This is a genomic window from Stenotrophomonas sp. YJH_SMC_43 (assembly GCF_059372535.1).
Genome location: NZ_JCAFVQ010000001.1, coordinates 57385 through 169592 on the forward strand (window position 1 = coordinate 57385; position 112208 = coordinate 169592).

A 112208-nucleotide genomic window follows, 5' to 3' on the forward strand; every position below is an offset into this window, starting at 1 on the left:
TGCCGAGCGCATCGCGCTGGACCAGCTGCTGCCGGAGATCGTCGACGACCATCGCCATCTGTTGGGCGACAAGGACCTGAGCATCGGCATCCAGGCCGCGCCGGTGGACATCGTCGCGCCGCTGGCAGTGGTGCAGGCGGCGATCGGCAACCTGCTGCGCAACGCCATCGAGAACAGTGGCCGTGGCCACATCGAATTGCGGCTGAGTTCGTCGGCGGTGCTGACCCTGCAGGACCCCGGGCATGGCATGAGCCCGGAGGAGATCGCGGCCATCCACGCGCGGATGGCCCGTGGCGAGCGCGCCGATCGTGGCGGCGGCATCGGGCTGGATCTGATCGCGCGGCTCTGCGAGCACCTGGGCTGGACCCTGCAGCTGCAGCCCTGCGAGCCGCGTGGCACGCGTGTCACGCTCGATTTCAGTGCCTCGCGACCGGGCTGATCCGGCCGTCCTGGTAGATGCCAACCCTGGTTGGCATGCTGCCCGTCGACCAAGGTCGACGCCTACCCACGCAATGGCTGTCCGCGTCAACGCCCGTTCGGCCGCGCCACATGCTGGTCGATCAGGATCACGTTGCCGTCGGGATCGGCCAGCTGCAGGTAGCCGGTTCCCTGGCCATCGGGATCGGTGCGGACTGCCAGCGCGATGCCCCTGGCGTCCAGCTCCGCCTGCAGCTCGCGCACATCCTGGAAGTGGGTCAGTTCCTGCTTGTGCTGGTCCCAGCCGGGGTTGAAGGTCAGCAGGTTGCCCTCGAACATGCCCTGGAACAGGCCGATCACGGTGCCGTTGCTGCGCAGCACCAGCCAGTTCTGTGCTGGATCGCCGCCGGTGACCGAGAAGCCCAGGGCTTCGTAGAAGGCACGGGAGGCCGCGAGATCCTTCACCGAGAGACTGACCGAAAAGGCGCCAAGCTGCATGAGTGGGCTCCCTGAGGGGATGGAGGCGTGGTCGGCACTGCAGCATGACCCGGCGTGAAGACAATGTTAATCTCGACCTGCGCCGCTTTATGCGGCGCTTTTTTTTCTCCGCTCTTTCGATCGACAGAGGATCCCGTGCCGACCGAACCCGCTACTGCCCTGATCAGCAACGACATCGTTGGACTGGGCCTGATTGCCGCCACCCTGGCCCTGATCTTCTGGGCCGCCAGTGGTCCGACCCCGCTGCTGAAGAAGATCTTCGCCTGGGTGCCGGCACTGCTGCTGTGCTATTTCATCCCCGCCATCTACAACACCGCTGGTGTCATCGATGGCCACAACACCTCGCTGTACAACCCGGTCGCGCGTGACGTGCTGCTGCCGGCCGCGCTGGTCCTGCTGACCCTGTCGATCGACCTGAAGGGCGTCATCAAGCTCGGGCCGAAACTGCTGCTCGTGTTCTGCGCCGGTACCGCCGGCATCATGCTCGGCGCTATCGTCTCGTTCCAGCTGATGAAGCTGATCCATCCGGAGACCGTGGCCGGTGATACCTGGGCGGGCATGGCGGCGCTGGCCGGCAGCTGGATCGGTGGCGGCGCCAACATGGTCGCCATGCGCGAAGTGTTCGGCACCGATGCCACCACCTTCGGCCAGTTCGCCGTGGTCGACGTGGCCTGCGCCAGCCTGTGGATGGCGATCCTGCTGTTCCTGGCCAACCGCGCACAGCAGATCGACACCCGCAATGGTGCCGACACCCGCGCCATCGACGAGATGAAGGCGCGCATCAGTGCCTACGAGGCGCAGAACGCGCGCATTCCCAGCATGACCGACCTGATGGTGATCGTCGGCGTGGCCTTGGGCGGCGTCGGCCTGGCGCACGCGATCGCCGCGCCGCTGGCGGGCTGGTTCAAGGCCCATGTCAGCTGGGCCAGCCAGTTCAGCCTGGACAGCCAGTTCGTGTGGGTGATCCTGCTGTCCACCGCGATGGGCCTGGGCCTGAGTTTTACCCGCGCACGTCGGCTTGAAGCGGCCGGTGCATCGCGGCTGGGCACAGTGTTCCTGTACTTCCTGATCGCCTGCATCGGCATGCAGATGAACCTGCTGTCGCTGCTGGACCGGCCATGGCTGTTCCTGCTCGGTGCGATCTGGATGGCCACGCACGTGCTGGTGCTGTGGGTCGTGGCCAAGCTGCTGCGCGCGCCGCTGTTCTTCTTCGCCATTGGCTCGCAGGGCAACATCGGCGCTGCGGCCTCTGCGCCGGTGGTGGCAGCGGCGTTCCATCCGACGCTGGCCCCGGTGGGCGTGCTGTTGGGCACGGTGGGCTATGCCACTGGTACCGGCCTGGCGTATGTCACCGGCCTGATCCTGAAGTGGATGGCCACCGGCTGAGGAGGCCAGCCAGGCGGCGCCCGGCACCCGCGGTAGTGCCGGCCGCTGGTCGGCAACCTCAACATCAAAAGCCAGAGCGGCATTCCGTGTGATGACGGGGTGGGTCCGGTTGAGGGGGACGGCGTGAATACGTCCATGTAGCCTCGGTCGCGCCATCCATGGCGCTCACGCCCCCTCAACCGGACCCACCCGCCTTCGACAGGTTCACGCGGCTGTGGGTAACGGCGACTGCTGGTACGCGCGGCTTTTGGTAGGTGTCGACCTTGGTCGACACCATTTTTCTGTCAGATATCGATAAATAAAATGGGGTCAGATCCGTCTTCTTTCGGAAAACGGATCTGACCCCGCATGTGTCTCGCCGTCACCGGCAATCCGACACCGCCCCGCCAAGCAAACAGAAACCCAGAGCCGACGCTCCAGCAGTTGCAGTTGCAGTTGCAGTTGCAGTTGCAGTTTGTAGTTGCTCGGGCTTCTGCGGGCGCCGGGCTGCAAGCCCGGCACCCAACCCTCAACAGCAGCGGCCACCGTTGCGACCGCCGTAACGCGCTTCCTGGCGTTCGCGGAAGAACGTCTTGTAGTCCATCGGTTCCTGGTCCGGATGCTTTTCCAGCATGTGACGGACGTAGTTGTCGTAATCAGGAATGCCACAGCACAGCCGTGCGGTCTGCACCAGGCGCCGCCAGATGCGGCGGTGGGCCTGGTACTGGCCGGCGGGAACCAGTTGCGTGCTCATCACAGATCCACCATTTCATGCGGCTTCAGCGCCACGTACGGGGTCTCGCGGTCGCTGCGCTGCGGATTGCGGCGGGCCGCCAGGATGGTCTTGATCGAATACACCAGCACCGCGCCCACCACCAGCAGGAACAGCGCGGTCAGGCCGGTGTTGACGTAGGCGTTGACCACGATCTGCTTCATCTGCGCCACTGACTTGGCCGGTGCGGTGATGGTGTCGCTGGCGAGCGCGGCCTGGAACTTGTGTGCCTGTGCCAGGAAGCCCTGTGCCGGGTTGCTGTCGAAGATCTTGATGAAGCCGGCGTAGGTGGTGCAGATCAGCAGCCACACTGCCGGTACTGCGGTAACCCACGCATAGCGGTCACGCTTCATCTTGAACAGCACCACCGTGCCCAGCATCAGCGCGATACCGGCCAGCATCTGGTTGGAGATGCCGAACAGCGGCCACAGTGTCTGGATGCCACCGAACGGATCGACCACGCCGGTGTAGAGCAGGTAGCCCCACAGCGCCACGCAGCCTGCGGTACCGATGATGTTGGCGGTCCACGACTCGGTCTTCTTCAGGGCCGGCACGAAGTTGCCCAGCAGGTCCTGCAGCATGAAGCGTCCGGCGCGGGTACCGGCGTCCACCGCGGTCAGGATGAACAACGCCTCGAACAGGATCGCGAAGTGGTACCAGAACGCCATCATCGCGTCGCTGCCACTGGGAATTGCTTCGTGCAGGATCTGCGCGATGCCCACCGCCAGTGTCGGCGCACCACCGGCACGATGCAGGATGGTCGGTTCGCCGATCGCCGCCGCGGTCGCAGTCAGCTGTTCGGGCGTGATGGTGAAGCCCCAGGTGTTGGTGATGTAGTGCGCCGCCGAGGCCGCGTCTGCACCGATCACCGCGGCCGGGCTGTTCATCGCGAAGTAGATGCCCGGGTCGATGATCGATGCGGCCACCAGTGCCATCACCGCTACGAACGATTCCATCAGCATGCCGCCGTAGCCGATGTAGCGCATGTGCGCTTCATTGGCCAGCAGCTTCGGCGTGGTGCCCGAGGAAATCAGGGCATGGAAACCGGAGACCGCACCGCAGGCGATGGTGATGAACAGGAACGGGAACATGCCGCCCTTCCACACCGGGCCATCACCGCTGGCGGCGAACTGGGTCAGCGCCGGCATCTTCAGTTCCGGCATCACCACCAGGATGCCGATGGCCAGCGCGATGATGGTGCCGATCTTGAGGAAGGTCGACAGGTAATCACGCGGGGCCAGCAGCAGCCACACCGGCAGTACCGAGGCGACGAAGCCGTAACCGATCAGCATCCAGGTGATCTGGGTGCCGGTGAAGGTGAACGCCGGGCCCCAGACCGGATCGGCGGCGACCTTGCCGCCGTACCAGATCGCAGCCAGCAGCAGGATCAGGCCAACCACCGAGATCTCGCCGATCTTGCCGGGGCGGATGTAGCGCATGTACACGCCCATTAGGATCGCGATGGGCATCGTCGCGATCACCGTGAACATGCCCCACGGGCTTTCGGCCAGCGCCTTGACCACCACCATCGCCAGCACCGCCAGGATGATGATCATGATCAGGAACGCGCCGAACAGCGCGATGGTGCCGGGCACCTGGCCCATCTCTTCTCTTACCAGGTCGCCCAGCGAACGGCCGTTGCGGCGGCTGGACAGGAACAGGACCATGAAGTCCTGCACCGCACCGGCCAGCACCACGCCCACCACCAGCCACAACAGGCCGGGCAGGTAGCCCATCTGCGCGGCCAGTACCGGGCCGACCAGCGGGCCGGCACCGGCGATGGCGGCAAAGTGATGGCCGAACAGCACGTGCTTGTTGGTCGGCACGTAGTCCAGGCCATCGTTGTTGATCACCGCCGGGGTGGCCCGGGTCGGATCCAGCTGCATCACCTTGTTGGCGATGAACAGGCTGTAGAAGCGGTAGGCGACCAGGTACAGCGAAACCGCTGCCACCACGATCCACAGTGCGTTGATGTGTTCGCCGCGGCGCAGGGCTACGGTGCCCAGACAGAATGCGCCGAGCAGGGCGAGTACCGCCCAGCCCAGTTTGGAAAACCCTTTCATGAGGTGCTCTCTCCCGGAAAGACAGACAAAGAGTCCCGCGTGCCCTCGACAGGGTCAATTGGCACAGGACGAATCGGCGGTAGTACTTTGGTCGTACGTTTGTTGTGCTGACGTGCAGCGAACATCAGGGATGGAACAATCGGTTGCGGCGCCGTCCATTGGCGTGCGGCCGTGTGGCGTCCATCTTCAGTGGCATCCATCCAACAGGAGTCGCCATGAGCTTTCCCGAACCGGTCCGCGTGCTGCGGACCATCCGTGGCATGCCCACCTCCGACGGTGCCGGCGTGCGCCTGACCCGCGTCATCGGTGGCCCCACGCTGCCCGACCTGGATCCGTTCCTGCTGCTCGATGAGTTCGGTACCGATCGTGCCGAGGACTACATCGCCGGGTTTCCGGAGCATCCGCACCGCGGCTTCGAAACCGTCACCTACATGCTCGACGGGCGCATGCGGCATCGCGACAACCACGGCAACGAAGGCCTGCTGACCCCGGGCAGCGTGCAGTGGATGACCGCTGGCCGTGGCCTGGTGCATTCGGAGATGCCCGAGCAGGAGAGCGGGCAGATGCGCGGGTTCCAGCTGTGGGTGAACCTGCCGGCGAAGGAGAAGATGACGGATCCGAAGTACCAGGAATTCGCGCCCGAGCGCATTCCCGTGGTGCACCCGCAGCCGGGCGTGGACGTGAAGGTGATTGCCGGCAGCGTGGATGGCACGCAGGGCCCGATCGTGCAGCCAGCCACCGATCCGCTGTACCTGGACATCACGCTGGCCCCGGATCGCGCCTGGACCTATGCGTTGCCGGAAGGGCACAACGCCTTTGCATACGTGTTCGAAGGTGGCGTGACCGTGGGGGAGCAGGACGCCGCGCGTGGCGTGGCACGCCAGGAGCTGGCGGTGCTGGGCGGCGGTGAGCAGCTGCACCTTTCGGCCGGCAGCGAAGGCGCGCGGCTGATCCTGGTGGCCGGCCGTCCGCTGCGCGAACCGGTGATGCGCCACGGGCCGTTCGTGATGAACACACGGCAGGAACTGATGCAGGCCTTCGTCGATTTCCAGGAAGGCAAGTTCTGAGGGAGTGCCGGCCGCTGGTCGGCAACCTCTTCTGATCGGGAACGAAGCGTTTGCCGGCCAGCGGCCGGCACTACCGTCGGATCGGGTCGCATTGCGGGGATGCTGCCAGGCAGTCATCCCCGTCACCTTCAGCGCCCCGCGGCCACGGCCGACGGGGTCAGGCTCATGCCCTGCGCCAGCTGCTGCAGCGAGCCCAGTTCCTGGGCGCTGTCCGGATACAGCGAAATCTGCGCGTAACGCCCTTTGTCGAGCTTGACCACACTGATGCGGCGCTCGGCATAGCCGGGCGGCTGCTGGCCTCCCAGATCGGGCTGGTACCAGTACAGCGACTCACCGCCGAAGCTGCCCTTTTCCTGGCGCAGCGAGCGGTTCAATGGAAGGTTGGGATCGCGCGCACTGAGCATCAGGCTCAGTACCTCGCGGCCGTCCCCGGTGCTGGCGCGGCAGACCAGGAAATCGGCCTGTGCCTGCTGTTGCCACTGCAGGCCACTGCTGGCCGGCAATGAAGGACATTCGGTGGGAGCCTGCGCAGCGGCCTGGGCCGCAGCGAACAGCAGGCTCGACAACACTACAGGCGCGAACTTCATGCATCCCCCAAGGTGGTGTGTCGTTGGCTCCGCCGGATGGACCGGCAGCCTTGGCATCCCATCCCCGGATGCCACCCCGGCCGGCATGTGCACGGACGGTCAACTCAACCTTAACGGAACGTGAGCAATCGCACAAATTGCGGTTACAAGCGTAACCATTGCGGCCGTAGGTCGGCCGCAATGGTTCGCAGGCCTCAGCGGTCGTTGCCGATCCACTTGTAAATGATGCCGCCGATCGCGCCGCCCAGCAGCGGAGCGACCCAGAACAGCCACAACTGGCTGACCGCGCCGCTGCCGGCGAAGAAGGCCACCGCCGTGGAGCGGGCTGGGTTCACCGAGGTGTTGGTGACCGGGATGCTGATCAGGTGGATCAGGGTCAGCGACAGGCCGATCGCCAGCGGCGCGAAGCCGGCAGGCGCCTTGCCATGGGTGGCGCCCATGATCACGATCAGGAACACCGCCGTCAGTACCACCTCGCACAGGAAGGCGGCCGCAACGCTGTAGCCGCCGGGCGACAGCGCGCCATAGCCGTTGCTGGCGAACGCACCGGCCTGGCTGCCATCAATGGCGAAGCCACTGGCGCCGGAGGCGATCTGCAGCAGGATGAAGCCGGCCAGCAGGCCGCCGGCGACCTGGGCGATGATGTACGGCACCAGGTCCTTGGTCGGGAAGCGGCCGCCAGCCCACAGCCCGACGCTGACTGCCGGGTTGAAGTGCGCGCCGGAGATGTGGCCGAACGCATAGGCGCCGGTCACCACGGTCAGGCCGAAGGCGAGCGCCACGCCGAGGAAACCGATACCCAGCGGATTGCCGTCACCACCGAACTTGGCGGCCAGCACCGCGCTGCCACAGCCACCCAGAACCAGCCAGAACGTGCCGAGGAACTCGGCGGACAAGCGTTTACCCATGCTCATGTGTTGCACTCCTTTGACGGTTGAAAGTGTGATTTATGTCACATTTCAGTGATCAGCGGGTGACTGTAGTGTCAACGCCGGGTGCAGGGATACACCTTCGGATGTGTGCAACACGCGATGTTCAGTACTGCGGCAGCGGGATGAACTCCTTGTCGTCGCCCGGGATGGTGCCGAAGCGACCGGCCTCCCAGTCGTGCTTGGCCTGCTCGATGCGCTCCTTCGAGCTGGACACGAAGTTCCACCACAGGTGACGCGGGCCATCCAGCGGCTCGCCACCGAACAGCATCGCCTTCACCGGCGTCTTCGCGCGCAGGCGACCTATCGCACCGGCTTCGGGGATCACCAGGTGCTGGGCGGGGATGTCCACGCCGTCCAATTGCGCGTCGCCTTCGAGGATGTACAACGCGCGCTCGCGGTGGCCATTGTCGATATCGATCTCCGCATCCGGGTCGAGGTCGATCGCTACGTTGAGGGTGTCGGCGAACACCTTCACCGGCGATTCCTCGCCATAGGCGCGCCCGGCGATCACCCGCAGCCAGGCACCATTGCGGCGCTGCTCGGGGAGGGTGGCCGCGGCATGGTGGTAGAAGGCCGGTTCGATTTCCTCATGCGACTTCGGCAACGCCACCCAGGTCTGCATGCCGTGGATCGGGTTGTCATGGTCGCGGTCCGGTTGCGGCGTGCGCTCGGAATGGGCGATGCCGCGACCGGCGGTCATCCAGTTGACGTCACCGGGACGGATCACCTGGTCCGACCCCAGCGTGTCGCGGTGGCCGATCGCGCCCGACCACAGGTAGGTCACGGTGGCCAGGCCGATATGTGGATGCGGGCGCACGTCGATGGCGGTGCCGGGGTGCATGAGTGCCGGGCCCATCTGGTCGACGAACACGAACGAGCCGATGCTGCGCGCCTGCAGGGTGGGGACGGCGCGACGGACTTCGAGGCCGCCGATGTCGTGCACGCGCGGGGCGATGATGGTGGTCATGCGGGCGTTCTCGCTGGCAGGGATCAGGTGGTCAGCATCGCATGCAGCTGTGACGGGCACATGCCCCGTATGGGTAACAGGTTGTTCCAGCCAACGGCGCAGCCCCTCGTGGCTGTGGGGTTGGTCGCTGAAGGCAGAAGCAAAAGCAGAAGCCGCGCTTGGCCGGGCGGGTGGGTGGCGCAGGGGACGCTGCAAGTACGTCCATGTAAGCTCGATCGCCGCATCCATGCGGCTCACGCCCCTGCGCCACCCACCCGCCCGGCCTCTGACAGTTTCCGTGTGCGTCCAGCCACGGAGAAGAAAAAAGAAAATCAAAGTCAGAATCAAACGCCGGTCGCTTCGCTCCTGGTGTCGACCAAGGTCGACACCCACCAGTTCGTAATGATCCGTGCCGACCAACGTCGACATCTACCAGCCATCGCAGTTCACCCACCGTCACCGGGAAACTGTCAGGGGTGGGGCGGTGTCGGGTTGCGGGGTGTCCGCGGCATGGATGCCGCGGCCAAGCCCCCAAGGACGGGTTTACGGCGTCCCCGCAACCCGACACCGCCCCGCCCAACAAACAGAAAAGCCAGAGCCGCTTTGGCTCTGGCTCTGGCTTTTGCTTCGGCGGTTGCCTCTGCGGGTGCCGGGCCGCAGGCCCGGCCGATAAACTCAAACCACTGGTTCGCGCAGGGCGGGGTTGTCCCAGCCGGGGCGCGGGGCGAAACGGTCGCCGTGGCGCTGCTGCAGCGCCTTCAACCGCTCGACGATCGCATCGGCTCCCACTGCGCGGATGTGCTGGATCGGACCGCCGCGGAACGGGGCGAAACCGGTACCGAAGATCACGCCCGCATCCAGCAGGTCCGCATCGGCCACCACGCCCTCGTGCAGGCACGCCACGGCCTCGTTCAACAGCGGCAGGATCAGGCGGTCCTCCAGATCGGCCGGGGCCTGGTAATCGCTGGCCACGTCCGGCTTCTTCGGCTTGCCGTTTTCCCAGGTGTAGATGCCCTGGCCGTCCTTCTTGCCACGCTTGTCCGGTTCCACCGTCTGCAGTGCGGCCGGAATCTGCAGGCCCAGGAACGGCGCCAGTTCGCGGCCGACGCCTGCGGCCACGTCCAGGCCCACGGTGTCGATCAGTTCGATCGGGCCCATCGGCATGCCGAATTTCACTGCGGCCTTGTCGATCACCGGGCCCGGAATGCCCTCGGCATACGCGGTGGCGGCTTCCAGCATGTACGGGAACAGCACGCGGTTGACCAGGAAGCCCGGGCTGCCGGCCACCGGCACGGGGAATTTGCCCAGCGCCTTGCAGAACGCGGCCAGGCGGCGCTCGGTCTCCGGCGCCATGCCGTCGTGATGGATGATCTCCACCAGCGGCATCTGCGCCACCGGGTTGAAGTAGTGCAGGCCGGCGAACTGTGCCGGGCGCTGGATGTGGTCGCGCAGTTCCACCAGCGGAATCGACGAGGTGTTGGTGGTCAGCAGCGCGTCCAGCTTCATCTTCGGTTCGAGCGTCTGGTACAGCGCACGCTTGGCTTCCGGGTTCTCGATGATCGCTTCGATCACCAGGTCGGCCTCGGCCACGCCGTTGCCTTCCAGATCGGCACGCAGGCGCGCGGCCACCGCCGGGCGCTTGCTCTCGTCGCGCACCTTCTTGGCGAACAGAGCCTGCGCCCGTTCCATGGCCGGGTCGATGAAGCGCTGCTCGCGGTCCTGCAGCGTCACCTCGAAGCCCTTGTAGGCGGCCCACGCGGCGATATCGCCGCCCATCACGCCGGCGCCGACCACGTGCACGTGGCGGATGCCGGAGTCACCGCCGCCCAGGCCCTTCAGGCGCTCGGTCAGGAAGAAGATGCGGATCAGGTTGCGCGCGGTCGGCGTGCTGGCCAGCTTCACCACGGCGCGGCGTTCGGCATCCAGGCGCGCCTGGATCGGCTTGCCGCCGCTGCGCTGCCAGGTGCTGATCAGCGCGTAGGGCGCCGGGTACTGGTCCTTCTTGGCTTTGCGTGCGACCTGCTTGACCATCTGCGGTGCCAGCAAAGTGCGTGCCAGCCAGGTGTTGGTGGCCCAGGCCGTCGCGCGCTGCTTGAACGGGCGGGTGGTGCCGGACAGCGCCAGCGCCACGGCGGTGTCGAGCACCACCGCCGGCGCCACCACCTTGTCGACCAGGCCGATGCCACGCGCGGCCGAGGCCGACAAGGTGCGGCCGGTCAGCATCATGTCCATCGCTGCCGGCGCACCGACCAGCTGCGGCAGGCGCGCGCTGCCGCCCCAGCCGGGGAAGATGCCCAGCTGGGTTTCCGGCAGGCCGATGCGCGTGCTGCTGTCATTGGAGGCCACGCGGTAGCGGCAGGCCAGTGCCAGTTCGGTGCCGCCGCCCAGGCAGTGGCCGTGGATGGCCGCCACGGTCGGGCAGGGCAGCTCGGCCAGCTTCTGGTAAGTGGCCTGGCCGCGGCGGATGGCGTCGTTGACGGTGCCGCGGCGGTCGAACTCCTGGAACTCCTTCAGGTCCGCACCGGCAATGAAGCCGGCCTTCTTCAGCGACTGGATCACCACGCCCTTGGGCGGGTCCAGTGCAATGCGCTCGAGCAGGTCGCCCAGTTCCAGCAGCACGTCCTGCGACATGGCGTTGACGCTGCTGTCCTGACGATCCAGGGAGAGAACCACCACGCCGTCGTCGCGGATCTCGGGGTGCCAGTGGCTGAAGCGGAGACCATCGAAGCCTGAGAGCATGGACGTTCCATCCGGTTGTGTATGGAGAAGCGGCTATGATCCAGAGGTTGTTTCCCCCGCGTCAAATCCCAATAGCAGGGGAGTGGCGACCCCGGATCCATGGCCGTGGACCGGAACGCTAACGGAACGGTGGTTAAAAGCTGGTGCGGCGCCAGGTGATCGGCGACTGAACTTTTCCCGGGATTGGCAGTCTCATTGCCCGACGTCGGTTGGGCTGACAGGAGTGCGGCCCCTCATGGCCGATGTTGATACACCTCAGGAGCTGGATCTGGAACTGGTCCGGCGCGTGCAGCACGGCGAGAGCGCCGCGTTTGATGTCCTGGTGCGCAAGTACCAGCATCGCGTGGTGGCCCTTGTCGGTCGCTACATCGCCGACTGGAGCGAATGTCAGGACGTCGCCCAGGACACTTTCATCCGTGCCTACCGCGCGATCGGAAGTTTCCGTGGCGATGCCCAGTTCTCAACCTGGTTGCATCGAATCGCCGTGAATACCGCCAAAAACTACCTGGCTTCACACAATCGCCGACCGCCGACCGATGACATCGACATCGGGGATGCCGAACAGTTCGACAGCGGGACGCGCCTGCGCGACACCGACACGCCCGAACGCGAGTTGATGCGCCAGGAACTGGAACAGACGGTAATGAAGGCCGTCAACGCGCTGCCGGAAGAGCTCCGGTTGGCGATCACCTTGCGCGAGGTGGAAGGCCTGAGTTACGAGGATATCGCGCAGAAAATGGGGTGCCCGATCGGCACCGTGCGCTCACGGATCTTCCGGGCGCGCGAGGCGATCGACACCGAACTCCGGCCGCTGTTGGACATCGGCAGCGCCACCCGTGAGAAGAGCCGCGTATGACCAGTAATCCGTTCAACGAATCGCAGAACCACCAATCGCCCGCCGGGCAGCGCCTGGACCAGCGCCATCGGGAACAGCTGTCGGCCCTGGTCGATGGCGAGCTGGGCGCCGATGAAGCGCGCTTCCTGCTGCGCCGGATGGAGCACGACCCCGAGCTGGCCGGCTGCCAGGAACGCTGGCAGCTGCTGGGCGACGTGATGCGCGGACAGGCGTCGGCGCTGGCGCCGGCCGGCTTCAGCGCTGCCGTGGCCGCCGCCATCGCCGCCGAACCGGCGCCGCAGGCCGAGCCGCGTCGTCAGGTACGCCGCAGTGGTTGGCGGGCCTGGGGCGGTGGCGCCGCACTGGCCGCATCGGTGGCGGCGGTGGCCCTGTTCATGGGCGGTGAGAAGCTGAAGGAGGCCACCCCGGGCGAGCCGTTGGCACCGCAGGTGATCGCCAGCCAGGCCGAACTCGCGCCGGCACCGACGACGCCGGCTCCGGTGACCGAAGCCTCGGTGGATAACGCCGCAATGGCCGTGGCCGGTGTACCGGCAGTGGCCATGGCGGCAGCCAGCCGGCGCCAGGACACCCGTCGCGCCAGCGCTACCCGCAGCCAGCAGGCCGCGCGTGCCGCCCAGCGTGAGGACATGCCGCAACGCGCTGTGGCCGCCGCACAGGCGCCGTTGACCCCGACCGTGCCGGCCAATGCCAGCCGCAACATGCCGTTCGGTGAGGTCGGTGGCCTGCAGGCGCGACCGTGGCCGCGCTCCAGCCTGGCGCCCGCTGCCGGCGGCGCGCTCAATGCGAGCTTCCCGGCCCATGCCGGGGGCGCGGCGTTCTACCCGTTCGAGCCGCGCCTGCAGGACGACCTGCCGGTGCCGCCGCGCCCGCGCGACTGAGCCGGGCGCTTTCATGCCCCGCCGTCGGCGGGGCCCGTATTCCTCTTTCCATCCGATCCGGAGGTTGCCGTCCGATGACTCCCCGACTCCGCACGCAGGCCATGGGCCTGCTGGCCCTGACCCTGCCGTTGATGGCCTGCGCGCAGGCCCCGGCTCCGGCCGCCCAGACCCAGGCCGCGCCGGCCGCCGCGCCGCGGGCGCCGGCCCAGCCGCTGGTCACGGGCCTGCCTGACTTCACCAATCTGGTCGAACAGGTCGGGCCTGGCGTGGTCAACGTCGACACCACCATCGTCCGCAACAACCGCCAGGCCTCACGGGGCCCGATGGGCGGCGGCGATGACATGCCGGAGTTCTTCCGCCGCTTCTTCGGCCCGGATTTCCCGATGCCGGGGCAGGGCCCGGGCGGCCCGGACGGTGGCCCGAGCATCAAGGGCCGCGGCATGGGCTCGGGCTTCATCATCTCGCCCGATGGTTATGTACTGACCAACTACCACGTGGTGGCCGATGCCAGCGAGGTGAAGGTCAAGCTGGGTGACCGCCGTGAGTTCACCGCGAAAGTGGTGGGCAGCGACCAGCAGTACGATGTCGCACTGCTGAAGATCGACGGCAAGAACCTGCCGACCGTGCGCGTTGGCGACTCCAACTCCCTCAAGCCGGGTCAGTGGGTGGTCGCGATCGGCTCGCCGTTCGGCCTCGATCACTCGGTCACTGCTGGCGTGGTCAGCGCCCTCGGCCGCAGCACCGGCGGTCCGGACCAGCGTTACGTGCCCTTCATCCAGACCGACGTGGCGATCAACCAGGGCAACTCCGGTGGCCCGCTGCTGAACACCCGTGGCGAAGTGGTCGGCATCAATTCGCAGATATTCTCCGCGTCGGGCGGCTACATGGGCATCAGCTTCGCGATCCCGATCGACCTGGCGATGAGTGCGGTCGAGCAGATCAAGAAGACCGGCAAGGTCACCCGCGGCCAGCTCGGCGCGGTGGTGCAGGAAATCGACGGGCTGAAGGCGCAGGCGATGGGCCTGCCGGACAGCCGCGGCGCCCTGGTCAACCAGATCGTGCCGGATTCGGCTGCAGCCCGGGCCGGGGTGAAGATCGGCGATGTGATCCGCTCGGTGAACGGCGCGCCGGTCAACAGCTGGTCCGACCTGCCGCCGCTGATCGGCGCGATGGCACCGGGCAGCCGGGTCACCCTGGGCGTGATCCGAGATGGCAAGCCGCGTGACCTCAGCGCCACCCTGACCGCCCTGACCGAAGACGGGCAGGCCAGTTCGCGTGGCCCGGCCACCGGCGACAGCGATGCGGCGCCGCAGGCCGGCGCCAATGCCCTGCTGGGGCTGGACGTCAGTGACCTGACCGCGCCGCAGCGCAAGCAGCTGGGCCTGGAATCGGGCGAAGGCGTGCGCATCACCGGGGTCAAGGGCCAGGGCGCGCGTGATGCGGGCCTGTCTCCGGGCATGGTGATCCTGCAGGTGGCCAGCACCCAGGTCGGCAGCGTGGACGCGCTGAACCGCGCGCTGTCCAGCTACAAGAAGGGCGACGTGGTGATGCTGCTGGTACGCACCGGCAGCGGCAACAGCGCGTTCGTAGCGGTCAAGGCCGGCCAGTAAGGCCTGCCGGGGCCGCTTCGGCGGCCCTTGCTTCTCCTCCGAAGCCCCGCCCCGGCGGGGCTTCGGCCGTTCCGGACCCGGTCCGATGAGGCCGTTTTCGCGGGCGGGCGCCGGGCATGCGATAATCGACCGTTACCCTGACGACGCCGCGCGCCGCCGCCACCTATGTCTTCTGATTCGATGCGGAACATCCGCAACTTCTCCATCATCGCCCATGTCGACCACGGCAAGTCCACGCTGGCCGACCGCATCATCCAGCTCTGTGGTGGCCTGCAGGCCCGCGAGATGGAAGCGCAGGTGCTCGACTCCAACCCGATCGAGCGCGAGCGTGGCATCACGATCAAGGCGCAGTCGGTGTCGCTGCCGTACCTGGCCAAGGACGGGCAGACCTACCATCTGAACTTCATCGACACCCCCGGCCACGTCGACTTCTCCTATGAAGTCAGCCGCTCGCTGGCCGCCTGCGAAGGCGCGCTGCTGGTGGTCGATGCGGCCCAGGGCGTGGAAGCGCAGTCGGTGGCCAACTGCTACACCGCCGTGGAGCAGGGCCTGGAAGTGGTGCCGGTGATCAACAAGATCGACCTGCCCACCGCCGACATCGAGCGCGCCAAGGCCGAGATCGAGGCCGTGATCGGCATTGACGCCTCCGACGCCGTGCCGGTCAGTGCCAAGACCGGCCTGAACGTGCAGGACGTGCTGGAAGCGATCGTGCACCGCATTCCGCCGCCGAAGCCGCGCGACACCGAGAAGCTGCAGGCGCTGATCATCGACTCCTGGTTCGACAACTACCTGGGCGTGGTCTCGCTTGTGCGCGTGATGCAGGGCGAGATCAAGGCCGGTGACAAGCTGCAGGTGATGTCCACCGGCCGCAACCACCAGGTCGACAACGTCGGCGTGTTCACCCCGAAGCGCAAGGTGCTGCCGGCGCTGCGTGCAGGTGAAGTGGGCTGGGTCACCGCCAGCATCAAGGACGTGCACGGTGCGCCGGTCGGCGACACCCTGACCCTGGCCGGCGACCCGGCACCGAAGCCGCTGCCGGGCTTCCAGGAAATGCAGCCGCGCGTGTTCGCCGGCCTGTTCCCGGTCGATGCCGAGGACTATCCGGACCTGCGCGAAGCGCTGGACAAGCTGCGCCTGAACGATGCCGCGCTGCGCTTCGAGCCGGAAAGCTCCGAGGCGATGGGCTTCGGCTTCCGCTGCGGTTTCCTCGGCATGCTGCACATGGAAATCGTGCAGGAGCGCCTGGAGCGCGAATACAACCTGGACCTGATCAGCACCGCGCCGACGGTGGTGTATGAAGTCCTGAAGACCGATGGCTCGATCATCAACATGGATAACCCGGCCAAGCTGCCGCCGGTGAACCAGGTCGAGGAGATCCGCGAGCCGATCATCCGTGCCAACGTGCTCACCCCCGAGGAGTACATCGGCAACATCATCAAGCTGTGCGAAGAAAAGCGCGGCAGCCAGATCGGCATCAACTACCTGGGCAGCCAGGTGCAGATCAGCTACGAGCTGCCGATGGCCGAAGTGGTGCTGGACTTCTTCGACAAGCTGAAGTCGGTCAGCCGTGGCTATGCCTCGCTGGACTACCACTTCGTGCGCTTCGACGCCGGCCCGTTCGTGCGCGTGGATGTGCTGATCAACGGTGACAAGGTCGATGCGCTGTCGCTGATCGTGCACCGCAGCCATGCCGACCGCCGCGGCCGCGAGCTGTGCGAGAAGATGAAGGACCTGATCCCGCGCCAGATGTTCGACGTGGCCATCCAGGCCGCCGTCGGCTCGCAGATCATCGCCCGTACCACGGTCAAGGCCATGCGCAAGAACGTGCTGGCCAAGTGCTATGGTGGCGACGTTTCGCGCAAGAAGAAGCTTCTGGAAAAGCAGAAGGAAGGCAAGAAGCGCATGAAGCAGGTCGGCCGCGTGGAGATCCCGCAGGAAGCGTTCCTGGCCGTGCTGCAGATGGACAACAAGTAAGCCCGCACCGGCCCTGCGGGGCCGGTCGTCCGGTGACGTTGCAAAGGACCCTGAATGAAACTGTTTGAGATCCTCCTGGTCGTGCTGACCCTGGCCTCGGGCCTGATCCTGCTCGCGGACAAGCTGTACCTTGCCAAGCGGCGTGCCCAGCGCGCCGGCCTGCTCGATTCCGAGCCGGTGCTGGTGGACTACTCGCGTGCGTTCTTCCCGGTGCTGGCGATCGTGCTGATCGTGCGCAGTTTCATCGCCGAGCCGTACAAGATCCCGTCCAGCTCGATGATGCCGAACCTGTTGATCGGTGATTTCATCCTGGTCAACAAGTTCTCGTACGGCCTGCGCCTGCCGATCAGCAACACCAAGATCGTGCCATTTGGCGAGCCGTCGCGTGGCGATGTGGTGGTGTTCCACTTCCCCGGCCACAGCGACAACGACCCGGCAAAGGGCGAGAACTTCATCAAGCGCGTGATCGGCGTGCCGGGTGACACCGTGGTCTTCGAAGGCGACGGCATGATCCTCAATGGCGAACCGCTGAAGTACGACAACAAGGGCATCTACGCCGGCCACAAGGGTCAGGGCGAGGGCGCCAACCTGCTGGTCGAGCACCTGCCGGGCCGCACCCACACGGTGCTGGAGACCGACTACCCGCGTGGCCAGGGCCAGTGGACCGTGCCGGCCGGCAAGTACCTGGTGATGGGCGACAACCGTGACAACAGTGACGATGGCCGTTTCTGGGGCCTGCTGCCGGAAGAGAACCTGCGCGGCAAGGCCTTCCTGATCTGGCTGAACTGCCAGGGCTGGTTCTGCAAGGATGGTTTCGAGCCGTCGCGGATCGGCTCGAGCATCAACTGACCGGGCATCAACCGGGTATTTTCACATCCAACGCGTATCTGGGGAGAACGCAATGAAGACGATGAACACGCAGCGTGGCATGACCCTGACCTCGTTCCTGACGGTCCTGATCGTGGTTGGCTTCTTCCTCTACATCGGCATGAAGCTGTTCCCGATGTACCAGGAGTACTACGCGGTGCGCTCGGCGATGAAAAGCCTGGCCAACGAGCCGGGCGTGGGCAGCATGGAGCCGGCGCGCATCCAGGACCTGTTCTTCAAGCGCCTGTACATCAACTACTCGGACAATGTGAAGCCGGCCAACGTGAAGTTCGACCGTCGCGACAATGGCTGGACCCTCAAGGTCAACTACGAAGTGCGCCGTCAGCTGATCGGCAACCTCGATGTGGTTGGTAAATTCGATTCTTCCCAGGACCTGACACGAAGCGGTGCCCAGTAAATTCATCCAACGTGGCGACCTGATTGGTCATGCCTTCAGCGACCCGGCCCTGCTCAAGCAGGCGCTGACGCATCGCAGTGCCGGTGCGCCGCACAACGAGCGCCTGGAGTTCCTCGGCGACAGCATCGTCAACATGATGGCGGCCGAGGCGTTGTACCGACGTTGGCCCAAGGCTGACGAAGGGGCGATGACCCGTGCCCGTGCCGAGCTGGTGCGTGAAGGCGCGCTGGCGGTGATCGGGCGCACCCTGGAACTGGGCGAGCGGCTGACCCTGGGCCCGGGCGAAATGAAGTCCGGCGGTCATCGCCGCGACTCGATCCTGGCCGATGCGGTGGAAGCCGTGGTGGCTGCGATCTACCTGGATGCCGGCTTCGAGGCCTGCCGGGCGGTGGTACTGCCCTGGTTCAGTGCTTCGATCGAGGCACTGCCGGCCTCCGGCCGGCCCGAGAAGGACCCCAAGACCCGCCTGCAGGAATGGCTGCAGGCCCGACAGAAGGCGTTGCCGCAGTATGAACTGGTGTCAGAATCCGGTGACGACCACGCCAAGCACTTCCGGGTACGCTGCAACGTAGCCGACCCGGCCGCCAGCATCGAGGGCGAAGGCGCCTCGCGGCGGCTTGCCGAACAACAGGCGGCTGCAGCCGTCCTAGAACAACTGGATTCCAAGTGAGCGAACAAACTACCCATCATTGCGGCAGCGTGGCCGTCATCGGCCGCCCGAACGTGGGCAAATCGACCCTGACCAATGCCCTGGTCGGCGCCAAGGTCAGCATCGTTTCCAACCGCCCGCAGACCACGCGCCATCGCCTGCTGGGCATCGCCACCTATCCGGAAGGCCAGTTGGTGCTGGTCGACACCCCCGGCCTGCACAAGGTGCAGAAGCGGGCGATGAACCGGGTGATGAACCGTGCCGCGCGCGGCTCGCTGGAAGGCGTCGATGCCGGCCTGCTGGTGATCGAAGCCGGTCGCTGGGACGAAGAAGACAGCCTGGCCTTCAATGTTCTGCGCGACGCCGGTATCCCGGTGGTGCTGGTGGTCAACAAGATCGACCGTCTGAAGGACAAGGGCGCGCTGCTGCCGTTCCTGCAGGAAGTCACGGCCGGCCGCGATTTCTCGTCCGTGCACCCGATCTCGGCGCAGAAGCGCAACGGCCTGGAAGCACTGGTACGCGACGTACTGGCGCTGTTGCCGGAAGCGCCGCCAATGTTCGGCGAAGACGAGATCACCGACCGCAGCCAGCGTTTCCTGGCCGGCGAGCTGGTGCGTGAGCAGCTGATGCGCCAGCTCGGCGAGGAACTGCCGTACGCGACCACCGTGGAAATCGAGCGCTTCACTGAAGATGGCAACCTGCTGCGCATTGGTGCGGTGATCTGGGTCGAGCGCGAGGGCCAGAAGGCGATCGTGATCGGCAAGGGCGGCACCCGGCTGAAGGAGATTGGTGCCAAGTCCCGCCTGCAGATGGAGCGTCTGTTCGGGGCCAAGGTGTTCCTGGAGACCTGGGTGCGCGTGCGTGAAGGCTGGTCCGACGACGAGGCCGCACTGAAGGCCTTCGGTTACGAGTAAGCCGTTGCGGTCGCTTCGATGATGATCGAGGACGACACTGGCTTCGTGCTGCACGCACGGGCCTACCGCGAGACCAGTCTGCTGGTCGAAGTGTTGAGTGCGCAGCATGGCCGGATCGGCCTGCTCGCGCGTGGCGTATCCACCGCCAAGGGACAGGTGCTGCGCGCTGCTCTGCAGCCGCTGCAGTGGATCCGCTTCAGTGCCCAGCAGCGGGGCGAACTGGCCCAGCTGCGGGGTGCCGAGGCGCTGGATGCCGCGCCACGCCTGGTCGGCCAGGCGATGCTGGCCGGCTTCTACCTGAGTGAACTGACCCTGCGCCTGGCCCCGCGCCAGGACCCGCTGCCTGAGTTGTACCTGGCCTACGGCGAGGCACGTGCGCGGCTGGCCGTGGGCGCCGGCCTGGCCTGGACCCTGCGTCGCTTCGAACGCGAGCTGCTGTCCGCGCTGGGCCTGGGTTTCGATTTGGACAGCGCGAGCGACGGCCAGCCGATCGACCCGGCGGCACGTTACGAACTGGACCCGCAGGAAGGCGCGCAGCGCCTGCTGAGCGAGCGCGGTGGGGAACGCCGGGCGGCGGCCACTGGCTCGGCGCTGCTGGCGCTGGCGGCGGACGAAGAGCCCGATGCCACCGACCTGGCCAGCCTGCGCCTGCCGATGCGGCGGGTGCTGGCCCATCACCTGGGCGCCCGCGGCCTGAAGTCCTGGGAAATGCTCGAGCAGCTCGCACCCCGCAGGTAGGGGGTGTTCGGCAGGGCTTGCAGCCCTGCACCTGCCGAATCAACGGCAACGGCAACGTCAAAAGCAAAAGCTGGTTATCCGTGGGTAGGCGCGGTGGGTCCGGTTGCGGGAGACGCCGTAAACCCGTCCTTGGGGGCTTGGCCGCGGCATCCATGCCGCGGACACTCCCTCAACCGGACCCACCCCGCCTTCGACAGATTCTTGCGAGCTGTTGGACATGCCGACGGGGTCAGATCCGTTTTCCGAAGGAAAACGGATCTGACCCCAGTTTGAATTTCGATATCTGACAGAGATTCATCCACGCATGGCGTGGATCTACTGGCCACCGGTCAACTGTCGAAGGCGGGGCACTGTGGGTTTGCGGGGTGTGAGCGCCATGGATGGCGCGACCAAGGCTACATGGACGTACTTGCGCCGTCCCCGCATACCCACAGTGCCCCGCCATTCCACGGGATGCCCGCTGTTGCCGTTGCTTCGGCTGTTGCTCTGGCTTGAAGCAGGTGCAGGGCTGCAAGCCCTGCCGAACACCCTCAATGCAGCAGGGCCGCCACCGCCGCGCGGAACCCGTCCTGGGCCTGCCCGGACTCCGGCGCATGATGCAGCTGCCGCACCGCGCGTCCCAGCCGTGCCGCCCCGACAAAACCACAACTGGCCTGCAACCGGTGCAGCTGGCTGCGCAGCTGGCGCTCGTCGTGCTGGTCCACGGCCTGCTCGACCGCGTCGCGTACCCCCGGCAACTCGGCCAGGAACAGCTCGCGCAGGGCGATCAGGTGGTTGCGCTGGCCATTGAGCGCGGCCAGTGCCGCGGTCTCGTCCCAGTCCTGCACCTGCAGCTCGACCGCTGCCGGGGCCGGGGCAACGAAGATCCCCGCTGGGCTGTTCACCAGCGCGCGGCGCACGGCTTTCAGCAACTGGTCGCGGCCCAGCGGCTTGACCAGCGTGTCGCTGAAGCCAGCTTCACGCAGGCGGGCATGGATGGAGGTGTCGCCATCGGCGGTATGCGCCAACGCGGGGGTATCGGGGTGTGAACGGCGCAGTTCGCGCAGCAGCTGCGCGCCGTTGCCGTCCGGCAGGTTGACGTCGATCAGCCACAGGTCATGCGCGCCGGGTTCGGCGCTCGCCAGCGCACTGGCCAGTGAATCTGCGGTGTCCACGTCCGCCGGTAACGTTTCCAACGCCGCCTTGAAAAAACCGCGGCTGATGATGTCGTCCTCGACAAGCAGGAAGCGGGGCCGGCTGGCCCGCGGGGTCATCTGCATCAGGGCTGCCTCCATGTCAGCTGTTGCAATCATCAAGCACGGCGGCGGCGGGCGCAAGCGGGTCCGGGCCCTGCCGGTCAGGATCTGCGACAATACGCCCCCATTTTTGCCCGCAGCCTGTTGCCACGTGGCCCGATCCCGCTCCCGCATCGACCGTACCCCGTTCCAGACCGAGATCCTCGACCTCAGCCATGATGGTCGCGGCGTCGCCCGCCGTGAGGGTGAGGGCGGCAAGGTCACCTTCGTCAGCGGCGCACTGCCGGGTGAGGTGGTCATGGCCGAACAGACCGCCCGCAGCCGCCATTTCGACGAAGCGCGCACGGTGGAAGTGCTGAAGGCCTCGCCGCAGCGCGTCACCCCGAAGTGCCCGCACTTCGGCACCTGTGCCGGCTGCGTGCTGCAGCACCTGGACGAAGACCAGCAGATCGTGGCCAAGCAGCGCGTGCTGATGGACAACCTGGAGCGCATCGGCCACGTGAAGCCGGGAACCGTGCTGGCGCCGCTGGTCGGCGAGAGCTGGGGCTACCGGCGCAAGGGCCGCTTCTCGGTGCGCCGGGTCGAGAAGAAGGACAAGACCCTGGTCGGCTTCCGTGAACAGGACCCGCGTTTCGTCGCCGACCTCAGCCAGTGCCTGACCGTGATCCCGGAAATCGGCACCAAGGTCGAGGCGCTGTCCACTTTCATCGAATCGCTCGACGGCAAGCGCGATATTCCGCAGATCGAGTTCATCGCCGGTGACCAGGCCGTGGTCCTGACCGTGCGCCACCTGCAGCCGCTCAGCGATGCCGATCGTGCGGCCTGGGCCGCCTTCGGCCAGCAGCATGGCTTCGTGATCTACCTGCAGTCCGGCGGCGTGGACACCGTGCAGCCGCTGGACGGGCAGGGCGTGCCGCTGTCGTTCCGGCTGGCGCCGTGGGACGTGGAACTGGCGTTCCGCCCGCTGGACTTCATCCAGGTCAACGCCAAGCTGAACGAGAAGATGATCGCCCACGCCCTGGACCTGCTGGAGCCGGGTGAGGACGAGCGCGTGCTGGACCTGTTCTGCGGCCTGGGCAATTTCACCCTGCCGCTGGCGCGCCGCGTGCGCGAAGTGGTCGGCGTGGAAGGCGATGCCGGCCTGGTCGCGCGTGCCCGTGAGAACGCCGAGCGCAATGGCCTGGCCAACGCCCAGTTCTTCAGCGCCGACCTGACCCAGGACCAGCGCAGCACGCCGTGGATGCGCCAGGGCTTCGACAAGCTGCTGCTGGACCCGCCGCGCTCGGGCGCGATCGAAGTGCTGCAGCAGCTGCCGCTGAAGCAGTTCAAGCGCATCGTCTACGTCAGCTGCCACCCGGGCTCGCTGGCCCGCGATGCCGGCTATCTGGTCAACGAACAGGGCTTCACCCTGGTCAGCGCCGGTGCCATGGACATGTTCCCGCACACCGCACACGTGGAAAGCATCGCGGTGTTCGAGAAGCGCTGATCTGTCATGCCCATCGCGCATAATGGTGCGATGGGCATCGAAATCGAACGCAAATTCCTCGTCAGCAGCGATGGCTGGCGCGCCGCCGCGCACCGGGTGATCCCGATGGCGCAGGGCTACATCAACGACATGGGGGCGCTTGACCGCGGCACCCAGAACGCCTCGGTGCGGGTGCGCATCGAAGGCGACCACGCCGCGTTGAACCTGAAGTCGCGCACCATCGGCCATACCCGCCAGGAGTTCGATTACCCGATCCCGGTGGACGATGCACGCGCACTGCTGGCGCTTTGCGTAGGTGGCCTGATCGACAAGCGCCGTCATCTGGTCGAGCACGCCGGCCTGACCTGGGAGGTGGACGAGTTCCTCGGCGACAACGCCGGCCTGGTGGTGGCCGAGGTCGAGCTGGACAGCGCCGACCAGGCGATCGACCTGCCGGATTGGGTGGGTGCCGAAGTCACCGACGATGCGCGCTACTACAACGTCGCGCTGGCCAGTCACCCCTATTCACAGTGGTGAACCCCAGAAAGGGAACGGAGGGGATTAAGTCATCTTTACCCCACCTGTGCGGGAACCGACTTAGTCCCCTCCGTCCCCTTTTAACGAGGGAGGCGGGCCCCATGTCGTGGGGATGAGAATCGATATCTACTCCGACGTGGTCTGCCCCTGGTGCTGGATCGGCAAGCATCGTTTCCAGCAGGGCGTGCAGTTGCTGGGCGCGAACGCGCCTGAACTCGATATCCACTGGCAGCCGTTCCAGCTGGATCCGGATGCGGACGCCACCCCGGTGCCGCTGCGCGAGGCCTACGTGCGCAAGTTCGGGGGCGTCGAGCGTACCGAGCAGATCCTCGGCCAGACCCAGACCACCGCGCGTGCCGAGGGCCTGCCGATGGACTTCAGCCAGGGCCAGGTGCGGGTGACCACGCTGCCGGCGCACCGGGTGCTGTGGCTGGCCGGCGAGCACGGCGTGCAGGATGCGGTCGGCGAGGCTCTGTTCCGCGCCCACTTCGAGCATGGCCAGAACCTGGCCGACCCCTCGGTGCTGATCAAGGCCGGCGTGGCGGGCGGCCTCGACGCCGGCGAAATCGCGCAGATGCTGGCCTCCGACCGCGGCCTGGCCGAGGTCGACGCCAAGCTGGCGCAGGCCCACGCATTGGGCGTTTCTTCGGTGCCGACCTTCGTCATCGATGGGAAGTGGGCCATTTCCGGGGCACAGCCGCCGGAGGCCTTCGCCAACGCCCTGCGCCAGATCGCGGCCGAACAGGGCGCTCCGGCAGCGTCGGCTGACGGCGACGAGGCCTGCGGCCCGGACGGCTGCAAGGTCTGACCTGCCCCCCAAAAGGGGACGGAGGGGATCAAGAGGTATCCAGCCCACCTGGGTCGATTGCGCCTTGATCCCCTCCGTCCCCTTTTTCTGACCACTGCGCCTGTCGGCCGGTTCTGCGACAATGCGGCACTGCGCCATGCGGGCGCGCGTTGTGGAGATCGACCATGCTGCTGATCGGCGTTGCCGGTACCGAACTGACCGCCCAGGAACGTGACTGGCTGCAGCACGATGCCGTGGCCGGGGTGGTGCTGTTCAAGCGCAACTTCGCCTCGCGCCAGCAGGTGACCGATCTGAGTGCGGCCATCCGCGCCGCCGCCCCGCGCCCGCAGCTGATCTGCGTGGACCAGGAAGGCGGCCGCGTGCAGCGTTTCCGCGAGGGTTACAGCGATCTGCCGCCACTGCAGGACATTGGTGCGCTGTATGCCACCGACCCGCAGCAGGCCTTGGCATTGGCCGAACGGCACGCCTGGCTGATGGCCAGCGAGGTGCGGGCCAGCGGTGTGGACCTGAGCTTCGCGCCGGTGGTCGACCTTGGCCGTGGCAACCGTGCCATCGGCAACCGCGCCTTCAGTGAAGACCCGCAGGTGGTGGCCGCGTTCACCGCCGCCTACGTGCGCGGCATGCATTCGGTCGGCATGGCCGCCACGCTCAAGCATTTCCCCGGCCACGGTACCGTGCTGGAAGACACCCACGTGGATACCGCGATCGACCCGCGCGCGCTGGACGCGCTGCGCGCGCAGGACCTGGTGCCATTCCAGGCCGGCATCGCCGCCGGTGCCGACGCGGTGATGATGGCGCACGTGATCTACCCGCAGATTGCGCCTGAACCGGCCGGCTACTCGCCGCGCTGGATCCAGGACATCCTGCGCGGCGAGCTCGGCTTCCGCGGCGTGGTGTTCTCCGATGACATCGGCATGGCCGCCTCGCACAGCGCCGGTGGTGTGCCCGCGCGCGTGCACGCGCATCTGGATGCCGGCTGCGACGTGGTGCTGGTCTGCCACCCGGAACTGGTCGATGAAGCCCTGCACGCGGTGCAGGGACGCTCCCTCAATACTGCTGCGCTGCTGGGCCTGATCGGCCGTGGCGCGCTTGGCTGGGATGGCCTGCTGGCCGATGCCCGCCATGGCGACACCCAATCCCGTCTGCTTGAAACCCTTGGAAGAACCGTCTGATGCCCAACCTCACCATTTCCCAGGCCCTGGCCCAGGCTGACCTGCTGGTCGACCGCCCCACCATCGACAAGGCCATCGCTGGTATCGCCGACGCCATCGCGCGCGATTACAAGGGCGAGGTGCCGCTGTTCCTGTCCATCATGCACGGTGCGCTGCCGTTCGCCGGCCAACTGGCGCTGGAACTGGGCGCGCGCGGCCAGGACGTGCAGTTCGATTACCTGCACGCTACCCGTTACCGCGGTGAAACCACCGGCGGCGACCTGGTCTGGAAGCACAAGCCGGCCACTTCACTGTTCGGCCGCCGCGTGCTGCTGGTCGACGACATCCTGGACGAGGGCTACACCCTGCAGGGCGTGCGCACCTGGTGCCTGGAACAGGGCGCGACCGACGTGCGCATCGCCGCGATGACGGTGAAGAAGCACGACCGCGCGCTGCCGGACGTGACCGCCGACTACGCCGGCATCGAACTGCCGGACCGCTACGTGTTCGGCTTCGGCATGGACGTCAATGAAACCCTGCGCTGCGTGCCGGCCATCTACGCGATGAAGGAATAACGGCGCAGCCGCCCGCGGCGCGTCTTCTTCTGCCGCCGGCATCCTCGGGTGCCGGCGTTCGTCTTTTCATGGAGTGCTTCGAATGCAACAGATCGCCCTGGCCGTGATCGGCGGTACCGGTGTCTACAATCTGGCCAAGCTTGACGATGTGCAGACCCACGAGGTCGACACCCGCTTCGGCCGCCCGTCGGGCCCGGTGCGCGTCGGTACGCTGCTCGGCCATCGCGTGGCGTTCCTGGCGCGGCATGGCGAAGGCCATTCGCTGCCGCCGCACAAGATCAACTACCGCGCCAACCTGGCCGCGCTGCAGCAACTGGGCGCGCAGCGCGTGCTGGCGTTGAACACGGTGGGGGGCATCACCGAACACTTTGGTCCGCGCGTGCTGGCCTGCCCGGACCAGATCATCGACTACACCTGGGGCCGCATCAGCACGATCTGTGAAGAAGAAGGCACCGACGTGGTCCACGTCGATTTCGGCCACCCGTACACGCCGATGCTGCGCAGCAAGATCCTGGCCGCGGCCAAAGTGACCGGTGTCACGGTCCATGACGGTGGTTGCTACGGCGCAACGCAGGGCCCGCGCCTGGAAACCATCGCTGAAATCGCCCGTATGCGCCGCGACGGCTGCGACCTGGTGGGCATGACCGGCATGCCGGAAGCCGCGCTGGCACGCGAGCTGGGGCTGGATTACGCCTGCCTGGCGATCATCGCAAACTGGGCTGCCGGGTGTGGTGATGGCGAGGAGATTACGATGGCCGAAGTGCTGGCCAACGTGCAGGCGGCCGGCAACGGACTTCCGGAACTGGTGGGCGAATTGGCACGGGGGTGATTGTCTTCCCCGAGCAAGCTTTGCATACTCAGCTTGTGCGCGGGTTCAGCGTACACCACCCATTCATTGCATAAGGTCTCGCATCACCATGCCGAACGGTACCGTCAAGTGGTTCAACGACGCCAAGGGATTTGGCTTCATCTCGCCGGAGGATGGCAGCGCCGACGTGTTCGCGCACTTCTCCGCCATCAACTCCAAGGGCTTCCGCAGCCTGCAGGAAGGCCAGCGTGTCACCTATGACGTGACCCAGGGCCCGAAGGGTGCCCAGGCTTCGAACATCACGCCGGCCGAGTGATCCACTCGACAGTGCGTTGAAAACCCCGCTCCGGCGGGGTTTTTTTTTGCGCGGCATGCCTGCGGCCCGTTCGCGATCCACCCACCTCGGGCACAATGCGCCCATGAAGGAACGACTGCGCATCGCCGTGATCGGCTACGGCACCGCTGGACAGGCAGTGTCCATCCTGCTCACCCGTGACGGCCACGAGGTGGAGATCTTCGAACGCGTGCCCACGCCGGGACCGGTTGGCGCCGGCTTCCTGCTGCAGCCCAGCGGCCTGCAGGTACTGTGGCAGATGGGCCTGCTTGATTCCGTGCGCGCACATGCCGCGCCGGTGCACCGCCTGTATGGCGACACGCCGTGCGAGCGCGCGGTGATGGACATGCGTTACGACGGACTGGATGCGCGCCTGCACGGCCTGGGCATGCAGCGCGGGGCCTTGTTCTCGCTGCTGGATGAAGCGCGCGCGGGTGCAGGCCAGTTGCATGCGGGCGTCAGCATCGCGGCGGTGGATGCCGAGCAGGGCCGCCTGCGCGACAGCGACGGTCGCATGCACGGTCCGTTCGATCTGGTGGTGGCCGCCGATGGCGCCGCCTCGACGCTGCGCGGCACGATCGCCGGCGGTGCCGGGCTGGACCGCGTGTATCCGTGGGGGGCGCTGTGGTGCCTGCTGCCGGCCGAAGACTGGCCGCACGTGCGGGAGCTGCGCCAGCGCTACGTGGCCGCGCGCAAGATGATCGGGCTGCTGCCGGTCGGTACGCGCCCCGGTGATGACACGCCGCGCCTGAGCTTCTTCTGGAGCCTGCCACGCGCCGACTTCGAGCGCTGGCAGGCCGACGGCATGGCCCCCTGGCTGGATGAACTGCATGCACTGTGGCCGCAGGCCAGTGCGCGCTTCGCCCATCTGCGCGATGCCGGCCAGATGGCGCGCGCGGTCTACCGTGATGCGGTGATGACGCGCTGGCACCAGGGCCGCATGGTGCTGGCCGGTGATGCCGCGCACGCGATGAGCCCGCAGCTGGGGCAGGGGGTGAACATGGCGCTGCTCGATGCGTTGGCATTGCGCGATGCCGTTCGCACGCATGGCGGTGGTGCCGAAGCGTTGCAGGCGTACCAGGCGCAACGCAGGGCGCACGTTGCGGTGTACCAGCGCTGGAGTCGTTGGCTGACGCCGCTGTTCCAGTCCGACCGCGACGCCTGGGCCAAGGCGCGTGATGTGCTGCTGGGCCCGATGGGTCGCCTGCCCGGTGGCCGTGGCCACATGCTGCGCGTGCTCAGTGGCACCCAGCACGGCTGGTTCGGTGCGCTCGCACTGGATCGGGCTTTCGTCGACGCATTGGCCACCGCAGCGGAGACACCTCGCATCAACGCGATCACGGCCAATGCGTGAAGCGCGTCGTCACGTGAATTAACGGTTGCCTCACCGCGGATATGCGAGAAGTAGGTTGCACGCGATTGCGCGTCGCCCGTTTTCCTTTCCGTGATCAACATCGCGCGTGGCCCGGGGCGGCGCTGCCGTTGCGGCCTGTTGCGGCCCGGACGTGCCGCCTGTTGTTGAAGAGGAGGACGCCATGTTGTTCGCGGTCGAGGAGCTGGAATCGGAAATCTGCAAGCTGCGCGGATTGCTGCAGATGCTGCACGAGGACCAGCCCGACGTACTGGAGGACGTGTTCGAGTTCCATGTCGGCAGCCTGATCAGTCATGCATCAGCGGAGCACCACGCACGCATCCGCACCTGCGCGCAGGAGATGCTGGCGGCGATCCAGGCGTTGCCGCGACGACGTGAAGATGACACGCCTGATTTCCGGTTGATGCCGCAGCTGGGCATTCGTCCGGCCTGATTCAAGCTTCCGGCAGTTCCACCAGGCCGCCCTGCACGCAGACGATCATCTGCTCGCCAGGGACGGGGGCAGGGACGATTCCGGCGGTAAACGCGGAGAAGGCGGGCAGGATTGTCGTCCGGTCGCGCAGCCAGAACGCGGCGAAGCGCCGCCGCAGGGGCGGCAAGGCAACCTGCGGATGCAGATGCCCGGCGATCACATGCAGCTCTGCATCGGGCATCGGCTCATGCCGAAGCAGGAACGGCCCCAGCCGTACTTCATCGTGGATCTGGACCTGCAACTGCGCATGCGGCAGCTGGCGGTCGTGATTGCCGCGCAGAACATGCACGTCCAGTGCGGCATTGCGTTCACGCCATCCCAGCCATTGCTGGTACCAGGCAGCGCGATGCGCCGGCCCATGCAGGATGTCGCCCAGGATCCACAGCTCGCGGCAGGCATGCCTGTCCAGCAGCCCCTGCAGGCGTTGCAGGTCTTCGCCGGTGCCGCCGCTGGGCAACGCGATGCCGGCACGACGGAATACATCGGCTTTGCCCAGGTGCAGGTCGGCGATCAGCAGCGCCTGCCGCGCAGGCCAGTACAGTGCACGCGCGCCAAGCATAATCAGCGATTCGCCGGCGCGCAGCAGCGGCAGTTCATCGGCCATGGCGGCGCTCCAGCTGCTGGGCCGCGCGTTGCACACGGGTGCGCCAGTCTTCGTTGCTGAACTGCCCGCGCAGGCGTTCGGCCCACAGTGGAAAGCCCAGCGGTGTGAGTGATGCCGGGTGCTGCACCGAGAAGACCTGCATGCCGATCCTTGCCAGTACCTGCTGCAGCCCTGGGAGGTCCAGGCTGTCGTGCAGCACTTCGCGTTCGGCCAATGCCAACAGCAGGTGGCCGGGGTCATGCTCGCGCAGTACGTCGTAGAGCAGGCCCGCCGAGGCCTGCAGCTGGCGCAGCGACCGCGGCATGCCGCCGGGCAGGCTGGGCACCAGCAGGCCGGCTACGCGTGCGATGCCACGGAACTGGCGCCGCGCCAGCTCGCCCAGGTTCACCGCCGCGCGCAGATCGTCCAGCAGCTGATCGGGGGTGAACAATGCGCGCCATTGCGCCGCATCCAGATCGATCGCCTGCGCCGGTGCCAGCACCAGGCCATGATCGTTCACCGCATAGCCGATGCTGTTGCGCTGCCAGCGGGTACAGCGCAGTGCCAGCAGGGCGGCCAGCGCCTCGTGCACGTGGCGGCCGGCAAAGGGGTAGACGAACAGGAACTGGCCTTCGCGGCGCCGCACCTCTTCCACCAGCAGATGTTCCGGGCCGGGAAGCGCCGACAACTGCTGCTGCAGTGCCAGCAACGGTGACAACCAGCGTGATTCGGCACTGTCGTCGGCGCCGGACAGTACCCACTCCAGCTCACGGCCGAGCGGCATCGACAGCGGCAACTGGCCTCCCTGCCAGCGTGGCACCACACCACCACCGCGCCCTCGTGCCAGCCGCACGAAGGCGGTCATGTCGCGCAGCTGCACCAGTTCCAGCAGGCGCCCGGCGAACTGGAAGCGATCACCACGGCGCAGGCGGCTGGCGAACTGTTCCTCCACGGCGCCCAGGCCACCCCCACGCAGGAACTGCACGCGCACGCTGCCATCGCTGCTGATGGTGCCGATCGACAGCCGATGGCGCAGTGCCTGGCGGCGATCGTGCATGCGGTAGCAGCCGTCGTCATCGCGCACGACCTTGTGGAAATCAGGGTACTGGGCCAGCGCCTGGCCGCCCTGCACGATGAAGGTCAGTACCGCCTGCCATTGGCCGTCGCCGAGCGATGCGAAGGCGTGGGTGCGCCGCACCTGCGCCAGTAGCGCATCGCTGTCGAAGCCACCGGCCAGCGCGCGGCTGACCGCATGCTGGGCCAGCACATCCAGCGACAGCGTCGGCGGCCTGCGTGCTTCGACCACGCCGGCGGCCAATGCACGGCGCACGGCGGCGTACTCGGCCAGTTCCAGCGCATGACTGGGCACGCACAGGATGGAGCCGCTGGCGCCCGGGCGGTGGCGCGCACGTCCGGCGCGTTGGCGCAGGCGGGCCACACCCTTCGGGCTGCCCAGCTGCAATACCTGCTCAACCTCGGGGAAGTCCACGCCGAGGTCGAGGCTGGAGGTGGCCACCACGCAGCGCAGCACGCCCGCGCGCAGGCCATCCTCCACCTGCTGGCGCAGCGCCGGATCCAGTGAGCCGTGGTGCAGCGCAAGCGTGCCCTGGTCTTCGGGCCAGACTGCGGCCAGCGCCTGATGCCATAGTTCCGCCTGCGCACGCGTATTGGTGAACAGCAGGCTGCTGCGTGCCTGCATCAACGCGTCCAGCACGCGCGGCAGTTGCGCCAGGCCAAGATGCCCGGCCCAGGGGAAACGTTCGCCGGGGTCGGGCAGCAGGCTGCGCACGCCGACTGCGCGCGGGCGCACGCCCTGCACGATGGGCGCGTCGGGCTGCCCGGGCAGCAGCACGTCGCGTGCTTCATCAAGATTGCCCAGCGTGGCCGAGAGCCCCCACAGCTGCAACGCGGGGGCGATGTCGCGCAGCAGCGCCAGGTTCAGTTGCAGCAGCACTCCCCGCTTGTTGCCCAGCAGTTCATGCCACTCGTCCACCACCACGCAGCGCAGCTGGCGCATGCGTGCCACGGTATCGGGATAGCTCAGCAGCAGCGCCAGCGATTCGGGCGTGGTCACCAGCACGTCGATGCGGCCTTCGCGGGCCTGGCGCCGCTCGCGGTTGCTGGCGTCACCGCTGCGCAGGCCGACACGCCATCCCAGTCCCAGGCCGTCGACGACGGCCTGAAGGGCGCGGGCGGTATCACTGGCCAACGCGCGCAAAGGCGTCACCCACAGCACCTGCAGTGGGCGCACCGCGCTGGCCCTGCGGGGCGGTGGCGGTGGATCGATCAGCGCCTGCAGCAACGGCCCACCGAACATCGCCAGCGTCTTGCCGCTGCCCGTGGGCGTATGCAGCAACCCGGATTCGCCGGCCAGGTAGTGGCGCCACATTGCGCGCTGGAATGGCAGTGAGCGCCAGCCGCGTGCCGCGAACCAGTCTTCCAGCCTGCGCAGCGCCTGGCTGCGGTTCATCGCGCCAGCGCCTGCAGCGTAGCCAGCTGATCGGCCTCGCTGGCAGGCTTGTCGTGGCGCCAGCGCAGGATGCGCGGAAAGCGCACGGCGATACCGGATTTGTGCCGGCTGCTGCGGTTGACCGCTTCGAAACCCAGTTCGAACACCTGTTCGGCGCGCACGCTGCGCACTGGACCGAAGCGCTCGCGGGTGTTGGCGCGGATCCAGCGGTCGAGCGCGAGGATCTCCTTGTCGTCCAGGCCCGAATACGCCTTGGCCACCGGCACCAGCGTGTCTCCGTCCCAGACGCCGAAGGTGTAGTCGGTGTACAGCGTGCTGCGCCGCCCATGGCCGGCCTGGGCGTACAGCAGCACCGCGTCGATCGTGAGTGGATCGACCTTCCATTTCCACCAGTCGCCGCGTCGTCGCCCGGTCTGGTAGGGCGAGACACGCCGTTTCAGCATCAGACCTTCCACGCCGCGTTCGCGTGCCACGTCGCGCATCGCTGCTGCCCGTTGCCAATCGTCGGCGTCAACGTCGGGCGACAGCTGGATCCGCACATCGTCCAGCGCACCGATGACCTCAGTGAGCCGCGTACGCCGTTCCTGCAACGGCAGCTCACGCAGGTCCGCGCCATCGACTTCCAGCAGGTCATAGGCGAGCACGCGCACCGGCGTGTTGCGCAGGGTGGCCGCACCGGGTTTGCGGCGCTGGATGCGGGTCTGCAGCGCGGTGAAGGCACGCGGCAGGTTGGCGTTTTCGTCCCAGGCCAGCAGCTCGCCGTCCAGTACGCAGCCATCGGGAAGCGCCATCGCCGCCTGCTCGATTTCGGGGAAGCGGCCATCCAGCCGCTCTTCGCCACGCGACCACAATGCGACCTCGCCACGCCGGCGAAGCAGCTGCAGGCGAATGCCATCCCATTTCCATTCCAGCAGCCAGTCATCGATCGGGCCGAGCCGTTCGGCAGGTTCACCTTCCAGTGGCGATGCGAGGAAGAACGGGTAGGGCTGCTGACGGTCCAGCGGAAGCTCATCCGGCGACAGCAGCTGAGCCAGCAGCCCGGGCGAGGGCACCCACTCGCCAAGCATGCGCTGGGCGATGCGTGCGATGTCCAGGCCGGACCATTCGGCCAGCGCCTGCTGTACCAGCCGCTGCGAAACACCTACGCGCAGGGCACCGGTCAGCAGCTTGTTGAACACCAGGCGTTCGCTGCTGCACAGCTGCTGCCAGCCTGCGACGACCGCCGCACGGCGCACTGCTTCGGCTTGATTGGCCACCGCCAGCAGATGTTGTTCGATCCATTCGGCCAAGGGGCGGTCGACAGCTGGCCGGGATGGATCATCCAGCAGCAGGGTCAGCGTTTCGGCCAGGTCCCCCACCTGCGCATAGCTGTCCTCCACCAGCCAGGGCGGCAGGCCCGATTCCTCGCTCACCCACGCGCGCAGTTCGCTGCTGGCGGCGATCTTCCGGCGTGCGCCGCCCACCTTGCCGCCGCTGAGCAGGTACAGCGCCCATGCCGCGTCATGCGCACGCGCCTGGCGGAAGTAGTCGACCAGCGCCGCACGCTTGTCCAGCGTGGCGGTGCTGCGATCCAGGCGCTGGTAGAGCGCAGCGAATGCCTTCATTCTTCGCTCCCGAAATCGGTACGGAAGGCTTCGGCAGCCACGCCGCGCTCGCGCAGGAACGGAATCAACGCATCGGTATTGCCATGGGTGGCGATCACCCGCTGGGCGCCCGTCTGTTCGATGGTCTGCAGCAGTGCTGGCCAGTCGGCGTGATCGGAAATGACAAAACCGCGATCGACATTGCGACGCCGCCGATTGCCGCGCAGCTGCATCCAGCCGGATGCGAAGCCCAGCTGGTGGCGGCCGAAGCGACGCATCCAGGGCGTGCCCGCAGCTGACGGCGGCGCGAGGATCAGCTGGCCGGCGGCATCCGGCTGACGGCCCTGTTCGGCCATGGTGAGCGTCTCCAGCATCGGTACGCCGGCCTGCCGGTAGACCGCCACACCATTGGCGATGGCGCCATGCAGCCAGGCCGGGCGATCGTCCAGTGGCCGCAGTTCGGCCAGCACCCGTTGCGCCTTGCCCAAGGCATAGCACAGCAGGATCGCCGCTTCGCCACGTTGTTCGCATTCGCGGCGCCACGCCACGATTTCCGCCGCCACCGCCGGCGTGTCCGGCCAGCGGTAGATGGGCAGGGCGAACGTGGCTTCGGTGATGAAGGTATCGCAGGGCACCACTTCGAACGGCGCGCAGGTCGGGTCGGGCTGGCGCTTGTAGTCGCCCGAGGCCACCCAGACCTGCCGACCGTCGTCGATGCGTACCTGCGAAGAGCCGAGGACATGGCCGGCAGGGTGCAGCGATACCTGCACCTTCCCCAGGCGGAACGGCACGCCCTCGACGTGCGCCTGCACCGGCACGTCACCCAGGCGCCAGCGCAGGATCGGCAGGCTGCCTTCGCTGCAGTGGTACTCGCCCATGCCCGGACGGGCATGGTCGCCGTGGCCATGGGTGATGACCGCGCGCGCTACCGGTCGCCACGGGTCGATATGAAAATCGCCGGCGGCGCAGTACAGCCCCTCCGGGCGCAGCACCACCAGATCGTCGTTGCCTGCCATGCGGTCACTGTGGCCTGCGTCTCGTGCAGAGGGTGAGAACCGGCCTGAACACGGGCTTGGCAGGCGATGCGGCACAATCGGGCCGCAGACCTCTTGCCGCCAGGATGGACCGGATGAGTGGACCCAGCTTCAGCAGCAACGCGCCGTATGAAACCCATGTGGTGCTGAACCAGCCGCCGCCGTTCGCAGGGCGACAGTTGTGGACCGACGACGTGGCGCTGATGGAAGCCGTGCAGCGCGAAGGCGCCGCCAGCTTCGCGCCGCGGCTGGGTGTCTATGGTGCACTTGCCGGTGATGAACTGTACCGGCTCGGCTTCGATGCCAACCGTGATCGTCCGCGGCTACGCACGCATGATGCACAGGGCCATCGCATCGACACGGTGGAGTTCCATCCGGCCTATCACCGGTTGATGGACGCGGCCAAATCGCACGGCGTCGCAGGATTGTCCTGGCATGAGCCGCAGCCTGGCGCACACGTGGCACGTGCGGTGTTGAGCTACCTGCATCACCAGGCCGAGGCGGGCACCAGCTGCCCGTTGACCATGACCCATGCGGCGGTGGCGGTGCTGCATTCGCAGCCGCATCTGGCCGAGTGGGCGCGCAAGGCCGCTGCACCGGTCTATGACCCGCGCGACGTGCCGGTGGCGGACAAGGCCGGCATCACCCTGGGCATGGGCATGACCGAGAAGCAGGGCGGCTCGGATGTCCGTGCCAACAGCACGCGCGCCGAACCGATCGATGGCGAGCGTTATCGCCTGGTCGGCCACAAGTGGTTCTTTTCCGCGCCGATGTGCGATGGCTTCCTGGTGCTGGCGCAGGCGCCGGGAGGACTGACCTGCCTGCTGATGCCGCGCCGGCTGGCCGATGGTGACCGCAATGCGTTCCGGTTGATGCGGCTGAAGGACAAGCTTGGCGACTGGGCCAACGCCTCCAGCGAGGTCGAGTTCTGCGGCGCACAGGCATGGCGCGTGGGCGAAGAGGGGCGCGGCGTGGCCACCATCATCGGCATGGTGATGATGACCCGCCTGGACTGCATGCTGGGTGCGGCGGCAGAGATGCGCATGGCGCTGGCGCAGGCGCTGCACCACGCACGCCATCGACGCACCTTCGGCAAGCTGCTGGTCGAGCACCCGTTGATGACCAACGTGCTGGCTGATCTGGCGCTGGAGTCGGAAGCGGCCACGGTGTTGGCGATGCGCATCGCACGCGCGGTGGATCGTGCCGGTGTGGATGCCAATGAAGCGGCGATGGCGCGGTTGGGGACGGCACTGGGCAAGTACTGGCTGTGCAAGCGCGCACCGGCTTTCGTCAATGAGGCGCAGGAATGCCTGGGCGGTGCCGGCTACGTAGAGGAGTCGATGCTGCCGCGCCTGTACCGGCAGGCACCGTTGAATTCGATCTGGGAGGGCAGCGGCAACATCCAGTGCCTGGATGTGCTGCGCGCGCTGGCGCGTGAGCCGGAGGCGATGGCGGCGTTGCGCGGTGAGCTGGCGTCGGTGGCTGATCGTGATGCGCGCTATGCAGCGGCATTGCAGCGTTGGGCAGCGGCGCCGCCACCGGAGGAAGCGCAGGCGCGGCTGTTCTGCGAGCGTACCGCGCTGCTGCTGCAGGCGGCGCTGCTGCTGCGTGCGCGCAGTCCGATGGCGGAGGCGTTCGTGCGCAGCCGGCTGGAAGGGGAGCATGGGCTGGCGTTTGGGACGCTGCCGACGGGGCTGGAGCTGACGGCGATGCTGGCGCGCGCGCTGCCGTAGGGAATGGCCAACGGCGGTGCCCCTCGTGGTGGGCGCTGATACTGATGGATGGGCCGCGCGGGTAGGTCGCGCAGGGGGCGCCGTGAATACGTCCTTGTAGGCTCGGGCGCGCCATCCATGGCGCTTACGCCCCTGCGCAACCTACCCGCGCGGCCTTGGACGGTTTCCGTGCGGTCCACCACGGAATCAACAGAAAGAGCGGAGAGCGAAAAGCAGAAAAGCCGCGGCAGTGCCGCGGCTTTTCCTGTAGCGCCGAGCCGATACTCGGCTGCCGATACACCTCAGTGCTTGGCTTCTTCCTTGGCGGCGTTGGCCTTGGCGTCATTGGCGACATCACGTGCCTTGTCGGCAACCTTCTGCGCGGCGTTGGCGGTCGCGTCGCTGGCGTGTGCGGCGGCGTCGGTTGCGGCGTCCTTGGCCTTGTCGGCAGCGTTCGCGGTGGCGTCTGCAGCCTTGTCCAGCGCCTGCTGGGTATCGGCGGCGGCCTGCTCGGACGCGGCAGCGGTCTTGTCGGCGGCTTCGCGGGTGGCGGCAGCAGCCTTGTCGACGGCGTCGCGGGCGGCAGCGCCTGCGCTGTCGGCCGCCTGCTGTGCGTCCTGCTTGGCCTGTTCGACTTCCGGGCCCTTGCAGGCGGCCAGGGCCAGCAGCAGGGAGGCGGCCAGCAGGGTGGTAGTGATCGGACGAATCTTCATGGCGGTCTCCGGTACTGCAATGGATGGGGACGCCAGCCTATTCATGCCGTTGTGAAGACGGGGTCGCGATGCAGCGGCTCAGTCGCGCGCATTTCGACAAAAGAAAAAGCCGCTGGCGAACCAGCGGCTTTTCCAGAACAGCGTGAAGAAAGAAGTTATTACTTCTTGGCTTCTTCAGCAGCGTCCTTGGCCTTCTCAGCGGTGCCTTCAGCAGCCTTGGCAGCGTCAGCAGCGGCGCCGGCAGCGGCGTCGGTGGCAGCAGCGCCAGCCTGGGCAGCAGCGTCAACCGAAGCGTCAGCAGCGGTGGCGGCGGTGTCAGCGGCCTGCTGGGCAGCGTCGGCGGTCTGGGCGCCAGCAGCGGCGGCCTGGTCGGCAGCAGCCTGGGCTTCGGTGGCGGCTTCGTTGGCCGAAGCAGCGGCGTCCTGGGCAGCTTCCTGCTTCGAGCAGGCGGCCAGGGCCAGAGCCAGGGACATCGCGACCAGCAGCTTGTTGATGCTCATTGTGTGAATCCTCGTCGTTAGAATTAGGCAACGCGCATGCTGCGCGCCGACAACATGATGACAAGCCAAGATTGGGTGTCAAGCGATCCCGCATTCATTTTTGCGAAATCATCGTTAAATCCATTTAAATCAATTCGATGGCGATAGCCGTTGCTTCGCCACCGCCGATGCACAGGGTGGCAATGCCGCGCTTGCCACCGTGCGTGCGCAGGGCGTTGACCAAGGTCACCACCAGGCGTGCACCGGAGGCGCCGATCGGATGGCCCAGTGCGCAGGCACCGCCATTCACGTTGAGCTTGTCATGCGGGATGCCCAGTTCGCGCATCGGCGCCATCGCCACCACGGCAAAGGCTTCGTTGATTTCAAACAGATCGACCTGGTCCAGCGACCAGCCGGTCTTGTCCAGCAGCTTGTGCAGCGCGCCGATCGGGGCGGTGGTGAACCACTCCGGTTCCTGCGAGTGGGTGGCGTGGCCGACGATGCGGGCCAGCGGGGTGATGCCACGTGCGGCTGCGTCTTCCTCGGTCAGCAGGACCACAGCGGCGGCGCCGTCGGAGATGCTGGAGGAACTGGCGGCGGTGACGCTGCCGTCCTTCTTGAAGGCCGGACGCAGGGTCGGGATCTTGGCGATGTCCGAGCGGCCGGGCTGCTCGTCGGTGGTGACCTCGACCTCGCCCTTGCGGGTGGCGACCTTCACCGCGACGATTTCATCGGCGAACGCACCGTTGGCCTGGGCCGCCTGCGCGCGCTTGACCGATTCGATGGCGTAGGCGTCCTGCTCTTCGCGGCTGAACTGGTACTTGTCCACGGCGCATTCGGCGAATTCACCCATCGCCTTGCCGTCGTATGCGTTGACCAGGCCATCGTGGGCCATGTGATCGACCGCCTGGAAGTTGCCGAAGCGGTTGCCGGTGCGCGAGTTGGGCAGCATGTGCGGCGCGTTGGACATCGACTCCATGCCGCCGGCGACCACGATGCTGGCCGAACCGGCCTTGATCAGGTCATGGCCGAGCATGATGGTCTTCATGCCCGAGCCGCAGACCTTGTTCAGCGTGGTGGCACCGGTTGACAGCGGGATGCCGGCAGCGATCGCCGCCTGGCGGGCCGGCGCCTGGCCCAGATTGGCCGGCAGCACGCAGCCCATGAGGACTTCGGAAACGTCGCTGGCCGGGATGCCCGACTGTTCCAGGGCGGCGGCGATGGCGGCCGCGCCAAGGGTCGGGGTCGGCACGCCGTTGAACTGGCCGAGGAAGGAGCCGATGGCGGTGCGCTTGGCGGCGGCGATGACGATGTTGGACATGGCAATCTCGTTGATGCGTAAGCAATGTTCGGAAAGGAGACCGTGGGCCGTTGGAAGCGCCCCGGTTTCCCGGCAGACTGCGTGGGGGTCGGCCCAAGTATAGAGGGTCGGGGAGGGCCGCCGTTGGACGGCGCCGCATGCCTGCCGGCACAAGGGCGGGCCAACGTTCATGGGAAGGAATCGATGAAACGCACGACGACGGTGAGATCTGCCCTGGCAACCGCGCTGGCACTGGCGCTGACGGCCTGTGGTGGAGGTGGCGGGGGCGGCAACGTGCGCATCGATACACCGCCACCACCGCCGCCACCGACTACCCCGCCACCGACTACCCCGCCACCGACGACGCCGCCTCCGGTCAAGCCACAGGAGCCGGCTTTCGACGCGCATCTGTCAGTCACCAATGCGCGCGCCGCACAAGCTGCCGGCCTGACCGGTCAGAACGTGCGCATCGGCATCGTCGATTCCGGCGTGCAGCGCAATGCGGTGGCATTGAATGGCCGGGTGCTGGCCAACCTCAACTACATCGATCCGGCCAGAAACAATCTGGGTGTCGATGATGTGGTCGGCCACGGCACCGCCGTGGCCAGCCTCGCCGCCGGCGCGGCAACAGGCTCCTGGCCGGGCGGCATCGCGCCAAAGGCGCAGATCGTGTCGGCACGGATCATTGCCGACAAACCGCCGACCGACGACGGCAGCGGACGCGGCAATGCATTCAGCGGACCGCTGGGTGTGGCCCAGGTCCACCAGGACCTGATCAGCTACAACGTGAAGGTGATGAACAACTCGTGGGGCGGCCTGTACTGGACCGACCTGCCGACCACCGCGCAGGTGGCCGCCGAATATCGTCCCTTCGTGATCAACCACGGCGGGCTGGTGGTGTTTGCCGCGGGCAATGATGGCCGCAGCGAACCGAGCAGCCTGGCCGCGCTGCCCAGCCAGCAGGGCGTGGCCGGCACGCTGCCGGCCGCCGATCTGGAGCGCGGCTGGCTGGTGGCCACCGCCGTGGATCCGTATGCGCCCGGTACGCTGGCCAGCTATGCCAATGCCTGTGGCCAGGCAGCCCGCTACTGCCTTGCGGCGCCAGGCAGCGCGGTCTATCCCGATGCCAATGGTGGCAGCTACTACTGGAACTACGGCACGTCATTTGCGGCGCCCTTGATTTCCGGCGCGGCGGCGCTGGTCTGGGAGCGCTTCCCGTACTTCAGCAACGATCTGGTGCGGCAGACCCTGCTGGGCACCGCCAAGGACATCGGCGCGCCGGGCGTGGATCCGGTGTTCGGCTACGGCCTGCTCGACATCGGTCGTGCGATCAACGGTCCGGGCCGTTTCGACTGGGGGGATGTGGTCGCCAACGTGGATCTTGCTTCGACCGGCTCGGCGTGGCGCAACGATATCGTCGGCAGCGGCGGCCTGGTCAAGCAGGGCGGGGGCACCCTGGTGCTGGCCGGCAACAACAGTTACACCGGCGCCACCCGCATCGAACGCGGCATCCTGTCGCTGCAGAACGGTGGTGTGGTCCGTTCCAATGTGACCATTCTCGGCCAGTCCGATCCGGATTCGACCGGCCTGCAGTTCAATGGCGGCACGCCCCGCGTGATCGGCAATGTGGTCAACGGCAGCAGCGTGTTCCTCACCACCGGCAACACCACCGGCACGATCGAGGGCAACTACACCCAGCAGGCCGGTGCACAGCTGATGATCGCACTGGGCGCCAATGCGCTGCAGGTCACCGGCAATGCCGCGATCGACGGTGGCGTGCGCGTGCATGGCTTCGTTTCCGGCTACGTGCCACAGAACGGCAGCCGGCAGGACCTGATCCACGCGGCAGGCGGACTCAGTGGCACCTTCAGTACGCCGGCTACCTCCAGTGGCCTGCAGGGGCTGTCGTTGCTGCAGAGCAGTTACGGCTACGACAGCAACAACGCCTGGTTGAACCTGACCCAGGTCAGCGTCACCGCAGCGGCCAGCGGCTTGGGGGCGTCCGCCCAGGCGGCAGCACAGCGCCTGGAAGGTGCATTCGCAGCACTCGACAAAAACGCAGGGCTGCAGGGATCGGCCTTTGGTGCAGCGGCCGGCGCCCTGCAGTGGACCGGCGGTGGCCCGCAGGGCCTGGCCGCCAGCCTGCAGAGCCTGTCCGGTCAAGCGCACGCCCGTGCCGAAGCGGCGACCTTCGACAGCATCGACATGTCGCGGCGTGCGATCGCCGAGCGCTTCGATCGTGTACAGGCCGCACCGCGCCTGCGCGGGAGCTGGCAGAGCGCGCTGGGTGAGGCGGGGCAGGGCAGCTTCGCCGGCAACGCCGCCGACAGCCGGGGCTGGATGGCCGGCCAGGATCTGCCACTGGGCAGTAACGGCCTGATGGGCGTGGCGTTTGGCGAGACCCGAAGTAATGGTGGCAGCAGTTTCGGCGGCGATCGTGGGCGTGATCGCCAGGCGCAGGCGCAGCTGTACGCGGGCTGGAATCTGGGGCGTGGCTACGCGCTGGCCCAGGTCGGCAGCGGCCAGTTCACCCGCGCGCTGGATCGTCAGCTGCTGCTCGGTGCGGGCGCCTATGGTGTCTCTGCGCGGTATGGCGGCCGTTTCAGCAGTGCCAGCGTGGAGGGCGGGTACCGGCTGGGGCGTGCAGGCGCATCGTTGACGCCCTACGTCGGCGCCAGCACCACGCGCGTGGATACCGACGCCTTCAATGAGCTCGGCGGCTTCGGTTTCGGCCTGCGGGGCGATGCCAATCGCGTGCAGCGCAGCCAGATGCTGGCCGGTATCCGCGGCGAGCGTGGCTGGGGGCGTTGGACGCTGCGTGGGCATGCCGAATGGCAGCAACGGATTGATGGCGCGGATGCGGACTGGCAGGCCAGTTTCGTCGGCGTCGATGCCTGGGCACCGCTGGCGGGCTGGAACGCGCCGCGCGGCAGTGCGCTGATCGGCGTGGCGCTGGAATCGTGGTGGGGCCGCAATGGCCGCCTGAGCCTGGGCTTCGACCAGCGCGTCGGTGGCGAAGGTGCGCGGCAGGCAGCCTTGCGCTACAGCACCGGCTTCTGAAGGACAGGTCGCGCCGGGTCATGCCCGGCGCGACGTCGGCTGGCTCAGCCGCCGCGCAGGTTGCCCAGGCGCGGGGTGCTGCGGCCCAGCGGCATCTTCAGCTTGCCGATCGACAGGATGCGGCTCTCGGCGATGCGGTCGGCGGCACGCTGCGGCGCGATGTTCTCGCGCTGCGACAGTTCGAAGATGCGGGTGAGGTTGTGGTAGATGCTGCGGATCAGGCGCATCGCGCGTTCGCGGTTGTAACCGTCGATCTCCAGCGACACGTTCATCACGCCGCCGGCATTGACCGCATAGTCCGGTGCATACAGGATGCCGCGCGCATGCAGCTCGTCGCCGATCTCCAGGCTCGACAGTTGGTTGTTGGCGGTGCCGCAGATGATCTTCGCCTTGATCCGCGGCAGGGTGTCGGCGTTGATCGCGCCTTCCAGCGCGCACGGTGCGAACACGTCGGCGTTCACTTCATGGATCTCATCCGGCTTGACTGCTTCGGCACCGAAATCGCTGACCGCGCGATCAACCAGCGCGCTGTCCAGGTCGGTGACGTAGAGCTTGGCGCCGCGGTCGCGCAGCAGCTTCACCAGTTCCATGCCGATGTGGCCCAGGCCCTGCACAGCGATGCTGGTCTTGCCCACTTCCTCATGGCCGAACTTGAAGCGCATCGACGCCATCAGTGCCTGCAGCGCACCGTAGGCGGTGAACGGAGCGGGATCGCCGGAGCCACCATGGACCTGGTGCACGCCGGTCACGAACTGGCTTTCCAGGTAGATGTTCTCCATGTCGTTGACGTCGGTGCCGACGTCCTCGGCAGTGATGTAGCGCCCGCCCAGGGAATCGACATAACGGCCGAAGGCACGGAACAGCACCTCGGTCTTGTCCACTTTGGGGTCGCCGATGATCACCGCCTTGCCGCCACCTACGTTGAGGCCGGCCAGTGCATTCTTGTAGGTCATCGTCCGGCTCAGCCGTAGCGCATCGGCCAGCGCCTCGTCGGTGCTGGCGTAGGGGCGCATGCGCACGCCGCCCAAGGCCGGGCCGAGGGTGGTGTTGTGGATGGCGATGATCGCCTTCAGGCCGGCGTCGTGGTTGTGGCAGAACACCACCTGTTCGTGGCCGGTGGTGGCGAGGGTTTCGAATAGCATGGCGTCTCCGATGGCGCGATCAGCGGCGAACTGCAGCGAACGGCCAGTGAACGGTAGGGTCCCAAAACAAAAAAAGCGACGTCGTCGGTGCAGGGGGACGGGTCGCGCGGCGCCATTCTAGTCCATTCCCCCGGCCGGTGCCGTCGACATCGGCGGCCTTCCGGTTAAAGAAGATGAAAGTGCGGCCGATGCTGCGACGACGGCGGGTGGCCGGATTCGCGTGAAGAGGCAGGGCGGTCAGTGACGGCAAGGGCACCACAACGACAGGGCGGGCGGCGATGACGCCGGCCTGGTGGCGATCGCTGCGCGGCTGGCTGGCGCGCTCGACCGGGGCCGCGCCGTCCCGGTTGGCGGCGGTGTCGCGACAGGCGGTGGCGGCGGCTGCGGCCAGCCTGCAGGGTGAGGCGCTGCCTTCGGCCGAGATCGCTGCACATCTGCAGCGCGGCCTGCATGCGCTGGCCCTGTACCCGCGCCTGGCCGGTGAATCCACGCCGGTGCAGGCCGCGGGACTGGGCGAGGCGGTGGCGCGCGCGCTGCAGGACCGGGACTGGGCGGCCCGTCAGTTGCCGCGCCGCCCGCAGCTGCTGCCGCAGCTGATCCAGACGGTCAACGACGATGCGGCATCGGCGCGGGTGATGGCGGCGATCATCGGCCAGGACCCGGTGCTGACCGGCAACCTGCTGCGCATCGCCAACAGCCCGGCCTACAAGGTGCACGAGCGCCCAGTGGAAAGCCTGCAGCGGGCGGTGACACTGGTCGGAACCGAAGGCGTGCGACAGATCATCAGCGCGGTGCTGGTACAGCCGGTGATGCAGGTGCAGTGCGAGGTGTTTCCGCAGTTCAGCACGATCATCTGGGAGCACGCGCTGCTGGCTTCGCGCGCAGCCGCTGACCACGCGCGCACGGTCACCTTCGGCGATGCCTTCGCCGCCCAGTGGCTGGGCCTGGTACAGGGGCTGGGGGCCGCACTGGTGATGCGCCAGCTGCTGCAGGAAGCGCAGGCACGCGATGAGACGGTGGAGCCGGCGCTGGCGCTGCAGCTGCTCCAGCAGTGGTCGCTGCCGTTGGCGCAACGCGTGGCTGCGGCCTGGGAGCTGCCCGAGCCGGTGCACCAGGCACTGGCGCCCGAGGCGGATGGCCCGCTGGCTGACAGCCTGCGCCTGGCCAGTGCGGCCGCAGCGGCCAGCCTGCTGTGCCGGCATGGACATGCCAGCCAGAGCCGCATGCTGGCCCTGCTCGAACAGTTGCCTTCGGCGCCGCCGCATGCCCTGCGCTGGATCTGGCGGCGCCTGCACGGGCGCAGCGTGGAAACACGCGATGACGCTGGACAGGAAGAGGCGGGTCCGGCGCCCTGAGCGTTACAGCTGCGATTCCACCGGCAGCCAGCTGATCACCCGCGACAACCAGCGCTTGCGCGCCGTTGCCCCTGGCTCGGCCTCCACCCAGTGTGGTGGTGGTTCACGCTCCAGCCAGCGCAACCGGTGACGGTCGTCCAGCGCCAGCCACCAGCTGTGCCTGGGATCGGCCAGGCGCAGGTACTCGTCCCGCAGCTGTGCGCCCAGTACCGGATCGTCGAACAGCACGCCCATTTCAGTGTTCAGATAGGCCGAGCGCGGGTCGAGGTTGAACGAACCGACGAAACCGCGGCGGTCGTCGACCAGGAACGCCTTGGTATGCAGGCTCGCGCCGCTGCTGCCGAACACGCCGGCATCGCTGGACTGCCCCTGCGCTTTCAGTTCGTACACGTGGACGCCAGCTTCGAGCAATGGCACGCGGTAGCCCATGTAGCCACCGTGCACGGCGGCAACGTCATTGGCGGCCAGTGAGTTGGTGACCACACCGACCTGCACGCCCCGCCCGGCCATGGCCGAAAAGCCATCCAGGCCTTCGTTGCCGGGTACGAAGTAGGGCGAGATCAACAGGACCTTGTGCCGGGCGGCCTGCAGCTCACTGATCAGGGTCGACACCAGCCAGGCAGCGCGATCGTCCTTGCGGTGCTTCATCGGCGGGTCCGACACGATGCGCACTGCACCGCTCCAATGTAGTGGTTCAGGGCTTGGGCGCTGCCGTTTGCGCGATTCGGCCACGCGCGCAAGGTAGGGCCGGGCCACGTCGCGCTGCGCTTCGTGATCCGATTCGCGGACCAGCAGGCGTAGCTGTGCATCGGTATGGAAGGCAAGCGCCGATACCGGTATGGCCGCTTCACTGTTCCAGTAGTCGTCGAAGATGCGGTTGGCCTGCTCCACGGCGGGGCCGGTAACCAGCAGATCCAGGTCCTGGAAATTCACATCGGTGCGTGCGCTGAAGTACTCCTCGCCGATGTTGCGGCCACCGACGATCGCGACTCGGCCGTCGGCAATCCAACTCTTGTTGTGCATGCGGTGGTTCACGCTGAAAGCGCGCTGCACCAGTTCCAGCGTGCGCGCGATGCCGCTGCGGTTTCGGAACGGGTTGTAGAGGCGGATTTCAATGTTCGGGTGCCGGTCCAGCGCCATCATCAGCGCGTCCTTGTCCTGGGCGTTCATGTCGTCAAGCAGGATGCGCACGCGCACACCGCGCTCGGCGGCGTCGTACAGCGCCTTGGCCATCAGGTGGCCGATCAGGTCGTCGTGCCAGATGTAGTACTGCAGGTCCAGGCTGCGGCCCGCGTGCGTGGTGATCATCGCGCGTGCGGCGAAGGCATCCATGCCATCACTGAGGAACGCCACGCCGGACTGTCCGGGGTGTGCGTCCTGCAGCGGCACGATTTCCTGGTCGATGCGGGTCTGCGCCGGCTGCAGTGGCAGCACATGCGAGGGTGCGCCCTGCGCCCGTGGCGTGAGATGGTCGGCCAGCAGCAGCCCGGACAGGACCAGCAGCAACAGCGCGGCGAGGATGATTGCAGCGACGCGCAGCAGGCGTCGCCACAGGGGCTTGGGCAGGCTCATGCGCCGATGGTAGATCCACGCCACGCGTGGATCAAAGGCAGACGGTGCATCGCAGAAGATCCACGCCATGCGTGGATGACAGGGACTTCCCTGTCAGAACCGCTCGTCGCTGCCCAGGTAACGCCACTGCCCCGCAGGCAGCGGTCCCAGTGCCACGCGGCCAATACGCAGTCGACGCACGGCCGTCACCTGCAGGCCGGCCGCGGTGACCGCCACGCGCAGGCCCTTGGCCGTCAGGCCCTTGCCCGCGAAGCGCAGGCGCTGCTCGCTCTGCCAGCTGACCTTGGCGCCGCCCGATTCGTGCTGCAGCCGCGCCATCAGCCACGGGCCGCGCTCGGGCCCGCCTTCGGCCACTTCAATCAGGTATTCCTGTTCGGTGCGGCCCAGATTGCGCTGCAGATGGGCCAGCGTGGCCGGATCCTGGCTGACCACCACCAGGCCGCTGTCGCTGGCCGGAAGCGAGGCGGCCAGCTGCAGTCCGTGGAAGTGGCGCTGCAGCGGACGGATGTCGCTGGCGTCGAGTTCGCTGCGGCTGTCACTGCTGACCAGCGCGCACAGGGTTTCGGCGGCAACGCCAGCCGGTTTGTGCAGCAGCATGCTGACCCGCTCGGCCTTTTCATCGCTGGCCTGCTCGGCCACGACGATCACCGCGCTGTCATCGACCGGACGCTGTGGCTGTTCCACCACGTCGCCGTTGACCGTGACCCAGCCGCCTTCGATGTAGCGTCGCGCCTCGCCGCGTGGGATGCCGAGCAGAGCGGACAGGCGTTTGTCGAGACGGATCGGTTCCATGGCGGAAAGGTCAGGCAGGGGGCGCGCAGTGTAGCTGCTGCGGCCGGTCAGCGCTGGCCGCGGTTGGCCAGCTCGGTCAGGTACAGGCGGGTATCGAACTCCAGCTGCAGGTAATCCGGCTCCATGTGCTGGCACAGCTGGTAGAAGGCCTTGTTGTGGTCGGCTTCCCTCAGGTGGGCCAGCTCATGCACCACGATCATGCGCAGGAACGCGGCCGGTGCCTGGCGGAACACGGTGGCGATGCGGATCTCACGGCTGGCCTTGAGGCGGCCGCCATGCACGCGGGAGATGGCGGTATGGGTGCCCAGCGCGTGCTTGATCACTTCCAGCGTGTTGTCGTAGCAGACCTTGTTGAGCGGCACCGACTTGCGCAGGTAGCGGTCCTTCAGGTCCTGGGTGTAGTCGTACAGCTGGCGGTCGCTGCGCACTTCGTGCGGGTCGGGGTAGCGCTGCTGCAGCCAGGGGCCGAGTTTGCCCTGTGCCAGCAGGTCGCTGACCTGGGCGACCAGGGGTTCGGGATAGCCGGTGAGGTACTTCAGGACTGCCATGCAGGGGCGGCGGGGCGTCGGTAGAATGGAGCATCCAAGATTACACGCGGTACGCATCGACCATGGCAAAGCCCAACGCGCTGCAGGAACAATTGCTCAAGGCCGGCCTGGCCAAGAAGTCGCAGGCCAGCGCCGCCGCGAGCGCGCAGGCCAAGGCCCGGCAGGGCAAGGCCGAATCGACCTCGGCCGACGTCCAGCGCGAGGCTGAACGGGCCCGCGCCGAGAAGGTCGAGCGCGACCGCGCACTGGCCGCCGAGCGCAATGCCCAGGCCCGTCAGGCTGAACAGAAGGCGCAGGCGAAGCAGATCATCACGGCCCATGCCGTGCCCCACAAGGGCGACGACGAGTACCGCTTCAGCGATGGCGCGGCGATCCGCACTCTGCTGATCGACCCCAAGCTGCGCAAGGCGCTGTCGGTCGGCGTGCTGGTCATTGTCGCCAATGGCGAGGGCTACGCCCTGCTGCCACGTGCTGCTGCCGAGAAGGTGCGTGAGCGCGCCCCGGAGGCGATCATTGTCGACCATGGCCAGCCGGGCTCGACCGCCGAGATCTCCACCGGCAACGCCGAGGACGACGCCTACTACGCGCAGTTCCAGGTGCCGGACGACCTGGTCTGGTAAACAAGAAGGGGACGGAGGGAATTAAGTCGCAATCGGCTTGATCGAACCCATCCGCGCTCTGTTCGTCTTCCTGAAGAGCAGCCGAGCGTGGCTCGGCTCTACATTAAGGCGTGCCTTTTTGCCGGGGTGTATCGTCCCCATATCAGGCGACACACCTGTGGAGGATGGCCATGGCTACCGGTTGGGCGGGAGACGGCGCGGTCCAGGACCAGATCGACGCCACCGTCGACGATGCGATCGCCCGCGCGCGGCGCCAGCTGCGCGAGGGCCCGGGTCTGGAGCACTGTGAGGAATGCGACGCGCCGATCCCGTTGGCGCGGCGCCAGGCCGTGCCCGGTGTCCGGCTGTGCGTGGCGTGCCAGCAGGCGCGTGACGACGAAGAACAGGCGCATGCCGGCTACAACCGGCGTGGCAGCAAGGACAGCCAGTTGAGGTAAAGGTTGTTCGGCAGGGCTGCGCCCTGCACCCGCCGAAGCCTTCAAGCCAAGGCAGCAGCAACAGCAAAAGCTGGCATTCCGTGGGGTGGCGGGGCGGTGTCGGAGTGCGGGGACGCCGCAAGTACGTCCTTGTAGGCTTGGCAGCCGCATCCATGCGGCTGACACCCCGCACTCCGACACCGCCCCACCTCCGACAGATTTCCGCGATCGGGTACATCCCGCCGTGCGTGGATAAATTTCCATCGAAATCGAAAATTTCGATATCGGAATGATTTGAGCCGAGCATGGCTCGGCTCTACAGAAGAACGGACAGCTCGCGGAAATCTGTCGAAGGCGGGGTGGGTCCGGTTGAGGGGGCGTGAGCCGCATGGATGCGGCGACCGAGCTTACATGGACGTACTTGCAGCGTCCCCCTCAACCGGACCCACCCCGCCATCCCACGGATAGCATGCTTTTGCCGTTGCCGTTGCTCCGAGCAGGTGCAGGGCGCAGCCCTGCCGAAAACCCCACCCTCAGCCGTCGCCCTGGATGCCACCGGGGGCCTGTGCCGGGTCGCGCCAGCGGCGGACCGTGCGCTGGAAGAACAGGTTGTTCGGCAGCTGCAGCACCGTGCCTTCGTGGCCGTCGCCGGTCTCCTGCAGCGTGGTGTAGATCAGGTTCACGTCGATCACCCGGCCCTTCAGGCCCGGCTTCTCGCCGTTCTCCAGCACCTCGATGTAGTCGTGCAGGCGGAACGGGCGGGTGGTGAAGATCAACAGCGTGCAGAAGATGTTGGACAGCACGCTCCACGCCGCGAAGAAGGCCACCGCGCCCACGGCGGCGAAGCCGGTAAACGCGGTCCACAGCACCGACGGCTTCGCGCCGAGCAGGCTGAGGATGTAAAGCAGGGCACTGAAATAGACCACGAAACTGGTGATCCGGCGTGCACCCATCACCATTTCGGGCGGCAGCGTGTAGTGCTCGGCGAAGCGGCGGATCAGGCGACGGGCGAGCACGCGCAGGAGCCACGCAACCAGCAGCACCAGTACGATCTGCACGGCGACGCCGGCGTAGTTCAGCCACGGGTGGGTCCAGGCGGGCAGGTGATCCTTCAGCGACAACATCATGGGGCGACTACGGAGGGGGAAACGGCCCCCGATGTTACCCGGCGCGTGCGGGGGATTCGACCGCCGGGGTCCAGGCCAGGCACACCAGCTCCTGGCGGTGCTGCTGCAGGCAGGCGCGGCCGTTGTCGGGGCGCAGCTGCAGTGACAGGCCCAGCGCCTGCAGCAGGACGCAGGTGGTGATCACCAACAGGGCGGCGCAGGATGGGCTGGACATGGCAGGACTCCTGGACGGCAATTTTGCGAAGGACCTTCCATGGATGCAGCAGCCATCAAAAAGGTTGCATGGCATTGATCGTGGATGAGCTCTAAACCTTTTTCCGGGTTGCCGCATCCAAGCGATATGCTCGACACCACCATGCCCGCGCTGCCTGCCGCCAACGACGCCGTCGACGAACCCGCCCTGGTGCGGGCGGCCGCCGCCGGCGACACCGCGGCCTATGAACTGCTGTATCGGCGCCACGCGCCCCGGGTATTCGCTGTGCTGTGGCGGCTGTGTGGCGGCCAGCAGGCACGCGCCGAGGACGCGCTGCAGGAAGCGTTCCTGCAGGCATGGAAGGCGCTGCCGGGCTTCCGTTTCGAGAGCAGCCTGTCGACCTGGCTGCACCGGCTGGGCGTCAACGCCGCGCTGATGGAACTGCGCGGGCGTGCTGCCGGGCAGGACCATGACAGCCTCGACGAAGTGGACGGAGGGTTGCAGGAACTGGCGGTACACGACCGCTGTGCCGGCACCGAACGCGACCTCGAACGGGCGCTGTCGACACTGCCGCCACGGGCACGTGCGGTACTGGTACTGCACGACATCGAAGGCTGGAAACACCAGGAAATCGCCGAACAGCTGCAGATGGCCGTCGGCAGTTCCAAGGCACATTTGCATCGTGCGCGCGGCCTGTTGCGCGCACGGCTGGGAGACATGACATGAATACACACGACCACGATTCCGACCACGATCTACTGGCACGGCTGCGCGCGCTGCCAGGCGAGCGCGACGTACCCACCGATGGCTGGGCACGCCTTTCGGCCCAGCTGCCGCCGCGTGAGGCGCAGGCGGCGCCTGCGCCGGGCGACAACGTGGTGGTCCTGCCGAACCGTTCGCGTCGGCGTTGGTGGTTGCCGGTGGGTGCGGTGTTGGCGGCCAGCCTGGCGGTCTACGCCGTGGCGCCGTGGCGCCATGCGCAGCCAGAGGTGCCGGTACCTTCAGCACTGCAGCTGCAGGCGGCGGCGATGACCGAGCAGTACCAGCAGGCCGTTGCTTCGCTGCCCGATGGACGGGCGCCGGAATGGCAGCCGGCCCTGCACGAACTGGATGAAAGCGCGGCGCAGATCCGTGCCGCCCTGGCGCAGGACCCGCGTGCGCCGCACCTGCTTGGCCAGCTCAAGCGCACCTATGCGCTGCGGCTGGAACTGACCCGGCAGGCGGCCTATGCCGCCGAGTCCGGCTTGACGACCTGAGGAGACCCCCATGACCCGAACCCTGATTTCCTGCTGTGTCGCGCTGCTGCTGGCCCCTGCCGTAGCACTGGCCGACACCCGCATCGACGAGCGCCACACCCTGGCCGCGGGCGGTCGCATCGAGCTGAGCAACGTGGCCGGCAAGGTGACCGTGCGCGGCTGGGACCGCAATGACGTGCAGCTCACCGGCACGCTCAGCGACGGCCTGCAGTTGCGCCAGGAGAAAAGCGCCAACCGGGTGCGCTGGGAGATCGAATATCCGCGCCGCAGCAACAATGGTGGCGCGACGCTGGTGCTGAACGTGCCGCGCTCGGTGGAGCTGCTGCTGAGCACGGTCAGCGCCAGCCAGGACATCAGTGGCATCGATGTGCGACGGCTGCAGGCCGACACGGTCAGCGGCAGCCTGAGCGCAGCTGGCCGCAGTGGCGACAGCAAGCTCAACACGGTCAGTGGCAGCGTCAGTGCACGCCTGCAGACGCCGAAGCTGGACGTGAATACGGTCAGTGGCCGGATCGAGGCCGGCGGCGGGGTATCCGGTGATATCGGTGCGCAGACGGTGTCCGGCCGGGTCGAGGTGGACGCCGGGCGCGTGCAGCGGCTGGCGGTGGAGACCGTCTCGGGCAGCATCGATCTGGCAGCAGCCGGATTGGCACCCGGTGGCCGCATCAATGTCGAATCGGTCAGTGCCTCGGTCACGCTGAGCCTGCCGCGCACGGTGTCGGCACAGCTGTCGGTGAACAGCTTCAGCGGGTCGATCAACAGCGATGCCGGGCAGGTGGAGCGGCCGCGCTATGGGCCGGGCAGCCACCTCGATACGCGGCTGGGCGGCGGCGACGGTGACATCCGCATCCAGTCGCATTCGGGCAGTGTGCGGGTACGCCTTGACCGCTGAGCGCGATCCGGCAGGCCGCGGCGGCAGCGCCGCCGCGGTCAGTGTTGGGTCAGCTGGCCTTCTTCAGTGCCCAGGTGGTGCCGAGGACTTCGATCTTGCCACCGGCCTTGCGGAACGCTGCCAGGTCCGAAGCGATCGAATCGCTGCTGACCACGGTGCTGGCGGCCGCGCCCTTGCGTTCGCTGCGGATGCTGTTGCTGGCCTTCGCGGGGGTCTTTGCCTTGCGGGGCATGGTTGCTCCTGTCAGGTGGAAGGGGAGGAAAGCGCCCAGGCGTCGGCCTGGCGCAGGTAGTCCTGCCGCTCGCGGCGGCAGTCATCGCCGCCCATCGAAAACTGGCGGCAGATCGCCGGGCGCTGCGAATAGATCGTGCAGCGCAGGTGATAGGGATCGATCGCCGCGCACCAGCCTTCCTCGTTGCGCGCCATCACGGCACGGCCGTGGGTGTCGCGTGACAGGAACTGGCCAGGCACGTGGTCGCCGGGCTGCAGCAGCACGGGCAGCCGGCAACAGACCGCGTCACAACGGCGGCAGTCGATGGGTGCAGGTGCTGCGTCAGGTTGTAAGGCCACAGGGGCCTGGCGGGTGCCCAAAGCGGGTCTCGATGGCGGCTCAGGTGCTGCGCGGACCATGAACGAGCCAGGAAGGCATGGCCGCTAGGCCCGCAGGGCGGGCCAGGCTGCACCGTGGACACACACCGGCGTGGCCGGTGGAAGGTGCAGCGGAGTTCTAGCCGACCAAGAGTAACTTAGACCGCGTAACGTTTTGTTAATCCTGGCTGGCTGCCGCCAAGGCCAGGCCCTGGACCACGCCCAGCGAGGGCTCGCCGTGGACCATGCGGGCGCCCGGGAAGGCCTCGGCCACGGCCTGGCGCAGGTAACCGGCGCGGGACATGCCGCCGGTGAGGAACACCGCATCCGGGTCGCCCCCGATGTCGCTGCGGACCTGGGCCAGCAGTTCCCGGATCTGCTCCAGGTAGCCATGGGCGGCGGCGGCCAGGCCATCGGCGCTGCTGTCGGCATGCAGGTCGCGGGCAATGTAGTCCAGCGTGCTGCGGTGCTCGCTGGCGGCACTGAGGGCGATCTTGGCGCGTTCGACGTCGCGGTACAGCCGCGCGGTGTTGCCGGTGTCCTGCAGCGCCTGCAGGCGGTCGCCCCAGGGCGCGTCGACATGGTCGTACTTGTGCAGGCGGAAGTCGCGCTGGCGGGTCATGTCCTGCACGGTGGCCGCTTCCACGTAGTGGTGGGCCGGCACGCGGGTGATGCCGCGGCCGAACAGCGGCATGTAGCTGGACAGGCTCAGCGCCAGGTCGATGTCGGTACCGCCGCGGGCGATACCCCAGGCGCGGTGGATGCGCGGGGCGTCGTCGCCGCCGACTTCGGCATGGGCGATGTCGGTGGTGCCGCCGCCGATATCGACGATCACCGCCTGGTGCCGCTCGCGGCTTTCGGCGTGGTAATGCATGGCCGCCGCGGCCGGTTCCTCGAGGAAATCGATCTGGTCGAAGCCGGCCTGGGTGGCGGCCTCGCGCAGGATGTCCAGCGCCTGGTCGTTGCCGGCCGCACCGATCGAACTGCGGAACTGCACCGGACGGCCAAGCAGGGCCGAGCGCAACGGTTGGCCGAGCTGGGCGCTGGCGGTCAGGCGGATGTGTTCGAGAATGTGCGCGGCGATACCGGTGATGGTCTGCTTCGCACGCGGGTGCAGGTTGTAGCCCAGCATCGACTTCGGGCTCTGCACCAGGTTGCCTTCGTGTTCCTCGAAATAGGCTTCCAGCGCGTCATCGCCGTAGACCGCGTTCTGCAGCAGGTCGCTGGCGCTGCGTTCCTTGCCGGCGCGGGCTTCCATCCATTCCCGGCGCAGCGCGCGCAGGGCTTCGCGGCGCAGTGCCTGTGGCGTGCGTTCCTGGCCGGCGGCACGGGCTGCGCGCGCGGCGCTGTCGATCATCTGCTGCAGCTGGTGTTCCTGGCCGTCATCGAGCTGGAAGTCGTCCGGATCGGGCACCACGCCGGGGAAATACACGCTGGTGCGGAACTGCTCGGCATCGCCGAAGCGGATCGGCAGCAGTTTTCCCTCATGCACGATGGCGGCGGCGGAGTTGCTGGTACCGAAGTCGATGCCGAGGCGCATGGGGAGTTCCGGGGGCGATCAGGGGCCGCGCACTCTGCTGCAGTTCGCCGCCGACTGCAAGTTCCAGCGGGCGTGCTGTTCTGGTCCGGGTCCAGTGGGCAGCCCGGAGCCCGCCCGGAAAAGGGCCGGGGAAGCCGGCCGGTTACAATGGCGGCTGTTGATTCACTTTGAGGTATTTGCTGATGTCTTCTGCCCCCGCCTGCCCGCAGTGCACCCTGGAAAACACCTACGCCGATGGTGCGCTGTGGATCTGCGCCGACTGCGGTTTCGAATGGACCGCCGAGGAAAGCGCCGGTTCCACCCTGGTCGTGCGTGACAGCAACGGCAATACCCTGCAGGCCGGCGACACCGTCACCGTGATCAAGGACCTGAAGGTGAAGGGGTCTTCGATCCCGCTCAAGCAGGGCACCGTGATCCGCAACATCCGCTTGGTCGAGGATGATGCCGAGCACATCGAAGGCAACTCGGACAAGATCAAGGGCCTGGTCCTGAAGACCTGCTTCCTCAAGAAGGCCTGATCACCTTCAGCGCCTGGCCTGCTGCTGCGCGCGCCAGCGGGCCAGGCTGTCCAGCTTGGCCTGGTAGCGCGCCTGCTCCGGCGCGCCCCCCAGTTCCTGTGCACGCAGCAGTTCGCGATCGGCGCGCTTGAGCTGGCCAGCCAGGAAATAGACCCGCGCCAGCCCGAAGTGGAACTGATGCGCGGTGTCATACAGGCGCACGGCCTGCCGGTAATAGCGGATCGCCTGGTCCAGCTGGCCGGCCCGTTCGGCCTTGGCGCCGAACATGTACTGCGCGAACGGGTCTTCGCGCTGCACCGATTTCAACCGGCGCTCAAGTGACTGCGCCTGCGCGGTCAAGCCCAGGCTGCGGAACAGCGCGGAGGCATTGGTCAGTGCGGCATCCTGGCGGCCGTCCAGCTGCAGCGACCGGTCCAGCGCCTGCCGCGCCGCCTCGTTGTTGCCTTCGCGGTGGTCGAGCACGCCGAGGTTGTTCCACACCGGAGCGAATCCGCTGTCCTGAGCCAGGGACGCGTCGAAGAATGCACGGGCGCCGCCGAAGTCACCGTCGGCGAGGCGCTCCGCACCCCGGTTGTTGTAGAAATGCGCCAATGCCCGCGCACGGCTGACGGGAACCGGCCCGCGGCGGTCATAGAGCACATTGCGATCCAGGTCGACGGTACCGAAGCGGCCGCCGACATCGACGCCGGCGTTGACGTGACCAACGCTGTAGACCACGCCCGCGTCCTGGTCCTGGTACCAGGACACCACCTGCCCCACTTCCTGCACGCGGGCCTGGATGCCCGCCTCCCGCGCAAGCGTCACGAACAGCAGGGTGAAGGCCAGGCAGTTGGCGCGGCGGTGCTGCCAGATATCGCTGACGGTGTAGGTCGCATTGGCGTCGTACTGCAGGTCCAGCCCGTGCTGGTCGAAGATCATCTCCACGAGCGCCTGCAGGCGCTGGTCGCGGGAGTAGCTGCGCTGGATCACCTGCTTCTGGAGCATCGCACGCAGGTCCGCGGGAATGGCGAACACTTCTTCCGGGGTCGGCACGCGTGCGGCCGACACGGTGATGGTCGGGGTCGTCACCACATCGGCGGGCGGTGCCTGGCCTGCGCCGAAGGCAGGAGCACAGAAGGCCAGCAGCGAAAGGGTGAGGCAATGGGCGGCAGAACGGTACATGACGGTTCCCGGCAGCGGCGGGCGCTCCCGCCTGTGGCGAGTGTATTCCCATGGATGTCCAGCTGCAGCGACCGTTGGTCGGCGCCGCGTTCATCCACAACCGATGTGGACCAGCGCGCGACAAAGCTGTGGACAACTGGCTCCGGGCCTCGCCTGGCAAGCGTTGTGAGTGCGTGGTGAAAAAACCGCCAGCTTGCCCGGCGCCGGCACAGGCGGGATGATCCGGGCATGGACTTCTCACCGCTGACGCTTGCCCCGGCGCAGTGGCAGGCGCTGCAGGACAGCTATGCCACGCCGCCACGCGCCTACCACCACTTCGGCCATGTGCGCGCGGTGCTGCAGCACTGCCAGGAGGTGGCCGACGGCCCCGGCTGGAAGCAGCCGGCCGAGATCTATCTGGCCGTGCTCTATCACGACGCGATCTACCAGGCGGGGCGCAAGGACAACGAGGCGCGTTCGGCGCAGCTGGCCCTGCAGGCGATCGCACAGGCGCCGGAGCTTGCCGGTGTCGACGCTGCTCGCGTGGAGCAGTTGATCCTGCTGACCGCCCGCCATGGCGCGCTGGGTCCGGAGGATGTGGATGCCGAGGCGGCGCTGTTCCTGGACTGCGACATGGCGATCCTGGCTGCACCGGAGCCGGTGTTCGCCGCCTATGACCGTGGCGTGGCCGAAGAATACAAGGGCGTGGTGCCCGGCTTCCTGTACCGTGCCGGCCGCCGCCGATTCCTGCAGGGCCTGCTGCGCGCACCGCGGATTTTCCTCAGTGAGTTCTTCCATCAGCGCCTGGACGCGGCCGCGCGTGACAACCTGCGTCGCCAACTGGGTGGTTGAGCTGGCCCGTTACACTGGTGGCCTGTTTCCAATGATTGTTGTTTCCGACCGTGTCCGTTCCTGATCCCGATCCCCGCCCGCTGCCACCAGAAGAGCCTGGTCCCAACGAGTGCTGCGGCAGTGGCTGCCCGCTGTGCGTGCTGGACCTGTATTCCGATGAGCTGCAGCGCTACCGCAAGGCACTGGCCGAGTGGAAGGCGCGGCATCCCGAGGCCGCACCATGAGCCGTGCGCGCCCGGCGGCGGCGCTGGCACTGGTGGCGCTGCTGCTGTTCGTGGCCACCGCGCTGTGGACCCAGGTCGCGCGCAGTGATCTGGACTGGGTGCGGGCGACCTTGAGCCTGTACCTGCACGGGCCGTGGGGGCTTGCATTGCGTGCTGCCTACTGCCTGCTGGCGCTGGCCATTGCCGCACTTGGCATTGCGCTGTATCGCGGCAGCATCGGCCCGCGGCGCAGTGCGGCCGCCCCCTTGCTGTTCACGGTTTCCGCGCTGGGCCTGGCGACGGTGGCGATCGGCGACAGCTGGCTGCCTGAAGCGACGCCGCTGCTGGCACCGTTCATCCATGGACTGGCAGCCAACACGGCGTTCCTGTGTGCCAGCGTCGGCATGCTGCTGCAGGCCTGGTACCTGCGCCGCGAACCGGGTTGGCAGTCCGCCGCGGGCCTGCTCTGGGGCTGGGCATGGCTGGCCTTCGTGCTGCTGTGGCTGCATGTGCTGTGGCGTGGTGGACCACCGCGTGGGCTGGGACAGAAAGTGGTGATCGCGGTGATCGTTGGCTGGCTGCTGTATCTGGCGATGGCCCTGTACCGTCGCAGCCGCCAGGCCCCGGCCCACTGAATCCCCAACGGCCTGCGCCGGTACGTGCCGTGCACGCGCCGGCGGCGTATCGTGTGCGCATTCCATCGGGGATGCGATATGAAGCGTGCAGGGCTGGGCAGGGCAATGGGTGTGGTACTGGCGCTGGCCGCGCTGCCGGCGACGGCGGCAGTGACCCCGCAGCAGTTCAGCCATGGGCGGTTCGAGCAGATTCCGGTGCACATGCCGGCCGGCACGCCGCAACGGGTGGTGATCTGGTTCCATGAACCCACGGCTGGCGGTGACACCAGCCGCCTGCCGATCGAGGCCCTGCGTGCCGATGGCGCGCTGGTCGCGGCAGTGGACATTGCGCACCTGCGCGGTGTGCTCAAGCGCGAGGGGGACCCGACCTGTTCGTTCGGTTCCGGTGACGTCGAGAATTTCTCACGCTGGTTGCAGGCCTCGCTGCATCTGCCCGGCTACCACCTGCCGCTGGTCGGCGGTGATGGCGAAGGTGCCGAGATGGCCTATTCGCTCGCGGCGCAGGCCGATACCCAGGTGTTCGCCGGTGTACTCACCACCGGCTTCTGCCCGGACCACAACCACCAGCGCATGGTCTGCGGCGATGGTGTGAAGCACAACAGGCTGCAGCCGGCCGAACTGAATTTTCCGTGGTTGAGCGCGGCAGGTGATCACGGCTGCAAGGTGGGCCAGGCCAACCAGTTCGTGCAGCAGGTCGCCATGGCGCGCGAGTTCAAGCGTACTGCGCGCGGTGATGCGTCACCGGGCCTGGTGGCTGCGGCACGGGTGATCGGCGCGCAGGCCGGCGTCAGCCTGGCACCCCCGCCTGCTGCACTGAAGGGCCTGCCGGTGGTGGAAATGCCGGCGACCGGCAACGGCGATACGCTGGCGGTGTTCGTCTCCGGCGACGGTGGCTGGGCTGGCCTGGACAAGAACGTGGCGTCGTCACTCAACGAGCATGGCGTGGCGGTAGTCGGCATCGATTCGCTGCGCTACTTCTGGAGCGAGCGCACACCGAAGGGCTTTGCGGGCGACCTGCAGAAGATCATCGACCACTACCGCCAGCAGTGGCACCGAGACAAGGTGATGCTGATTGGTTTCTCGCAGGGCGCCGACGTGCTGCCGGCCACGATCAACCAGCTCGACGCCGGTACCCGCGAGGCGCTGGAGCGCATCGTGCTGCTGTCGGTGGGCAGGAAGGCCGACTTCGAATTCCATGTCAGCAACTGGCTGGGCGGTGGCGGCGACGGCCTGCCGATCGCGCCGGAAGTGGCCAGGCTGCCGGCGGAGAAAACGCTGTGCGTGTACGGCGACAAGGATGAGGACGCACTGTGCCCGGACCTGCCGGCCAATGATGGCGTGAGAAAGGTGAAGCTGCCGGGCGATCACCATTTCGGGGGTGACTACGATCGCCTGGCTGAAGTGATCCTCAAGGGCGGCATGTAAACCGGAGCGCGTGCGAACCAACGGTTCGCACCCACCAGAACGAGCCAGGTAGCGTCGAGCCATGCCCGACGCATCGCGGCTTCAATTCCGCCGCGGATCCAGCGAGATCAGGCGCGTGGCATCCAGCAGCGCGGCCGGCAGATGCATGCCGCCGGGCGCCGCGAGATAGCGTGGCCGCCACTGCGGATCGAACTTCGACTTGAAGCGGCGCAGGCCACTGAAGCCATAGAAGCGTTCGCCATGCCGCGCCAGCAGGCCGGCCAGGCGGTTCCAGCGACCGGCCAGTCGATGCTGGGCCAGACCGGACAACGGCGCCATGCCCAGCGAGAAACGCGCATAACCCTGCGCGCGGCCCCACAGGAACAGTTCGATGAAGAGGAAGTCCATCGTGCCCTTCGGTGCTTCGTTGACGTGGCGCATCAGGTCGACCGACAGCTCGGCGCCGGCCGGTGCCTGCCACAGGTTGGCGAACGCCACGATCTGGCCTTCGGCCTCGACCAGCGCTACCGGGAAGCGCACCAGGTAATCGGGGTCGTAGCTGCCCAGCGAGAAGCCCTTCTCATCGCCGGCCTTGTCTTCCAGCCATGCATTGGAAATTGCGTGCAGGCGCGGCAGCAGGCTGGGAATTTCCTCCACCGGTGCCACGCGGAAGGACAGGCCGCTGCGCCTGCCCCGGTTCCAGGCCTGGCGCAGATCAGCGCGTTCGCGACCTTCCAGCCCGAAATCATGCAGCGGCACCATCGCTTCCTCGCCCAGCTTGACCAGGCCCAGGCCCAGGTCGAGGTAGGTCTGCCAGTAGGTCTCGCCGACCTGGTAGAACACCGGGCGCAGGCCCAGCCGGTCGGCCTCCTCGCGGAAGCGCCAGATCAGCGCGCGCGCCACGTCAGGCGGGCCGACCGGGTCGCCCATCGCGATCAGCGAACCGCCGTAGCGCTGCATCATCACGAAGCCCTGTTTCGCATCATCGCGCAGCACCGCCTTGTCGGCGGTCAGTACCAGGCAGGCCTGGGTATCGGTGGCGCCGGCCAATACCGGCGCCAGTGATTGCAGCGTGGCTTCGTCGGCGGCCGGCAGCGGGCTGCGGGTGCTGTGTAGCAGCCGCGCCAGGCCGAATATCACCAGCGCGATGGCTACCACCAGCAATGCACGCAGCGCGCGCGGTGCGTTGCCCGACACCGCGAACTGCCACCACAGCTCGTTCTGGTACTCGACATGGCTGTAGGTGAAGAACAGCAGCCAGGTGACCGCGACCAGCACCAGGCCGAGATTGCGCAGCCACGGCCACGACCAGGCTTCGTCCAGCAGCGCGCCCTGGCGGTAGAACTCGCGGCGTGCAGCCCACAAGGCCATCGCCACCAGCACCGCCGAGACGGCGATCAACAGTTGCCCGCCGCGCAGCCACAGCGGCAACGGGGTGATCACGCACACGGCCATCGCCAGCATCCACGCGGCGTGGCTGCGCCGGGCCAGGCCCTGGCCGATCAGCAGCAGGGCGACGCCGCTGAGGCTGCCGATCAGGTGCGAGGTTTCCAGGATCGGCAGCGAGGCGTTCACCAGGTGACGGCGTGGCGTCGGCAGCGTGCCGTCGATGACCAGCGCGGCGCCGATGCTGAACACCGCCAGTGCGATGATCTGCGGTAGCCATGGGCGCAGCGCGTTCCAGCCAGCACGGGTTGCCCCGGCGCTGGCCTGCAGCGGCTGACGCAGGGCGGGCGCAATGGCAAGCAGGGTGGCCAGCACCAGCGGCAGCACGTAGTAGGTGACGCGGTAGATCAGCGCTGCCGCCAGCACCGCTGCCGGTGCCACCTGCGGCAACAGCTTCAGCAGGCTCCACTCGAACACACCCAGGCCTGCGGGCACGGTGGAGACCAGGCCGGCCAGCACTGCCACCAGGTAGAGGCCGACGAAGCCCGGCAGGCCGGTTGGCGTGGAGTCCGGCAGCAGCACGTAGAACGCGGCACTGGCCAGCACCAGCTCGATGACGCTGAGTACGGTGACACCGATCATGGTGCGGCGATCGGGCAGCCACAAGGCGTGACCGAGCACACTGAACTGCCGTCCGTCGCGGCCGACCAGCAGCACGGTGCCGAGATAGGCGAGCAGGGCAACGATGCCGACGATGCGCACGGCATCGGGATTCAATGGCAATGCCAACGCTGCCGCGGCGGGTTCCATGCACAGGGCCACGCTGATCAACAGCCATGCACCGAATACGAAACCGAGCGTGCTCATCAGCACCACCTGGCCGATCTGCGCCAGGTCCAGGCCGGCGCTGCGGTAGCCGCGCAGGCGCACCGCGCCACCGGTCAACGCGGCAAAGCCCACGGTCTGGCCCAGCGTGTGCGCAAGGAACGCGGTGATGCCGACGCGCGCCGGGTGCACGCGGATGCCGCTGCGACGCAGGCCGATGGCATCGAAGCCGATCAGGCAGGCGTAACTGGCCAGGCCGAGTACCACGGTGAGCGCGATCTGCGTGCCGCTGAGCTGCCGGAACGCCTGGCGGATCGCACGATAGCCGTGCTCGTCGAACTCATTGGCCAGGCCGTGCAGGGCCAGGGCGAGGATCAGCAGCGGGATGACGATGGTGGCAACCCGCTTCCAGGTTGGCGTGGAAGGGGCAGTGGTGGAATCGACGGGGGCGGTCATCGGCGCAAGGGTGCGGCAGGAGGGGCGAGGGCGGTGTCAACGCGGGCGTGGCGCATCGTGCGCCTGTCATCGTCATTTGACCAGTGGGACCGTCGGAGCCCGGTAGTGACTGTCGCGGAGGGTACCCGTGCACCCACCGTCGACCGGTTTGGAGGACAATGCAGGCCTGATCAACCGCAGGAGCCACGCTCATGATGGAGCGTTACGACGTCGGACCGCGCATGTCCGAAATGACCGTATACAACAAGGTCGCCTACCTCTCCGGCCAGATTCCGGAAGACACCAGCCAGGACATCACCGGCCAGACCCGGCAGGTGCTGGCGGAGATCGACAAGCTGCTGGCGCTGGTCGCCAGTGACCGCCAGCACGTGCTGCGCGCCGAAGTGTTCCTGGCCGACATGGCCGACTTCGACGGCATGAACAAGGCGTGGGACGAGTGGGTGGTTGAAGGCGCGACCCCGGCACGTGCCACGGTCGAGGCCAAGCTGGCCCACGCTGACTGGAAGGTCGAGATCGTGGTGACGGCGGCAGTACCGTAACGATTGAATGGGGTCAGATCCTTTTCGCTCAGGAAAGCGGATCTGACCCCGTTACAGCGGCACCAGCTCGATGCAGTCCACCGGGCATGGCGGGATGCACAGCTCGCAGCCGGTGCACAGATCGGCGATTACCGTGTGCATGTACTTGGCGCCGCCGACGATGGCGTCCACCGGGCAGGCCTGGATGCACTTGGTGCAGCCGATGCAGTCGGCTTCCACGATCAGCGCCACCTGCGGCGCCTTGTGCTCGCCGCGCGATCGATCGAAGGGAATGGCAGGTACTCCGAGCACCTGCGCCAGTGCGCGCGCACCGGTATCTCCGCCCGGCGGGCAGCGGTCCACGCCTGCCTCGCCGCGAGCCATCGCCTGCGCATACGGGCGGCAACCGTCGTAGCCGCATTGCCCGCATTGGGTCTGCGGCAGCAGGCGGTCGAGGCGTTCGGTCAGGGGCGGGATCAGGCTCATGCGTGGCGAAGGCTGCGCGTTGGGGTCATTTCAGGGGTTTGCCACGGAACCAGCGCTCGTGGGCCAGAGCTAGCATCGGCTTGTCTTCGGAACTGTCCCCGTAGGCATGGATGCGCACGTAGCGCGACAGGTCGAACTGGCGACGGATGTGCTCAACCTTGCGCGGGCCGCAGTCGCCACCGGCATAACGGCCTGTGAGGCGGCCGTCCTGGCTCTCCAGCCGGTTGCAGATCAACTGCAGGCCCAGCTGTTCGCACCATGGCCGCAGGTACAGGTCCAGCGAGCCGGACACGATCACCACGGTGTGCTGCTGTTCCTTGTGCCAGCGGATCTGCTCCAGCATTTCCGGGCGCACCACGTCGGGCAGGAACTCACGCGAGAAGCCGGCCGCCAGCGTGGCGATGTCATCGCTGTGGCGGTCGCTGAAGGTCAAACGGGTGACGCGCGCGCGGATGCGCTCGGCCGAGATCAGTTTCAGCTTGTACGCGGCCAGCCATGGACCAATCTTCCACCACGCCTGTGCCAGCTGTTCGGCGGTGGCCACGCGGCGCAGGAAACGGCCGTAGGTATCGCAGGTGGTCACGGTGTGGTCGAAGTCGAACAGCGCCAGTTCCATTCCGTTGCCTCCCATCGCGTTGCCTCCGGTGGCCGGTGCTGCCGGCGGGCGCGGCGGTGGCCGCGCCCGCTGCAGGCATCAGCGCACCGGCATGCCCGGCTGCGCGCCGCTGTCGGCGTCCAGCAGCGCCAGCGCGCCACCGTCGAAACCGGCCGACAGGATCATGCCTTCGCTCAGGCCGAAGCGCATCTTGCGCGGGGCCAGGTTGGCGATGAACACCACGTTGCGGCCCACCAGCTGCTCCGGCTCGCCGTAGCTGCCACGAATGCCGGAGAAGATCTGGCGCTTGCCCAGTTCACCTGCGTCCAGTTCGAAGCGCAGCAGCTTGTCCGAGCCTTCCACGAACTCGCACACCAGCACCTTGCCGATGCGCAGGTCGAGCTTGGCGAAATCGTCGATGCCGATGTAGGCCGGAGCATCGGCGCTCTTTGCTTCGTCCTTGGCCGGGGCGGCCGGCTTGACCGCTTCGGTCCTGGCGGCGGGGGCGGCGGCAGCGGCCGGCTGCAGGGTGTCCTTGGAGGCGTCGATCATGGCGTCAATCTTCTTCGGGTCGATACGGGTGAACAGCGGGGTGTAGTCGGCGATGCGGTGATCCAGCAGCGGCTGCGCCAGCTCGGTCCAGTCGTTCACCGGCGCGGCCAGGAAGGCCTCGGCCTGCGCGGCGGTGGCCGGCAGCACCGGCTTCAGTGCGGTGACGAGCACGCGGAACAGGTTCAGGCCTTGGCTGCACACGGCCTGCAGCTGCGTGTCGGCGCCTTCCTGCTTGGCGATGACCCATGGCTTGACGTCATCGATGTAGCGGTTGGCTTCGTCGGCCAGGGCCATGGTCAGGCGGATCGCCGCAGCCGGGTCGTTGCGCTCGTAGGCTTCACGGATCGGTGCCAGGCCGTCGACGAAGCGCTGGTACTGCGCGGCATCAGGCAGCTGCGCGGCCAGCTGGCCGTCGAAGCGCTTGCTGATGAAGCCGGCGCAGCGGCTGGCCAGGTTGACGAACTTGCCGACCAGGTCGGCGTTGACGCGGGCGATGAAGTCACCCAGGTTCAGGTCGAGATCGTCGACGCCACCGCTGGACTTGGCGGCGTAGTAGTAGCGCAGTGCCTCCGGTTCCAGGCCCGCGTCGAGGAAGGTACGGGCCATCACGAAGGTGCCGCGCGACTTGCTCATCTTGGCGCCGTCCACGGTCAGGTAGCCGTTCACGTGCAGGCGGGTCGGCGCACGATGGCCGGTGCCATGCAGCACGGCCGGCCAGAACAGGCCGTGGAAATTGACGATGTCCTTGCCGATGAAATGGTGCAGCTCGGTGGCGGTGCCGGCGCGCAGGTGCGCGTCGAAGTCCTCGCCGATCCTGCCGCACAGGGTCTGGAAGCTGGACAGGTAGCCGATCGGCGCGTCCAGCCAGACGTAGAAGTACTTGCCCGGCTGGCCGGGAATCTGGAATCCGAAATACGGTGCATCGCGCGAGATGTCCCACGCGCGCAGGCCACCTTCGGCATTGAGCCACTCACCGAGCTTGGCCTTCACCCCCGGCAGGGCGACGTCGCCGGCCAGCCATTCGCGCAGGAACGCATCGAAGTGGCCCACCTCGAAGAAGAAGTGTTCCGAATCGCGCATTTCCGGCGTGGCACCGGAGATGACCGAACGCGGCTCCTTCAGGTCGGTCGGCGCATAGGTGGCGCCGCACACTTCGCAGTTGTCGCCGTACTGGTCGGGGCTGCCGCAGTTCGGGCAGATGCCCTTGACGTAGCGATCGGGCAGGAACATGCCCTTGGCCGGGTCGTAGAACTGCGCCACCGAACGGCGGCTGATGTGGCCGGCTGCCTCCAGCTTCAGGTAGAACTGCTCGGTCAGCGCCTTGTTGGTCGCCGAGTTGGTGGAGTCGTAGTGGTCGAAGGCGACGCCGAAGGCGGCGAAGTCACGTTCGTGACTGGCCTGGATGTTGGCAATGAAGGTTTCCGGGGTGACCCCGGCCTTTTCCGCGGCCAGCATGATCGGCGTGCCGTGGGTGTCGTCGGCGCACACGAACCAGGCCCTGCCGCCGCTCATTCGCCGCGCACGCACCCAGATGTCGGCCTGGATGTAGCCGACCAGGTGGCCCAGGTGCAGCGGGCCGTTGGCGTAGGGCAGGGCGGTGGTGACAAGCGCGGTACGGGTCATGGTCGCGGGGTGAAGCCGAGGGGAACCGCAGAGTATCGCATGCCCGCAACGAGGTGACCCGGCCGGGGCCGGGTTACGGGGTTTAAGCGGGGGCCAAGGCGCTTATTCGCGCTGCCAGGTCTGCGCGCGGCAGATGAAGGCGATGCAGCCGGACACGTCCAGCCGGTTGCCGCCGGGCTGCAATTCCATCTTCGACTTGTAGGTCTTGCCATTGGCCGGATCGAGGATGGTGCCGCCGGACCACTTGTTGGCGCCGTCGGCCTTCAGGTTCCAGAGGATGGTCATGCCCTTCACCGGCTTGTTCCTGTTGGCGCCTTCACAGCCGTCACAGACCGGGTTCGGGCCCTTGTCCGAGTGCAGGATGTCGACCACCTTGCCGGTCAGGGTGCCGTTGGCGGCCTGGGTGATCTCGACGATCGACTTCACCTTGCCGGTCTTGTCGTCGATGGTCTTCCAGCGGCCGGCGGCGCCATCGGCGGCCTGCGCCGAGAGCGCGGCCAGGCACAGCGGCAATGCCAGCAGCAGGGTCTTGAAGGTGTTGCGCATGGTCCCCTCCCAGGGTTCATTCCGGCACGGTGCCGGCATGGGTCGACTGTATACCCATTCGGCGGGGTATGGGGAAGGGGGGCTTTGCAGGGCTGCGCCCTGCACCCGCAGAGGCAACAGCAACGGCAACGGCAAAAGCGGCCATTCCGTGGATGGCGGGGTGGGTCCGGTTGCGGGGGGCGCTGCAAGTACGTCCCTGTAAGCTCGGTCGCCGCATCCATGCGGCTCACGCCCCCGCAACCGGACCCACCCCGCCTTCGACAGAGTCCTGCGATCTGCCGGAATGGAACGGCCTGCTCTTGGTGGGTGTCGACCTTGGTCGACACGTAGATCCATGCCATGCATGGATGAATCACGATTGAAAAACGCTCAACCGACTTCGTACAGCTCCAGCGGCAGGCCATCCGGATCGGCGAAGAAGGTGAAGCGGCGGCCGGTGTACTCGTCCACGCGGACCGGTTCGCAGGCGACGCCATTCGCGGCCAGGCGCTGGATGAAGGGTTCCAGTACAGTCACCCGGAACGCGAGGTGGCGCAGGCCCTGGGCTTCCGGACGGCTGGGACGGGGCGGTGGCGAGGGGAAGGAGAACAGTTCCAGCTGGCCGCCGTCGGGCAGGGCCAGGTCCAGTTTCCAGGAATCGCGCGCAGCGCGGTGGTTCTCGGCCAGCACGCGCAGGCCGAGGATGCGCACGTAGAAGTCCTTCGAGCGTGCGTAGTCGCTGCAGATCAGTGCGGCGTGGTGGATGCCCAGCAGGGCGTCGGAACCGGTGTTCATTGCAGAGTGTCCAGCCAGCGCTGGGCGATCTTCTGCGCCAGCGGGTACGGTTCGGGATCGTTGCGGTTGGTCAGCACGATCACGGTCAGGTGCTTTTCCGGGTGGCGCACGATCACGTTGCGGAAGCCGATGCTCTCGCCGCTGTGCCATTGCACCGGGCCGTTCAGGCGCCAGCCGAAACCGTAATGCGGCACGTCCGGTTCCGATGTGGCCGTGGCCGGGCTGAACATCGCGCGGCGCGAAGCCTTCGACAGCAGCCGGTCGTCATACAGCGCGGCGTCCCAGCGGGCGAGATCGTCCAGCGAGGAATAGATGCCGCCATCGCCGAGCACGGCGCTGGTGGTGCTCTGGTCGGTGCGCTGCCAGCGGCCGTCGATCCGGCTGTAGCCATAGGCGCGCGCGGCGACCGTGTCCACGCCGTCCTGGTGGGCCACGGTATGCGCCATGCCCAGCGGGCGGAAGATGCGTTGCTGCAGGAAGGTGGCGAAATCCTGGCCGGACGCGCGGCCGACGATCAGGGCCAGTAGCGCGTAGCCGCTGTTGCTGTAGCGGTACTGCGTGCCGGGTGCGAAATTCAGGCGGTCCTCGCGCGACAGCAGGGTCAGCACGTCGGCGTCATGCACCTGCCGCGTGTCAGCCGGGTCCATCAGGTCTTCGTAATCGAGCAGGCCGCTGGTGTGCGAGAGCAGTTGGCGGATCGTGATGGCCGCTGCAGCCGGCGGCAGTTCGGGCAGCCACTGTCGTGCAGGCTGATTCAACCCCAGCCGTCCATCCTCCACCAGCAGCAGCACCGCCGCAGCGGTGAACTGCTTGCTGACCGAGGCCAGCCGGAAGTTGCTGGCGGCAGTGACCGCAGTACCGTCCTCCACCACTGCCAGGCCGTAGCCACGGCGGAACACCGGCTGCCCGTCATGCAGCACCAGCACGGCGGCGCCGGGCACCCGGCCATCGTAGGCCTGCATCAGGCCGTCGATGCCCGCATCCGGTGGGGTCAGCACCGGCGCGGCGGAGCCCGCCACTGGCAGCAGGCCCAGCACGACGGCGAACAGGGCGACGGCAGGGCGCATGGCGGCTCCGGAGGGGTCAGGGTGAAGGGGCTGGTGTGGCGCTGGCGGGCTGCGCCATCCAGCGTTCCATCTTGCGGCCCAGCACGTCCAGCGGCATGGAGCCGTCCTTCAGCAGTTCGGCGTGGAAACGGCGCAGGTCAAAGGCGGCGCCCTGGCGTTCCTTGGCCTTGTCGCGCAGAGCGACGATGGCGGTCAGGCCCGCCACGTTGGACAGCGCCTGGCCGGGCTGGGCCATGATCCGCTCGACTTCGGCGTTGGCGTCGTCACTGCTCATGTCCACGGTCTTCTGCAGGTAGGCCACGGCCTGCTGCTTGCTCCAGCCCTGGGCGTTCACGCCGGTGTCGGCCACCACGCGGGCAGCACGCAGCAGGCGCGAATACAGGTAGCCGATGCGGTCGTAGGGATCGGTGTAGATGCCGAGGTTCTCACCCAGCGTTTCGGCATACAGGCCCCAGCCTTCGACGAAGGCGAGGTCGCCACCGAGGCGGCGGAAACGCGGCAGCTTGGCCAGCTCCTGCTGCAGGCCCAGCTGCACATGGTGGCCGGGGATTGCTTCATGCAGGTACTGCACCGGCACGTTCCAGCGCTTGCGGCTGGGCAGGTCGCGGGTGTTCACGTACAGCACGCCCGGTTGCCCGGCCGCAGACGGCTGGTAGGCCGCTGCTGCAGCGGTCAGCGCACGCTCCGGTTCCACTGCGCGCACGTCCAGCGTGGACTTGGGCAGGGTATCGAGCACCTGCGGCAGGCGTGCGTTGACCTGCTGCTGCACCTGGCGGTAGCGGTTGATCAATGCGTTGGCGTCACCGTACTGGAACTGGCGATCGTTGCGCATGCTGCGCAACAGCTTGGACGGCGTGCCACGCAGCCTGGCATCCTTCATCACGGTGGCGATCTGCGCCTGCAGCTCCTGCACGCGCTGTTCGCCCAGTGCGTGCAGCTGCGCCGCGGTCTGGTCGCTGGCAGTGGTCTGCACGATCAGGTTGGCGTACCAGGCCTGGCCATCGGGCAGTGCGCCCAGGCCGCTGCTGGCGCGCGTGGCCGGCAGGTATTCGGTGGCGATGAATCCGCGCAAAGCACGGTAGGCCGGCATGATGCGCAGCTCGATCATGCGCTTGTATTCGGCGCTGATGCGCGCCTTGTCCTCGGCCGCGATGGTGTTGGGCATGGTGCGGATCGGCGACCAGAAGATGCTCTCTTCAGCGGTTGGCTTGATCACCGCATCCAGCTGCGGCAGCACCTTCTCCATCAGGTCGCGCGGCTGCACCACGCCGGCCTTCATGCCCTGGCGCATGTTGTCGATGGCCTGGTCGAACAGCTCGGGAATGCCCAGCGAGCGGCGCGACCAGGTGTCGTAGTCCTGCACGGTGTTGAACGGCTGTGCGCCGGCTCCCGCGCCGAGGATCGCCATGATGCTGCCGACGTTGTAGTACTGGCTGATCGGCATCATCCAGCTTGGATAGCGCTCGGCGGCCAGCGATGCGCGCGCGTCGCGCACGAAGATCTCGTAGCTGAGCAGGTCCTGGCCCTGCAGGCCGTCGCTGCCGAGTTTCTCGACCTTGCCCAGCCACTCGGTGGTGAAGTCGTGCGATTGCTGGCGCCATGCGGCGGACAGGATGTTGGGCAGCTGGTCGTTGTAGCGGGCCTCGCCCTGGAAGGTTGCCTGCAGCGGATTCAACCGCATCGAGGCATCCCAGTATTCGTCGTACAGGCGCTCCAGCTGCACCTGCTTGGGCACGGCCCGGGCCGCTGCGACCGGACGCGGCGCGGCGCGGCGCGCCGAACTGCCACGGGCCGGCGCGGTGGCGCGGGCGGGCCGGGCCTTGGGCTTGGCGGCCTGGCGGGTCTGCGCGGCGGCAGGGCGGCTGGCCTTCTTCTTCGCTGCTTCGGCCGACGGCACGGCGCTGAACAGGAACAACGCGGCGATGGCGACGGCCAGGGCGCGGGTGGGATGCGGCATCAGGAGCTTCCGTGGAACACAGACCGTGGAGCTTGCACGATCCGGCCGCGTACGGCCAGCGTGAGGGCGCAGTCAGCTTTCCGCTGCTGGGGCTTCAGTCAGCCGCAGCGGCAGCCCGCAACGATGCGGCCCGCTCGGCCCCCAGATAGCGGGTGATGGCACGCCGCATCAGGTACAGCAACGGAATCAGTGCGATCGCAAAGCCCATCTTGTAGATGTAGTTGACGCTGCTGACCGCCAGGAACAGCGAGGTCGGCCAGTGTTGCGGGCCCAGCACGAAGGCGATCCAGATCACCACGAAGCTGTCCACCACCTGCGAGATCGCGGTCGATCCGGTCGCACGCAGCCACACATGGCGCTCACCGGTCGCCCGGCGGATGCGATGGAACACGGCCACGTCGATCAGCTGGCCGAGCAGGAAGGCCACCAGCGAACCGGCGATGGTCCACATGCCCTGGCCGAACACGGCTGCGAACGCGGCCTGGTAATCGGGCACGCCGTGGCCATCCATCGACGTGACCCACCAGCTGGCCGGCGCCAGTGAAATGGCGGCGAAGGCGAACAGGAAGCCGTAGCCGATCAGCACCACCGCCAGCCACGAGATGAAGCGCACGCCGCGCTTGCCGAAGAACTCGTTGATGGTGTCGGTCATGATGAACACCACCGGCCACAGCAGGGTGCCGGCGGTGAAGCTGAGCGAGCCGGTCTGGCCGAACAGGTTCCAGTTCAGCGGAGCGATGCCGAGGGTGTCTTCCAGCGCGAAGATCTTCACCCCGATCAGCTCGGCCAGCACCGCATTGCCGCAGAAGAACGCGGCCAGCACGATGAACAACAGGACCGCGCGGTCCTGCAGCGGGCGCTCGATCGGCGCCGGGGTCATTCGGTGCGTTCGCCGGTGCGTTCACCGGCGCGGGTGAACGGCACGCTGGACGGCGCCACGGCACCGCCGGAAATGATGAAGCTCATGGCCTGGTCGACGGTCCAGTCGGTCGGGGTCAGCAGTTCCACCGGCACGATTTCCAGGTAGCCCGAGGTCGGGTTCGGCGTGGTGGGCACGTACACCGCAGCCAGCTCACGGTCGGTGCCGTGTTCCTTGATCACGCGGGTGACCAGGCCGACCGATTTCATGTCGCGGTGCGGGAAGTCGATCAGCACCACGCGCTGGGTGCTGCCCGGCTCGGTCTGCAGCATGTCCAGCAGCTTCTTGGCACTGTCGTAGATGATGCTGGCTAGGGGGATGCGCTTGATGACCGCGCCGACCCAGCGCAGCAGGCGCTGGCCAAGCACGCGGCGACTGGCCACGCCCACCGCCAGGATCACCAGCAGGGTGGCCAGCAGGGCGATGGTGTCCTGGATCCACTCGGCGCGGACCCAGCCCAGATAGTGCGGGAAGCTGGTTGCGATCTGTTCGGACAGCGGCACCACCAGCGGGCTGGAAATACCCGACAGCAGCACGAACACGAACTTGACCACGACCCAGGTCAGCCAGATCGGCAGCAGGGTGAGCAGGCCGGTCAGGAACAGGCGCTGCAGGGAGGGGCGGGGGACCAGGGCGGGGGCTTCGAGCGACATGCGCGCATTGTAGCGGTCACTGCAGGTGGATTACGCTGGGAAATCGACTGCGGCAACGGCACATGGAAGGGAAGCTGTGTTGAAGATTCTGCGCGGACTGGGCTGGACCCTGGCAGGCCTGCTGGTGCTGGCCATCGTGGTGTGGTGCGCCTCGCGCATGTGGCCGGTACCCGAATCGCGGCTGCAGGCGCAGCAGCGACTGGAAGCACGCCTGCCGGCGACCGGGCACAACGGTTATGCCTTGTTGTGGACGCTGCCATTCGACGACCTGGATGCCCAGCAGCGCGAGCAGGCGCTGGCCGAGGATGTACGGCGCTGGGAGGCCGACCCACACGGTGGAGGCGGCGGCCGGACACACCTGGTGGCCAACCATGCCGAGCTGCACTCGCGGCCCGGTGCCAGTTGCGGGCCGGCCGCCAGCGGCTGTCTCGTCCAGGTCCGCGCGGACCCGCAACGCTTCGTGGAGGCCCACGCCGGCCACCAGCAGTTGCATGCGCGGCTGGATCAGCTGGCCGAAGCGGACTACTTCATGTCGCCGTTCCCGCCGAAGGGCGAGGGCATTCTGGTCCCGATGCCGGCCTATGGCGTGGTGATGGACGCCACCAGCGCACGCGCGCTGGCGTACGTGCAGGGCGATATCGACGGTGCTCTGCGAGGTGCTTGCCGTGGCCTGCAGCTGGGCCGGCGGCTGGTGCCCGGCAGCAGTTATCTGGTCGAGAGCATCATCGGTGCCAGCCTGGTGCAGGCCAATGCCCAGCTGCTGGCCGACATGCTGGTTGAACTGCCTGCCGACCATCCGTTGCCAAGGGAATGCGAACAGGCGCTGCAGCCGCTGCGGGCCGAAGAGCAAAGCCTGTGCCGGGCAATGCAGGGCGAGTACGCGATGAGCCGGGCGGCGATCGAGACATCGGCGCGGGAGTTCGGCGGCGTGCTGGTGCTGGATCGCAGCAGCACCCTGGCCCGCGCGGCCGGCAATCTCGGCTGGGCCTGTGGCGCGGCAGCCACAGCGGCACTGGAAGTGGATCGCCCGTTGCCAGTGCCGGCGCCACCGCAGCATGACTTCGGTTGCCTGTCGAACGTCATGGGCTGCGTGCTGACCGATATCGCCGCGCCGATCTATCCTGCCTATTCGTCACGGCCACAGGATGCTGCGGCGATGGTGCGGCTGCTGGGGGCGCAGCGTTGGCTGCGGCAGCAGACGGATGATCCGGTGCACGCCCTGCAGCGGCTGCCGGCGCAGTTCCGCTCGCCGGCGCGGTCGCCGCAGCTGTCCGCCGATGGCCACCATCTGCAGGTGCCGCGTCGTTCGCCGCCGCGTGGCAACGCTGAGAGCCCGTGGTTGTCCGTACCGTTGGTGGCCGGCGCCGGCGCAACCGCCGCTGCCCGCGACTGAGCCGTGGCTCAGTCGGTGCCGGCCTGCGGATCGAATGCCCAGCCATCGCCGACCGTCTGCAGCGTCCAGCGACGGGTGCCGCGCAGTGGCTGCCAGCGCACGCTGTCCTTGTCGTTCTCGATGCTGCCTTCGACGCGCCTTACCTTGCGCGTGGAGAAGTTCACGCTCAGCGATTCGGTCTTTCCGGAATTGCGCATCACCGAATCCTGGTCGTAGCCGATCAGCGCGAACGCGCCGTCCTGCCAGCGGAAAGTGAAGGCGGTGGTACCCATCGACCAGCTTCCGGCGCTGGCGAATGAAAACAGCGCGACCTTCAACGTGCCACGCTGGATGCTGACACCCCCTTCTTCAAGCGGATCGCTCATCACCGGGTTCTCCGGGCGCGGAATCAGCTGATGGTCCTGCACCGCCAGCACATAGCCGGTTGGCCGTGACCACGCCACGGCGAGAATGCGCGGGTTGCTGTCATGCGGGGACGGGCCGAAGCCATCGTGTTCGATGACGTTGCGCGGGTCCTGCTGGCGCAGTACCAGGACCAGATCAGCGCGGCCATCCTGGTCGAGATCGCCTTCGATGCTGGATTCAAGCGTCCAGCCGTTGGGCACGAAGCCGGCGGCAGTGGCAGCCTGTGCCGGCAGCGTCGGGTACTGCACCGGCGGCAGGTCCAGCGCATGGGCCGCGCACGGCAGGGTGCTCAGCAGTGCAGCAAGGGTGTACGGGCGCATCGGGGCCTCCATGGCAGAGGCCAGAGGATAGCGCCCCAGCGATGATCAGCGTGCGTGTGGCTTCAACCGCAGGTAGACCTGCTTGCGCACCTGGGCGACCACCTCGCCACTCTCATCGATCACGTCGTTGCTGAACCAGTGCAGCACCTTCTCGCCACTGGCCGCTTCGGCGCGCAGTTGGTCCAGCAGCACGTCGTCGATGCGGAACGACGTCCTCACGATGCCACGGCCCGGCTTGAGGAAGTCGATGGCGCCGGCGCGGTCCCACACGTAGTAGTCGCGGCCGAGGATGTGCAGCAGGCCGAGCATCCAGAACGGATCGGTCATCGCGAACAGGCTGCCACCGAAGTGGGTACCGACGTAGTTGCGGTTCCATGGTCGCAGGCGCAGTTCGACATCGATCTGCCGGTAGTCCGGCGTGATGCGGGTGACGTGGACGCCGGTGAACAGGAACGGCGGCCAGAGATTGATGCCAAAGCGGAACAGGCGGGCGTTCATGCGGATCCGGGAGCGCAGGGCGAGGCGCCCAGTCTAACCATTCGCATGCGTATGTTGCACCCCGGGCGGCGAGGGTCATGCCTCGCCGTCGATCACATACCCGTCGCGGCCGTTGGCCTTGGCCTGGTACAACGCGGTGTCGGCGCCTTCGACGAAATGGTGCGGTTGCAGCGTGCCGTCGGGTACGCGGGTGAACACGCCGATGGTGAGGGTGACGCCTGCTTCGCCGCCGTCACCGGGCGCCGGCAGTGCACGCACGCAGGCGATCAGGTCCTCGATGACCTGGCGTGCGCCTTCGGCCGGGGTATCCGGCAGCACCAGTGCGAACTCATCGCCACCGTAGCGCGCGGCCATGTCGCGTGGACGTCGCGCATGTGCACCGATCAGGCGCGCGACATCGCGCAGCACGCGGTCACCGACCTGATGCCCGTGGCGGTCGTTGTGGCGCTTGAAATGGTCAACGTCGATCAGCGCGAGGCTCAGGGATTTGCCACTGCGTCGCGCGGCATCGCATTCCTGTTGCAGCGACTGCTCGAAACGCAGGCGATTGCCGAGACCGGTCAGCGCATCGCGATTGGCCAGGCGGTGCCAGGCCGAGACTCGCCAGATCGCCCAGGCCAGCAGCACCAGCAGGATGCCCAGCATTGCGCTGGCCGGTGCCCACCACAGGTCACCGGCGCGCAACAGCAACCAGCTCAGCAGCGGTGGAAGCGGCAGCGAGCACAGCGCAGCAAGCCATGGCAGGCGCAGGCCGAGCAGGATCACGCACAGCGCCACCAGCACGCCGCTGATGGCGTGCTGCCAGAGGCGGGGCAGCAGATCGATCTGCTTGTGCTGCAGCAGCATCGACGCGATGTTGGCCTGGTACTCACTGCCGCTCATCCAGAACTCGCGGGTGGTCGGGGTCAGCAGCCGCGGTGCGATGCCGCTGGCGGTCATGCCTACCACGATGCGGCGACCATGCAGCATCGCCATGTCCACGTGACCATCCAGCACGTCGGCATAGGACACCTGTGGCAGGCGCTCGGGCGGCCCGGCATAGCGCACGCGCACGTAGTCGTTGCGCCGCCATTGGTAGGGCGAACCGATCTCCGGATCAGGGTCGGGCAGGCCGTGCACCGCGCCCGGCGGCAGGGCGGCCAGCGCCAGGCCCAGTGCCGGCCAGTGAGCCTGGCCGATGCCCGCATGCAGATACACACCGCGCGCGACGCCATCGCCATCCACTTCCACGTCGGTATGGCCGATCGCCGCGGCACTGGCCGCGATCTGCGGAATCGGCAGCATTTCCTCGGCCATGCGGTCGCCGGCGGCCGGCGCCGCGAGTACCGGCAGCACCACCCGGCCATTGCGGCGGATCGCTGCGGCCAGTTCATCGTCCTGGCGGCTGTCGCGTCGATCAGGTTCAGACAGCATCAGGTCCAGTGCGACGCGCTCGGCACCGGCGTCGGTCAGCCGGTCCAGCAGGCGGGCATGGATCGAGCGGGGCCAGGGCCATTGGCCGATGCGCTGCAGGCTGCCCTCGTCGATGGCCACGATCAGCACGCTGGGGTCGGGGCGGTAGTCCCAGTTGCCGACCATGGCGTCATAGGCGGCTTCGTCCTGCCGCCACAGCCACTGGCCCTGGCTGGCGATCACCGTCAGTACGCCGGCCAGCAGTGCCAGCAGGATCCGCTTCGACCACGGCAGCGGCGAGCGCCTCATAACAACAGCAACAGCAGCAGGGCGCCACCACCGGCGCCGTAGCACAGGCGGCAGGGCAGCTTGATCTGCTGGGCCGGTGAGTACTCGCCCGCATGACCGTCGTCGTCGATGTACTGCACACGCACATGCAGGGTGCCGCTCCACGGCCGCTTGAAGCTGACCTGCGGCTCGCTCACGGTCTGGTCGACCAGGGGCGTCCTGAAGTCGCCACGACGGTCCACCTGCACCCGGTACTGCTGGCCTTCGCTGCCGGCCTGCCAGCGCAGGGTCAGCTCGCCATGCGCGGCTTCAGGCGGCTGCAGGGCAGGGTCGACCGGTTCATTGCTCAGTTGCAGGGGCAGGGCCTGGCCGTAACGGCCCTGGTGGCCGTTGCCATCGCGCGACGCCACCCGCCAGAAGTACTCGCCGGGCGGCAGCGGCTGCGCCAGGCGCAGGTCGGTGCCTTGGGTGCTCTGTTCCTGCAGCGGCTGCACGAAGCTCGGCTCGGCGGCGATCTGCAGCACGCTGCTGCGCGCGCCCGGCGCCTGGCTCCAACGGAAGCGCGGGCGGTCGCTGTTGACGGTCTGCCCATGCAGGGGGGTCACGGTGAGCGGCGGCGGGGGCTGGTCGCTGAGTTCGAAATCGGCGCTGGCGTCGAGGCCTTCCACGCCCTGCGCATCCACGGCGCGCAACAGGATGCGCAACTGGCCGGGGGGCAGGTCACCGATCGCCAGCCGGGTGTCGGCAGTGGTGGCGGCAAACAGCAGGATTTCCGGCGTCGCTGCCTGCACCACTTCCACACGGTAGCGCGCGGCGCCGTCGACGGGGTCCCAGGCGAGCAGGGTCGGCAGGGGCGCCAGGCGCACATCGTCGCTGCGCAGCTGCGGCGCGGGAAGAAGGGCGGAGACAGCGTCCGGTGCGGCATCGGCGCTGATGCTGCGGCTGGCCTGTCCAGGCTGGACCAGGCGTTTGCCGTGGGTGTTGCCGACCTGCACCTTGCCCTGCAGTACCTCGGTGGCAGCGACGTGGCCGGTGTCACCGGCGCTGACCCGGAATACGGTACCGCGCACGCTGCTGGTCGCCGTAGGTGCATCGATGATGTAGCGCGAGGCCGGGCCACGGGCAGGTGTCACCCGGTTGCTCGCGCGGCCCTGCTGCAGGCGCAGGCGGGTATCGACCATGCCGGTGTGGCCGTAGCGGCTGAGCTGGTCCAGGCGCAGCCGGGAATACTCGCGCAGCTGCAGGCGCGAGGCGTCGGCGAATTCAAGCGTGACGCTGGAGTCGCCTTCGGTCTGCACGGTGTCACCGATGCGAAGTTGTTCCCCGGCGAGTATCGCGCGCGTGGCGCTGCCATCGGCGCCGGACAATTCGACCTTGCCGCGCACCGACAGCACGCGGGCAGGTGCCGGTTCGATGCGCAGCCAGCTGATCGGGAAGCGCAGCAGCTGGCCCGGCGGCAGCTGGTAGGGGTTGTCGATGCGGTTGTGCTGTTGCAGCTGCTGCCAGCGCACCGAGGGCTTGAGGTACAGGCCTCCCAGATCCCACAGGGTATCGCCGGGACGGACCCGGTAGTTCCAGTCCTGGGCGGCGGCGATGGCCGGCAGGAAGAGAAGAGCGCAGAGCAGCGCGCCCTGGAAGCGCATGGCGAACGACAGCGAGCGGACGAAGGTCACAGTTTGCAATCCCGGCAATGCGGGGGCGCAGCTGCAAGACCCCATGGCCCCGACCTCATCCCCCCGAACGGATCGTGGCGGCCGTACGGCCGCCATCCCGCGCATTATTGCCCGCGTTCAGTGCAGGGATTCTGAACGAAGTGGGTTTCCGTTCAGAACAGCAGGGAGGCCATCCGGCGGCGGTACTGGCCGACCAGGTCCTCGTCGGAGATCACATTGAAGGCGTCGATCAGGGCCTTGCGCGGCAGTCCGTCCTCGAACGTGCGGTCGATCCGCAGCATTTCCAGGAACTGGGCCAGCGCGGCTTCGTCGTGGCCACCGAGCAGCAGCTGTACGCCGCGCAGGTGGCGTGCCTTGAGGTCCTTGCCATCGGTGGCGATGCGGGCGTCCAGCACTTCAGCGGCCGGGGCGTCCTTCAGGGCCGAGGCGAAGGCCAGCCGGGCGCGTGCACGCACAGCCCGGTCGTCGGTGGACAGGTTGGCGGGCAGGCCGTCAATCAGCAGGCTGGCTTCATCGACGCCACCGATCTGCAGCAGGGCCAGCGCCAGGTCGAGTTTCAGCTCGTCCTTGTCCGGCTCGGCGGCGATCTGCGCGCGCAGTACGTCTACCTGCGCCTGCGGGTCCAGCGGGGCTTCATCTTCGGCGACGGCGTCGCCGATGTCGGCCGGCACGATGCCGTGCTGGGCCAGGAACTCACGCAGTTGGCCTTCCGGGATGGCCCCTGGGAAGCCGTCCACCAGCTGGCCGCCCTTGACCAGGAACACGGTCGGCACCGAGCGGATCTGGAAGGCGGCGGCGATCTGCTGTTCCTTGTCGACGTCGACCTTGGCCAGTTCGAAGGCGCCGTTGTACTCGGCAGCCAGCTTTTCCAGCATCGGCCCCAGGGTCTTGCACGGCCCGCACCAGGTGGCCCAGAAGTCGACCAGCACCGGCGTCTGCAGCGACTTCTGCAGGACTTCGGCCTCGAAGGTCGCAGTGGTGGCGTCGAATACGTAGGTCGTCTCGGTCATGGGGGGAAGCATCGTTTGGCGTCTGGAGACCGATTCTATGGTGACGATCGATGCCGGTCTCAACCCGGGTTGTAGTAAATGCCTGACAATGCAGGCTTCCTGTCGCCGTTCTTTCCGGAGCCTGCATGTCGTCCCTGTCCCCGTTGCTGCGCCTGTCCGGCCTGTCCGGCCTGGTCGCCGCGCTGCTGTTCGTGCTGGCGGTGCTCGGTTTCGGTGCCGGCCTGGACGGCTACGCGCAGGCCCGCCACCCGGTAGCGCTGCTGGGGGCACAGGGGGTGCCGCATGCGCTGGCCTTCAATCTGCTGGGCTTCGTGCTGCCGGGGCTGCTTGCGGTGGTTGTGGCCGAGTGCCTGCGCCGCAGGCTGCCGGCAACCGCCGGCTGGGCGCCGCGGGTGGGCAGCCAGATGCTGCTGCTGGCCGGGTTGGCGTTCGCCGCGATGGGGTTGCTGCCGCTGGATGTGGACGACCTGCACGGGCCGGCCAGCCAGCTGCATGCCAGCGCCTGGATGATCTGGGTGCTGGGATTTGTCGCCGGGACCTTGTTGCTGGGCACGTCGCAGGTGCGCCAGGCGCATGGGCGCGCGCTGGGCGCCGTGGCGCTCGCCTGTGGCGTGCTGGCCGCGCTGGCGGCGTTTGCCCTGCAGGGCGTGCTGCCGGCGCCGCTGGCACAACGGCTTGCGTTCGCCTGCTGGGCGGTCTGGCTGGCCTTGGCGCTGCCACTGTCGCGACCGCGCTGAGACCGCCGCCGGACGCCCGCGGCGCCGGCATCCGGCAGGCAGGATTGGAGACGTTTGCCGCACTGCGGTACGCTGTACCGCTTTGCCGCCGCAACCGCGTGTTCCATGACCAGCGCTGAAACCAACGCCTACGACCCGCAGCAGGTTGAATCCGCCGCCCAGCAGTACTGGGACGCCACCCGTGCCTTCGAAGTCGACGAGACTTCGGACAAGCCGAAGTACTACTGCCTGTCGATGCTTCCGTACCCGTCCGGTGCGCTGCACATGGGCCATGTGCGCAATTACACGATTGGCGACGTGATCAGCCGCTACAAGCGCATGACGGGTCATAACGTGCTGCAGCCGATGGGCTGGGACGCGTTCGGCTTGCCGGCGGAAAACGCCGCGATCAAGAACAAGACCGCGCCGGCGGCGTGGACCTACAAGAACATCGACCACATGCGCAGCCAGCTGAAGTCGCTGGGCTATGCCATCGACTGGTCGCGCGAGTTCGCCACCTGCCGCCCGGACTATTACGTCCACGAGCAGCGCATGTTCACCCGCCTGATGCGCAAGGGCCTGGCCTACCGCCGCAACGCGGTGGTGAACTGGGATCCGGTCGACCAGACCGTGCTGGCCAACGAGCAGGTCATCGATGGCCGCGGCTGGCGCTCCGGCGCCCTGGTCGAGAAGCGCGAGATCCCGCAGTGGTTCCTGCGCATCACCGATTACGCCCAGGAACTGCTGGACGGCCTGGACGAGCTGGACGGCTGGCCGGAATCGGTCAAGACCATGCAGCGCAACTGGATCGGCCGTTCCGAGGGCCTGGAAATCCAGTTCGACGTGCGTGATGTAGACGGCGGCATGCTGGATCCGCTGCGCGTGTTCACCACCCGCCCGGACACGGTGATGGGCGTGACCTTCGTGTCGATCGCCGCCGAACATCCGCTGGCGCTGCATGCGGCGAAGAACAACCCGGAACTGGCCGCGATGCTGGCCGACCTGAAGCAGGGCGGTGTGTCCGAGGCCGAGCTGGAAACCCAGGAAAAGCGCGGCATGGACACCGGCCTGCGTGCGCTGCATCCGGTCACCGGCGAGCCGGTACCGGTGTGGGTCGCCAACTTCGTGCTGATGGGCTACGGCACCGGTGCGGTGATGGCCGTGCCGGGGCATGACCAGCGCGACAACGAAGTGGCCAACAAGTATGGCCTGCCGATCAAGCAGGTGATCGCGCTGAAGGATGCGCGCACCGAAGAAGAGCGCACCTGGGATGGCAGCCGCTGGCAGGACTGGTACAGCGACAAGAGCCGTGCCTTCGAGCTGGTCAACTCGGCCGAGTTCGATGGCCTGGATTTCCAGGGCGCCTTCGAAGCCCTGGCCGAACGATTCGAGCGCAAGGCCCAGGGCCAGCGCCGCGTCAACTACCGCCTGCGCGACTGGGGCGTGAGCCGCCAGCGCTACTGGGGCTGCCCGATTCCGGTGATCTACTGCGCCAAGTGCGGTGCGGTGCCGGTGCCGGAAGAACAGCTGCCGGTGGTGCTGCCGGAGGACGTGGCGTTCTCGGGTACCGGTTCGCCGATCAAGACCGATCCGGAATGGCGCAAGACCACCTGCCCGGACTGCGGCGGTGCGGCCGAGCGCGAGACCGATACCTTCGACACCTTCATGGAGTCGAGCTGGTACTACGCCCGCTACACCTCGCCGGGTGCCCGTGACGCGGTCGACAAGCGCGGCAACTACTGGCTGCCGGTCGACCAGTACATCGGTGGCATCGAGCACGCGATCCTGCACCTGATGTATTTCCGCTTCTACCACAAGCTGCTGCGCGACGCGCGGATGGTGGACAGCAACGAGCCCGCGCGCAACCTGCTGTGCCAGGGCATGGTGATTGCCGAGACCTACTACCGCCCGAACCCGGACGGCTCGAAGGACTGGATCAACCCGGCCGATGTGGACGTGCAGCGTGACGAGCGCGGCCGCATCACCGGCGCCACCCTGATCGCCGACGGCCAGCCGGTGGTGGTCGGCGGCACCGAGAAGATGTCCAAGTCGAAGAACAACGGCGTGGACCCGCAGGCGATGGTCGACAAGTACGGCGCTGACACCGTGCGCCTGTTCTCGATGTTCGCCGCGCCGCCGGAACAGTCGCTGGAGTGGAACGAAGCCGGCGTGGATGGCATGGCCCGCTTCCTGCGCCGCCTGTGGGCCCAGGTGCAGAAGCATGCTGCCGACGGTGCCGCTCCGGCACTGGATGTTGCAGCACTGGATGCCAACCAGAAGGCACTGCGCCGCAAGACCCACGAGACCATCGGCAAGGTCGGTGACGACTATGGCCGCCGCCACAGCTTCAACACCGCCATTGCCGCGGTGATGGAACTGATGAACGCGCTGGCCAAGTTCGAGGACGGCAGTGCGCAGGGGCGTGCGGTGCGCCAGGAAGCGCTGCAGGCCGTCGTGCTGCTGCTCAACCCGATCACCCCGCATGCCAGCCATGCCCTGTGGCAGGTGCTGGGCCACGGCGAGACCCTGCTGGAAGACCAGCCGTTCCCGCAGGCCGATGCCGGCGCGCTGGTGCGCGACGCGCTGACCCTGGCCGTGCAGGTCAACGGCAAGCTGCGTGGCACCATCGACGTGGCGGCCGACGCCGCGCGCGAGCAGGTCGAGGCACTGGCCCTGGCCGAGCCCAACGCGGCCAAGTTCATGGAAGGCCTGACGGTGCGCAAGATCATCATCGTGCCCGGCAAGATCGTGAACATCGTCGCCGCCTGATGTACCCCGCACCGGCCACCCGTGTGGTGGCCGGTGCCATTCCGGTGCAGGGCCAGGCGTTTGATGGCCCTGCATTCACGCGGCTTCGGGCACGCTGTGTGTTGCCGTGATCGCCCGGCTCCGCCAGACTGTCTCCATGACCCGAATCCTGCTTGCCCTCGTTCTTGTCCTCGGCCTTGCCGGCTGCGGTTTCCATCTGCGCAACAAGCTGATGCTGCCGACCGACACGGCACCGGTGAAGGTGGTTTCCACTGCGCCGTACAGCGAACTGGTCAAGCTGCTCAACCGCAGCCTGCTGGCGTCCGGCGCCAGGCTGGCCGATGAGGACAGCAAGGAACCCAGTACCCAGCTGCAGGTGCTGTCCGAACGCTGGGGCGACCTGCCGATCGCCATCGACTCGCAGGGCCGTGCGCAGGAATACAGCCTGCGCTACGCGGTGATCTTCATCTTCCGTCGCGAAGACGGCAGCGAGCTGGTGCCACAGCAGGTGATCGAGCTGTCGCGCGACTACGTGTCACCGCCGACCGACGCCACCGGTACCACCACCGAACGTGAAATCCTGGCCAATGAACTGCGCCGGGAAATGTCCGCCTCGATCATCCGCCGCATCGACAGCGTGGTGCGTGCCGAGATCGAGAAGGGCGGCAGCCTGTCGGCGCCGAAGGACAAGCCGGTTGAAGGCGTGGAGCCGGCCGAGCCGGTTCCCGCAGCCAAGCGCTGAGTCGCGACGATGGAACTGCGTCCGGAGCAGCTGGCCAGCCAGGGCGCTGATACCGCGCTGGCGCCGGTCTACCTGATTGCCGGCCCGGAAACCCTGCGCGTGCTTGAGGCGGCCGACGCCATCCGCGCGCGCGCGCGCGCCGCCGGCATCGGCGAGCGGGAAGTGTTCGATGCCGATGGCCGTGATTTCGACTGGAACCAGCTCGATGCCAGCTTCAACGCGCCCAGCCTGTTCAGCGCCCGCCGCCTGGTCGAGGTGCGCCTGCCCAGCGGCAAGCCGGGCAAGGACGGGGCCGAGGTGATCAGCGAGTTCTGCGCCAATCCGGCGCCGGACGTGGTGCTGATGATTACCGCCAACGAATGGAGCAAGGCCCACCATGGCAAGTGGGCCGAGGCGGTCAACCGCATCGGCGTGCTGTCGGTGGCCTGGGCGATCAAGCCGCACGAATTGCCGGACTGGATCGAGCGCCGCCTGCGTGGCAAGGGCCTGCGCGCGGACCCGGCCGCCGTGCAGCGCCTGGCCGAGCGGGTGGAAGGCAATCTGCTGGCTGCCGCCCAGGAAATCGACAAGCTGGCGCTGTTGGCCGACGGCCAGCCGCTGAACGTGGAACGGATGGAATCGCTGGTGGCCGACGCCGCGCGCTATGACGTGTTCCGGCTGGTGGAGGCGACGTTCTCCGGGCAACCGCCGGCGGTGCTGCGCATGCTGGCCGGCCTGCGCGGCGAGGGTGAGGCGGTGGCTGCGCTGATGCCGATGGTGATCCGCGAACTGCTGGCCGGTGCTGGCCTGGCCCGGGTGCAGGGCCGTGGCGGCAACCTGGCCGCCGAAATGAAATCGCGCGGCATCTGGGAATCGCGGCAGGCGCCGTACAAGCGCGCGCTGCAGCGGCATCCGGAAAGCAAGCGCTGGGAGCGCTTCGTGGCCGAAGCCGGGCTGGTCGACCGCATCGCCAAGGGGCGCGCCGACGGTGATGCCTGGCTGGCGCTGGAGCGCCTGCTGGTGGCCGTGGCCGAACCGCGTGCCGTGCGCCTGCTGGCGCGGGCCTGAGCAATGAGCCTGCGGATCTATTACGGGGGCACCTTTGATCCGGTGCACCTCGGGCACCTGGCGATCGCGCGGGCTGCCCGCGACGAACTGCAGGTTGCCGTGCGCATGCTGCCGGCCGCCGATCCGCCGCACCGGGCCGTGCCCGGCGCCACGGCCGAGCAGCGCTGCACCATGCTGTCGCTGGCCATCGGTGACGAACCGGGTCTGCTGCTGGACCGCCGCGAACTGGACCGTGCAGCGCGTTTCCCCGGTCGGCCGTCCTACACCGTGGACACCCTGCGCGAGCTGCGTGGCGAGCTGGGTCCGAGCCGGCCGCTGGCTTGGCTGGTCGGCGCCGACAGCCTGCTTGGCCTGTCCCGCTGGCACGAGTGGGAGGCGTTGTTCGGGCTGGCTCATTTCGTGGTGGCAGAGCGCCCGGGCAGCCCGTTGCAGGCTGCGGTGGATGGCGAGCTGGGCCGGGCGCTGGAAGGGCGCTGGGCCGACACCGAGCAGGCCCTGTTCGCCAGCCCGGCCGGGCGCATCCTGCGCCTGCACCACCCGCTGCGCGAGGAATCGGCCAGCGCCGTGCGTTCGCAGATCGCCGGCGGCGGCCCCTGGCGCGCCCTGCTGCCACCCGGCGTGGCGGACTATGTGGCTGCACACGGGCTGTACCGCCCGGCCACAGCGTGAATGGCGTAGCGGCGCCATCCCCGTATAATCGCCCCCACGTTTATCGAGTCGATCCACTTTGAGCAACCAGACCCAGCCCCAGACCATCAAGGTCGATCTGCCCAGCCCGCCGCCGTCCGTGCCGGAACTGCTGGCCAGCGTCCGCCAAGCCACCGAAGACCTGAAGGCCAAGGACCTGGTCGAGATCGACGTGCGCGGCCGGTCCAGCGTTGCCGACTACATGATTGTCGTTTCGGGCACCTCGACCCGCCACGTCAAGTCGATTGCCGATGAAGTGGTGCGCTTCGCCAAGAACATCGACGTGATGCCGCTGGGCGTGGAAGGCGAGCGTGAAGCCGAGTGGGTGCTGGTCGATCTGGGCGACGTGATCGTCCATGTGATGCTGCCGCGCGTGCGTGAGTTCTACGCCCTCGAGCGCCTGTGGACCGTCGGCGACCAGCCGCCGTCCAGCGACGACGAAGTGGCTTGAGCCACGCGTTTATGCATCCCTTCGACGGCGCCGATGGCGCCGTCGACGTTTTGGAGGACCATTGATGAAAGCCCGCCTGATCGCCACCGGTGAACGCGCCCCCAGCTGGGTGGCGCAGGGCTTCGCCGAGTACCAGAAGCGGCTGTCGCACTGGCTGCCGTTCGAGCTGGTGGAAATCGAGCCCGGCCTGCGCGGCAAAGGCCGTGATCCGCGCCGCGCCACTGAAGATGAAGGCAAGCGGGTGATCGCTGCGCTGCCGAAGAATGCCTATGTGGTGGCGCTGGATGTGCCGGGTCGCCAGCTCAGTTCCGAACAGCTGGCACAGCGCCTGGAACACTGGCGCGGGCAGGGCAGGGACCTGGCGTTCCTGATCGGTGGTCCGGAAGGGCATTCGCCGGAAGTATCCGCGCTGGCCGACGAGAAGTGGTCGATCGGACCGCTGACGCTGCCACACATGCTGGTACGCCTGGTGGTGGCCGAGCAGCTGTATCGGGCTGCCGCAATGATCGCCAATCACCCCTACCATCGCGCGTGAAGAGTGGTTATACTAGTCGTCTGCCCGAATAGCTCAGCCGGTTAGAGCACTTGACTGTTAATCAGGGGGTCGTTGGTTCGAGTCCAACTTCGGGCGCCACCTTGAGAAACCTGCATCGCGAGATGCAGGTTTTTTTTTGCGTCTTTGTGGAGTCGAGCTTGCTCGACTGTTGTTGTGGAGCCGAGCCGTGCTCGGCTGCCTGTGCGAAGCCGAGCGTGGGCTCGGCTCTACAGTGCCAGCGCTCCTCGCCAGAACGCCACCAGCGTGGCGATCGCCACGATCAGGATCGCACCGAACAGCACCCATTCCCAACGCGTGAATACCCGCTCGCCGCGTTGGCGCCGGGTCAGTGCGAACAACACCACGCCGGGCACGTACAGCAATACCGACAGCAGCAGGTTGTCCAGGCCACCGGCATACACCAGCCACAGCGCATACGCACTGGCCAGCACTGCCACCCCAAAATCACGCCAGCGCACACCCGGCTCACCGGCATAGGCCTGCCCGCGCCAGGCCAGCTGCATGCCGAATGCCGTGGACAGGAAGTAGGGCACCAGGCTCATCGATGCGGCCAGCAGCACCAGCCCGGTGTAGCTGCCGGAACTGACCAGCACCAGCAGCAGGAACAACTGGATCAGGCCGTTGCTCCACCACAGTGCATTGGCCGGCACGCCGCGCGCGTTCTCACGGCCCAGGAAGGCGGGCATGGTGCCGTCACCTGCAGCGGCATAGAGCACTTCGGCGCACAGCAGCACCCAGGCCAACAATGCACCGAGAACGGAGATGATCGAACCGATGATGATCACCGTCGCGCCCCATTCGCCGACAATGGCGCGCAGCACATAGGCCATCGACGGATTGGGCAGTCCGGCCAGTTCCGCCTGCGACAGCACGCCCATCGACAACAGGCTGACCAGCACCAGCAGCAGCCACACGCCAAGGAAGCCGATCACCGTGGCGCGACCCACGTCGGCGCGCCGTGCCGCGCGCCGCGAATAGATGCTGGCCCCTTCGATGCCGATGAACACCCACACGGTCACCAGCATCATGCCGCGCAGCTGCTGGCCAAGGTCGCCGAGTGCAGGCGTGCCGAGGAAATCGGCGCGGAACACGTCCATGCGGAACGCGCCGGTGGCCAGGATCAGGAACAGCGCGATCGGCAGCAGCTTGGCCACGGTCACCAGGCCGTTGACGATGGCTGCAGTACGCAGGCCGCGCAGCACCAACAGGTGCACCGTCCACAACAGCAATGACGATGCGGCCACGGCGGCCGGGGTATTGCCTTCGCCGAACACGGGCATGAAGTGGCCAAGGCCGCTGAAGATCAGCACGAAGAAGCTGGCGTTGCCGAGCACCGAGGCAACCCAGTAACCCCACGCAGCGGAGAAGCCGATGTAATTGCCGAAGCCCTCGCGCGCGTATGCGTAGATGCCGGTATCGAGATCCGGTCGGCGGTTGGCCAGCGCCTGGAACACGAACGCCAGCATCAGCATGCCCGCGCCGCTCACCGCCCAGCCAATCAGCGCGGCGGCCGGACCGGCGCTGCGCGCTACGTTCTGTGGCAATGAAAAGATACCGGCGCCGACCATCGAGCCGACCACCAGTGCAGTCAACGCGGGCAGGCCCAAGCGCTGCGATGTCGCGGCCATGGAGATCCCCTGCGGCGGTGATGCCGCGTGCACACGGTAGCCTTGTGCCCGTGAACATGCCTGCAAGGGGCAGAACGACGAAGGCCCGGGCAGCTGCCCGGGCCTTCGAAGTTGCGTTGAAGAGTGTTGCCTGTATTACTTGAAAGTGTACTTGGCACCGACGGTGAAGTAACGACCGATGGCACCACTGAAGTGCAGCGGGTTGTAGTTGACACCACCGTAGGTGGACGGATCCAGCGGGGCGATGCGATCGAACACGTTCTGCACCGAGGCGTTCAGCTCGAAGGCTTCAGTGATGTTCCAGCGGCCCGACAGGTCGAAGGTGGTGAACGAGGAGATCTTCTTGACGTCCGTGCCGTCCGCATACGCGAACAGGTAGGATCCATTCGGGCCACGGAAGTCCTTGTTGTCCATCTTCGAGATGTAGTTGGCCACGCCGCTGACGCTCCACGGGCCCTGCCTCCAGGTGGTGCCGAAGTTGATGCGGTCCTTCGGGGTGCCGATGCAGTTGGTCACGTCGCAGTTGCCGTGAGTACCTGCGTAGTCGACGGTCACGTCGGCATCGGTGCGCTCGAACTTGAGTACATGGCTCCACTGCAGGTCCATCTCCAGCTGGCCAGGGCCGATGTCGAAGGTCTGGCGGATATCGGTATCGATACCCCGTACCCGGGTCGATGCAGCATTGATGTACTGCGTGTTGACCGCCAGGATGCTGCCCGTGCCGGGCACGCCGTTGAGCAGGTTGCTGTCACGCAGTACGTTGCCGGCGGCAATGGCTTCGGAAGTGCTGCCCTGGGCGATTTCGTTGGTGCGCTTGATCTGCCAGGCATCAATGGTCAGCGAAGTCGTGGCCGTGGGCTGCAGGACGATACCCACCGAGTAGCTCTTGGATTCTTCCGGCTTCAGGTCCTTGTTCGGGCGGGTGATGATGGCGACTGGCAGGGCGCCACAGTCGTCGTCGTTCGCACCTGGTGCGGGGTTGCCGCCGGGGCAACGTACCGGATCGGACGCGTTGGAGAAGGCGGCCAGGCCACCATCTCCGTTCTCGGCCGGGTTCGGTGCACGGAAGCCTTCGGCGTAGCTGCCACGCAGTGCGATCCAGTCGGCCGGGGTCCACTTGATGCCGATCTTCGGTGTCGCCTTGCCTTCACCGCTCTCGTACTTGTCGTAGCGAACCGCACCGGACAGTTCCAGGGTTTCCAGCACGGGCGCAGACAGCTCAACGTAGCCGGCGTACACGTTCTGGGTGCCGTCGTAGGCCGAGTAGCCCAGACCGATGATCTGGCCTTGGTCGGTATAGGTCTGCGGGGTCAGGCTGTTGCTGGTCTTGCGCCATTCGGTACCCAGTGCCAGGCCCAGCGGGCCACCCTTCAGGTCCATCAGGCTGCGCGACACGGTGAAGTCGAACATGTCCAGGCTGGACTTGGCTCGGGCACTGATGTCAGGCGAGATGAAGTCGTACAGCGCCTGCGAGTTCATGCCGGCGTTGTCACCGATACGCCAGACACCACCGGCGCAGTTCGGATTGGCCAGTGCGCAACGTACATTGTCGTAGTTGAGGAAGCCGGTACGCTTGTTGACCAGGTCGGTGCCGGAGTGCAGATACGCGGTGTCGTAGCTCCAGTCGCCCCAGTTGCCCTTGATGCCGACCAGGAAGCGGGTGAACTCATTGGTGTTGTTGGTCACGCGCGGACCGACATCCCATGCCGAATAACGCAGGCGAGAGGCCTGGCCGGGAATCGGATTGTCAGGATGGTTCGGACCCAGCACCGTAGCGCCGTCACCACTGTTGGCATTGACCGGGCCTTCCGGATAGCCCCAGCCACCTGAGACGCCCGACGGGGTGTTGCTGAAAGTGGTTTCCTTCTTCGAGTAGCCGATCTCGGTGTAGATCTCACCACCTTCACCAAAGGCAAAGCTGGCACGGCCAAACACGTTGACGTACTTCTCTTCCGGGGTCAGGTCGCGATACAGCTGGTTCGGATCCCACAGGCAGCCCTGCGCCTGCGCCGTAGCCTCGGTCTGGCCTGGAATCGTGGTCAGGCCAGCACAGCCCGGCAGGGCGACCAGGAAGGCAGGATTATCTTCGGTTACATTGCGGTCGTCATACACCGAACCATTCGGACCAACACCACCGCGGGTCTTGCCGCTGAGGAAGGCGCCGCCCAGGAACTGGGCATTGTTGCCGTAGCCCCACGGGCGGGTATCGCCGGTACCGATCCACTTCCGGTTCTTGCGATCACTGATCTTGATGGCATCGGTCTTTGCGACATCCAGGCTGAAGAAAGCGTTCCAGCCGTCGGTGGCCAGATCGCCGGTACCGGCGGTCAAGGTCGCCTTCTTCGCGTCGCCATCGCTGTCGCCGGACAGGCCGTAGGAGCCCCGAAGGATCGCGCCCTGGAAATCACTGCGCAGGATGATGTTGACCACGCCCGCGATGGCGTCGGAACCGTAGATTGCCGAGGCGCCGTCCTTAAGTACTTCCACGCGTTCCACGGCGTCGAGCGGGATGGTGCTCAGGTCGGTGAAAACCTTCTGGCCGTCATCGGCCAGGCCGTAGGTGGCCATGCGGCGGCCATTCAACAGCACAAGCGTCGAGCCGGCACCGAGGCCGCGCAGCGAGATGCCGGCGCCACCACCGGCGAAGCCGTTGCCGAAGGTCTTGGGAATGGAACCGGAACCGTCGGCGGTCAGCGTCTGCAGATATTCGGCAACCGTGGTCTTGCCGGTGCGGTCGATTTCCTGGCGGGTCACCACCTGCACCGGGGACGGTGTTTCAGTGTTGGTGCGCGGGATGTTCGAACCGGTGACCGTGATGCGGTCCAGGTTGGTGGCCTTCTCCTGCGCGAAAGCGGAGGTGGAAGCCACGGCGCCAACCAGCAGCAGGGTGCCGCCGGTAAGGATATGGGTGATGGACGATGCCAGGGTGGTGCGGCGGCGGCTGGCGGGCCGTTGGATCAGGTGTTTCACAGCTTCTCTCCTAACTGGAAAACCGTAGCGTTGAGGGCTGTCTCCGGTAGATTCCGGGACGGACCAATCTAGGTTTCCGGCGGGTGACGAAGTCGTGAATTTTTGCTTAATCAATAACAGTTGATCCTGTTCCGTCCGTGCCCGCCCGGACGGAAGGGCCGGCCCGGCAGATGGCCGGGCCGGCGATCACTTCAGTCCGGCAGCGAGAACTGCACCGGCACCATGCCGATGGCCGGCACGGCCACGCCATCACGCTGGGCCGGCTCGAAGCGCCAGTGCCTGAGCACCTGCTGGCGTGCGGCTTGGTCCAGGCTGCGCGAGCCACTGCTGCGCTCGATGCTGACCACCGCCGGCTGCCCGTGGGTGTCCACCTCTACCCGCAACAGCACCGTACCCTGCTCGCGATTGCGCAGTGCCGCCAGCGGGTAGGCCGGCGGCGGGGCGCTGCGGTATTGCAGCTGGGCGCCGGCCAGTGGTGTGGCGGTATCGATACTCGGTGCGAGCTGGGGCGGGGCCGGTTCGGCGGCCGGCAGTGCGATGCCCTGGGTTTCCTCTACGGTCGCGGTGGGTGCGGGCAGCGGCGGTACCACCGGCTGCGTCCGCGGTTTGGGCACCACCTGGACGATCTCTTTCGGCGGGATCGGAACCGGCGGCGTGGGCGGTGGCGGGATCTTCTCGATCAGCCTGACCGCAGTCTTGTCACGCGGGACCTGCACAGCCTGGTAGGTCGCCGGGATCAGCAGCAGCAGGAAGGCCAGCAGATGCAGGGCGATGGCCGCGCTCCAGGCGGCAACGCGGGCGGGGTCGAACTGCGGGGATGCAACGGGATACGTACGAACCATGGTCCACCTCCATGCCAGTGACGAAGTCCTCAACGCACCAGGGCCCGTGGCGGGGTTGCCGCACGCGGCTGGCAGTCCATCAGTAGCGCGACATGGCGGCCACTGCCTAGAGGCAGGGGGGCGATCGTTGGGCTGGCCTTCAGCCAGTGCCGGCTGCGGACATGAAAAAAGGCGGATCCCCTGCGGGATCCGCCTTTGCCGGCAATGACGGACGGGATCAGCGACCCAGTTCGAACACCACGTCCAGGTTGACCGAGACGGTCGATTCACCCGGTGCGACCGGGGTGGCCTTGTCCATCGCCGCGCCGGCCGACATGGCCCGCATCATCGGCATCGGGCGGTAGCCGCCGCCGGCGTTCTCGGAAATGCTGACGATGCGGCGCACCTGCAGGCCCAGCGACTTTGCATAGGTCTGGGCGCGGGCCTGGGCCTTCTTCAGTGCAGCCAGGCGGGCTTCGTCATAGACCGGTTCCGGCTGGTCGATCTCGAAGCTGGGGCCATTGATCTGGTTGGCGCCCTGCGCAGCCAGTGCGTCCAGCACCTTGCCCAGCTTGGCGATGTCGCGCACCTTCAGGCTGACCGTGTTGCTGGCCTGGTAGCCGGTGATCTTCGGCGCTTCGTTGTCGGCATAGCGGTACTGCGGGTTGAGGCTGACGCCACTGGTCTGCACGTCGCGCTCGGCGATGCCGGCGGCCTTGATCGCGGCCAGTACCTTGTCCATCTGCTGGGCGTTCTGGCGCATGGCGCTGTTGCCATCGGCGGCCTGGGTGACCACGCCGGCCGACAGGGTGGCCACGTCCGGCACGCGGGTGGCCTCGGCGTTGGCCGAGATGTTCAGCAGGGTGCCTTCGGCCGGAGCGGCGATCGACGGCGACGACGGGGCAGCATGGGCGGTCATCGAGGTTCCAAGGGCGAGGGACAGGGCGAGCAGCAGCGGGGTGGCGGTCAGGCGCATGGAGAACTCCTTGTTGTGCCGTTGAGGGTGGTGTCGTAGCGATGAACGCGCTGTGAGCCCGTTCGGGGTTGGGTACGTTCCGGGACGGGTTGCCGACGATTCAGGTGGCAGCCTCAGGTTATGCTGTGCCGATGCTCTACCTTGCTTCCCGCTCCCCCCGACGCAACCAGCTGCTGGCCCGACTCGGACGCCCCTTCCAGGCCTTGGACCTGGAGGTCGTCGAGCAGCGCGCGCCCGCTGAAAGCGCCGAACAGTATGTCTGCCGGGTCGCCGCCGACAAGGCGCGCGCCGGCCTGGCCCGGGTGCTGGCCGATGACCCGCAGGCGCGGGTGCTCGGTTCGGACACCGAGGTGGTGCTGGACGGCGAGGTGTTCGGCAAGCCTGTGGATGCTGCCGATGCGCGGGCGATGCTGGCACGTCTTGCCGGGCGTACCCATCAGGTAATGACCGCCGTGGTGGTGGTCGGCGCGGACGGGCTGGACAGCGAGCTGGTCATTTCTGAAGTGACCTTCGCCCCGATCGACGCCGCCGACATCGCCGCCTACGTGGCCACCGGCGAACCGCTGGACAAGGCGGGGGCCTACGCCATCCAGGGCGGGGCCGAGCGCTGGATCGAGCACCTGTCCGGGAGTTACTCCGGGGTGATGGGGCTGCCGTTGCTGCACACCGATCGTTTGCTGGCGCGCTGTGGCGTGCCGGCCCCCACTGCCGATGCCGCCAGGGAGGCTGCCGATGTCTGAGGAAATCCTGGTCAATGTGACCCCGCGCGAGACCCGGGTCGCGGTGATCGAAAATGGCATGCTGCAGGAACTGCACATCGAGCGCGGCTGGCGCCGGGGTGTGGTCGGCAACATCTACAAGGGCAAGGTACAGCGGGTGATGCCCGGCATGCAGGCGGCCTTCGTCGAAGTCGGGCTGGAGCGTGCCGCGTTCCTGCACGCCAACGACGTGGTGCGGCCGGCGCCGGTAGCCAGTGCCGACACCGAGAACACCACGCTGCCGCCGCCGTCCAGCGTGCCGATCGTCGAGCTGCTGCGCGACGGCCAGGACATCGTGGTGCAGGTGGTGAAGGATCCGATCGGCACCAAGGGCGCCCGCCTGACCACCCAGATCAGCATTCCCTCGCGCTACATGGTGCTGCTGCCGCAGTCCAAGGTGGTGGGCGTGTCGGCGCGCATCGAGGATGAAACCGAGCGTGCGCGCCTGAAGGCGCTGGTGACCGAACTGTCGGCGCAGCACGGGGGCTACGGCTACATCGTGCGTACCAATGCCGAGGGCCAGCCGGCCGAAGCCATCGCCGAGGACATCGCCTACCTGTCGCGCGTATGGAACGTGGTCGAGCGTCGTGGCCGCGAAGCGGCCTCGTGCAGCAACATCTATGAAGACCTGAGCCTGCCGCTGCGATCGGTACGCGACCTGATCCGCAAGGACGTGGACAAGGTGAAGGTGGACTCCAAGGAGACCTTCGCGCAGTTGCAGGCCTTTGTTGCCAAGTACATGCCGGTGCTGGCGGAGAAGATCGAGCTGTACAGCGGCGATCGCCCGATCTTCGACATGTTCGGGGTGGAGGACGAGATCGGCCGCGCGCTGGACAAGCAGGTGCCGCTGAAATCCGGTGGTTACCTGGTGATCGACCAGACCGAGGCGATGACCACCATCGACGTCAACACCGGTTCGTTCCTCGGCCAGCGCAACCTGGAAGAGACGGTGTTCCGCACCAACCTGGAAGCGGCGCAGGCGGTGGCACGGCAGCTGCGCCTGCGCAACCTGGGCGGCATCATCATCATCGACTTCATCGACATGGATGATGCCGAGCACCGCCGCCAGGTATTGCGTACGCTGGAAAAGGCGCTGGCCCGTGACCATGCCAAGACCACGGTGTACGACTTCTCGCCGCTGGGCCTGGTGGAGATGACCCGCAAGCGCACGGTGGAAAGCCTGGAGCGCCAGCTGTCGGAAACCTGCCCGCAGTGCAGCGGCCGCGGCAGCATCAAGACCACCGAAACGGTGACCTACGAGATCTTCCGCGAGATCACCCGTGCCGTGCGCCAGTTCGATGCCGCGCGCCTGCTGGTGATCGCCTCGACCAAGGTGGTCGCGCGCATCACCGACGAGGAATCCGCGGCGGTGGCCGAGCTGGAGGAATTCCTCGGCAAGAGCATCCGCTTCCAGGCGGACGAGCAGTACCTGCAGGAGCAATTCGATGTTGTTCTGCTCTGATCCTCGCCGGCCGCAGGCCGGCGGTGGCCGATGAGCGCGCCGCCGCGCCTGCGACTGCGAAGGATCCGCCGTCATTTCATTGCCGCCTGCGCGGTGGGCCTGGTCGGGCTGGCACTGCTGGTGGGCACCCTCAGCCAGCTGCTGCCGCTGGCCGAGCGCCATCCCGACAGGATTGCCGCCTGGTTGAGTGAACGCGCCGGCCAGCCGGTGCGTTTCGACCAGCTGCAGACGGCCTGGACCCGGCGTGGTCCGCTGCTGCAGCTCAAGGGCCTGCGCATTGGCGCCGGCCAGGGCCTGGCGATCGGCGAGGCCGAGGTGCTGGTATCGATGTACAGCGGGCTGCTGCCCGGCCGCTCGTTGACCGAACTGCGCCTGCGTGGCCTGGCACTGGACCTGCAGCAGGGCGAGGACGGCCGCTGGTCGGTGCGTGGCCTGCCGCAGGCCGCCAATGGCGGGGACCCGCTGGATGCGCTGCGCCGTCTGGGCGAACTGCAGGTGATCGGGGGCCGCCTGGGCGTGCATGCGCCGGGGCTGGGGATCGATACCACGCTGCCACGCATCGACGTGCGCCTGCGGGTCAATGGCGACCGCCTGCGTGTAGGCGTGCGCGCCTGGGCCCAGACCGAAGCGCTGCCGTTGACGGCGGTGCTGGACGTGGACCGCGTGCGCGGCAACGGCCAGGCCTGGCTGGGCGCCGATCCGGTCGATTTTCATGCCTGGTCGCCGCTGCTGGCGGCCGGCGGTGTGCGCCTGCGCGAAGGCAAGGGCGAACTCAACCTGTGGCTGACCCTGCGCGATTTCGCGCCGGTGGCGGTGACCACCGATTCGGACCTGCGTGATGTCCGCATCGATGGCGCACCGATGCCCGCGATGGCGGCTCCGCAGCTGCAGCTGCAGCGGTTGCAGGCACGCCTGCGCTGGCAGCGCCAGGCCGATGGCTGGGCATTGCAGGTGCCGCGCCTGCGCCTGAAAACCGAAGAAGGCGAGCAGCAGCTCGATGGCCTGCAGCTGCAGCTCGGCAAGCAGCTGCGGGTCAGTTCTCGCGAAGTGCAGGCCGGCATCGCGCTGCGTGCGCTGGCCCTGAGCGATCGTCTTGAACCGGGCCTGCGTCGCTGGCTGTTCCTGTCCAGGCCGCAGCTGGACGTGCGCGAGCTGCAGCTGGCGGGCGAACGCGATGGCCCGCTGTGGGCGCAGGGCGAACTGCAGTCGCTGGGCTTCGCCAGCGTGGGCAATTCGCCCGGCCTGCGCGGCCTGGGCGGGCGCTTCGAAGGCGACGCGGATGGCTTCAGCCTGCAGCTGCAGCCGCAACGCCAGCTGCAGTTCGATTGGCCGACCGGCTTCGGCGTGCGCCACGATCTGCACCTGGCGGGCCAGGTGGTGGGCTGGCGCGATGAAGGCGGTGGCTGGCGCATCGGCACGGCAGCGATGCGCGTGGAAGGCACCGATTATGCGGCGGACGTGCGCGGTGGTGTCTGGTTCCAGGGCGACGGTACGCGGCCGTGGCTGCAGCTGGCGGCCAAGCTGGACGACGTGCCGATGACCGCGGCCAAGCGCTTCTGGATCCACTCCAAGATGAGCAAGGGCGCCACCGACTGGCTGGACATGGCGCTGGCCGGTGGGCAGGTGCGCAACGGCATCGGCCTGGTCAGTGGCGACCTGGACGACTGGCCGTTCGACAACAACGATGGCCGCTTCGAGGCGACCGGCCATATCACCAATGGTGACATCCGCTTCCAGCACGACTGGCCGTTGATGCGCCAGGTCGACGCCGATATCGCCTTCATCGGCCCCGGCTTCGACATGCACGGTCGCGGCGATCTGGCCGGCGTGGCGGTGCAGAAATTCGAGGCGGGCATCCAGGATTTCGGGCAGCAGCCGCTGTACGTGCGTGCCGATGCGCAGAGCGAGGCCGGCAGGCTGCTGGCCATGCTGCGGCAGAGCCCGCTGCACAAGGATTATGGCGACACCCTGGACAACCTCACCGCTGCGGGCCCGGCGCATGTGACCTTCGATCTGCTGCAGCCGCTGCACCACGATGAAGGTGGCGGCCACCTGCAGGGAACGGTCGATCTGGCCGGCGTGAAGCTGGTCGACAAGCGCTTCCAGCTCACCTTTGACAACATGCACGGGCAGGCGCGCTACAGCAACGGCGGTTTCGGCGCCGAGGAACTGGCGGTGCGCCACCTCGGCCAGGACGGTCGTCTGAGCCTGCGTGCCGGTGGCTACGTGCACGACAGCAAGCTGGCCTTTGAATCGCAGTTGTCGGCCAACCTCGATGCTGGCGTGCTGATCGACCGCGCGCCGGAAATGGCGTGGCTGAAGCCCTACATCGCCGGCACCTCGCCGTGGACCATCGCGGTCAATCTGCCCAAGGTCGCTCCGGGGGCGCCTGCGCCGCCCAGCGAGCTGCGGTTGAGCTCCGATCTGGTCGGGACCCGGCTGGACCTGCCGGCGCCGCTGGACAAACCGGCTGCCGAGCCGTTGGCGACCACCGTGGCTGCACAGCTGCCGATGGGGGCCGGCCGCATCGACGTGTCGTTCGGCCAGCGCCTGGCGCTGGCTGCGCGCAGCCACAACAACCAGACGGGTGTGCAGGTGACGCTGGGCAGCGACCATGCCGATCGCGAGCCGCCACCGAGCGGACTGTCCGTGAATGGCCGCAGCCCGACCCTGGATGCGCTGGAGTGGATCGGCCTGGCCCGTGGTGGCAACGACGATGACGGCATGCCGCTGCGTGCGGTGGATGTGCAGGTCGGCAAGCTGATGCTGATCGGTGGTGTGTTCGAGCAGACCCGGTTGCAGCTGCGCCCGGGAGCGCAGGCACTGGATGTACGCCTGGACGGCCCGTCGCTGGCCGGGCGCCTGACCGTCCCCAATGCAGACGGCGGCACCATCAGTGGCCAGCTCGACCGCGTGCACTGGCAGTCATTGCCGGCGGCTCCAGGTGTACCGGCCGCACCGGCACGGGTACAGGCAGGCGCCAATGACATGGACCCGGCCAAGCTGCCGCCGTTCGCGCTGGACATCGCCGACCTGAAGTTCGGCAAGGTGGTGCTGGGCCAGGCGGTGCTGCGTACGCGGCCGCTGGCCAATGGCCTGAACGTGGATGAGCTGCGCTTCCGTGCGCCCGACCAGGAGATCGACATCAGCGGTCGCTGGCTGGGCCGCACCGGTGGTGCCCGCACCGAACTGACCGCGCAGGTGCGCAGCGAGGACCTGGGCGGACTGATGCAGAACCTCGACTACGGCGGCCAGCTGCGTGGCGGTTCCGGCCAGGCGCAGCTGCAGGCCACGTGGAGTGGGGGGCCGTCGGACTTCCAGCTGGGCAACCTGCAGGGCCGCCTGGACCTGCACGCACGCAACGGCCAGCTGCTGGAGCTGGAACCGGGCGCCGGCCGCGTGCTGGGCCTGCTCAGCGTGACCCAGCTGCCGCGGCGCCTGATGTTCGACTTCCGCGACTTCTTCTCCAAGGGCTTCGCGTTCAACCAGATCGACGGCAGCATGCAGTTCGGCCAGGGCATGGCGCGCACAGACAAGGTGCTGATCGAAGGCCCGGCAGCCAACATCACCATCCGCGGCCAGGCCGACCTGCGCAACCAGCAGTTCGACCAGACCATCGACGTCAACCCGCGCGCAGGCAATCTGCTGACCGTGGTGGGGGCGGTGGCCGGTGGCCCGGTGGGGGCGGCGCTGGGCGCGGCCACCAATGCGGTATTGTCCAAACCATTGGGCGAGATTGGCGCCCGTACCTACAAGGTGACCGGTCCATGGAAGGAACCGAAGGTGGAAGTGATCGAGCGCAGCCGCGACAAGGCTCCGCCACCCGCGCCGGCACCGGCGCCGGCCATTCCGCCGACCGTCACCGGCCTGCCGCGCGCGCGTTGAGCGCGGCTTTCCTGTTCACGGGGCTTGCCTGAGCGCCCCCGCATCCCCAGATCGAGAACCATGACTGATATCGCCCTGACGCTTGCCCAAGACCGCCTGCTGCGCCCTGGCGGCCTGGATACCGCTGGCCTGGAGCACACCTTCGGGCAGCTGCTCGGCCCCGGTGTGGACTTTGGTGACCTTTACTTCCAGCACGCCCGCCGCGAGAGCTGGAGCGTGGAAGACGGCATCGTCAAGGACGGCGCGCATTCCATCGAGCAGGGTGTGGGCGTGCGGGCGATTTCCGGCGAGAAGACCGGTTTCGCCTACTCCGACGACATCCATGCCGATGCGCTGCGGGTGGCGGCGCAGTCGGCGCGCGCGATCTCGCGTGAAGGTGGTGCCCAGACCGGGCGCTCGCTGCTGCGCGGCAACGCGCGCGCGCTGTACCCGGCGCTGGACCCGATTGATGGCGTCGGCAACGAGGCCAAGGTCGAGGTGCTCAAGCGCCTGGACGGCTACCTGCGTGCTGCCGACCCGCGCGTGAAGCAGGTGATGGTCAGCCTGTCCGGCGGCGTCGATACGGTGCTGATCGCCCGCAGCGACGGCGTGCTGGGCGCCGACGTGCGCCCGCTGGTGCGCCTGAACGTGCAGGTGATCGTCGAGCACAACGGCCGTCGCGAGTCCGGCTATGCCGGTGGCGGTGGTCGCTATGGCTATGAGGAGCTGTTCGCCGACGGCCGCCCGGAAGCCTTCGCCCGAGAGGCGCTGCGCCAGGCGCTGGTGAATCTTGAAGCGGTACCGGCACCGGCCGGCGTGATGCCGGTGGTGCTGGGCCCGGGCTGGCCCGGTGTGCTGCTGCATGAAGCGGTCGGCCATGGCCTGGAGGGCGACTTCAACCGCAAGGGCACCAGCGTCTACGCGGGGCGCATCGGCGAGCGCGTTGCCGCCCCGGGCGTGACGATCGTCGATGACGGCACGCTGGATGGACGCCGTGGTTCGTTGAACATCGACGACGAGGGTCATCCCAGCCAGTGCACCACGCTGATCGAGGACGGCATCCTGGTCGGCTACATGCAGGACAGCCTCAACGCGCGCCTGATGGGCGTGGCGCCGACCGGCAATGGTCGCCGCGAATCGTTCGCGCACATGACCATGCCGCGCATGACCAACACCTACATGCGCGCCGGCCAGCATGACCCGCAGGAGATGATCCGTTCGGTGAAAAAGGGCCTGTACGCGGTCAACTTCGGCGGCGGCCAGGTCGACATCACCAGTGGCAAGTACGTGTTCTCGGCCACCGAGGCCTACCTGATCGAGGATGGCCGCATCACCACGCCGGTGAAGGGCGCGACCCTGATCGGCAACGGTCCGGAAACCATGCAGAAGGTGCGCATGGTCGGCAACGACCTGGCCCTGGACGAGGGCGTGGGCATCTGCGGCAAGGACGGGCAGAGCGTGCCGGTGGGTGTCGGCCAGCCCTCGTTGCTGATCGAGGGCATCACCGTCGGCGGTACCCAGGCCTGAGCCGGGCGATGGCCAGTGCCACCGCCCCTGCCGGCGAGGACTCAGTCCTCGTCGGCTTCGTCGGTTTCAATGGGGTCGGCGTCTTCGGCGCTGGCCTTCAGGCCCAACGCGGCCGGCAGCATCAGGGCACGCAGCACCTGGAAAATTTCGCGGTAGGCGCGCGGCGGCTTGTTCTTCGCCTTCTCGGCCTGGGCATTGCGCACCAGCGTGCGCAGCTGCTGGCGGTCGGCCTGCGGGTAGTCGTCCAGCAGTGCCGCCAGTGCCTTGTCACCCTCGGCCAGCAGGCGCTCGCGCCAGTCTTCCGCGCGGTGCATCATCGCCACTTCGCGGCGGCCGGTTTCGCTGTTGGCGTCCAGCGCATCGCGGATCGCATCCAGCGTGGCGTCTTCTTCGCGGCGCATGTGCTTGGCCAGGAACGCCAGCTGGCGCTTGTGGGCGATGTGGGCGGTGATGCGCTTGCACTCGGCGATATGCGGCAGCAGGTCTTCCGGAATCGGCAGGCGCGCCAGCTGGGCCGGGGTCAACGACACCAGCTTCTCGCCCAGGGCCAGGACGTCGAGCGCATCGCGCCGGTTCTGGCTGCGGCTCTTGTCGTGGAATTCACCGGTTTCTTCGTCGCGTCCGCGCATCGTTCCTACCTGATCTCAAAAAAAGTCGCCCGGCGTGATGCCGGGCCCAACCCGTACAGGATAAAGCATTGAACGTGATCGCCCCTGAAGTCGCTGTCGGCGACGACAGCCCGGCCCGGCTGGAACGGCTGGCCGACCTTTCCCAGCAGCTGCTCGACCGTGCCCGGGCGCTGGGCGCCAGCCAGGCCGAGGTCAGCTGCAGCGAGGACCGTGGCCTGGAGGTCAATGTCCGCCTTGGCGAGGTTGAGACCGTGCAGTCCACCCGCGACCGCGGTATCGCCGTCACCGTCTATTTCGGCCAACGCAAGGGCAGCGCCAGCACCGGCGACCTGAACGAGGCCAGCCTCACCGCCACGGTCGAGCAGGCCTGCGCGATCGCCCGCCATACCGAGGACGACCCGGCCGCCGGCCTGGCCGAGGCGGCGCTGATGGCGACCGACTTCCCCGACCTGGACAGCTGGCATCCCTGGGCGCTGCAGGCCGACGAGGCGGTGGACCTGGCCCTGGCCTGCGAGAACGCAGGTCGTGAGGCCGATGCGCAGATCCGCAACTCCGACGGCGCCTCGGTGTCGAGCATGCAGAGCCTGTCGGTGTACGCCAATTCGCATGGCTTTTTCGGCCGTGAGCGTGGCACCCATCATTCGGTGGGCTGTGCGCTGATCGCCGGCCAGGGCGATGGCATGCAGCGCGATGGCTGGTACACCAGTGCGCTGGCCCGCGAGGACCTGGAGGAGGTGGGCCTGGTCGGTCGTCGTGCCGCCGAGCGTACCGTCGCCCGCCTGCAGCCTCGCTCGATGGCCACCGGCAGCATGCCGGTGCTGTTCGCCCCGGAAGTCGCGCGCAGCCTGGTCGGTCACCTGCTGTCGGCGGTGTCCGGCGGTGCCCTGTACCGCCAGGCCAGCTTCCTGCTGGACAGTGTTGGCCAGCAGCTGTTCCCGGACTGGATGCAGATCGAGGAACTGCCCCACCTGCGCCGTGGCCTGCGCTCGGCCGCCTTCGACGGTGACGGCGTGGCCACCCGTGCTTCGGCCCTGGTCCGTGACGGCGTGCTGCAGCGCTATGTGCTGGGCAGCTACTCGGCGCGCAAGCTGGGCCTGCAGACCACCGCCAATGCTGGTGGCGTGCACAACCTGCAACTGGCCGCCAACGCGGGCTCCCTGCAGGAGATCGCCCGCCAGATGGGCGATGGCCTGCTGGTGACCGAGCTGATGGGGCAGGGCGTGAACGGGGTGACCGGCGACTACTCGCGCGGTGCCGGCGGCTTCCGCGTCGAGAATGGCGAGATCCAGTACCCGGTGGATGGCATCACCATCGCCGGCAACCTGCGCGAGATGTTCAGCAGCATCGAAGCGGTCGGCAGCGACGTCGACCCGCGCTCGCACATCCGGACCGGTTCGATCCTGCTGGGGCGGATGACCATCGCCGGTAATGATTGATGGCGTCGATGGCGTAAGCTATGCCCGCCTGACGCAACCAGCTTGGTGCTGGTGGGTCAAGACCACCCAATGAAAAGGAGTTTTGTCGTGAGCGAATTCGATAACGTCCCGCCGCCGCCGGCCACCACCGACGTGCCAGCCGACCAGCGCACCATGGCCCTGGCTGCCCACCTGCTGGGCATCTTCACCGGCTTCATCGGCGCACTGATCATCTGGCTGATCAACAAGGACGATGCTGGCAAGGCTTTCGTGACCGACCAGGCCAAGGAAGCCCTGAACTTCCAGATCACCGTGACCATCGCCATGGTCATCAGCATGATCCTGACCATCGTGATCATCGGCGTCTTCCTGGCCCCGATCGTCGGCATCATCAGCCTGGTGTTCAGCATCATCGCAGCGGTCAAGGCCAACAACGGCGAAGCCTATCGCTACCCGTTCGCGCTGCGCCTGATCAAGTAATACCGGCTGCATGCGGAACTGAAAACGCCCGGCATTGCCGGGCGTTTTCATGTGCGGGGAGCGACGGGCGGTGCCCGGCGAGCGATCAATGATCGCGTTCGACCGCCAGCGTCGCCAGCGCACGCAGCGCATCGGCTTCCTCGCCATACCCGGCCAGGATCGACTGCATGCGTGCAGCGAGTTCGTGCAGCTGGGCCTTTGCGCCGTCCATGCCAAGCAGGGCGGGGAAGGTGCTCTTGTCCTGCGCCTGGTCCTTGCCGGCGGTCTTGCCCAGCTGCTCGGAACTGGCCTCGACATCGAGGATGTCGTCGCGTACCTGGAAGGCCAGGCCGAGTGCATCGGCGAAGCTGTCCAGCTGGGCCAGCTGCGGTTCGTGGGCCTGGCCGCACAGCGCGCCCATGCGCACTGCCGCGCGGATCAGCGCGCCGGTCTTCAGCGCATGCATGCGGGTCAATGCCGCCAGCGTCTGCTGCTGGCCGGTGGCATCGATATCCAGGGCCTGGCCGCCGCACATGCCGGACGCGCCGGAGGCGTGGGCCAGGGTCTGCAGGCAGGCCACGCGCAGCGTGGCCGGCAGCGGTGCATCGGCCAGCAGGCCGAAGGCACGGGTCTGCAGCGCGTCGCCGGCGAGGATCGCGGTAGCTTCGTCGAAGGCGATGTGGGTGGTCGGCTTGCCACGGCGCAGCGCGTCGTCATCCATCGCCGGCAGGTCGTCATGCACCAGCGAGTAGGCGTGGATGAGTTCGACGGACATAGCCGCCGCATCCAGGCTTTCCAGCTGTGCACCGAACAGGTGGCCACTGGCGTAGACCAGCAGCGGGCGCATGCGCTTGCCACCGCCCAGCACCGAATAGCGCATGGCCTGGTGCAGGCGCTGCGGTGCTTCGGCAGGCGAGGGCAGGGCAGCGTCGAGCTGGCTTTCGATACGGTCGCGCCAGCGCGCGAACAGAACCTCAGCCGTCATGGTTGGGCGGATCGAAGGGCTCGGATGCTTCCGGCTGCGCCGGATCGCTGAGCAGGCGCACGCGCAGTTCGGCCTGCTCCAGCGCCTGCTGGCACTGGCGATACAGACCGACGCCACGTTCGTAAGCACTGAGCGAGGCTTCCAGGCTCAGCTCGCCGGTTTCCATCTGCTCCACCAGCTGTTCCAGCGATTCGAGCGACTGCTCGAACTGGGCGACCGGGGAGGCGTTTTCGGGGGACTTCTTGGCCATGTGGCAAGTGTGGACGGGCCGCGCGCGGGGGTCAATTCACCAGCCGCCGGGACGCCACTGCAGCTGTGCCTGGTAGGCCTGCAACCAGGCCTGCAGTGGCGCGGAGATGACCACGTCGGCGGCGGCCAGCAACTGCGGGCCATCAAAGATCAGCGGCAGCTGCGCGCGTCGCCAGGGGGCGACATGTTCGCGTTGCAGGCAGTCCTTCAATGCGTGCGAATGCTGGCGACCTGGCAGCAGGATGCGCTCTCCGCCCACGCGTGCACGGACCTGCAGCGGGCGCTCGAAGGCGGCGCCGCCCTGCAGCCGCAGCTGGCCGCCATCGGGCAGCGGCAGGGGAGCATGCCCATCCCATTCGGCCTGCCACGCGCGGGGCAGCGATGGCAGCTGCGCGGGTAGCAGATAGGCATGCTCGCGCCATTGCTGGATGGCATGATCGTGCCAGCGCACCCGCGCCTGGCGATCATTGCCGGCCGGCAGCAGTTCGTCCAGGCCTTGCTGCAGCACCGTGGCCGGCAGTGGGGCGGCACCATGGCCGATCACCCAGGCGCGCAGCACGCGCGCGGCGCGTCCCGGTGACACCTGACGCAGCAACTGCAGCGACAGCACGCGTGGAGCGACTTCCAGGTGTGTGATCAGCTCGGCGTCTTCTTCATCCAGCAGTTCGCGGGTCTGCCGGCAATGCAGGACGCTGCCGGCCAACGCGGCGGCGGCGTGCGGCCAGCGCTGGCGCAACAGTGGCAGTATCTGCAGGCGCAGGAAGTTGCGATCGGCGTGGTCTTCGGCGTTGCTGGGATCCTCGATCCAACGCAGCGCGTGTTGCCGGGCATAGTCGAGCAGTGCGGTGCGCGGTGCGTGCAGCAAGGGACGCCACAGGCGGTGCGTACCGAGCTGACTGTCATCGGCCATCGCGGCAAGGCCATCGACACCGGAGCCGCGCAGGGCGCGGAGCAGGAAGGTCTCGGCCTGATCGTCCTGGTGCTGTGCCAGCGCCAGTGTTTCGCCTTCGCGCAGTTCAGCAGTGAACGCTGCACGTCGTGCTTCGCGCGCTGCGCCTTCGAGGCCCAGGCCTGTGGTTCTGTCGATCTGTACGTGGCGCACGGCCAGCTCGACGCCCAGTGCCGCGCACTGCTGCTGGCAATGCCGTACCCAGTCGTCGGCTGCTGGTTGCAGGCCGTGGTGTACGTGCACCGCACGCAGCGCCGTGCCGGAAGCCTGGGCGCAGCGCCACAGCCAGTGCAGCAGCACGGTGGAGTCGACACCACCGCTGTAGCCCACCAGCAGCGGCGCATCCAGCGGAACAAGGGCAGGGAAGGCAGTCACGGCGGCAAGTATAGGGTTGCCCGGCAGGGCTGCGCCCTGCACCCGCTACGATCCAGAGCAACAGCAACAGCAACAGCAACAGCAACAGCAGAAGCTGGGTTCCTGAAGGATGGCGGGGTGGGCCCGGTTGCGGGAGACGCCGTAAACCCCGCTCCGCGGTCCGGCCCAGCCGCTGGCGGCTGTGCGTTCGGGCGCTTGCGAAGCAATGCTTCGCAAGCAAAGCGCCCTCACCCTTGGGGGCTTGGCCGCGGCATCCATGCCGCGGACACTCCCGCAACCGGACCCACCCCGCCTTCGACAGTTTCCTGCGAACTGTCGGAATTGCTCTTGAGTCAGATCCGTTTTCCTGCGGAAAACGGATCTGACCCCGGATTCAATTCGATATCTGACAGATCTGATCCACGCATGGCGTGGATCTACTGGCCACCGGAAAACTGTCGAAGGCGGGGCACTGTGGGTTTGCGGGGTGTGAGCCGCATGGATGCGGCGACCAAGGCTACATGGACGTACTTGCGCCGTCCCCGCAAACCCACAGTGCCCCGCCATCCCACGAAATGCACGCTGTTGCTGTTGCGTCGGCCGTTGCCGTTGCCGTTGCGTCTGCAGGTGCAGGGCGCAGCCCTGCCGAAAACCCCTAGTTCACCCGACGACCCGAGCGGTCGATCCGGAACCACTCTCCGCCTTCCATCGGCGTGTGGCCATCGGCATCCGGCGTGCCGCGACGGCAGCCGTTGCAGACCTCGGCCACGCCGTCGCGGAACGGCCAGGCGAAATCGAAGGTGCCGGGCACCACCTGGCGGAATGTCAGATCGAAGTAGCCCACGCGATTACCGACGCGGCCGCGCAGCAGGCCTTCTTCCGGCATCTCCGGGCCGTTGTCCCAGGTCAGCACCGGCAGGCTGCGGCCCTTGCGGTCGACGTAGTGGAAACCCTGGTCGGCATACACCACGGCCAGGCCGTGGTCATCAAAGTTCAGGTCTTTCAGGGTGTCCGGCTGGATCTTCGGCCGGTGGTCGACCACTTCGCAGTTGGGCAGCGGCCACAACCCGTGTTCGTCGGTCAGCAGCTTGCACGCCGGTGCCTGCGCCAGCGCGTTGGCACTGGCCAGCACGCCGAGCAGGGCCAGCGACCGCGCGAAGCGGCCGCTGGCAGGCGCAGGGCGGGCCTGCAGTGCGATCACTTGGCCTCGGCCTTGCGTTCGAAGGCCGTCGGCGCCGGCAGCTGCACCGGCACGCCCTTGTCATCGCAGGTGCCGGCCTGGCACAGGCGCTCGCGCAGGGCCGGGGTGGCCTGCACGATCATGTGGTAGATCGCGTTCTGTTCCAGCGTGCCGCGGATCGCCTTGCTGCCCGGGCCGCGTGCCCAGATGCCCACGTCTTCGCCGCCGTGCGACTCGGACTTCATCGGCACCAGTGCTTCCTGCATGTAGTCCGGATGCTCGGTGTCGACCTCGCGCAGGTTCGGGCGGCCGTTGGCCGGTTCGAAGCTGCTCGGGTTGTGCGGGTAGCGCTTCGGGCCGGCCGGCTGCTGGTTGCTGCTGCCGGTATGGCCCGGGCCATTGGCGTAGCTCAACGTGGTGTACGGCTGGCCGGTGCCGTCCAGCGCGTAATCCAGCTTGCCGGCGCCATCTTCGCCACCCTTGTCTTTCACCTTGCCCAGGATCGGGTTGCCGCGTGCCGGGTAGCCGACGAAGTTCAGCGTGTGCGAGTGGTCGGCGGTGACGATGATCAGGGTGTCGTCGGCCGAGGTCAGTTCGTTGGCCACGCGCACTGCATCGGACAGGGCCACGGTCTCGGTCAGTGCACGGTAGGCGTTGCCGCTGTGGTTGGCGTGGTCGATGCGCGCGCCTTCGATCATCAGTACGTAGCCTTCCTGGTGCTTCGACAGATTCCTGATCGCCGCAGCCGTCAGTTCGGCCAGGCTCGGCTCACCGCCCGGATCCTGCGGTCGCTCGTACTCGTAGCGCATGTGGTCCGGCTCGAACAGGCCAAGGATGGCCGGCGCATTGGCGGCGGCGGCCAGCTGCTTGCTGTTCCAGACGTAGGCGCCCTGCGGATGGGCCTGCTGCCATTCCTGCACCAGGCTGCGGCCATCCAGGCGCTGGCCGACCTTGTCGTCGTACTCCGGATCGCGCTCTTCCACGGTGGTGAATTCTCCGCGGCCACCGCCGAGGGCGACCAGCGGGCCGCGGCCATAGCGCGAGGTCGACAGCAGCTGCTGGGCGATGTCCTTGCAGCCTGCCGCCTTGGCCGCTTCAGTCAGGTCGGTGTCGTTTTCCCAGTTGCGCTCGGGTGAATGTGCATAGGTGGCGGCCGGGGTGGCATGGGTCAGGCGTGCGGTGGACACCACGCCCGTGGCCAGGCCGGCGCTGTCGGCCAGCTGCAGCCAGGTCAGCAGGCCCTTGGACAGGCTGTCGGGGCAGTCGGTGCGGCTGCCGGCGCTGACGCCGATCGCGCCCATGTGGGTCTTCACGCCGGTGGTGATGGCGGTCATGGTGCCGGCCGAATCAGGGGTCTGCGAATCGGTGTTGTAGGTCTTGCTGAACGCCGTGGCCGGGAAGCGTTCCCAGGACAGCAGGTTCTCTTCGCCCGAGCCACCCTTTTGCTGGCCTTCGTAGATGCGCGAGGCGGCCACCGTGGTCAGGCTCATGCCGTCACCGAGGAACAGGATGACGTTCCTGGCCTTGCCGGACATCGCACCGTTCGCTGCAGCCTGGGCCGCGCCGCTGCGGTACCACCACTGCGGCGTCTCGCCGGCCGGGTGGGTAACGGGATCGACGGCGACCTTCAGGCCGGCCGGAGCGGACGCGGGGGAGGTGCTGGCGCAGGCGCCCAGCAGCAGGGTGGTGGCGCAGGCGGCCAACAGGGAGACGGAACGGCGCATGGACGCTGGGATCTCACAAACTGTAACGGGACGTTCATTATGCCCGCCCTCGCAAGGCACGCCGATGACACACTGATTTGCCGGCCGGGCGGTCGTTCTGCGGGCCGCCTTGGGCTATCGTGCCAGCATCCCTTCCTTCCCCTCTGGATTGCCTATGAAGCTGGTCTCTGCCTGGCTGCGGATTCCATTCTGGCAGCGCGTGGTCGGTGGCTTCGTGCTCGGCGCGCTGGCCGGCTGGGCGCTCGGCCCGGCCGCGGAAACGTGGTTCGGCCCGCTCGGCGAGCTGTACGTCACCCTGATCAAGATGATCGCGGTGCCGCTGGTGTTCTTCGCGGTCATCAACGCGATCTCGTCGCTGCACGGCCAGAAATCGGTCGCCGCGCTCAGTGGCCGCACCTTCCTGTGGTTCGTGATCACCGCTGCGCTGGCGGTGTGCGTCGGCCTGGGCGTGGGCACCGTGCTGCAGCCCGGCGCCGGTGGCCTGCAACTGACGATGGCCAGCAACTACGTGCCGCGTGAAGTGCCCAGCGTGGTGCAGGTGCTGCTGGATGTGGTGCCGGCCAATGTCTTCTACGCGCTGTCCGGCATCGGCACCAAGGTCAACGCCGCCGGTGAAACCGTGCTGGCCGCGGGCCGTGGCTCGATCCTGCCGGTGATCTTCTTTGCTGGTCTGGTCGGTTTCGCCATTGTCAAGCTGGGCGAGAAGGTGACCGAGGCGCGCAAGCTGGTCGGCCAGATGAGCGACATCATGATCCAGGTGACCCGCTTCGTGCTGGAAGTCACCCCGATCGGCACCTTCGGCCTGATCGCTGGCCTGGTCGGCAGCTACGGCTTCGAGAAGCTGCTGCCGCTGGGGCATTTCGTGCTGGCCCTGTACGTGGCCTGCGCCCTGCACATCGTGGTGGTCTACAGCGCGCTGCTGATGGCGCACGGCCTGAACCCACTGAAGTTCTTCCGTGGCGCCGCGCCGGGCATGCAGGTGGCGTTTGTCAGCTCGTCCAGCTTCGCCGCGATGCCGGTGGCGCTGCGTTCGATCACCCACAACCTGGGTGTGAACAAGGACTACGGTTCGTTCGCGGTGCCGCTGGGCGCCAGCATCAAGATGGATGGCTGCGGCGCGATCTACCCGGCGCTGTGCGCGGTGTTCATCTCGCAGTACAGCGGTGTGCCGCTGACCCCGGAACAGTATGTGGTGGTGCTGATCGCCTCGGTGCTGGGCAGCTTCGGTACCGCCGGCGTGCCGGGTACTGCGGTGATCATGGCCACGGTGGTGCTGAGCGCGGCCAACCTGCCGCTGGAGACCATCGGCTACCTGTATGCCATCGACCGCATCCTGGACATGATGCGCACGATGACGAACGTGACGGGCCAGATGCTGGTGCCGGTGATCGTGGCCAAGGAGACCGGGCTGCTCGATCAGGCGGTGTATGACAATCCGTCCAGCAATGTCGGGGTGGACGATCCAGACCCGACACCGCCACGCGCCTGAGGTTGCGTGGAGATGTAAAAGGCCCGCCCTGACCCGGCGGGCCTTTTGTTTGGGAGCTGGTTGGCGCGGTGGCGGCCAAGGCGGCTCCTGGTAGATCCACGCCATGCGTGGATGGAGGCAGTGCCGACCAACGGTCGGCACCCACCAGGGCAGGCGGCGCGATGCCGACCAAGGTCGGCACCTACCGGGGGCGCAAACAAAAAAGCCGCTGCGGGGCAGCGGCTTTTTGTCTTTCAGGCGGCGCCGTAGTGCCAGCGGGTCAGAGGTCGACCCGACGAGCCTGCATGAACTTGTTGCCCCAGTAACCACTGAGCAGGGTGTCCACGCGGACGTCCTTGCCCGAGCTCGGGGCGTGCAGGAAGCGGCCATCACCGACATAGATGCCGACGTGGTCGACGCGGCCCTTGCGGCCGAAGAACACCAGGTCACCGGCGGCGAGCGCAGTGCGGTCGTTGATCAGCTCGGCGTTGTCATCGTGGGCCATCTCGCGCGAGACGCGCGGCAGCTCAATGCCCAGCGCCGAGCGGAACACGTAGCCGACCAGGCCGCTGCAGTCGAAGCCGCTGTCCGGGTTGCTGCCACCCCAACGGTACGGGGTGCCCAGCAGGGTCATCGCTCGGCGCAGCAGCGACTGCACCTTGCCGTTATCGGCGGCGGTGCCGACAACGCTGCCATTGGCGGCGCTGCTGGTGTCGTAGTTGGCGAGCAGGCGGCTGAGATCGCCGGCCACCACGGCCGAGCGGTCCATCAGCGGAATGGTGTCATTGGCGGCCAGGTGCGGCAGCAGGGCGGCCAGCGTGGCACTGGCGGCGGCATCGACGCGGCTGCGCTGCGGAGCAGCGGCCTCGGCCTTGGTGGCCGGTCGGGCGGTGCTCTCGGCCACCGGGGCCGGGGTCACATCGGAACGACTCGGAGCAGTCTGCGACCAGGCCGGAAGGCTGGTCAGACACAGTGCCAGGCCAAGCAACAGCGGGCGGGCACTACGTGAAGATACGGAAGTCTGGCCTTCGCTTTTCAGGTCGTCAGTCGTCACGCGTCGGTCACAGGAAAAAAACGATGGGGCATCATGCCCTGTAAAAGCGGCAATAAGTTAAAAATTCCGTTAGTAAACCGTTAGTTTGATAGTGATGTGCGTCACAGTTTTGAACATATCGCCTGTTCATTTTAGCGAAGGACGCGTTTCGCCCCTGTGTAGTGGTCCTTCCAGTAGGGACCGCTGAGCGAGTCGAGGCGTACCGTGCCGCCGGTGCTCGGCGCGTGCACGAAGCGCCCTTCACCCACATAGATACCGACGTGGGTGACGCTGCCGCGGCTGCCGAAGAACACCAGGTCTCCGGTGGCCAGGCGCTGCGGATCGATCTTCGGGCCCTGTACCGCCGCCAGGTCGCGCGAGGTGCGCGGCAGTTTCAGGTCCAGCATCTCGCGATAGACATAGGCGACCAGACCGCTGCAGTCGAAGCCGGAATCCGGGGTGTTGCCGCCGTAGCGGTAGGGCGTGCCGACCAGGCTGATGGCACGCATCAGTACCGAGTTGGCCGCCTCGGGGTTGTCCGGCACGGTCTTGGGCCAGTTCGCCGTCGGCGGGGGGGGCGCGGGGCGGGGGGCCTTGCCGCCGCCGCAGGCGGTCATCAGCACGGGCAGGGCCAGCAGCAGGGCCGGGGCGAGGAGCCGGCGCAGGCCGGACGAAACTGGCGTGATGTGCATGATCTCCGGATAATGCGCCACCTTAGGATTGGCCGTCATGATGGCGGCGTCCCCGCCGGGCGACAACCCGCCCCAACCCGCCTGCCTTCGGCAGATCCAGACAGAGTTGCGCATGAAGATCGAAAAAGACCGCGTTGTCCGCTTCCACTACACCGTTTCCGAAGTCGGCCAGGAGCCGATCGAATCGTCCAAGGACCGCGGCGAGCCGCTGGCGATCCTGATCGGCCACGGCAACATCATCCCGGGCCTGGAAAACGCCATGATGGACAAGGAAGCCGGCGCGACCTTCAGCGTCGACGTCACTGCCGCTGATGCCTACGGCGAGCGCCGCGAGGGCCTGTCCCAGCGCGTGCCGAAGAAGCATTTCGGCAACACCAAGCTGGCCCCGGGCCAGCAGGTCGTGCTGCAGACCAACTTCGGCCCGCGTGCGGTGACCGTGCAGAAGGTCGGCATGAGCGTCGTCGACGTCGACCTGAACCACCCGATGGCTGGCAAGGACCTGCATTTCGACGTCGAAATCGTTGACGTGCGTGAAGCCGGCAAGGAAGAGATCGACCACGGCCACGTCCACGGCGACGGCGGCCACCACCACTGATCGCAGCGCGATCGTGATGGCAGCAACGGCCCGCTTCGGCGGGCCGTTGCGTTTCTGGAACACGACGCGGCCATACATGGCGTGTGGGCCGGCGGCATAATGGCGGACCTGCCTGACGGATGCCCCGTGAACGCCGCTTCTCCTTCCCTGCAGCCGATGGCTTCCGGCGAACGCATCGCCCTACTGGACGTGCTGCGCGGTGCGGCGTTGCTGGGCATCCTGCTGATGAACATCGAGGCCTTCAGCGGACCGCTGGACCTGGCTTTCACTGGCATCGACGTGCACTGGCAGGGCATCGATTACTGGGCCGATGCCTTTGTGTACGTGTTCGTGCAGGGCAAGTTCTTCACCCTGTTCTCGCTGCTGTTCGGCGCCGGCTTCGCGGTGATGGCGCAGCGCGCCGAGGCCGCCGGGCGCGACTTCACCCCGTTCTACCTGCGCCGCAGCGCTGGCCTGTTGCTGATCGGCCTGTGCCACGCACTGCTGGTCTGGTCCGGCGACATCCTGGTGATGTACGCGCTGGTCTCGTTGCCGCTGCTGGCCTGCCGCGAGGCGCCGCGCAGCTGGCTGCCGTGGATGGGCGTGACGGTCTACCTCGGCGGTATAGCGATGATGCTGCTGGTGGGCGCGATGGTGTCGATGGCTTCGACGGAAGACGTACAGAAGATGCTCGCCGACGCGCAGCAGAGCATCGAGCTGCAGCGCCTGGTGTACGGGCACGGCAGCTGGATGCAGGCCAATGCGCAGCGGCTGAGCGAGTTCGGCACGTCGATGGGCGCGCTGCTGATCACCGGCCCGGAGGTGCTGGGTATGTTCCTGATCGGCAGCTGGTTTGCCGGCAGTGGCGCGCTGGCGGCACCGGAGCGCTTCCCGCGCCTGTACGCGACGCTGCGCTGGATTGCGTTGCCGTTGGGCCTGCTGGTCACGTTGATCGGTGTTGCCTGGAAACCCTACCTGGCACCGGGTGCCTACAATCTGCCGGTGACAACCGCAATGGCACTGGTGACGATCGGTGGCCTGCCGATGTGCCTGGGCTACCTGGCGTGGATCGTGCATTGGCGTGCGCGGTTGGCCTGGCTGGCACCGGTCGGGCGCATGGCGTTGACCCACTACCTGGGCCAGTCGCTGCTGTGCACCTGGGTGTTCTACCACTACGGCCTGGGCGCGTTCGAAATGATGCCACGCAGCGTGCAGCTGCTGTTCGCACTGCTGTTGTTTGCCGTGCAGGTGGCCCTTTCACACGTCTGGTTGCGCCGCTTCCGCTTTGGCCCGATGGAATGGTTGTGGCGCGCGATGACCTACCGGCAGTGGCCGCCGATGCGGCGCGAGGCCGGGCAGGGCTGATCGATGCAGGGCGCGCGCGAGGATGTGATCGTGGTGGGCGCCGGTGCCATCGGCCTGGCCACCGCGCTT

Annotated in this window: 105 protein-coding genes and 1 tRNA gene (2 of these 106 only partly in view); 54 read left to right on the plus strand and 52 right to left on the minus strand. The window is 67.4% G+C overall.

The annotated features are described in order from the left end of the window. Window positions 1–439: the final stretch of a sensor histidine kinase gene (locus AC5QAH_RS00230; RefSeq protein WP_049435291.1), read on the plus strand. The gene continues 848 nt to the left of window position 1, outside the view; only the last 439 of its 1287 coding nucleotides appear in the window; the start codon falls outside the window, past its left edge; it ends in the stop codon at window positions 437–439. Between the two features lie 86 nt (window positions 440–525). Here the strand turns inward: AC5QAH_RS00230 and AC5QAH_RS00235 are convergent, their stop codons facing one another. Further along, window positions 526–915, minus strand: coding sequence for a VOC family protein (locus tag AC5QAH_RS00235; RefSeq protein ID WP_010482807.1), 390 nt, complete (start codon window positions 913–915; stop codon window positions 526–528). Between the two features lie 135 nt (window positions 916–1050). Between AC5QAH_RS00235 and AC5QAH_RS00240 the strand changes: the two genes are divergently transcribed. Further along, window positions 1051–2301, plus strand: a complete 1251-nt coding sequence (locus tag AC5QAH_RS00240; protein ID WP_010482808.1) for a DUF819 family protein — start codon at window positions 1051–1053, stop codon at window positions 2299–2301. 508 nt (window positions 2302–2809) lie between these two features. On the opposite strand, the gene AC5QAH_RS00245 is transcribed toward AC5QAH_RS00240, so the two are convergent. Both AC5QAH_RS00245 and AC5QAH_RS00250 read right to left on the minus strand, forming a co-directional pair. After that, window positions 2810–3034: a YbdD/YjiX family protein gene (locus AC5QAH_RS00245; RefSeq protein WP_005410613.1), complete on the minus strand. Its 225-nt coding sequence runs from the start codon at window positions 3032–3034 to the stop codon at window positions 2810–2812. Then, the gene (locus AC5QAH_RS00250; protein WP_010482809.1) at window positions 3034–5115 is read right to left on the minus strand and encodes a carbon starvation CstA family protein; all 2082 of its coding nucleotides are present in this window, start codon (window positions 5113–5115) and stop codon (window positions 3034–3036) included. The genes AC5QAH_RS00245 and AC5QAH_RS00250 overlap by 1 nt, the downstream gene beginning before the upstream one ends. Window positions 5116–5330: 215 nt before the next feature. On the opposite strand from AC5QAH_RS00250, the gene AC5QAH_RS00255 reads away from it, so the two are divergent. Next, complete coding sequence (locus AC5QAH_RS00255; RefSeq protein ID WP_010482810.1) at window positions 5331–6182, plus strand: pirin family protein; 852 nt, start codon at window positions 5331–5333, stop codon at window positions 6180–6182. A gap of 128 nt (window positions 6183–6310) precedes the next feature. Here the strand turns inward: AC5QAH_RS00255 and AC5QAH_RS00260 are convergent, their stop codons facing one another. From AC5QAH_RS00260 to AC5QAH_RS00275, 4 genes are all read right to left on the minus strand, one after another. After that, window positions 6311–6769 carry a hypothetical protein gene (locus AC5QAH_RS00260; protein ID WP_010482811.1) on the minus strand — a complete coding sequence of 153 codons (459 nt, stop codon included), beginning with the start codon at window positions 6767–6769 and terminating at the stop codon, window positions 6311–6313. 194 nt (window positions 6770–6963) lie between these two features. Continuing rightward, entirely contained in the window at window positions 6964–7683 is a 720-nt protein-coding gene (aqpZ, locus tag AC5QAH_RS00265) for an aquaporin Z (RefSeq protein WP_019338641.1), read from the minus strand. Between the two features lie 121 nt (window positions 7684–7804). Then, window positions 7805–8668 carry a pirin family protein gene (locus AC5QAH_RS00270; protein ID WP_029550874.1) on the minus strand — a complete coding sequence of 288 codons (864 nt, stop codon included), beginning with the start codon at window positions 8666–8668 and terminating at the stop codon, window positions 7805–7807. Window positions 8669–9322: 654 nt separating this feature from the next. Next, a complete protein-coding gene (locus tag AC5QAH_RS00275) occupies window positions 9323–11386 on the minus strand; it encodes a 3-hydroxyacyl-CoA dehydrogenase NAD-binding domain-containing protein (protein WP_049455001.1) in 2064 nt (687 codons plus the stop codon). A 235-nt stretch (window positions 11387–11621) separates the two neighbouring features. On the opposite strand from AC5QAH_RS00275, the gene rpoE reads away from it, so the two are divergent. The 9 genes from rpoE (at window position 11622) to recO (ending at window position 20290) form a co-directional block, all read left to right on the plus strand. Then, complete coding sequence (rpoE, locus tag AC5QAH_RS00280; RefSeq protein WP_010482816.1) at window positions 11622–12242, plus strand: RNA polymerase sigma factor RpoE; 621 nt, start codon at window positions 11622–11624, stop codon at window positions 12240–12242. Further along, a complete protein-coding gene (locus AC5QAH_RS00285; protein WP_049411162.1) occupies window positions 12239–13120 on the plus strand; it encodes a sigma-E factor negative regulatory protein in 882 nt (293 codons plus the stop codon). The genes rpoE and AC5QAH_RS00285 overlap by 4 nt, the downstream gene beginning before the upstream one ends. 74 nt (window positions 13121–13194) lie before the next feature. Beyond that, the gene (locus AC5QAH_RS00290) at window positions 13195–14730 is read left to right on the plus strand and encodes a DegQ family serine endoprotease (protein ID WP_043402378.1); all 1536 of its coding nucleotides are present in this window, start codon (window positions 13195–13197) and stop codon (window positions 14728–14730) included. Window positions 14731–14910: 180 nt separating this feature from the next. Beyond that, the gene (lepA, locus tag AC5QAH_RS00295) at window positions 14911–16704 is read left to right on the plus strand and encodes a translation elongation factor 4 (RefSeq protein ID WP_010482819.1); all 1794 of its coding nucleotides are present in this window, start codon (window positions 14911–14913) and stop codon (window positions 16702–16704) included. Window positions 16705–16758: 54 nt separating this feature from the next. Next, window positions 16759–17553 carry a signal peptidase I gene (lepB, locus tag AC5QAH_RS00300; protein ID WP_010482820.1) on the plus strand — a complete coding sequence of 265 codons (795 nt, stop codon included), beginning with the start codon at window positions 16759–16761 and terminating at the stop codon, window positions 17551–17553. Window positions 17554–17605: 52 nt separating this feature from the next. Beyond that, the gene (locus tag AC5QAH_RS00305; protein ID WP_010482821.1) at window positions 17606–17989 is read left to right on the plus strand and encodes a DUF4845 domain-containing protein; all 384 of its coding nucleotides are present in this window, start codon (window positions 17606–17608) and stop codon (window positions 17987–17989) included. Then, entirely contained in the window at window positions 17979–18659 is a 681-nt protein-coding gene (gene rnc / locus AC5QAH_RS00310; RefSeq protein WP_010482822.1) for a ribonuclease III, read from the plus strand. Before AC5QAH_RS00305 ends, rnc begins: the two co-directional genes overlap by 11 nt. Continuing rightward, a complete protein-coding gene (gene era, locus AC5QAH_RS00315; RefSeq protein WP_043402362.1) occupies window positions 18656–19552 on the plus strand; it encodes a GTPase Era in 897 nt (298 codons plus the stop codon). The genes rnc and era overlap by 4 nt, the downstream gene beginning before the upstream one ends. 18 nt (window positions 19553–19570) lie before the next feature. Beyond that, window positions 19571–20290 (plus strand): DNA repair protein RecO, encoded by a 720-nt coding sequence (recO, locus tag AC5QAH_RS00320; protein WP_049454997.1) that lies wholly within the window; start codon window positions 19571–19573, stop codon window positions 20288–20290. A 530-nt stretch (window positions 20291–20820) separates the two neighbouring features. On the opposite strand, the gene AC5QAH_RS00325 is transcribed toward recO, so the two are convergent. Beyond that, window positions 20821–21549, minus strand: a complete 729-nt coding sequence (locus AC5QAH_RS00325) for a response regulator (protein ID WP_010482825.1) — start codon at window positions 21547–21549, stop codon at window positions 20821–20823. A 127-nt stretch (window positions 21550–21676) separates the two neighbouring features. Here AC5QAH_RS00325 and rlmD point away from each other — a divergent pair, with 127 nt between their 5' ends. From rlmD to AC5QAH_RS00370, 9 genes are all read left to right on the plus strand, one after another. Continuing rightward, window positions 21677–23011 carry a 23S rRNA (uracil(1939)-C(5))-methyltransferase RlmD gene (gene rlmD / locus AC5QAH_RS00330; protein WP_010482826.1) on the plus strand — a complete coding sequence of 445 codons (1335 nt, stop codon included), beginning with the start codon at window positions 21677–21679 and terminating at the stop codon, window positions 23009–23011. Window positions 23012–23041: 30 nt separating this feature from the next. Further along, window positions 23042–23527: a CYTH domain-containing protein gene (locus AC5QAH_RS00335; RefSeq protein ID WP_043402365.1), complete on the plus strand. Its 486-nt coding sequence runs from the start codon at window positions 23042–23044 to the stop codon at window positions 23525–23527. A 112-nt stretch (window positions 23528–23639) separates the two neighbouring features. Then, window positions 23640–24335 (plus strand): DsbA family oxidoreductase, encoded by a 696-nt coding sequence (locus AC5QAH_RS00340; RefSeq protein ID WP_049409041.1) that lies wholly within the window; start codon window positions 23640–23642, stop codon window positions 24333–24335. 164 nt (window positions 24336–24499) lie between these two features. Then, a complete protein-coding gene (gene nagZ, locus AC5QAH_RS00345) occupies window positions 24500–25507 on the plus strand; it encodes a beta-N-acetylhexosaminidase (RefSeq protein ID WP_019336693.1) in 1008 nt (335 codons plus the stop codon). Further along, window positions 25507–26061 (plus strand): hypoxanthine-guanine phosphoribosyltransferase, encoded by a 555-nt coding sequence (locus AC5QAH_RS00350; protein ID WP_005410592.1) that lies wholly within the window; start codon window positions 25507–25509, stop codon window positions 26059–26061. Before nagZ ends, AC5QAH_RS00350 begins: the two co-directional genes overlap by 1 nt. An 82-nt stretch (window positions 26062–26143) precedes the next feature. Further along, on the plus strand, window positions 26144–26890 hold the full coding sequence (locus AC5QAH_RS00355) for an S-methyl-5'-thioinosine phosphorylase (RefSeq protein WP_010482830.1): 747 nt from the start codon (window positions 26144–26146) through the stop codon (window positions 26888–26890). 88 nt (window positions 26891–26978) lie between these two features. Further along, complete coding sequence (locus tag AC5QAH_RS00360; RefSeq protein ID WP_005410590.1) at window positions 26979–27185, plus strand: cold-shock protein; 207 nt, start codon at window positions 26979–26981, stop codon at window positions 27183–27185. Between the two features lie 103 nt (window positions 27186–27288). Beyond that, window positions 27289–28557 carry an FAD-dependent oxidoreductase gene (locus AC5QAH_RS00365; protein ID WP_235650850.1) on the plus strand — a complete coding sequence of 423 codons (1269 nt, stop codon included), beginning with the start codon at window positions 27289–27291 and terminating at the stop codon, window positions 28555–28557. 181 nt (window positions 28558–28738) lie between these two features. Beyond that, the gene (locus AC5QAH_RS00370) at window positions 28739–29008 is read left to right on the plus strand and encodes a hypothetical protein (RefSeq protein ID WP_019336695.1); all 270 of its coding nucleotides are present in this window, start codon (window positions 28739–28741) and stop codon (window positions 29006–29008) included. A 1-nt stretch (window position 29009) separates the two neighbouring features. Here AC5QAH_RS00370 and pdeM read toward each other — a convergent pair whose 3' ends face one another. From pdeM to AC5QAH_RS00390, 4 genes are read right to left on the minus strand one after another with little or no spacing between them, the layout of a single operon-like run. Next, entirely contained in the window at window positions 29010–29651 is a 642-nt protein-coding gene (pdeM, locus tag AC5QAH_RS00375; RefSeq protein ID WP_171955177.1) for a ligase-associated DNA damage response endonuclease PdeM, read from the minus strand. Beyond that, window positions 29641–32100: a ligase-associated DNA damage response DEXH box helicase gene (locus AC5QAH_RS00380; RefSeq protein ID WP_262102131.1), complete on the minus strand. Its 2460-nt coding sequence runs from the start codon at window positions 32098–32100 to the stop codon at window positions 29641–29643. The genes pdeM and AC5QAH_RS00380 overlap by 11 nt, the downstream gene beginning before the upstream one ends. Continuing rightward, the gene (locus AC5QAH_RS00385) at window positions 32097–33704 is read right to left on the minus strand and encodes an ATP-dependent DNA ligase (protein ID WP_019336698.1); all 1608 of its coding nucleotides are present in this window, start codon (window positions 33702–33704) and stop codon (window positions 32097–32099) included. Before AC5QAH_RS00385 ends, AC5QAH_RS00380 begins: the two co-directional genes overlap by 4 nt. Next, window positions 33701–34699, minus strand: coding sequence for a ligase-associated DNA damage response exonuclease (locus AC5QAH_RS00390; RefSeq protein ID WP_191849785.1), 999 nt, complete (start codon window positions 34697–34699; stop codon window positions 33701–33703). Before AC5QAH_RS00390 ends, AC5QAH_RS00385 begins: the two co-directional genes overlap by 4 nt. A 113-nt stretch (window positions 34700–34812) precedes the next feature. Here AC5QAH_RS00390 and AC5QAH_RS00395 point away from each other — a divergent pair, with 113 nt between their 5' ends. Then, on the plus strand, window positions 34813–36450 hold the full coding sequence (locus tag AC5QAH_RS00395) for an acyl-CoA dehydrogenase family protein (protein WP_495232029.1): 1638 nt from the start codon (window positions 34813–34815) through the stop codon (window positions 36448–36450). A gap of 281 nt (window positions 36451–36731) precedes the next feature. Here the strand turns inward: AC5QAH_RS00395 and AC5QAH_RS00400 are convergent, their stop codons facing one another. The 3 genes from AC5QAH_RS00400 to AC5QAH_RS00410 form a co-directional block, all read right to left on the minus strand. Then, a complete protein-coding gene (locus tag AC5QAH_RS00400) occupies window positions 36732–37142 on the minus strand; it encodes a hypothetical protein (protein WP_481477996.1) in 411 nt (136 codons plus the stop codon). 158 nt (window positions 37143–37300) lie between these two features. Then, the gene (locus AC5QAH_RS00405; RefSeq protein WP_004153024.1) at window positions 37301–37642 is read right to left on the minus strand and encodes a hypothetical protein; all 342 of its coding nucleotides are present in this window, start codon (window positions 37640–37642) and stop codon (window positions 37301–37303) included. A gap of 124 nt (window positions 37643–37766) precedes the next feature. Further along, window positions 37767–38942: a thiolase family protein gene (locus AC5QAH_RS00410; protein WP_191863842.1), complete on the minus strand. Its 1176-nt coding sequence runs from the start codon at window positions 38940–38942 to the stop codon at window positions 37767–37769. Between the two features lie 183 nt (window positions 38943–39125). Here AC5QAH_RS00410 and AC5QAH_RS00415 point away from each other — a divergent pair, with 183 nt between their 5' ends. Next, a complete protein-coding gene (locus AC5QAH_RS00415) occupies window positions 39126–41981 on the plus strand; it encodes a S8 family serine peptidase (RefSeq protein WP_049454992.1) in 2856 nt (951 codons plus the stop codon). A gap of 44 nt (window positions 41982–42025) precedes the next feature. On the opposite strand, the gene AC5QAH_RS00420 is transcribed toward AC5QAH_RS00415, so the two are convergent. Continuing rightward, on the minus strand, window positions 42026–43123 hold the full coding sequence (locus tag AC5QAH_RS00420; protein WP_010482852.1) for a Glu/Leu/Phe/Val dehydrogenase dimerization domain-containing protein: 1098 nt from the start codon (window positions 43121–43123) through the stop codon (window positions 42026–42028). A gap of 278 nt (window positions 43124–43401) precedes the next feature. Here AC5QAH_RS00420 and AC5QAH_RS00425 point away from each other — a divergent pair, with 278 nt between their 5' ends. Then, window positions 43402–44478 carry an HDOD domain-containing protein gene (locus AC5QAH_RS00425; RefSeq protein WP_049409049.1) on the plus strand — a complete coding sequence of 359 codons (1077 nt, stop codon included), beginning with the start codon at window positions 43402–43404 and terminating at the stop codon, window positions 44476–44478. Window positions 44479–44481: 3 nt separating this feature from the next. On the opposite strand, the gene AC5QAH_RS00430 is transcribed toward AC5QAH_RS00425, so the two are convergent. From AC5QAH_RS00430 to AC5QAH_RS00440, 3 genes are all read right to left on the minus strand, one after another. Beyond that, window positions 44482–46074, minus strand: coding sequence for a phospholipase D-like domain-containing protein (locus AC5QAH_RS00430; RefSeq protein ID WP_049455003.1), 1593 nt, complete (start codon window positions 46072–46074; stop codon window positions 44482–44484). Window positions 46075–46143: 69 nt separating this feature from the next. Next, a complete protein-coding gene (locus tag AC5QAH_RS00435; protein WP_049454990.1) occupies window positions 46144–46842 on the minus strand; it encodes an RNA pseudouridine synthase in 699 nt (232 codons plus the stop codon). A 47-nt stretch (window positions 46843–46889) separates the two neighbouring features. After that, entirely contained in the window at window positions 46890–47390 is a 501-nt protein-coding gene (locus AC5QAH_RS00440; RefSeq protein ID WP_049454988.1) for a YgjP-like metallopeptidase domain-containing protein, read from the minus strand. Window positions 47391–47452: 62 nt separating this feature from the next. Here AC5QAH_RS00440 and AC5QAH_RS00445 point away from each other — a divergent pair, with 62 nt between their 5' ends. Together AC5QAH_RS00445 and AC5QAH_RS00450 are read left to right on the plus strand one after the other, a co-directional pair. Further along, a complete protein-coding gene (locus AC5QAH_RS00445) occupies window positions 47453–48010 on the plus strand; it encodes a DUF2058 domain-containing protein (RefSeq protein ID WP_019338831.1) in 558 nt (185 codons plus the stop codon). A gap of 170 nt (window positions 48011–48180) precedes the next feature. Further along, window positions 48181–48447, plus strand: a complete 267-nt coding sequence (locus AC5QAH_RS00450) for a DksA/TraR family C4-type zinc finger protein (RefSeq protein WP_019662141.1) — start codon at window positions 48181–48183, stop codon at window positions 48445–48447. A gap of 512 nt (window positions 48448–48959) precedes the next feature. On the opposite strand, the gene AC5QAH_RS00455 is transcribed toward AC5QAH_RS00450, so the two are convergent. Further along, window positions 48960–49553 carry a mechanosensitive ion channel family protein gene (locus AC5QAH_RS00455; RefSeq protein WP_010482867.1) on the minus strand — a complete coding sequence of 198 codons (594 nt, stop codon included), beginning with the start codon at window positions 49551–49553 and terminating at the stop codon, window positions 48960–48962. A gap of 34 nt (window positions 49554–49587) precedes the next feature. After that, window positions 49588–49767 carry a hypothetical protein gene (locus tag AC5QAH_RS00460; RefSeq protein WP_049411841.1) on the minus strand — a complete coding sequence of 60 codons (180 nt, stop codon included), beginning with the start codon at window positions 49765–49767 and terminating at the stop codon, window positions 49588–49590. Window positions 49768–49893: 126 nt separating this feature from the next. Here AC5QAH_RS00460 and AC5QAH_RS00465 point away from each other — a divergent pair, with 126 nt between their 5' ends. The 3 genes from AC5QAH_RS00465 to AC5QAH_RS00475 are packed head-to-tail and all read left to right on the plus strand — an operon-like array spanning window position 49894 to window position 51894. Beyond that, window positions 49894–50472, plus strand: a complete 579-nt coding sequence (locus tag AC5QAH_RS00465; RefSeq protein WP_262102134.1) for an RNA polymerase sigma factor — start codon at window positions 49894–49896, stop codon at window positions 50470–50472. Then, window positions 50469–51002 (plus strand): hypothetical protein, encoded by a 534-nt coding sequence (locus AC5QAH_RS00470; RefSeq protein ID WP_049452682.1) that lies wholly within the window; start codon window positions 50469–50471, stop codon window positions 51000–51002. The genes AC5QAH_RS00465 and AC5QAH_RS00470 overlap by 4 nt, the downstream gene beginning before the upstream one ends. Window positions 51003–51012: 10 nt before the next feature. Further along, complete coding sequence (locus AC5QAH_RS00475; protein ID WP_005414223.1) at window positions 51013–51894, plus strand: DUF4097 family beta strand repeat-containing protein; 882 nt, start codon at window positions 51013–51015, stop codon at window positions 51892–51894. Between the two features lie 49 nt (window positions 51895–51943). On the opposite strand, the gene AC5QAH_RS00480 is transcribed toward AC5QAH_RS00475, so the two are convergent. From AC5QAH_RS00480 to AC5QAH_RS00490, 3 genes are all read right to left on the minus strand, one after another. Further along, window positions 51944–52126, minus strand: coding sequence for a hypothetical protein (locus AC5QAH_RS00480; RefSeq protein ID WP_005410566.1), 183 nt, complete (start codon window positions 52124–52126; stop codon window positions 51944–51946). Between the two features lie 11 nt (window positions 52127–52137). Continuing rightward, on the minus strand, window positions 52138–52431 hold the full coding sequence (locus tag AC5QAH_RS00485) for a YkgJ family cysteine cluster protein (RefSeq protein ID WP_053462562.1): 294 nt from the start codon (window positions 52429–52431) through the stop codon (window positions 52138–52140). A 229-nt stretch (window positions 52432–52660) separates the two neighbouring features. Then, entirely contained in the window at window positions 52661–54022 is a 1362-nt protein-coding gene (locus tag AC5QAH_RS00490; protein ID WP_049452684.1) for an Hsp70 family protein, read from the minus strand. A gap of 182 nt (window positions 54023–54204) precedes the next feature. Here AC5QAH_RS00490 and AC5QAH_RS00495 point away from each other — a divergent pair, with 182 nt between their 5' ends. After that, the gene (locus AC5QAH_RS00495) at window positions 54205–54540 is read left to right on the plus strand and encodes a zinc ribbon domain-containing protein YjdM (protein WP_010482882.1); all 336 of its coding nucleotides are present in this window, start codon (window positions 54205–54207) and stop codon (window positions 54538–54540) included. 6 nt (window positions 54541–54546) lie between these two features. Here the strand turns inward: AC5QAH_RS00495 and AC5QAH_RS00500 are convergent, their stop codons facing one another. Continuing rightward, the gene (locus AC5QAH_RS00500; protein WP_049452686.1) at window positions 54547–55701 is read right to left on the minus strand and encodes a tetratricopeptide repeat protein; all 1155 of its coding nucleotides are present in this window, start codon (window positions 55699–55701) and stop codon (window positions 54547–54549) included. A gap of 228 nt (window positions 55702–55929) precedes the next feature. On the opposite strand from AC5QAH_RS00500, the gene AC5QAH_RS00505 reads away from it, so the two are divergent. The 4 genes from AC5QAH_RS00505 to AC5QAH_RS00520 all read left to right on the plus strand — a co-directional run bounded on the left by AC5QAH_RS00505 (window position 55930) and on the right by AC5QAH_RS00520 (window position 58795). Further along, on the plus strand, window positions 55930–56532 hold the full coding sequence (locus AC5QAH_RS00505; RefSeq protein WP_049434156.1) for an HD domain-containing protein: 603 nt from the start codon (window positions 55930–55932) through the stop codon (window positions 56530–56532). A 50-nt stretch (window positions 56533–56582) separates the two neighbouring features. Further along, window positions 56583–56756: an oxidoreductase-like domain-containing protein gene (locus AC5QAH_RS00510; protein ID WP_049411906.1), complete on the plus strand. Its 174-nt coding sequence runs from the start codon at window positions 56583–56585 to the stop codon at window positions 56754–56756. Beyond that, entirely contained in the window at window positions 56753–57370 is a 618-nt protein-coding gene (locus AC5QAH_RS00515; protein WP_049452688.1) for a DUF998 domain-containing protein, read from the plus strand. The genes AC5QAH_RS00510 and AC5QAH_RS00515 overlap by 4 nt, the downstream gene beginning before the upstream one ends. Window positions 57371–57448: 78 nt before the next feature. After that, a complete protein-coding gene (locus AC5QAH_RS00520; protein ID WP_053092141.1) occupies window positions 57449–58795 on the plus strand; it encodes an AcvB/VirJ family lysyl-phosphatidylglycerol hydrolase in 1347 nt (448 codons plus the stop codon). Window positions 58796–58876: 81 nt separating this feature from the next. Here the strand turns inward: AC5QAH_RS00520 and mprF are convergent, their stop codons facing one another. After that, window positions 58877–61441, minus strand: a complete 2565-nt coding sequence (mprF, locus tag AC5QAH_RS00525) for a bifunctional lysylphosphatidylglycerol flippase/synthetase MprF (protein ID WP_049452692.1) — start codon at window positions 61439–61441, stop codon at window positions 58877–58879. Window positions 61442–61632: 191 nt separating this feature from the next. On the opposite strand from mprF, the gene AC5QAH_RS00530 reads away from it, so the two are divergent. Next, window positions 61633–61980 carry a RidA family protein gene (locus AC5QAH_RS00530; RefSeq protein WP_005410556.1) on the plus strand — a complete coding sequence of 116 codons (348 nt, stop codon included), beginning with the start codon at window positions 61633–61635 and terminating at the stop codon, window positions 61978–61980. A gap of 51 nt (window positions 61981–62031) precedes the next feature. On the opposite strand, the gene rnfB is transcribed toward AC5QAH_RS00530, so the two are convergent. From rnfB to AC5QAH_RS00575, 9 genes are all read right to left on the minus strand, one after another. Then, a complete protein-coding gene (rnfB, locus tag AC5QAH_RS00535; protein WP_010482896.1) occupies window positions 62032–62445 on the minus strand; it encodes an Rnf electron transport complex subunit RnfB in 414 nt (137 codons plus the stop codon). 25 nt (window positions 62446–62470) lie between these two features. Further along, entirely contained in the window at window positions 62471–63061 is a 591-nt protein-coding gene (locus AC5QAH_RS00540; RefSeq protein WP_010482899.1) for an HAD family hydrolase, read from the minus strand. Window positions 63062–63139: 78 nt separating this feature from the next. Then, window positions 63140–65215 carry a methionine--tRNA ligase gene (metG, locus tag AC5QAH_RS00545; protein WP_043402743.1) on the minus strand — a complete coding sequence of 692 codons (2076 nt, stop codon included), beginning with the start codon at window positions 65213–65215 and terminating at the stop codon, window positions 63140–63142. Between the two features lie 102 nt (window positions 65216–65317). Beyond that, window positions 65318–65761, minus strand: a complete 444-nt coding sequence (locus tag AC5QAH_RS00550; RefSeq protein WP_043402740.1) for a DUF2147 domain-containing protein — start codon at window positions 65759–65761, stop codon at window positions 65318–65320. A gap of 369 nt (window positions 65762–66130) precedes the next feature. Next, window positions 66131–66535 carry an SMU1112c/YaeR family gloxylase I-like metalloprotein gene (gloA2, locus tag AC5QAH_RS00555; RefSeq protein WP_043402732.1) on the minus strand — a complete coding sequence of 135 codons (405 nt, stop codon included), beginning with the start codon at window positions 66533–66535 and terminating at the stop codon, window positions 66131–66133. Next, complete coding sequence (locus tag AC5QAH_RS00560; protein WP_021204316.1) at window positions 66532–67602, minus strand: serine hydrolase domain-containing protein; 1071 nt, start codon at window positions 67600–67602, stop codon at window positions 66532–66534. Before AC5QAH_RS00560 ends, gloA2 begins: the two co-directional genes overlap by 4 nt. A 16-nt stretch (window positions 67603–67618) precedes the next feature. Continuing rightward, window positions 67619–69559 carry a DUF885 domain-containing protein gene (locus tag AC5QAH_RS00565; protein ID WP_049454672.1) on the minus strand — a complete coding sequence of 647 codons (1941 nt, stop codon included), beginning with the start codon at window positions 69557–69559 and terminating at the stop codon, window positions 67619–67621. Window positions 69560–69653: 94 nt separating this feature from the next. Then, complete coding sequence (locus tag AC5QAH_RS00570) at window positions 69654–70439, minus strand: queuosine precursor transporter (protein WP_043402725.1); 786 nt, start codon at window positions 70437–70439, stop codon at window positions 69654–69656. Then, window positions 70436–71131 carry a DUF502 domain-containing protein gene (locus AC5QAH_RS00575; protein WP_005414135.1) on the minus strand — a complete coding sequence of 232 codons (696 nt, stop codon included), beginning with the start codon at window positions 71129–71131 and terminating at the stop codon, window positions 70436–70438. Before AC5QAH_RS00575 ends, AC5QAH_RS00570 begins: the two co-directional genes overlap by 4 nt. A 76-nt stretch (window positions 71132–71207) precedes the next feature. Between AC5QAH_RS00575 and AC5QAH_RS00580 the strand changes: the two genes are divergently transcribed. Beyond that, window positions 71208–72524 carry a hypothetical protein gene (locus AC5QAH_RS00580; RefSeq protein ID WP_043402722.1) on the plus strand — a complete coding sequence of 439 codons (1317 nt, stop codon included), beginning with the start codon at window positions 71208–71210 and terminating at the stop codon, window positions 72522–72524. Window positions 72525–72532: 8 nt separating this feature from the next. Here the strand turns inward: AC5QAH_RS00580 and AC5QAH_RS00585 are convergent, their stop codons facing one another. From AC5QAH_RS00585 to trxA, 5 genes are all read right to left on the minus strand, one after another. Then, the gene (locus tag AC5QAH_RS00585) at window positions 72533–73249 is read right to left on the minus strand and encodes a hypothetical protein (RefSeq protein ID WP_043402719.1); all 717 of its coding nucleotides are present in this window, start codon (window positions 73247–73249) and stop codon (window positions 72533–72535) included. 45 nt (window positions 73250–73294) lie between these two features. Continuing rightward, window positions 73295–73747 carry a DUF4442 domain-containing protein gene (locus AC5QAH_RS00590; RefSeq protein WP_043402718.1) on the minus strand — a complete coding sequence of 151 codons (453 nt, stop codon included), beginning with the start codon at window positions 73745–73747 and terminating at the stop codon, window positions 73295–73297. A gap of 75 nt (window positions 73748–73822) precedes the next feature. Then, window positions 73823–75448 (minus strand): CHASE2 domain-containing protein, encoded by a 1626-nt coding sequence (locus tag AC5QAH_RS00595; protein WP_043402716.1) that lies wholly within the window; start codon window positions 75446–75448, stop codon window positions 73823–73825. Then, window positions 75445–77145 (minus strand): FecR family protein, encoded by a 1701-nt coding sequence (locus AC5QAH_RS00600; RefSeq protein WP_043402713.1) that lies wholly within the window; start codon window positions 77143–77145, stop codon window positions 75445–75447. The genes AC5QAH_RS00595 and AC5QAH_RS00600 overlap by 4 nt, the downstream gene beginning before the upstream one ends. A gap of 107 nt (window positions 77146–77252) precedes the next feature. After that, entirely contained in the window at window positions 77253–78110 is an 858-nt protein-coding gene (trxA, locus tag AC5QAH_RS00605) for a thioredoxin (RefSeq protein WP_019336992.1), read from the minus strand. 125 nt (window positions 78111–78235) lie between these two features. Here trxA and AC5QAH_RS00610 point away from each other — a divergent pair, with 125 nt between their 5' ends. The 8 genes from AC5QAH_RS00610 (at window position 78236) to AC5QAH_RS00645 (ending at window position 85135) form a co-directional block, all read left to right on the plus strand. After that, window positions 78236–78847: a DUF998 domain-containing protein gene (locus AC5QAH_RS00610; protein WP_010482937.1), complete on the plus strand. Its 612-nt coding sequence runs from the start codon at window positions 78236–78238 to the stop codon at window positions 78845–78847. A 105-nt stretch (window positions 78848–78952) separates the two neighbouring features. Next, window positions 78953–81595, plus strand: a complete 2643-nt coding sequence (leuS, locus tag AC5QAH_RS00615; RefSeq protein ID WP_010482938.1) for a leucine--tRNA ligase — start codon at window positions 78953–78955, stop codon at window positions 81593–81595. Between the two features lie 136 nt (window positions 81596–81731). Next, on the plus strand, window positions 81732–82316 hold the full coding sequence (locus tag AC5QAH_RS00620; protein WP_043402708.1) for an LPS-assembly lipoprotein LptE: 585 nt from the start codon (window positions 81732–81734) through the stop codon (window positions 82314–82316). A 9-nt stretch (window positions 82317–82325) separates the two neighbouring features. Continuing rightward, on the plus strand, window positions 82326–83363 hold the full coding sequence (gene holA, locus AC5QAH_RS00625; RefSeq protein ID WP_099560696.1) for a DNA polymerase III subunit delta: 1038 nt from the start codon (window positions 82326–82328) through the stop codon (window positions 83361–83363). A gap of 3 nt (window positions 83364–83366) precedes the next feature. Next, a complete protein-coding gene (gene nadD / locus AC5QAH_RS00630) occupies window positions 83367–84032 on the plus strand; it encodes a nicotinate-nucleotide adenylyltransferase (RefSeq protein WP_010482945.1) in 666 nt (221 codons plus the stop codon). Between the two features lie 58 nt (window positions 84033–84090). Continuing rightward, window positions 84091–84501, plus strand: coding sequence for a ribosome silencing factor (gene rsfS, locus AC5QAH_RS00635; RefSeq protein WP_005418109.1), 411 nt, complete (start codon window positions 84091–84093; stop codon window positions 84499–84501). Window positions 84502–84565: 64 nt separating this feature from the next. Beyond that, window positions 84566–85036 carry a 23S rRNA (pseudouridine(1915)-N(3))-methyltransferase RlmH gene (rlmH, locus tag AC5QAH_RS00640; protein ID WP_005418108.1) on the plus strand — a complete coding sequence of 157 codons (471 nt, stop codon included), beginning with the start codon at window positions 84566–84568 and terminating at the stop codon, window positions 85034–85036. A 22-nt stretch (window positions 85037–85058) separates the two neighbouring features. Then, window positions 85059–85135, plus strand: a tRNA-Asn gene (locus tag AC5QAH_RS00645). Between the two features lie 128 nt (window positions 85136–85263). On the opposite strand, the gene AC5QAH_RS00650 is transcribed toward AC5QAH_RS00645, so the two are convergent. From AC5QAH_RS00650 to AC5QAH_RS00665, 4 genes are all read right to left on the minus strand, one after another. After that, window positions 85264–86685, minus strand: coding sequence for a basic amino acid/polyamine antiporter (locus tag AC5QAH_RS00650; protein ID WP_049454678.1), 1422 nt, complete (start codon window positions 86683–86685; stop codon window positions 85264–85266). 135 nt (window positions 86686–86820) lie between these two features. Beyond that, window positions 86821–89655, minus strand: coding sequence for a TonB-dependent receptor (locus tag AC5QAH_RS00655; protein ID WP_043402691.1), 2835 nt, complete (start codon window positions 89653–89655; stop codon window positions 86821–86823). A 191-nt stretch (window positions 89656–89846) separates the two neighbouring features. After that, window positions 89847–90497, minus strand: a complete 651-nt coding sequence (locus AC5QAH_RS00660) for an energy transducer TonB (protein ID WP_019338627.1) — start codon at window positions 90495–90497, stop codon at window positions 89847–89849. A 217-nt stretch (window positions 90498–90714) separates the two neighbouring features. Next, on the minus strand, window positions 90715–91452 hold the full coding sequence (locus AC5QAH_RS00665; RefSeq protein ID WP_006382138.1) for an SIMPL domain-containing protein: 738 nt from the start codon (window positions 91450–91452) through the stop codon (window positions 90715–90717). Window positions 91453–91583: 131 nt separating this feature from the next. On the opposite strand from AC5QAH_RS00665, the gene AC5QAH_RS00670 reads away from it, so the two are divergent. From AC5QAH_RS00670 to tldD, 4 genes are read left to right on the plus strand one after another with little or no spacing between them, the layout of a single operon-like run. Next, window positions 91584–92192, plus strand: coding sequence for a Maf family nucleotide pyrophosphatase (locus AC5QAH_RS00670; protein ID WP_057504293.1), 609 nt, complete (start codon window positions 91584–91586; stop codon window positions 92190–92192). Further along, window positions 92185–93672 (plus strand): ribonuclease G, encoded by a 1488-nt coding sequence (gene rng / locus AC5QAH_RS00675; RefSeq protein ID WP_010482960.1) that lies wholly within the window; start codon window positions 92185–92187, stop codon window positions 93670–93672. Before AC5QAH_RS00670 ends, rng begins: the two co-directional genes overlap by 8 nt. A 30-nt stretch (window positions 93673–93702) precedes the next feature. Then, window positions 93703–97557, plus strand: a complete 3855-nt coding sequence (locus tag AC5QAH_RS00680) for a YhdP family protein (RefSeq protein WP_317216430.1) — start codon at window positions 93703–93705, stop codon at window positions 97555–97557. Between the two features lie 60 nt (window positions 97558–97617). Beyond that, a complete protein-coding gene (gene tldD / locus AC5QAH_RS00685) occupies window positions 97618–99063 on the plus strand; it encodes a metalloprotease TldD (protein WP_010482965.1) in 1446 nt (481 codons plus the stop codon). Window positions 99064–99104: 41 nt separating this feature from the next. On the opposite strand, the gene yjgA is transcribed toward tldD, so the two are convergent. Beyond that, window positions 99105–99692: a ribosome biogenesis factor YjgA gene (yjgA, locus tag AC5QAH_RS00690; protein ID WP_010482967.1), complete on the minus strand. Its 588-nt coding sequence runs from the start codon at window positions 99690–99692 to the stop codon at window positions 99105–99107. Between the two features lie 68 nt (window positions 99693–99760). Between yjgA and pmbA the strand changes: the two genes are divergently transcribed. Then, complete coding sequence (pmbA, locus tag AC5QAH_RS00695; protein ID WP_049411897.1) at window positions 99761–101128, plus strand: metalloprotease PmbA; 1368 nt, start codon at window positions 99761–99763, stop codon at window positions 101126–101128. Window positions 101129–101215: 87 nt separating this feature from the next. Further along, window positions 101216–101587, plus strand: a complete 372-nt coding sequence (locus AC5QAH_RS00700; protein WP_010482972.1) for a DUF4870 domain-containing protein — start codon at window positions 101216–101218, stop codon at window positions 101585–101587. Between the two features lie 85 nt (window positions 101588–101672). On the opposite strand, the gene AC5QAH_RS00705 is transcribed toward AC5QAH_RS00700, so the two are convergent. From AC5QAH_RS00705 to AC5QAH_RS00725, 5 genes are all read right to left on the minus strand, one after another. Then, window positions 101673–102551 carry a polyprenyl synthetase family protein gene (locus AC5QAH_RS00705; RefSeq protein ID WP_019338621.1) on the minus strand — a complete coding sequence of 293 codons (879 nt, stop codon included), beginning with the start codon at window positions 102549–102551 and terminating at the stop codon, window positions 101673–101675. After that, a complete protein-coding gene (locus AC5QAH_RS00710) occupies window positions 102541–102801 on the minus strand; it encodes an exodeoxyribonuclease VII small subunit (protein ID WP_019338620.1) in 261 nt (86 codons plus the stop codon). Before AC5QAH_RS00710 ends, AC5QAH_RS00705 begins: the two co-directional genes overlap by 11 nt. A 36-nt stretch (window positions 102802–102837) precedes the next feature. After that, on the minus strand, window positions 102838–104124 hold the full coding sequence (gene tilS / locus AC5QAH_RS00715; RefSeq protein WP_239682763.1) for a tRNA lysidine(34) synthetase TilS: 1287 nt from the start codon (window positions 104122–104124) through the stop codon (window positions 102838–102840). 634 nt (window positions 104125–104758) lie between these two features. After that, complete coding sequence (locus tag AC5QAH_RS00720) at window positions 104759–105304, minus strand: WG repeat-containing protein (RefSeq protein WP_049454980.1); 546 nt, start codon at window positions 105302–105304, stop codon at window positions 104759–104761. Next, complete coding sequence (locus AC5QAH_RS00725; RefSeq protein WP_049454978.1) at window positions 105301–107007, minus strand: alkaline phosphatase; 1707 nt, start codon at window positions 107005–107007, stop codon at window positions 105301–105303. The genes AC5QAH_RS00720 and AC5QAH_RS00725 overlap by 4 nt, the downstream gene beginning before the upstream one ends. A gap of 154 nt (window positions 107008–107161) precedes the next feature. On the opposite strand from AC5QAH_RS00725, the gene AC5QAH_RS00730 reads away from it, so the two are divergent. After that, entirely contained in the window at window positions 107162–108496 is a 1335-nt protein-coding gene (locus AC5QAH_RS00730; RefSeq protein WP_495232030.1) for a dicarboxylate/amino acid:cation symporter, read from the plus strand. A 259-nt stretch (window positions 108497–108755) separates the two neighbouring features. On the opposite strand, the gene AC5QAH_RS00735 is transcribed toward AC5QAH_RS00730, so the two are convergent. Together AC5QAH_RS00735 and AC5QAH_RS00740 are read right to left on the minus strand one after the other, a co-directional pair. Continuing rightward, complete coding sequence (locus AC5QAH_RS00735) at window positions 108756–109529, minus strand: C40 family peptidase (RefSeq protein ID WP_053092146.1); 774 nt, start codon at window positions 109527–109529, stop codon at window positions 108756–108758. Between the two features lie 131 nt (window positions 109530–109660). Then, entirely contained in the window at window positions 109661–110239 is a 579-nt protein-coding gene (locus tag AC5QAH_RS00740) for a C40 family peptidase (protein WP_049454984.1), read from the minus strand. A 73-nt stretch (window positions 110240–110312) separates the two neighbouring features. Between AC5QAH_RS00740 and AC5QAH_RS00745 the strand changes: the two genes are divergently transcribed. The 3 genes from AC5QAH_RS00745 to AC5QAH_RS00755 all read left to right on the plus strand — a co-directional run. Continuing rightward, on the plus strand, window positions 110313–110795 hold the full coding sequence (locus AC5QAH_RS00745; protein ID WP_010482989.1) for an FKBP-type peptidyl-prolyl cis-trans isomerase: 483 nt from the start codon (window positions 110313–110315) through the stop codon (window positions 110793–110795). Between the two features lie 99 nt (window positions 110796–110894). Beyond that, the gene (locus AC5QAH_RS00750; RefSeq protein WP_049454976.1) at window positions 110895–112139 is read left to right on the plus strand and encodes a DUF418 domain-containing protein; all 1245 of its coding nucleotides are present in this window, start codon (window positions 110895–110897) and stop codon (window positions 112137–112139) included. Between the two features lie 3 nt (window positions 112140–112142). Continuing rightward, a protein-coding gene (locus AC5QAH_RS00755) for an FAD-dependent oxidoreductase (RefSeq protein ID WP_049454974.1) crosses the window boundary here: on the plus strand, window positions 112143–112208 show its 5' end (the start). Its footprint extends 1185 nt past the window's final position; the window shows 66 of its 1251 coding nt (coding positions 1–66); its start codon is at window positions 112143–112145; its stop codon lies beyond the right edge, outside the window.

Coding starts and splice junctions, on each gene's coding strand:
- AC5QAH_RS00235 (WP_010482807.1), bottom strand. CDS start 915: ATGCAGCTTGGCGCCTTTTCGGTCAGTCTCTCGGTGAAGGATCTCGCG.
- AC5QAH_RS00245 (WP_005410613.1), bottom strand. CDS start 3,034: ATGAGCACGCAACTGGTTCCCGCCGGCCAGTACCAGGCCCACCGCCGC.
- AC5QAH_RS00250 (WP_010482809.1), bottom strand. CDS start 5,115: ATGAAAGGGTTTTCCAAACTGGGCTGGGCGGTACTCGCCCTGCTCGGC.
- AC5QAH_RS00255 (WP_010482810.1), top strand. CDS start 5,331: ATGAGCTTTCCCGAACCGGTCCGCGTGCTGCGGACCATCCGTGGCATG.
- AC5QAH_RS00260 (WP_010482811.1), bottom strand. CDS start 6,769: ATGAAGTTCGCGCCTGTAGTGTTGTCGAGCCTGCTGTTCGCTGCGGCC.
- aqpZ (WP_019338641.1), bottom strand. CDS start 7,683: ATGAGCATGGGTAAACGCTTGTCCGCCGAGTTCCTCGGCACGTTCTGG.
- AC5QAH_RS00270 (WP_029550874.1), bottom strand. CDS start 8,668: ATGACCACCATCATCGCCCCGCGCGTGCACGACATCGGCGGCCTCGAA.
- AC5QAH_RS00275 (WP_049455001.1), bottom strand. CDS start 11,386: ATGCTCTCAGGCTTCGATGGTCTCCGCTTCAGCCACTGGCACCCCGAG.
- rpoE (WP_010482816.1), top strand. CDS start 11,622: ATGGCCGATGTTGATACACCTCAGGAGCTGGATCTGGAACTGGTCCGG.
- AC5QAH_RS00285 (WP_049411162.1), top strand. CDS start 12,239: ATGACCAGTAATCCGTTCAACGAATCGCAGAACCACCAATCGCCCGCC.
- AC5QAH_RS00290 (WP_043402378.1), top strand. CDS start 13,195: ATGACTCCCCGACTCCGCACGCAGGCCATGGGCCTGCTGGCCCTGACC.
- lepA (WP_010482819.1), top strand. CDS start 14,911: ATGCGGAACATCCGCAACTTCTCCATCATCGCCCATGTCGACCACGGC.
- lepB (WP_010482820.1), top strand. CDS start 16,759: ATGAAACTGTTTGAGATCCTCCTGGTCGTGCTGACCCTGGCCTCGGGC.
- AC5QAH_RS00305 (WP_010482821.1), top strand. CDS start 17,606: ATGAAGACGATGAACACGCAGCGTGGCATGACCCTGACCTCGTTCCTG.
- recO (WP_049454997.1), top strand. CDS start 19,571: ATGATGATCGAGGACGACACTGGCTTCGTGCTGCACGCACGGGCCTAC.
- AC5QAH_RS00325 (WP_010482825.1), bottom strand. CDS start 21,549: ATGCAGATGACCCCGCGGGCCAGCCGGCCCCGCTTCCTGCTTGTCGAG.
- AC5QAH_RS00335 (WP_043402365.1), top strand. CDS start 23,042: ATGGGCATCGAAATCGAACGCAAATTCCTCGTCAGCAGCGATGGCTGG.
- AC5QAH_RS00340 (WP_049409041.1), top strand. CDS start 23,640: ATGAGAATCGATATCTACTCCGACGTGGTCTGCCCCTGGTGCTGGATC.
- nagZ (WP_019336693.1), top strand. CDS start 24,500: ATGCTGCTGATCGGCGTTGCCGGTACCGAACTGACCGCCCAGGAACGT.
- AC5QAH_RS00350 (WP_005410592.1), top strand. CDS start 25,507: ATGCCCAACCTCACCATTTCCCAGGCCCTGGCCCAGGCTGACCTGCTG.
- AC5QAH_RS00355 (WP_010482830.1), top strand. CDS start 26,144: ATGCAACAGATCGCCCTGGCCGTGATCGGCGGTACCGGTGTCTACAAT.
- AC5QAH_RS00360 (WP_005410590.1), top strand. CDS start 26,979: ATGCCGAACGGTACCGTCAAGTGGTTCAACGACGCCAAGGGATTTGGC.
- AC5QAH_RS00365 (WP_235650850.1), top strand. CDS start 27,289: ATGAAGGAACGACTGCGCATCGCCGTGATCGGCTACGGCACCGCTGGA.
- AC5QAH_RS00370 (WP_019336695.1), top strand. CDS start 28,739: ATGTTGTTCGCGGTCGAGGAGCTGGAATCGGAAATCTGCAAGCTGCGC.
- pdeM (WP_171955177.1), bottom strand. CDS start 29,651: ATGGCCGATGAACTGCCGCTGCTGCGCGCCGGCGAATCGCTGATTATG.
- AC5QAH_RS00380 (WP_262102131.1), bottom strand. CDS start 32,100: ATGAACCGCAGCCAGGCGCTGCGCAGGCTGGAAGACTGGTTCGCGGCA.
- AC5QAH_RS00385 (WP_019336698.1), bottom strand. CDS start 33,704: ATGAAGGCATTCGCTGCGCTCTACCAGCGCCTGGATCGCAGCACCGCC.
- AC5QAH_RS00390 (WP_191849785.1), bottom strand. CDS start 34,699: ATGGCAGGCAACGACGATCTGGTGGTGCTGCGCCCGGAGGGGCTGTAC.
- AC5QAH_RS00395 (WP_495232029.1), top strand. CDS start 34,813: ATGAGTGGACCCAGCTTCAGCAGCAACGCGCCGTATGAAACCCATGTG.
- AC5QAH_RS00400 (WP_481477996.1), bottom strand. CDS start 37,142: ATGAAGATTCGTCCGATCACTACCACCCTGCTGGCCGCCTCCCTGCTG.
- AC5QAH_RS00405 (WP_004153024.1), bottom strand. CDS start 37,642: ATGAGCATCAACAAGCTGCTGGTCGCGATGTCCCTGGCTCTGGCCCTG.
- AC5QAH_RS00410 (WP_191863842.1), bottom strand. CDS start 38,942: ATGTCCAACATCGTCATCGCCGCCGCCAAGCGCACCGCCATCGGCTCC.
- AC5QAH_RS00415 (WP_049454992.1), top strand. CDS start 39,126: ATGAAACGCACGACGACGGTGAGATCTGCCCTGGCAACCGCGCTGGCA.
- AC5QAH_RS00420 (WP_010482852.1), bottom strand. CDS start 43,123: ATGCTATTCGAAACCCTCGCCACCACCGGCCACGAACAGGTGGTGTTC.
- AC5QAH_RS00425 (WP_049409049.1), top strand. CDS start 43,402: ATGACGCCGGCCTGGTGGCGATCGCTGCGCGGCTGGCTGGCGCGCTCG.
- AC5QAH_RS00435 (WP_049454990.1), bottom strand. CDS start 46,842: ATGGAACCGATCCGTCTCGACAAACGCCTGTCCGCTCTGCTCGGCATC.
- AC5QAH_RS00440 (WP_049454988.1), bottom strand. CDS start 47,390: ATGGCAGTCCTGAAGTACCTCACCGGCTATCCCGAACCCCTGGTCGCC.
- AC5QAH_RS00445 (WP_019338831.1), top strand. CDS start 47,453: ATGGCAAAGCCCAACGCGCTGCAGGAACAATTGCTCAAGGCCGGCCTG.
- AC5QAH_RS00450 (WP_019662141.1), top strand. CDS start 48,181: ATGGCTACCGGTTGGGCGGGAGACGGCGCGGTCCAGGACCAGATCGAC.
- AC5QAH_RS00455 (WP_010482867.1), bottom strand. CDS start 49,553: ATGATGTTGTCGCTGAAGGATCACCTGCCCGCCTGGACCCACCCGTGG.
- AC5QAH_RS00460 (WP_049411841.1), bottom strand. CDS start 49,767: ATGTCCAGCCCATCCTGCGCCGCCCTGTTGGTGATCACCACCTGCGTC.
- AC5QAH_RS00465 (WP_262102134.1), top strand. CDS start 49,894: ATGCTCGACACCACCATGCCCGCGCTGCCTGCCGCCAACGACGCCGTC.
- AC5QAH_RS00470 (WP_049452682.1), top strand. CDS start 50,469: ATGAATACACACGACCACGATTCCGACCACGATCTACTGGCACGGCTG.
- AC5QAH_RS00475 (WP_005414223.1), top strand. CDS start 51,013: ATGACCCGAACCCTGATTTCCTGCTGTGTCGCGCTGCTGCTGGCCCCT.
- AC5QAH_RS00480 (WP_005410566.1), bottom strand. CDS start 52,126: ATGCCCCGCAAGGCAAAGACCCCCGCGAAGGCCAGCAACAGCATCCGC.
- AC5QAH_RS00490 (WP_049452684.1), bottom strand. CDS start 54,022: ATGCGCCTCGGCATCGACTTCGGTACCAGCAACTCCGCCGCCGCCATC.
- AC5QAH_RS00495 (WP_010482882.1), top strand. CDS start 54,205: ATGTCTTCTGCCCCCGCCTGCCCGCAGTGCACCCTGGAAAACACCTAC.
- AC5QAH_RS00500 (WP_049452686.1), bottom strand. CDS start 55,701: ATGTACCGTTCTGCCGCCCATTGCCTCACCCTTTCGCTGCTGGCCTTC.
- AC5QAH_RS00505 (WP_049434156.1), top strand. CDS start 55,930: ATGGACTTCTCACCGCTGACGCTTGCCCCGGCGCAGTGGCAGGCGCTG.
- AC5QAH_RS00515 (WP_049452688.1), top strand. CDS start 56,753: ATGAGCCGTGCGCGCCCGGCGGCGGCGCTGGCACTGGTGGCGCTGCTG.
- AC5QAH_RS00520 (WP_053092141.1), top strand. CDS start 57,449: ATGAAGCGTGCAGGGCTGGGCAGGGCAATGGGTGTGGTACTGGCGCTG.
- mprF (WP_049452692.1), bottom strand. CDS start 61,441: ATGACCGCCCCCGTCGATTCCACCACTGCCCCTTCCACGCCAACCTGG.
- AC5QAH_RS00530 (WP_005410556.1), top strand. CDS start 61,633: ATGATGGAGCGTTACGACGTCGGACCGCGCATGTCCGAAATGACCGTA.
- rnfB (WP_010482896.1), bottom strand. CDS start 62,445: ATGAGCCTGATCCCGCCCCTGACCGAACGCCTCGACCGCCTGCTGCCG.
- AC5QAH_RS00540 (WP_010482899.1), bottom strand. CDS start 63,061: ATGGAACTGGCGCTGTTCGACTTCGACCACACCGTGACCACCTGCGAT.
- metG (WP_043402743.1), bottom strand. CDS start 65,215: ATGACCCGTACCGCGCTTGTCACCACCGCCCTGCCCTACGCCAACGGC.
- AC5QAH_RS00550 (WP_043402740.1), bottom strand. CDS start 65,761: ATGCGCAACACCTTCAAGACCCTGCTGCTGGCATTGCCGCTGTGCCTG.
- gloA2 (WP_043402732.1), bottom strand. CDS start 66,535: ATGAACACCGGTTCCGACGCCCTGCTGGGCATCCACCACGCCGCACTG.
- AC5QAH_RS00560 (WP_021204316.1), bottom strand. CDS start 67,602: ATGCGCCCTGCCGTCGCCCTGTTCGCCGTCGTGCTGGGCCTGCTGCCA.
- AC5QAH_RS00565 (WP_049454672.1), bottom strand. CDS start 69,559: ATGCCGCATCCCACCCGCGCCCTGGCCGTCGCCATCGCCGCGTTGTTC.
- AC5QAH_RS00570 (WP_043402725.1), bottom strand. CDS start 70,439: ATGACCCCGGCGCCGATCGAGCGCCCGCTGCAGGACCGCGCGGTCCTG.
- AC5QAH_RS00575 (WP_005414135.1), bottom strand. CDS start 71,131: ATGTCGCTCGAAGCCCCCGCCCTGGTCCCCCGCCCCTCCCTGCAGCGC.
- AC5QAH_RS00585 (WP_043402719.1), bottom strand. CDS start 73,249: ATGCGCCCGTACACCCTTGCTGCACTGCTGAGCACCCTGCCGTGCGCG.
- AC5QAH_RS00590 (WP_043402718.1), bottom strand. CDS start 73,747: ATGAACGCCCGCCTGTTCCGCTTTGGCATCAATCTCTGGCCGCCGTTC.
- AC5QAH_RS00595 (WP_043402716.1), bottom strand. CDS start 75,448: ATGAGGCGCTCGCCGCTGCCGTGGTCGAAGCGGATCCTGCTGGCACTG.
- AC5QAH_RS00600 (WP_043402713.1), bottom strand. CDS start 77,145: ATGGGGTCTTGCAGCTGCGCCCCCGCATTGCCGGGATTGCAAACTGTG.
- trxA (WP_019336992.1), bottom strand. CDS start 78,110: ATGACCGAGACGACCTACGTATTCGACGCCACCACTGCGACCTTCGAG.
- AC5QAH_RS00610 (WP_010482937.1), top strand. CDS start 78,236: ATGTCGTCCCTGTCCCCGTTGCTGCGCCTGTCCGGCCTGTCCGGCCTG.
- leuS (WP_010482938.1), top strand. CDS start 78,953: ATGACCAGCGCTGAAACCAACGCCTACGACCCGCAGCAGGTTGAATCC.
- AC5QAH_RS00620 (WP_043402708.1), top strand. CDS start 81,732: ATGACCCGAATCCTGCTTGCCCTCGTTCTTGTCCTCGGCCTTGCCGGC.
- holA (WP_099560696.1), top strand. CDS start 82,326: ATGGAACTGCGTCCGGAGCAGCTGGCCAGCCAGGGCGCTGATACCGCG.
- nadD (WP_010482945.1), top strand. CDS start 83,367: ATGAGCCTGCGGATCTATTACGGGGGCACCTTTGATCCGGTGCACCTC.
- rlmH (WP_005418108.1), top strand. CDS start 84,566: ATGAAAGCCCGCCTGATCGCCACCGGTGAACGCGCCCCCAGCTGGGTG.
- AC5QAH_RS00650 (WP_049454678.1), bottom strand. CDS start 86,685: ATGGCCGCGACATCGCAGCGCTTGGGCCTGCCCGCGTTGACTGCACTG.
- AC5QAH_RS00660 (WP_019338627.1), bottom strand. CDS start 90,497: ATGGTTCGTACGTATCCCGTTGCATCCCCGCAGTTCGACCCCGCCCGC.
- AC5QAH_RS00665 (WP_006382138.1), bottom strand. CDS start 91,452: ATGCGCCTGACCGCCACCCCGCTGCTGCTCGCCCTGTCCCTCGCCCTT.
- AC5QAH_RS00670 (WP_057504293.1), top strand. CDS start 91,584: ATGCTCTACCTTGCTTCCCGCTCCCCCCGACGCAACCAGCTGCTGGCC.
- rng (WP_010482960.1), top strand. CDS start 92,185: ATGTCTGAGGAAATCCTGGTCAATGTGACCCCGCGCGAGACCCGGGTC.
- AC5QAH_RS00680 (WP_317216430.1), top strand. CDS start 93,703: ATGAGCGCGCCGCCGCGCCTGCGACTGCGAAGGATCCGCCGTCATTTC.
- tldD (WP_010482965.1), top strand. CDS start 97,618: ATGACTGATATCGCCCTGACGCTTGCCCAAGACCGCCTGCTGCGCCCT.
- yjgA (WP_010482967.1), bottom strand. CDS start 99,692: ATGCGCGGACGCGACGAAGAAACCGGTGAATTCCACGACAAGAGCCGC.
- AC5QAH_RS00705 (WP_019338621.1), bottom strand. CDS start 102,551: ATGACGGCTGAGGTTCTGTTCGCGCGCTGGCGCGACCGTATCGAAAGC.
- AC5QAH_RS00710 (WP_019338620.1), bottom strand. CDS start 102,801: ATGGCCAAGAAGTCCCCCGAAAACGCCTCCCCGGTCGCCCAGTTCGAG.
- AC5QAH_RS00725 (WP_049454978.1), bottom strand. CDS start 107,007: ATGCGCCGTTCCGTCTCCCTGTTGGCCGCCTGCGCCACCACCCTGCTG.
- AC5QAH_RS00730 (WP_495232030.1), top strand. CDS start 107,162: ATGAAGCTGGTCTCTGCCTGGCTGCGGATTCCATTCTGGCAGCGCGTG.
- AC5QAH_RS00740 (WP_049454984.1), bottom strand. CDS start 110,239: ATGACGGCCAATCCTAAGGTGGCGCATTATCCGGAGATCATGCACATC.
- AC5QAH_RS00745 (WP_010482989.1), top strand. CDS start 110,313: ATGAAGATCGAAAAAGACCGCGTTGTCCGCTTCCACTACACCGTTTCC.
- AC5QAH_RS00750 (WP_049454976.1), top strand. CDS start 110,895: ATGGCGGACCTGCCTGACGGATGCCCCGTGAACGCCGCTTCTCCTTCC.